Below are 110,019 nucleotides of genomic sequence, written 5' to 3'. Positions count from 1 at the left end.
AGACGATGAGACCGCGCAGGATGCCGAGGCCGAGCGCGCCGGCGAGGAACGATGCGAGGCTTTCCACGCTCGGCGCCGGCAAGGCCTGCGGCGGGTCGATATGCCAGAATTCGCAGCCGGCGAGGATCGCATTGTAGAGCACCGGCCCGGCGACCGGGCCGACATGCATGGCCGTGAGCGCGCCGCCGATATACTCGACGAGCCGCTCCCGCCAGGGCTTGGCCGGCGGCAGCAGATGCGCCACGAAGGCGCCGGCCGCGCCGGCGAGCGCCGGGATGATCTTGGCGGCCAGCCAGGCGGCAAGCTCGTTGCCGTGGCCGCCGCCTTGCCAGTCCGCCATGATGCCCCCGCTATCTGCCGGCCGCGAACAGGCCGCCCGTCGCAGCCGTCACGATCTCGCCAGCCTTCACTTCGGCGTCGGCGCCGAGATCGAGCCTGGCGATGATCTTCTCGCGGATCGCCTGCTCGCCGCCGAGCCATTTGATGAGGCGGTTCGGGCCGTGCTCGACGACATAGCCGAGTGCTTCGGCGGCCACCGCGTTGCCGACATCGGCGGAAAGGACCTTGCCTCGCGCGGCGCCGGCGACAGCGTTGAGACCATAGGCCATTGCCATCGTGAGGATCTGCTCTGCCTGCAGGGTGCGCAGCCGCTGCAGGAGCGCGCCGGGCAATTGCCGCAGGCCCCAGAGAACGACCGAACCGGCCGAGGCTGCGAGAGCCGCAGCGCCAGCCGCGATCCAGTCCCCGATCGGAACGGTGACGACGGTCGAGGGCTCGGCGACCGCGGCCGCGTGAGCGACCCCGGCCAGGGCGACGAAGGCGAGCGCGAGCGCTCCGGCAATGCGGATCATGATCATCTCCCGTGTGTTTGCAGAAAGTGCGAAGAAGGCTTCCAACCGTCCGGAAATCCCGGATGGTTGGCGGGTCACAGCAGGTCGGCCAGCGCCGCCCGCGTCTTCGGGCCGGCGACGCCGTCGCGCTCGAGGCCCCTGCGACGTTGCAGCTCGCGGATGGCGGCGAAGGTCTTGTCGCCATAGTCGCCGTCGACCGCCCCCGGATCGATGCCGGCGGCCTGGAGCTGGCGCTGCAGCTCGATCACGTCGGTGCCCTTGCTGCCGCGACGGAGGACGGGATATCGCGTCTCGACGGCCGCCGGCGGCGGCTTCGGCGCCTCCCCAAAGAGGACGCAATCGCGCTTCGCGAAGTCGCGCCACGGCTTCAGCTCATAGTGCGGCAGGTCGGACAGCTTCTCGTCGGTCAGGACGCCGTTGCCGTTCCAGTCGCCGCCCCAGCGGATCGGGATCTTGAGGCGCCGCGCCTCTTCGAACACGATGACCGACAGCGCGATGAAGGCCTTCCGGTCGCCCCAGTCGAGCGGACGCGGCGCCACGTCGAGGGCGACGCTCGGGCTCCAGTTATGAGCGCTGTCGCCGAAATGCGCCTTGGAGTTGCCCTTGCGGAACGCCTCCTCCTGCGCCGCGCGGCCACGCTGGCTTTCGAGGATAATGATCGGCGTTCTCGCAGCGACGGCCTCGAAAAGCTTCTGCAGCAGGGGATGGGCCGCGCGAAGGCGCGCAGCCGAGGCCGCGTCAAGAACGCTCATGATGTCTCCGATTTGGTTTAAGGTGCCGGGATGCCCGACCGCGACCGCCGGACCCTTGCCGACCGCCTTCAGTCCGCCGGCTTGCTGATCGCCTCGGTAGTCATCGTCGCGGCGGCGCTGGCGCCGTGGATCAGGACGCTCTGGCGGATGATCGCCGGGTGAGGATCAGCTCGTGAGGTTCTTCAGGTTCGCGTTCGACTGGCGGGAATTGAGATGCCAGACCAGATCGATACTCCCGGCCCACGCCTCGCCGGTGAACGACCGGCCGACGCGCAGCCACGCCGCCGCAGGAACGTTGCCGGAGGTGGCCGTGACCGCATCGCCGCCGTTGAGCGAGGCCGCGAAATCCGCCTGCGCGTGCGCGGCCGCGACGCGGATCGCGGTGTTGATGCCGACCGGGCCGAGGGGCAATGTCGCGACGTCGACGCTATTGACCGTGTAGATCGCCCGGAGGATGCCGTCCGTGCCCCAGACGATGCGGCGGCGGTTGGCTTCCGAGCCGACATCCTCCTGGTGCAGCACCTGCGCCGTGCCGCTCGGTAGAGCTGAGCCGGTGGTCGCCTTGATGAAGGTCGTGTGGGCGGTTCCGGAGTAGCCGGGGAACGGCCCTTCCTCCATGACCGAGACATTGTCGATGTCGCTGATTCCCGATCGAGCGACATTGGCGTCGCCGGCGGCGAAGAAGAGCGCCGTCGCGCGGCTCGCAATGTGCTGCACGGAACCGACGACCGGCACCGCCGTGCTGAAATAGAGATTGTTGCCGGCCGAGTTGCCCCAGCGGCAGTCCGCCATGTTTCCGCTGACCGCGTAGGAATCGAACTTGGCGACATAGGCCTTGCCGATCTCGGCAGTGAGGCCCTGATAGGCATATTGCGTCTGGCCGTTCGTGGCGCGCGTCACGCGGAGGCGCCCGCCGACCGCCGCGATCGAGACCGTGGCGGCCGAGGCCCACGCGGCGGTGTCGGTATCGAAGGTGCCGTTGACGATCAGCTCTCCACCCAAGATTGCCGGGACCGAGACGCGGGTGATGCCCGACTTCGTGATGCCTGCGGCGGTGTTGAACGCCGCCTCGTCGGCATAGCTCGTGGTGCCGAGCCGGTAGATCCCGTTCACATAGTCCGCGACGAACGACGTCGTGTCGATGACGCCGGCCGAGGTCGCGGTGGTGCGGAAGCCGTTGATCGTGGCCGTCTCGACGACGGTGATCGTCTTGCCGGCCTCCGCGGACGTTTCGACGAAGGTCGGTCCCGTCGCGCCGGCGATCGGGATCCCGTCGGCGCACCACTGATAGGTCAGCGCCGGCGTCTGGAACCAGGTGCCGGGGATCGCGGAAAGCGTCCGCCCGAGGCCGCGGACGCCGAGGATGCCGGGGATGTCCTTGTTGATCGCCGGCACCTTCGGCATGTTCCGCATCAGGTCGTTCAGCGCGAGCACCTGATAGCCGAGCGGCGTCAGATGCAGCCCGTCGAGGAACAACCCGCCGTCCACCATGGACTGGTACGAGGTCGAATCCTCGTAGCGGAAATGGCTGACCATCGGGTCGGAGAGGCAATAGCGCGCCATCGCCGCGTCGTAGGACGCGATCTTGACGTCCTGCGGGAAGGAAATCGGCACGCCGCAGCGGACCTCGCAGGCGAGATTGCCGAGCGGAAAGCCGCAGAGCTTCTCCCAGCCATATTTGAAGCGTTCCCAGATGATGCGGAACTGCGCGACATAGTTGACCGCGCTGTTGTCGGTCATGTTCCGGGCATTCTCGCCCTCGTGGATGGCGAAGATCGCCATCGGCACCAGGCCGCGGTCGAGCTGGATCTGCACGCAAGCCGTGATCACATTGCGCAGCTGATCGTCCGCGAGCGCCGTCATGTAGGCCGCCATGCCGCCGATGGTCTGCCCGCCCTCGGCGAACATCGACGTCAGGCAATAGCCGACCTGGGCATCGCGGTCCTCGAGCTGCATCCACGATTGCAGCGCCGGCGCGGTGATCGTCGTGCCGGACTGGCGCCAGCGGCATTCGAGAGCCCCGGTCCTCGCCGGGTCGGCAGCAACATCGAGCGTGCCCCGCGTGACGCCATAGACGCCGGTGTTGGTGTTGATGACGGGCGATTGCGCAATCCCCGTGTAAGGAGCCGCGCCAAGGCGCATGTGCGGTCGCACGGTTCCGGCGCCCGATGGAAAGGTGCCGTAGGCGAAGTGCAGGCGCAGGCGGTGACGGTGATCGAGACCGTCGGCACCATCGGCAGAGGCGAACAAGCGCGCGCCGTCGCCGGGATCGCCGGTTTCCTGGTAGCCGAAGCCGGCATCCAGCGGGCCCGGCGTCGGATCCTTCTGCCCAGGGAGGAGGAACGCATTGAACTCGCTCGGCCGCGTCCCGTCATTGGTCGGCGGCACATAGAGCGCGTTGTATCCGGCCGCGCTCTCTGCCCCTCGCGGCAGCACCGAGGTCGCATAGATCGGGACGAACTGGCTCATGGCATAGGGCCAGCCATAGTCCCAGCCGTAGCCGTCCTTCATCTGCTGGCTGTTGCCCATGGCGATCTCGGCGACGAGACGGGTCGCCGCGAGCGCGCGAAACTGCATGGACCGCGACGGTCGCTTCGTCTGCCCCGAGAGCGCCGCTCGCCGCTGATTGAGCGATGACATCCGGGCCTCTCAGTTCTGGAGGACTTCGAGCGCCAGGGCGAAGGTCTGGCCGGATGCCGGGGTGTAGGCGCCTCGCACCTCGAGCAGGGCGTAGATATTGGCGGTGCCGGCGGCCGGCTCGAAATTGATCTCGCTGCCCGCGTTCGGCGCCCCCTCGCCCTTGGCCCCGTCCGAAAAGGCGACATCGAAGGTCACGTCGAAATAGCCCAGATGGACCGAGGCGATGCCGTTGACCGCGCCGGAGAAGGCGCCGTTGTCACCGACCGCGCTCGTCGGCACGCTCCGGAAGAGATGGACGCGGACGGTGTTGTTGGCCCAGGCGGCGTTGCTGGTGGCGAGGCGGACCTTTCGGACCATCCCGGTCACGTCGTTCGTGCGGGCGACCGCGAGCGCCATCGGCGCGACCGAGCCGGCCGTCGTCGAGTTCGCGATGAGGTCGCCGGTCGCATAAACGGCGGTATCGGCGGGGCGCGTGAGCGTCGCCGTTACGATCTTGGCGGGGCCGACGGAGACCTGCGGATCGGCGGGCGCGCCCGTCTTCTGCGCCTGCAGTGCCGCGAGCACGGCAGCAAGCGTCGTCTGAGTAGCGGCCCCGGTCGGCAGCACCGCTGCGGCATCGCCTACCGCCTCGACGAGCGCCGCGTTCAGCGCCTCAAGGTCAACCGCTGCCGAACCGTCCGGCCTGGCGATGATCTGCAGGGCGATGAAAGGGCCGTCATCCGTGCCGCTCGTGTTGACGACACGACGCGGCATCAGGCCACCGATTGCATCCTTGATGTACTTTGTGACGAGCGTTGCGGCCATCAGATCCATCCGTCCAGTTCTTGATCGGTGTTGCCGGTGTAGGAGAAGTCGAGGCTGCCGCCCGGCTGCGTCGCGCCGTCGTCGAGGTTGAGCCCGCCAATGCCGATAACCGCGCCTGCAAAGAGCGTCTGCTCGCCCCCGACGCGGTCTTCGAGCTCGTAGTCGCAGAGACGGCCCAACGGCAGCTGGCGCGACTGGTCGACTGTCGGCTCCCAGATGAATCGGCGACCGTAGGGATCGATCGTCAGCCCGGCGCCGCTGTCGACCGTGAAAAGGCGCTTGCCGCGACGCCAGACAGTAAGCTGGCATTGCGCGGTGCCAGCGTAGCCATCTGCCCATGTCCACTCGATCGGCGGCAGCGAGTTTCCGCGCCACACAGAGATATCCTGCAGCGTAGTCATCGAGATCCCCGATGTTGAAGCGGTCTATGCCGCGGTGTCGCCGGCAATGTGGAAGACGGCGCTGGAGCCGCCGGAATTCGCCCGAACGAGCACCGTCACGAGCGCGTCGAGGCCGGACGTCTTCGTGTGGCTGTTCCTGTTCTTCAGCGACGCCCCGCTCGCGGGCGAGAATGTCACGGCGCCGGCGCCGCCTTGAATGACGATGCACTGGAAGCCGACAGGAAGGCTGTTCGGCAGCGTTAGGGTGATGGCCGATCCATTGGTGAGGATGACCTGCTTCCCGAGATCGGTGAGCGCGAGCGCGTCAGTGGTGCCGCTCCCGTTCCTCGCCGGGCGCAACTCGCCGAAGGCCTGCCAGGCACTTGCAGTGGCGTTCCAGCGATACTGACGGCTTTCGTCGCTCACCCAGACGATCAGTCCGTCGAAGGGAAGGAACCGGCGCCAGATGCCGTCCTGACGCTCTGCGAAGCTGTTGTCCCAGCCCGACCATGCGCCGGTAGCGCCGACCGGCACGATGTAGGCATCGCCATCGGATGCCCCGCCCGGAGGCGACGCGGTATCCTTGTCGAGCGCGCGCGCGCTCACGAGGGCGTCGAGGATCGTCAACGCTTCGTTGTGCGTGACATGCTTCTGCGCTTGCGACGCCGCGAGGTAAGGCAGCTTCAGGCGTGCGGATTCGCTCATGCGGCTTCCCTGTTCCAGACGAGTTCCTGACCCGAGATGCCGAGGCCGTAGGCATCACTGAATTGAGCGACCCGCAGCAGCACGCTCCATTGCCCGGTGCCGAAGTCGGCCGCCTGCATGCTCGAGGTGTAAATCCATGACGGGCTGCTCACGTCCGTCGTGCGCTTGATGGAACCGTCGCCCTGGTCGATCACCCACACGCGATAGCCTTCCGAAGCCTCGCCGAGCGGCACTTCTGCCGCTCCCCAGGAGTCACCTTCGATGCGGGTCCGCCTGATCCATCGGAGCGACCAATCCCCACTCGATGGGTCGCGCTGCCCCCGGAACTGGACCGGAGAAAGCGGGCGTCGCCCCTTGCCTGCAAACGTAAAGGCCAGATCGCGATAGGCCGGGTCGCTATAGGCGCGGTCGGCGGGTCCATACCGCCAGTTGAGAGCAAGCCCCGTGTTCGCCTGACCCATGCTTGGCTGCAGAACGGCTCGGTTGACCATCATCACCCTGGCGCCGGCCGGGACCGGGTCGCGCATGGCATGCTCGGTCCCCAGCTGGCCGCGCAGCAGATCCGTCAAGACATAGCTGCGCACGCCATCGAGCGTGGCCGTCGCGAACTGGATGACCTCCCATTCGCCGTCCTGGTTCTGGACCAGCAGCACGTTGCTGCCGTTCAGGACGAGATCCTCCTGCGCCGACGACATCTCGCCGCGGACGAGCTTCACATAGAGGCTGCCGGCGCGGTCCCAGCGCCCAACAGGGCCCGAATAAAAGGCGTAGCGGGTCTCGCCGATGATCGCCGGCGCGGTGCAGACGCTGTCGAGCGCAAAACCGGAGTCTGTCGGCGAGCGATAGAGTGCGACCCCCGAGCGGAAGGGCGCCGCTACGGCGCCGACATAGCCGACATAATCCTTGTCGCTGGATGCCAGCATCGGTCCGTCGACGAAGACCGCCAGCGGATCGATGAGTTGCACCTGCATGGCCCGAGGCCCGGCCGAGCGAGGCATCTCGACCGGCGCATAGTGGTCGGGATCGGCGGCTTCAGCCGCGATCCGGCGGCTGGCGCCATCGGTGATCCCGGTGACACGATATCGACGATTGCCGGTCGCGGCGAAGATGAAGATGTCGCCGGGATCGAGCCGCGCAAAGGACGGCGGCACGCTGAACGCAAGCTTGTCGCGGCCGATCCACGCTTCGTGCAGCAGCGTCTCGCTGGCTGCCCGGCCCCGCGTTTCCGGCATGATGACGGGCAAGTCGATCGTCACCGTACGGATGCTGCCGCCGGATGATCGGCGCGCCTCCGCCGAACCCGGCTGGTCGTCGCGGACCGGGTCGCCGAACGTCACTTTCACGGCGTCCGGAAGCTCGGTCTCTTGGCCGCGAGTCTCCGTCCAGAGTGGCCCGTCGGATTGCTCGGCAACGAGATCGTCCGAAGCGATCGTCACCGAACTCAGACGGCCGAGGCGCCGGACAAACTTGATCTTGCCCTCGCTCTCGACGGCATCGAAGGAATGGATCGGAGCGATGGACTCCAGGATGCTGCGGGCGCTTCCGACCGTATCGACGGTGACGCCCTCGACAACGCTGGGGATCGCCTCGACGAAGCCGTCCGTGAACCCGTAATCCGCGAGGACCGCTCTGATCGTCTCGCGAGCAGGCGCCGTTGCCAGACGGCCGTTCAGCCAGTGGCCGCGATCCCAATTTGGAGAGTCACCCCAGATGTTCTGGTCTTCCGGAAATGACGGCCAAGGCCTGATATCCCAGCACCAGACATTCGACCGGGCGAGATCAATCATGCCCGGGAGATTGTTGTCGCGCCAATAGCCGAGGAGCGCCTCGAGAAAGGCCCGCTGCATGGCATCGTCGCGGGCATGGTTCGAATAGTACGGCCAGCCACTTTCCGACGATTTTGCGTCGAGGAAGAGGTTCGGCTGGTTCGAACCCTTGTCCACGGCTCCGCAACCGAGCTCGGTGAAGACGATCGGCTTCGACTGCGGCGTCCACGCTGTCGAAGAGCCGGCGCGGACGCCTCCGGGCCGGTCATGGTGCGCGTTCAGCCACCAGTTGCGGACGTCCTTCTGGCGGAAAACCCAATGCTCGGACGCCGGGCTGGCATCGACGATCGGCGTTCGCGTCTGCGCATTGCGCGCCGCCATGCTGGCATAATACCAGTCATAGAGCTCGCCGCCTTCGACATTGCCGCGCAGATAAGCGTCGTCATAGATCGATGTCCCGAGGCCGTTCACATAGTCAAGATGGCTTTCTCCATCGCGCCAGTCGGAAAGCGGCATGTAGTTGTCGATGCCGATGAAGTCGATATTGCTGTCCGACCACAGCGGGTCGAGATTGAAATAGACATCGCTCGAGCCATCGGACGGACGGTGCGAATGATACTCGGACCAGTCAGCCGCATAACCGACGTCAACGACGCTTCCAAGCATCCCCTTTACATCTGCGGCGAGGGTCTTCAGAGCGTTGACAAAAGGATAGGTCGAGGCGCCGCTGCGCACCTGCGTGAGGCCGATCATCTCCGACCCGATCAGGAAACTGCTCACGCCGCCGGCAACCTGCGCGAGCTTCGCATAGTGCAGGATGAAGCGGCGATAGCTCCATTCCGCCGGGCCGACATAGGTGATGTTGCCGCCGGTGAAACCGAAATCGGCCGGCGCCGCTGAACCGACGAAGCTCGCCACCTGCGAGGCGGCCGTACCCGTCTTGTCGACGGTGCCAGGCTGTCCCGGAGCGGGCGAACAGGTGACGCGGCCACGCCATGGGTAGCCCGGCTGCTCGCTGCCGCCATAGGGATCTGGCAGCCCGTTGCCATGCGCGATATCCATCATCATGAAAGGCAGCAGCGTGACCGCAATGCCGCGTGACGACAGGTCCTGGATTGCCCGGATCACACTGCCGTCGTTCGGCGTGCCGCCATAGGCGGATGCTCCTTCGAACTGCGTCACGACCAAGGCCGTGGTGCGCGTGAGACCCGCGACTACCCACGGGAAGGGTACGGTCGTCCGCGTATTGTCGATGACCTTCGGGCGGACGGTGCACACGCCGCAGCGCAGATCGTCGCCGAACCACGGCACGACGAACAGCACCGATTTGAGCTCCGGCGCCAGCCATTGAAGGCGGCCGATGGATGCGTACCAGTCCGACACCGCCGTGAGGGTATGCCGGTTATCGCCATATCCGCCGAACTCGTCGTCATTGGCGGTGATCGGCTCGCCTTCGTAGAGGAACTCGTTGCCAGGGATGATCGCCACCCCCTCGATCATCGGCTCGAGGTCGCCGACCGAGCGGAACACCTCGACATGCACCTGCGGGATACGATTGCCGTAATCCTCGAGCGGCAGTCGCTCGAAGACGATATAGGCCAGCCCGCGATAGGCCGGCGAGTTGCCGCTGCCTTCCTTCGCCTCCATGAGAGAGTCGACGACGTGGTATTCGTCGCCCCGATAGTAGCGATAGGTGATGAGGAGCTGGTCGACCTCCTGTCCATCGAACCAGATCCGCCCGATGGTGGTAATCGGCCCTTCGCAGATGCCGACCGCGAAGTTGGCATAGTAGCGGTAGGTCGTCGTTTCGACCCGAGACCCGCCGCCCTTGCCGCCCGACGTGTCGGTCTCGATGACTTCCTCGAAATGCGTAGCCCAGAAGATCTGGCAGCCCATGCGCGCGCGACCATAGACCCTTGGGATGACCGCCCCTTCGGTCGAATTCGTGATGTCGGTCGTGGTCAGGCGTGGACCCGCCTGCTGCGTCGCGGGCGTGAGCGCGTTGACGACAGCATTGTCGATGGCTGCGCCGGCGAAGGCGCCGAGCGCCCGTCCGACCAGCGTGCCGACGGGGCCGAAGACGCTGCCGATGGCAGCGCCGGCCGTTGAGAGCAGGATGGTTGCCAACTAGAGACCCGGAAATCGGAAGGCAGCGGCGATGCGCCGGCGCCACCATGGAGTGAGGGAGAAGGCGACCACGCCGTCCTTCTCTTGTGAGTGAAGGACGCGATCGTCGCCGATCAGGATGCCGGCATGTTTCGCCGGAAGATGGTCGCGCCAGCGGAACAGCACGACATCGGCACAGATGGCCTTATCCGCCGAAATCGGCACGAGATGACGGCGCGCCGCCTCGAGCAAAGTCTCCCGGCCCGTCGCCTCGGACCAGTCGCTGCTATAGGCCGGCGGCAATTCCGGTTCGGAACCATAGATCTCCCGCCAGATGCCGCGGATGAGCCCGAGACAGTCACAGCCGACGCCCTTGAGGGAGGCCTGATGATGATAGGGCGTGCCGACCCACGTCCGCGCCACAGCGAGGACCGCGGCCCGGTCAATTGAAGAAGGAGCTGCCGTCATTTTCCGTGTCGCTCTTTTTGGCGACGCGCAGCACGGCATCATTGCCGGGGATATAAGGGAAGCCGCGGAAGTTCAGGTGATTGTCGAACTTCGCCTTGCAGGTCGCGAAAGTCTTGTCGCAGCCGGCGACGATGGTGAAGGTATCGCCGGGCGCGATCGGAAGCGGAGCGCGCTGCCAGAGCGTGATCGTGACGTCCGATTGCCGCCAGAGATTCTGGCGCACCTCGATCGCGACGCCTGCGTTGGCCCCTGATGTGAAGGTGAGCACGCCGAAGGTGAACCACCCTTCGGCAAAGTCCTCGAGGCCAGAGACGCTCAGATAGCGTCCGTCCAGGGCAACCGACACGCTTCCGCTGCCTTGGAACTCCGCAGCTGCCAGGTTGATCTTGCAACGGCCATCACCGAGGACCGCTGCGCACATCCGCTGATAGGTGTTGCCCTTCGACTGGTTGAGCTCGTGCGCCAGCCCGCGGATCTCGGCACTGAATGCAACCGACCCATGCGTGACCTCGCCGATCGAACCCTTGCGGACGAGGATGCGCTGCGATGCATCGGACCAGTTGACGCGCCAGATCTCGACCGTCGCATCATCCCATCGTCCGGCCGTGATGTCGTCGGCCGTGATGAGGTCCGATGAGATCGCGCTCTCGACATCGAGATTGTCGACGCTGAGACCAAGATTGGCCTCGATTTCCGTCGCCGTGAAGCCAGTCGCCGCGTCATAGGTGACGCCGTCGAAAGCGAAGGCGACATCGTGGTCCGTGAAGCCCAAGGTGAGGCCGTCGCGGCGCGCAACCTTCCAGCACCAGCAAAGCGTCGTCGCCCCGGTGTCGAGATGAGCCTGCAGCCCAGCAGGAAGGGTCTTCATGGCCTGATCTCGATGAGCGGAATGTCCGGCACCTCGCCGACCCGAAAATGCGCCAGGTTGATCGAGAGGAAATCGACGTCGAAGCGCACCGGCACGTCGAATTCGAAGCCGGCGCGGACGTCCTGTCCCGCGGTCGGGATGTTGCCGCCGGTGAAGGTGACGATCCCTGTCGAGTGATCGACGTTGAAATGCGTACCGCTCGTCTTCTCGACACCGTTGACCGCCACCCGGACGGTGCCCGAAACGGGCTTCTGGATTGTCCGCGCCCAGCTTTGCGCACCGGACGTATAGGTCTTGCGCAGCTGAAAGGTCGCGAGGGCGCCGGTTCCAGTCCCGATCAACTGATCGGTCGGCGCTATCGCGGCGTCGGGGGAGACCGATTTATAGTCCAGCCAGTCCTTGAAGCGGAAGCCGTTGAGGCGGCCGCCACGCGCTTCGAAGAACGTGATGATCTTGTGGATGTCGCTGATCGAGGTCGCGCCGTACCCCGCATTGTACTTCCGGCGCGAGTTGGCCCACACGGCGTTCCGCTCCTCGCCGCCCGAACCGGTCGTGACGATCTCGGTCTTGCGCTCAGGACCGCCGGTCGACCCGAAGGCGATCCGCACGGGGAAGCGCACGTCGTGAAACGCCATCTCTAGAGCCCGCGCTGCCCGCGCGCGACGGCCCGCGCGATGGTGGATTCGACCTGACCGCGCGAACGCTGGAAGCTTCCAGAATCCGGGGTCGCGATCGAGACGCTGACATTGGTCGTGCCGCCGCTCCCGGATCCCGCGTCCCTGGCGATGACATGGTTCGGGATGACGCGGGCGCCTCGCGGCAGGTCAACGATCTCGGGGCCCTTTTCCCCGACCCAAGTCGGCCCGCCGCGCCAGTTGGTCGTTCCGGTCGCGTTGTGACCGATCAGGGATTTGATAACTCCGTCGAGCACCCCGGTTGAGGACCCGCCGCCACCGCCGAAGACAGCGTCGAGAGCGACGTTCAGCAGCTTGTCGGAGATCTTCTGGATCGCGTTGGCAAGCGCCTCAGCCGCGCTCGCGCCACGCAGAAGATCCGATGCAAAGCCGCCGGCGACATCCTTCATGGTGTCGCGCATGTCTTCCGCACGCTGCAGGATCAGTCCCTGCTCCTCTGCGAGCCTTTCGGCGTCGACGACAACGGCGGCATAGCCGGTCGCCAGCTGGTCGATCGACTGGCGCAGCTCTGGCGTGATAGCGATGCCCGCTTCCATGGCGGCCGTCAGCAGATCCTGCGCTGCACGCGCCTTTTCCACCGCAAAGCCATAGTCGGTCACGAGGGGGTTGGCCGATGCCTGCGCGTTGGCCTCTGCGACGAGAGCCTGCGTTCGCTCCTTGATCGACTTGACGGCCCGCTCGTAGTCGTTCGGTCCGCCCGATCCGCGACTGACACTCCCGGAGCCGCCGCTCATGGAGGGGACGACCGTCGGCGGCGATGAGGTCGCGCCTGCGGTCGCCGGAGCGGCGCCGGATCGTGCCGCGTTGCGCTGCGCTTCATAGGCCGCATAGGCCGCATCCTCGGCTTTCATGGCCGGCGACTGAATGCCGAACCGCCGCTGCAAGGCGAGTGACGACGTCCGAAGGCCTGTGAAGTCACCGAAGTCGCGCCCAGAAGCTGCGACCGCCGCCTGCACCTTTGCGAGAAAATCGTCCATCTGCTTGAGCGGCAGACCGGCCAATGTGTCCGAGATCTCGCGGAGCATCTCGTTGACGCCCGTCAGCCCATTGATCAGCAGCGGCGCCGTGCGCACGGCGAATTCTTCGAACGTGTTCCGCAGCTGCGATTCGAGCCCTGTCAGGGTATCGTCGAGCGCTCCGGCCTCGGCAACGAGATCGTCGCCGAGCACGACGCCCGCGCGCCGGGCATCGGCAACGAGATCATTGATACCCGCGCTGCCCTGTTTCAGCAGGCCAACCAGGTCGGGCCCGGCGGACCTTCCGAACGCCATCACGGCCAGGTTGAGCTGGTCCTGGGGGCTCCTGGCGCCTTTCACGAGATCAGCGTATGCGCCGAGGAGGTCGATTGACGACCGCAGATTGCCGGACTGGTCCCGCACAGCGACATTGTTGGCTTCAAGCACCGCCGCGAGGTCGCCGGTTCCGCGTCCGGCGTCGGAGACATTCTTGACGAACTTCGAGAGTCCGGAGTCCAGCGCCTCCGTCGATCCGCCCGCCTGCTCGGAGGCATAGCGCAGGGCCTGAATTTGTTCGGCAGTGACACCGAGGGCGTCCGCGAGATCGGAGAGATCGCCGACACTGCGCACCGCATCGCGGATAGCGTTCAAGTTGAGACCGGCGAGGAGTGCGCCGGCGGCACCCGCCCCGACGCCCTTGAGGAAGTCAATACCGAAGCCATCGAGCCTCTTGTTCATCGTTGCGAACCGCGTCTCGATCCGCTTTGCCGTCTTGTCGCCGATGCCAGCGGCTTTCTTCATGGCGTTCTCATAGCTCTTGATCTGCGCCTCGAGGCGCACCACGAGCCTTTCGAGATCGGTCGCCATCAGCCGAGCCTCCGCACCATGTCGTGATATTCTTCGGCCGTCGGCGGCTCGACGTCCGGCTCGGCGCCGTTGGCGGTGTTGAAGCCGTCGACGCAGGCCGCGAACTCCCAGAAGCTCATGTCGTCGACATCGCGGGGGGTGAACCCCATGGCGGCGCCGGATCCGTAATAGGCGGCGAAGGCGAGGCGTCCGTCGCGTCCGCCTCCGTCGCGGCCCCCGCCGCCGCCTCTTTTCCCACGGGCTCGTCGGGCACGCCGACAAGTGACGCGAGGACGATCGCCTGCGCGACCGGCACAGCCTCGATCAGCGGGCGCTCGTCGACATAGCGGGCGACAAGGATGTTGGCATCCGCCGGCTTCATGCCGCCGCCGACAAGCCCCAGCCGGATCGGCTGGCGCACGTCCTGGACGCGCCAGCGGCTGCCTCCAAGCCGCGAAAGCAGCTCGGGAGGACCGATGCCGCATTCCTCCTGAAGTTCGACCCACTGGCGGATCGCAAGCCGGAATGAATGCGTCCCGCCGTTCCATGCGATCTCGATCGCCCCAGAGCGGCTCATGCGGCGATGCCGACCGCGCCGTCGGACTGAAGCTCGATCTCGACCTGGATGAGCCCGTCCTGCTCGCCGGTGATGTTGAGGGTCGTCAGGTGATATTTGCCCTCATAGGTACGGGGGCCGACCGAATAGTCGATCGTCACCTGGACATTGCGCGAGTCTTGGTCCGAATAGGCCGCCTCGTAGAGATCGAGGCTCTCCTGCGCGAGCGTGCCGGAGCCAGAAATCGTGGACGACAGCGCGCTCTTGACACGCTCGGTCCAGATCGGCGCGTCCGGGTCGTCGCAGTCCGCGACGTTGAATTCGTTCACTCCGGCCGAGCGGCCGAATGACTTCGTCGTCAGGGCGCAGGGGGCCGTGAAGACCTCCGGCGATCCACCATCGCCAATCTTGACGAGCAGCTTCGATCCCCGAAGCGTGGTCGGCTTCGCCATCATTGTCTCCTGTATCAGGCTGGCTGTGTCAGAGCGCGGAACGTCATCGCCACATGGCTTGTGACGCCGTCGGGATCACGAAGAGGGCGCTGATCCCGAAAGTGGAGAAGCAGAAGAACATGCTCGTCGAGCGGCAGATCGGCATCGTGCAGCGCATGGCGGACCTTGCCGGCGATGCGCTTGGCCTCAGGAAAACCGACCGCCCGCGACCACACGTGAATGTCCAGAAAGGACTCGGTGCCGTCATAGCAATCGGCAGTATCGGCGAGGTCCTGTCCTTCGCCGATCGTGACATAGGGGAAGGCCGCCGATGGCGGCACGACATCGAACACGCGGCCACCGACCTCTGGCACGCCGCGGCTCAGCGCGTCGACAATAGCCTTCTGGAGCGCCAGGCTCGGGCTGCCGATCATTTCGACGCTACCTTCTTGGCAGCACGGTTGACCGCGCGCGCGATCCGCGATTTCGCCCTCTTCTTTCCGGCTCGATAGGCCGGGAAGAAGAATGGAACGGCTTTCGACCCTGGATGCTCGCCACCGTTGAACGGGTTGCGCTTCTGCCGATGCGGCGCTGTCCCGAACTCGACAAACGCCGCGTAGTAGGCGTTCTCGTCGCCGGCATGCACCGTGACAGAAAGATCATTGCCGCCTCCGGCCGATACTCCGCGCACATTGGAGTTGTCCGGCGTGTAGGCGCCAAGCGTCGATCCGATCGACCGCGCCAGCGCCCCGCTTTTCTTTGGCGCGAGATGACGAGCGAGGTTCGCGATCTCCTCTCCGCTCTCGACGAGAGCTTTTTGAATCTCGGCTCTCGCCGCAGGGGCCATCGCCGCGATCTTCGCCTTGAGCCGATCGAGCCGCTCCACCTTGGTCGCCATCAGCCCGATGCTTCCCCGCTCGATGCAAGGATCTCGATCATGACGTTGCGCTCGTCCATGTTGGCGGCGGCAGTGATGTTGAAGATCGTGCCGCGCCGTGCGTCGACCGCCCGCCAGTCCGGAGAGATGGTGCGCGTCTGGCGTGACGCCCGGACATGCAGGATGACAGGTTGCGTACCGGCGAGCCTGGCCGCCTGCACACCTTCGCCGCCCTTCAGATACTGGATGCGCCCCCACACGACGAACTGCTCGACGAAGGGACCGGAGACCGGGTTGCCGAAGCCGTCGTCGATTGCGGCGCGTTTCTGGAACGAGAGGCGTTCCCGAAGGTCACCCGCGCCCATTGTCGTGCTCCTGCTTGGGCTTGGCGACAGGGACAGCCTTGCCGGCCGCGACGGCGCTTTTCGCGCATGCCGTGGTCACGAGCAGGGTCTGGCCGGCCTGGAACACTGTCGTGCGCCGCTGCCGAAACGGCGGCGGCGACCAGTCGAAGCGGCTGGTAAACCGCACCCAGGGCACGGTCTAGAGCGCGACGCCCGGGAACTGGAAGTCGACCGTAAGGACAGTCGTCGATCTGGCGAGCCCGACCTGGCAGACATACTCGCCGCTCCCGACATCGGCGAGCGGGCAGATGCCGCCTGGCGTGTCGGACAGATAGTAGGCCGTGGCCGCCGTGAGAGTGGCGCCGATCGTGATGTCGCCAGCCCGGTGCACCTTCACGGGTTGCCCCGCCGCTGCGCCGTTGAGAAAGATGCAGGTGCCGCGCCGCGCTTCGACGGTGGCGGAGTTGCTGTCGGCCAGCATGTAGCGGCGCGTGCTGGTGTTGTAATACCCGACCTTGCCGGCCGCGACGGCTTCGCCCGCGATGCCGGACGCCTGCACGCTGTCGTCGCCCGCGATGACGTTTGCCGCGGTGATGGAGAGATCAGCCATGGTGAGATCCTTGAGAGGGAAATATCAGAGGCCTACGCGGCGATAGGGCGCGATCAGTGCGTCGACCGCGTATGGCAATGCGGCGAGCGTGCTTTCCGCTACGGCTTCGCGGTTGGCATAGAGATGCCCGACGATGAGCAGCGTCGCCGCCTTGATCGGCGCGGGCACGTCGGCAGCGGCGACCCCGGCGACATAAGTGACCGATACCGAATCGGACCGGCATGCCGTCGACGGCCATGTCGAATCGCCCACACACTCGACAAACGGCCCGCGCTCGTCTGTGAGCAGTCGATACACCCCGGCCGAAAGGGCCTGCTGAGCCCCGGACGGTTCAAAATAGGTCAGCGACGAGATGGAGGACACCGGCGAGAGAGCGAGCCGCAACGGCCCGCAGCGGGTGCTGCCAAAGCCGAAAAAGTCCTGCCGCCAGGTCTGGGTCACCAGAGCTCGACCGAGCACGCCCGACCAGCCATCGAGATGCCCGACCGCCGCCAAGATCAGCGCCTCGATGAGGAGATCATCGTCGTCGTGGTCGACGCGGCAATGCGCCTTGGCTTCGGCGAGCGACACCGGCGTTTCCGCCGGTGCCGTGATCAGGACGGGCGCGAGCATGGCGCGGGTCAGATCGGCGGGTTGGCCGTCGGCTGGCGGTTCGGATGGCCGAGCACCCAGACGCCGCCGATGAAGACGTTGCCGGTATTGTTCGCCGGCGTGATCGTCGCGCGAACATAGCGCTTGATGCCGGTATAGCCGATCTTGCGCGGCTCGCCGTCGTCGCCGAAGTCGGCGCTGCCGAGCACTTCGGTGCCGTTGAGATAGGCGTCGTCGACCGCGGCGAAGGACGAATTGTCGTCGCTGTCTTCGATGAGCAGCGTGTAGGTCATATCCGTGTCGGCGTTGGTGCCGAGGATATAGGCCAGCATGCAAGAGCCGTAACCCTTGAGATCGGCGACGGACGAGACCTGCGCGGTGTTGTCGGTGACGGCCGCCTTCGGCGCGAAGGCCGCGGCGACGTGCACCCGATCCATGATGTCACGCATCGTGCGTATCCTTGAGATGGAGAGGGAGGAATGCCGGCGCCGCGAAGGCGCCGGCCGCGCGTTGCCGCTTACGAGGTGCCGAACTTCAGCAGCTTGTAGGCCTCGAAGTTCACGACGCCGCCGCCGACCCGCTTCGTCGTGTAGAACTTGATGAAGGGCTTGGCGGTGTAGGGATCGCGCAGCACCCGGATACCCTGGCGGTCGACGATCTGGTAGGCCGCCGCGAAGTCGCCGAAGGCCAGCGAGTAGCTGTTCGACGCCACCGCGGGCATGTCCTCGGCGCGGGTGACCGGGAAGCCCATGATCGATTCCGGCGTGCCGAGCGTGAAGGCCGGCTGCCAGAGATAGTTGCCCTGCCCATCCTTGAACTTGCGGATGAGCGTGACGACGGAGCGGCGGGTCAGCCAGCGCGCATTGTTGAGATACGCACCCTTCAGCGCGCCCATCAGGTCGATCAGCTTGTCGGCCGGGTTGGAGCCGGCGAAAGCGCCGTCCGAGCCGGTGGCGACATAACCGACCTGTCCCCAGGTGACGCCGGCGCCGCTGTCGGCGGCGGCGGTGTATCCCTTGGCGAGACCGAGGATCTTGTTGGCGGCACCGTTCACGAACTCGGAGTTCTCGAAGCGCGAGAACTTGTCGCCGACCTTGCCGCTCAGCCAGCCCTCGATGTCGACCGCCGCATCGTCGAGCAGCTGCTGCGTCGCCTTCGGCTCGGTGTCGATCCAGAAGACGGGGATCCGCCACTTGCCGACCTGCGGCGTGGTGGTATCCGAGCCCTGCGTCATCTCGCCGGCATAGCCGGCGCCGGCCTCGCCATTGTCCTCGATACCCTCGAGGGCGTCGGTGCTGATCGCCTGTACGCTGGCAATCTGGCGGATCGGAGAGGTCTCGTAGACCTTCTTGACGATGCGCCCGGTGATGTCCGGCGTGACGAAATAGCCGCCGTCGGGGTCGGAGCCGACCGAGAGCGTCTTCACTTCCTCGGCCGTGAGCAGCCGTTCGTTCTTGCGCAGGAAGCCGTTGAAGGCGGACTTGTAGGCGTCATAGCCCTTCTCGTCGAGCGGCGCAAAACCGCGCTTCTGGTCCGACGCGACGGCGGCGAGGGTGACGTTGAAGTCCTTGATCTCGATGGCGCGCTTCGCCTCCTCGACGCTGCCCGCCTTGATGCCCTCGCGGTTGATCCGCGCCTCGAGCGCCTCGCGCTCCTTCTTCTCGGCCTCGAGCTTCGCCTCGATCGCGGCCTTCGCCTCGACCGCGCTGTCGAGCGCCTTTTCGACCTTGCCCATGCGCTCGACCAGCAGCGGGTCGGTGGCGCCCTTCTTCTTCAGCTCGTCGAGTTGTTCGGTGTGCGACTTCTTGAAGGCGTCGAACGCCTCGCCCTGCTTGTCGAGCAGGCCCTTGATCTCGTTCAGGTCCATGGTTCTCACCGTGCCGAAAGGGATGCGATGTTCCGGCGGATCACGTCCGCCAGGTCGGCCGCAGCACTCTCGTCGCGAGAGCCTGGTCCCGGTGCACCGCCGTCACGGCGGAGCCACTTCTTGAAGCCGGCGACGGCCTTCGCGGCGTCCCGTTGCGAGAGGTCCTCCGTCCGGAGGATGGCTTCGATCTCGCGAATGTCTTCGACGCTCAGATCGTCCTGCGACTTGACGGCGCTGACGCGCGCCTTGCCGTTGGCCGGGAAGGTGACAACCGACACCTCCATGAGGTCGATCTTCTTGAGCGTGCGGCGCGGCTCCTCGGGCTTGGTGCCGAGCGCGAATTCCTTCGCCCGGTAGCCGATCGACATGCCGTCGAGGGCGCCTTCCTTCATGGCGCCATAGATCGTCTTGCCGCGCTCGGTGTCGAGATTGATGAGGCGACCCTTGACCTGAAGGCCGGTGTCGTCTTCCGACATCGCCTCCCAGATCCCGACCGGCAGCGCGTCCATGTCGGTCATCATCCAGCCGCCATGCTGTACGAGCATCGGCGGCAGTTTCTTGAGCCCTTTCCACTCGCGCAGCGTCTCGCGGAATGCGCCCTTCTGGATGACGTCGCCATAGGCGTCGACATTGCCGAACACCGCGCCATAACCCTCGAAGATGCCAGCGGTGGCGCCCTCGGCGAACTTCACCTCGAGCGGCGCATAGAAGGCTTCACTGCGCATTGGGATCTCCGGGCGTGTTCGACGGGTCGGCCGGCGACGTGCCGGGCTTCGCGGTCGGCTGCGGCAGCTCGTTGGCCCTCGGATCGTCCGACGGGTCCATATCCTCGAGGCGCCGCACGTCGTTCTGGGTAAGCCAGCCCTTCGTGCCGCCGGCGCCGAGGCCCTTGGAATAGAAGTTGGCGCGGTCGTTTGCGGCGCCGCGCATCAGCGCGTTGGGCGTGAACTTCGTGTAGTAGCCGGCCGCGCGCTCTTCCTCGGTAAGTAGGTTGACGTCGGCGCTCTGCTCGATCAGCTCGTACCAGGGCGAGAGCGTGTGCACGACATGCGCCAGGAAGAACTGCTCTGCGCTGGCATAGGTCGGCGAGGTGTCGCCGCCATGCCCGACCATTATCGGCATGATGTTGAAGGCGCGGCAGATCTCCTCGATCTGGAATTTGCGCGTCTCGATCAGCTGTTGATCGACACTGGACATCGCATGCGATGCCCATTCGGCCCCCATGTCGAGGATCATAGGCTTGGCGGCCCGGTCGCCGCCGACGGCGTGCCTGTCGATCCACTTCGCCAGGAACTCGTAGCGCTCTGGCGAGAGCTTTTCCTCCACGGAATAGGAGCCGGAGACCGCGGCGCCGTTCTTCTGAAACTCGGCCTGGCCGCGCTCCAGCGCAGCCGCAAGCCCGATCGCCTCCGCAGCCAGCCGAAGCGGGTTCATGCCGAGATAGCTGTTCCACGACGGGCCGCGCAGATGCCAGATCGCCTCGGCAGGGAATACCTGTTGCTCACCCTTCTCGCCGGTCACGCGATAGACGAGCGAAAGATCGTCGCGGCGCTCGACGGTGACGCGCTGCGGCTCGATGATGATCAGCTCGAAGATGTTGCGCGCGATACCGACCCGATTGACGAAGACGTAGGCATTCCAGGTGAGCGCCAGATGCAGCACGAGTGTCTGGCGGAACTCGAAGGCCGTTTGCCACTTGTTCGGCCGCCGATAGAGCAGCGAATAAAGCGGGTGATCGCTCGCCGGCTTACGGCGGTCGTCGGCTTCCCGATAAAGGCGAAACGGCACCTGCGCGACGCCGTTCATCAGCACACGGCAGCAGGCGAGCACAGTCGTGGTGCTGAGGGCCGTTTCCGGCGTCAGTGGTGCGCCGGTCGGAAGTCCGCCGCGCAGCCAGGCCTGACGCTCGGTCGGGTCGGCGTTCTTCCGCCCCCAGGGGAGCCAGGACCAGATGCCCATTCGTCAGGTCGTTTCCCAGAAGGATTTTGCGTCGTCGTTGCGGAAGGCGAGGCCTGCCGCCATGACACCGGCAACGATGCCGTCGATCTTCTCGGCCGAGCGCTTCTTAGCCGGCGCGAAGTTCAGGTTTTCGTCGAAGCGAACGACCGCGTTGCCCGCCATCCAGCGCATCACCGGATGGCCGCCGTGATCGAGCAGCTCGGCATAGACGAGCCGCTCGAAGTGCTTCGACGGCTCGCCCAGCGTCGCGATGCCCTGCCGCATCTCGATCAGCCGGTCGATCTCGACGCCCTCGGTCTCGAGGTCGGCGACGAGTTTCGTCGCGTTCCACGGATCGTAGCCGACGCCGAGCACGTCGAAGTCGTTGAAGCCTTCGAGGACAGCGGCCTTCACGAAGTTCTGGTCGACATAGTCGCCGGGCGTCGTCTCCATCGCGCCCATCGCCTTCCAGCGGTCATAGGGCAGGCGATCAGCCTTGACGCGCTCGGCCAGCGTCAGCTCGGGCACCCAGAAGCGGCAGGCCAGCTGCCACTTCGTCTCGTCGCCCTCCGGCGGGAACAGCCAGATCAGCGCCGTCACGTCGCGGGTCGACGAGACGTCGATCGCGCCCCAGCAAGTACGGCCCTTCAGCCGCTGCGCCGCCGTCTTCCAGCTCGTCGCGTCGACGGCGCAGGCATCCCACTTCTTGACGCTCAGCCAGCGGACGGTGCCGTCGACCCACTGGTTGAGGTGGTAGCAGCGGAAATGCGCCTCGGCCCGCGGATTGTCGATGGCAAGCGCCGCCTCGCGCCGCAGGAAGGCGATCGTCGGCGACAGGCCGAGCGACGGGTTGGCGCGGCGCCAGGCGTCTTCGTCCCGCCAGTCGTCTTCCGGCCCGGCCGCGAACACGACGACCAGCGTCGCCGGATCGTCGATCCGGCCGTCGAGAATGGCGAGGCTCTCTTCCCAGAGCGCGACGCCGGTCGGGTTCGTCTTCTTGCCCGCCGTCGAGGCATAGAGCTCGATGGGCTGCAGGCGCGTTCCCGTGCCTTGCCGCAGCGTCGTCTCGACCTCGCGCGAGCGCCATTCATGCATCTCGTCGCCGGCGATGACGGTCGGCGATTTGCCGTGCTTGCCCTCCTCGGAGCCGGTCAGCAGCTCGAAAAGCGATGCCGTCGGCTTCAGATAGATCGATTTCGCGAAGGGCTGCGCGTCTTCGGCGAGCCGCGGATTGCCCGCGATCATCGCCTTCATCTTGCGCAGCACGACGCGCCCCTGCGCCTCGTCGCGGGCGAACACGAAGCCTTGGCCGCCGGCGACGCCCTCGATCGCAAAGAAGAGCAGCGCCAGCGCGGCGAGGAACTCGCTCTTGCCGTTCTTGCGCGGGATCCAGAGCAGCAGCCGCTTGAAGACGCGGACATGCGCGAAGGTCTTTGCGCCCGTCCACGGGTCGATGATCTCGGTCGGCGCCTTCCAGCCGACGAGAAGCCGCACCACGGCCGCCTGCCACGGCAGCAGCCGGAACGGAACACCGGCGAAGCGATCGTCGGTGAGCACGAACCATGTCGGCCACAGCGCGACGACCTTCTCGGCCTTCGCATGGTCGAACCACGCGCCCGGAACCTGCCGCGCTTTCTCCCAGGCCTTGCGCGCCCATTCGTTGCCGGGCTCGGCGCACAGCTCGGTGAGCCATTGCGGTTCAGGCCACAGGCTCGCGCGGGCCGCCGCCTCGACGGCGACCGTCGAAGCGCCAGCGAGGGGATCCTCGCTCATCTCTTAGTTGGGCAGGCCCGGAGGCGGTTCCGAATCGAGGGCGTCGAGCGAGCCGATCAGGCTGTCTGCCTTGGCGGGCGCCGGCGGCTCGGAGGAGCTCGCGGGCTGGCGCTGGTCGCCGAAGAGGCCGGGATTGCGCGACACCGCGTCCGCCTGGTCGCGCACGAGGGCGTATTCCTCGCGCGGCGTCAGGCCGAATTCCTTCCCCAGCTCCATGACGTTGCGATAGGCGATCTCGCGGAAGGCAACGATCGGCCGGGTGCGTTCCATCTCCGAGCCGGAGACGGTGGCCACCATCTGGAAGGTCCCGTTGCGACGGATATCGTCCGACGCCGCCAGCCATTCGCCGTAGTAAACGCAGAACATCGCGAAGTGCAGCCGGTGCAGCTGCGACAGCCGCTTCGTTCGCCGAAGCTCGGGCGCGAAGTCGCGCCAGATCTTGAGCGCCGGCGCGACGGTCGGGTCGGTGAGAAACACCGGCGGCGAGAACTCGTCGCCGATCGGCGGCGCCGCGGCGAGGAGGCTCGCGACGCGATCCGCCTCGGCGATCATCTTCTTGACGCTCTTGCGGCGGCGACCGGGATGCCCCTTCGCAGCCTGGGCAGCCGGGTCACCCCGCCTGCCACGCGCAGCCATCGGGTCACCTCATGTTGCAGCGCCGGAGTGACGCCAAAAAAAACCTGCCGCCGAATTCCGCGCCGATTTCTTCCCTATTGGAGCGCCGGTCCTGTCCGAAAAGGCCCGAACTTTCGACCCCCCACCCCCCCTCAACCGAGCGGGCGGAGCGCGCGGGTCAGGGCGGCGGCCTCGGGGCTCGACAGCCAGAGCGCCGGGGCGCCGACCTCGCCGCGCCTCCACCGATCCTCAAGCCGCTGCTTGACCACGTCGTGGTGCCACTTGCAGCAGCCCTGCCAGCGCTCCGTGTCCCAGAAGCGCGCCGTATCACCGTCATGGGGCACGACGTGATCAACGACCGTCGCCGGCTCGATCCACCCGACAGACTCGCATCCGAGGCAGAGTGGCGAGCGGGCGAGGAAGGTCTGTCGCGCCTTCTGCCAGCGGACGTTATAGCCGCGCTCGCGGGCACTGCCGCGCCGCTCGTCATAGACGCGCCGCTGCTCCGCCCGATCAGGCCGACCAGCGGGGCGAAACGTCGTTGGGCGCGATGGCATGGGCTCAAACAAATACGGTGTTTCCTCATATTCCGCTTGCGCGATATGGGGAAACACCGTATAAAGAGGGTGTCAGGCAATACCGCCTGACATCAACGGACTGGAGGCACCATGAGCATCAAGCTCACCTTCCAAGTCCGGTTCGGCAAGTGGAGACTGACACTCTCCATTAGCCGGTAAGCCGGGGGCCGGCGGGGTCTGACACACCCCGCCGGTTCCCCAGAAGATAGCGAAGCACAGGAGCCGCCGCAATGCTCACAGCGTCCGATCTGCCCGAACTGCGCAAGGCCTTCGGCCTGACACAGACGGGGATGGCCGAGCTGCTCGGCATCCACCTGCGGTCCTATCAGGACATCGAGGCGGGCAAGGTCGTCTTCAAGACAATGCACCGCCTCGCGATCGAGCGCGCGCTGCTGCCGCTCGCCGGGAGCGAGGATCTCGCCCGCCTTCTGCCGGCGGCGCTTCGCACCGACATCCTGGCGGTGGCGACGCTCCTCAAAAGCGCCTGATCAACGAAAAGGCCCGGCAGCGTCACCGCTCCGAGCCTTCTTTCTTACCGTGGCCAACGCTAAGTCAAGGGAACGCCGCAAGTCAAGCGGCGAGCCGCTTTCGATCAGCATGCGAAAGCCGGCCCTGCCACGTCGCCGCCGCCGTCAGGTTCGGCAGCACCTGCGGCGCCACCTCCGGCGCCTCTTCCCAGGGCCGGGCAGGGCGCTCGGTCGGCACGACGTCGAACCCGTCCAGCGCGCCGGTGAGCGCATCGGTGAGGACGCCGAGTGCCGCGTGCCAGACCTTGTATTCGATCCGCCCTTCCGCGACCGGCGCCGGGTCGGGATCGAACTCGACCTTGCGATAGGCGCCCGGCATAGGGCGCTTGCCCGTCGCATCCCAGCCGTCGACCTCGCATTCCATCGGCCCGCCCGAGGTCTCGATGACGATCGTGCGGAACCACGCCGCGCCATTGCCGCTCGCTGCGCGCCTGAACCGTCGCTCCGGCTCCTCGCCCTCCCAGACGGGACACCCGCCGAGCAGCGCATGCTTGACGATCAGACCGACCGGCCCGCCCTTGATGAGCCGCGCGCCCTGCGCATCGACGATCGTCACACGGTTCTGCGCCCGCGCCAGGACGCCGGGCATCTCGTCACCGATCACCGGCATGTCCGAGAGCAGGCCGTCATCGGCCTCGAGCTCGAATTCGACGCCCGCCAGCGCCTGCACCGCCTCATAGACGCGCACCGCATCGATCGACGGCTCGGCCATGGCCATCAGGTCCGCCACGACGCCGAAGCGGTTCTCGCCGGCGCAGTCGATCAGCGAGAGATATTCGCCATAGGCCTCGACGGCCGAATAGGCCCGCTTGATGCCGACGCCGGACAGCGCCCGCGCGGCCCCGGCCTTCGGCAGCTCGTCCCGATAGGTCCACCGCAACAAGGCCTCGATCCCGATCCGCTTCACCATGGCGCTGTCTCCGCATTAGGGTTCGATAGGGTTTCACAGGGTTCAAATCAAACCCTGGGAAGCGATTATATCATAAGGATCAATATCTTATGGAATGAGGATCAGGGTTTGCAGGGTTTTCTCGCGTATATGTGAAGTAAAAGCACCATCAATCGCCGCCGACTGATGATCCCCCGAACCCCCGCATGTATAGGCGCAGGCGCGAAAACCCTGTGAACCCTGTGATCGGCAGTCTATCGCCTTGAGCAGTCACGCTTTTTCGCGTCACAGGGTTTGACGCAAACCCTGTGAAACCCTGTGAACCCTGTGATGTCCCCGCAGGGTCTCAGGGTTCGTAATCCTCTGGCGAGGGGCTGCGGGGCGCGGTGGCCGGCACATCGTGCAGGCGGCAGTCGAGATAACGGCGCGGACTGCCCTCGGAGCGGCGGAAGCGCGTCTTCATCACGCGGCCGAACTTCGTCTCGAAGAAGGCCTTCTTGGCGTTCGCCTCCGACCACGCGACATAGGCCTGATACATCTCGCGCGCCGTGACGCTCTCGCCCGCGGCCGGGCTGACGCAATCGCCGACGAAGAGCCCGATCGGGTCCATCTCGTCGCGATATTCCTTGGTGGCGAGCTTCACCGCCTCGGGGATGACGAGACCCTCGGCCATGTAGCGCTTGGCGCCCTCGATCATCCAGTTGAGGATGCCGGCATATTCCGGCGCGAACCGCGCCAGCACGTCCTCGAAATTCTCGCGTCGCTCTTCGGCGATCGTCACCGGCCAGTGCACGACGAGCATGCGCCGCCAGATTCCGTTATCCGTTCCGTCGATCCGCGGATAGCCGTTGCCGCTCATATGCCCGGTGAAAATCGGCGTGAACTCGAAATAGCCCTGGAAGAGCGTTCGGACGGGAATGCGCTCGCCGCCCGTCAGCTTCTTGACCAGCGCCTCCTGCAGCGGCTGGTCGGCCGCCAGCTCGAGCACGCGCAGGCAGCGGACGCCATAGAGCCGTGCGAGGTCAGGGCTCGCCGCGCCGGCGCCGCGCGCGCCGTCGCCGGTGATCGATTCGGCCGGCAGGCCGACGGCGAGGTCGCCCATGACGCGCATGATCGTCTCCATGAAGACGCTCTTGCCGTTGGCGCCGAGCCCGTAGTGGAAGACGATATGCTGGCTGGTGAGGCCGAGCAGGCCGAGCCCGCACCAGGTCTGCAGCATGCGCCGGGTCGCCGCGTCCGGCTGGAATTCGTCGAGGAAAGCGTCGAAGCGCGGGCAGGTCGCGGCCGGGTCATAGACGATCGGCAGCACCTTCGTGATCATGTCCTCGCGGCGATGGCCGGGGATCGGCGTGCAGCGGCCGAGCCAGCGCGTCACGTCCGGATCGGGGCATTCGGGATCGGAGATCCTGTCGAAGGCGAGCGTGCATTCCGCCGTCGCGACGAGCAGGTGATTGGCGTTGAAGGCCTCGGGCTCGATGAGCATATGCGGCGCCGCGCAGGCCAGCATGGCCTCGAGCCGCGCCTTGTTCTTCGAAGAGACGCCGAATTTCCGCCGCGCGATCTGCCGCTTCTTGAGCTCGGCCTTTGCCGCCTCGCCGTCGTCGACGAGTGCGCGCAACAGGCGGATGCGCTGCTTCTCCGCGTCGGTCGGGCTCTCCTTTGCTTCGAGCGTGTCGAGCTCGTCCTCGGCGTCGGCGCCGCGGCGCATGGCCTTGATCTCGTCGGGCGTCGCGGTGAGATGGTCGGCCTCGAGCGCGATCAGCGCGCCGATCTTCTGCGCGATGCGCATCGCGGCCGGCCCGCCGGTGTCGACGTCCCAATGTGTCCCGGTCCAGGCGACGAAGGCCGGAACCTTGGCGCCGGCCTGCTCCATCACGACGAGGTCGCGGCCGAAATGCTTGCGCAGCCGCAGCCCGTTGTCGGTGTCGGAATGGTCGAGCGGGGCGCATTCGGCGACGAGGTTCGGATCGACGCTGCCATCGGGCGGCAGGTCGGAAGGCCCGTTCTCGTCGCCGTCATAGTCGCCGAACGGCGCCGGCCCATCGCCGGCGTCGAAGTCGCCGCCCTCCGAGGAAGGGGGTTCGGGGCCGATCGGTTGGGCATGCGCGATCGCATCGGCGATTTGGCGGCGCGGATCGTCTAGCATGAGCCACCGATAGACTGGGGGAAGTTATGCAAAAGGAATGGTTGGGCGAAGCCGCTTGGGCGATCACCTTCGTTCTGACGGCGATCGGCGGCTTCACAATCTTGGTCGCCACGCCATCGCTTGCGCCGCTCGATATGATCGATAAACTTGGACCAACACTCACTTCTGCAGGCGCGATAGCAGCCGCATTTTGGGCCGCTCGTAGAGCTTGGGATGCCGCCCAAGCTCAAATCGAAGCTAACGAGCGCTTTCATCGGACCGCAGCGCTGAAGAGAAATACCGACATACTCTTGGCTGTCGCTGTAGACCTTAGATTTATTGCGAGCGCGCTTGACAGCGGAGTATGGTCGCTCCAAAGGGCAGTCGTTGCTGGTGAATACATCAACAGGTACCACTCCGAGGTTTTCGAGATCGATGGACGCCTCGGCATCGTGCTCAATTTCTTCCGAAATGATTTCGGCAATCTCAAGATAGGTAACGCAGCCGTTGGGGAAAGTCCGAGTGACGTCATAAAGAAATACGCTGCGAAAGCTGTTGTAATCGCCCAGGCGATGGACAATGTACGTGAGCGGCTTTTCCAAGATGGAACGATTACGTCCCCTTTTGTCGATATGGGTACGCTTGAGGACGCCTTTTACTCGCGCAGCGTTGCGCTCGATGAGGAGAGCTACATCGTCATGCTTACGGAGGACTAGCGTCATTAGTCACTTCCCCCTCAGCACATCGTTCCAGTCGCCGCCGGCCGGCGCCCAGGCGACCTTGATCACGCGGCCCGGCCGAGCCCAGCGCGCGGCCGCGCGGCGCAGCGTCATCTCGGTGGTGAAGCGGTCGCTGTCGCCGTCGCCGAGCAGGATCACATCCTCGACCCCGTCGGGCGGCATCAGCGCCGCATAGCGCGGGTCGCGGTCGGGCTGGTCGTTCGGCACGCGCTGCTTGCGCACCCGGCCGAGCGTGTCGGTGCGGGTCGCGGTCGGATGCGGGATCGTGTCCATCGCGCGCCCGCCGATATTGCCCAGCGAGATCCCGGCGACGAAGAGCGTCTCGCCCATCCAGCCGGGCAGCATCTCGGCCGCGCAGGCATGCTTGACCGAGAGCACCGTCTCGATCCCCTCGCCAACGACGAGCCGCCTGGCCACGGGGTTGCGGGAGAGTGGAATATGGTTGCCGCCGGCCGAGCCGCGCACCTTCTTCGGCGAGAGCACTTCGCCGGTTTCGGGATCGGCGATCTCGGCCTTCGCATGCGTCGCCGGGTCGACCCATGTCGTGTGGACGCCGCGGAACCGCCCGTCCGGCCCGATGATGGCGCCGACCATGGCCGGGCCCCTATGCACCTCGCGCGGCCGCTTTCCGTCGAGCTGATAGAAGGGGAGGGAGGGCGTCATCTTGAGGCGCGCGCCGCCAAGCGCGGCGGTCGCGATCCCGCGCGCGGCGAGGTAACGCCCGATCGGGTCGATCGGCCGGATCGCCACGGCCTCCTGCCAGATTTTCCATGATCGCCGCCGCTCGGCCTCGCGATAGTCCGCCGCGGCGCGCTCGCGTTCCTCGTGCTCGGCCGCGCGCTGCTCGGCCCGCCGCCGCTGCTCGGCCTCGTCGACCGTGCCGCCGGCGCCGTCCGGCCGCGCCTCGCCGGTGATCCGCTCGCAGGCCGCGGTGAAGTCGCAGGCGTCGAGATAGCGGACCATGGCGATGACGTCGCCGCCTTCGCCGGAGGCGCGGCAATGGAACACCTGCTTGCGCCGGTTGATCGAGAAGCGGTCATGCCCGCCGCAGGCAGGACACGCCCATGCCATCTCGTGGCCGCGGCTCTTCCAGTCGAGCCCGTAGAGCCGCGCGGCAACCTCCTCGATCGGCACGGCCCGCGCGCGGTCGATCCAGTCGTCGACGGCTGGCGAGGCAAGGGCGGTCATCGCGACGATCCGGTCTCGACGAAGCGGATTGTCTGGCCGACCGATTGCGCCGAGCGGTCGAAGGCGCCGCCGATGGCGGCCTTGGTCATCCCGAGCTGGTGATAGGCCGCATGGAACAGCGCCTGCCGCGCGAGGCGGGCATTGGTCGAGCCGCCATGCTCGCGGATCTGGCGTTCGGAGACCTGGTAGCGCCCGCAGATCTCGGCGAGCAGCGCGGCGAGGTCCTCGGCCATCGCCGGCGACCTTCCGGCATCGGGCCGAACGGCGAGCGCGCGGCGCGAGCGCGGCGACCATCGCCCGAGCTGCGCGCGGATCGCCAGCGCCTCGGCCGAGCAGTCCCGCTCGGGCGGGATATGCCCGTGATGCTTCAGCATCGCGGCCAGCGCACGCCGATTCTGCTCGATGCAGTCCTGCCGCGTCGGCCAGCACTCGATCTCGTCGCGCCGGGTTTCGATGGTCATGCTGCGCCCTCCCTCACAAGAAGCTCGGCTGCTCGGGCGGAGCCGCGGGCGGCGTGCCGAGCGAGGAGAGCGCGGATCGCATATCCGCCCTGAAGCGGGACAACGCCGTTACCGAGCATGCGCAGCCGCTCGACGCGGGCGGCGTGAGGCCCAGAAAGGTCCACCCGGGCGGCCAGCCCATCAGCCATTCGACGAACAGCGGGTTCAAGGTCCGGCGAATATGCGAGGACTCCTCGCCATCCGTCGTGATCTGCTGGTCCAGGCGGAAAGAGGGGACCGCCACGACCTGATCCTCGAGGTTGCCGTTTGCGCGCGTCGGCGTGATGTGCTTCGGGTTGCCGAGCGCCCGGGCAATCTCGACCCTCGGCGTCGCCCATTTCTCCGCTACCCAGTCGAGCATGTCGTTGCGGATCTTGCCGTCCGATCGGATCAAAGCATCCCCGCCGCCCTTGTGATCCCGCGTCGTCGGCGTCGGCCATGTCCGCGCCGCCATCGCGAGCGGCATCCCCATGCCATTGCCGTTGATGCCCTTCGCCTTCTGTCGCTCCTGCCGCGCCGCGAAGCTCTCCGGCTTTTCCTGATCGTTCATCAGGTTCGCATCCGGTGTCGGCCAGCCCGAGGATGAAGAGCCGCTCGCGCTCGTGCGGCGCGCCGACTTCCGACGCGCGGAACAGTCCTGCCTCAACCGCGAAGCCCAGCTTGCGAAGGTCTCGCCATACGCGCTCCGCTCCAGCGATTTCGTCAGCCCCCGCCGCGAGCATGCCGGCGACGTTCTCGATGAGGACGAACCACGGCCTTGCGCGGGCGATGATGCGCCGCGTGTCGCTCCAGAGGTCGCGCTCGTCGAGGCTGCCGCGCTTGCGGCCGGCGAGGCTGTGCGGCTGGCACGGGATGCCGCCAATGAGGCCATCCACGAGGCCGCGCCAGGGGCGGCCGTCGAAGGTGCCGACATCCGACCAGACAGGCGCCGGAGCCAGGAGACCCGCGTCCATCGCCGCGACCAGATGGGCAACGGCGAAGGCTTCCCTCTCCACCACAACGACGGCGCGAGATCCCGGAACGGCGAGGTCGAGGGCAAGGTCAAGCCCTCCGCCTCCGGTGCACAGGCTGATGACGTCGAGAGGCCGGGGACGAAGAGCCACATTCACTCCGCTGCCTCCGCGATCCCGCCCTCGTCGCCCTCGGCCGAGGCCTCGGCGCCGAGCAGGTCGAACAGCGTCGGCACGGCGATCTCGCGCGCGGCGGCTTCCACCCACCGGCAGCCGTCGAGGAAGTAGCGCGGGTTGAGCTCGATTCCGATGCCCTTGCGGCCGAGCTTCACGGCGCAATAGGGCGTCGTCATCAGCCCGCCGAACGGGTCGAGCACGGTTTCGCCGGGCTCGGAGCGCTGCAGGATGGCGCGGTTGACGATGTCGAAGGGCAGGGGGCAGAGATGCTTCTCGGCGCCCTTGCCGGCCTGCATCGTGTTGAGCGAGCGCATCTGCGCGACATCGGTCCAGACCTCCTCATGCCAGGAATGGACGGGCAGCAGCGCGAAATCGGGCGGCAGCTGCCCGACCAGCTCGCGCGCTTCGGCGATGGCGATGTGATGCTCGAGGTCGTAGACCGCCTGGAGGTTGAAGCGCTTCCACATGCGATAGGCGATCTTGGCGTCGAGGCCGACCAGCGCGCCCGGCTCGAGCAGCCGGTCGCCGGAGGAGCGCCAGAAGCCGGCGGCGTCGAGTTGCCAGCGCGCGCGGCTATAGCCCTCGCCGCTCCAGCCGCCCTTGTCGGCCATCCGCTTCGTCTTCTTCACCGGCGCGTCGGCATAGCCGTTGCTGCGGTCGGTCGGCGGCTTGCGGAAGGTCAGCACATATTCGGGCATGCCGTTGCCCATGCGCGACCCGTCCTTGCATTGCTCGCTCCAGCCGAGCCGATAGGTCTGCGCGTTCTCCCGCACCACGTCGGTGACGTTGGTGATCCGCGACAGGAAGGCGAAGCCGTGCTTCTGGAAATGCGCGATCGTCGCGTCGGAGAAGGGGTAGACCGTCTGGAAGCCGAGGCCCGAAAGGCCCCCCGGCACGATCCGGTCCTTGACATGGATGACGGCGCAGCGGCCGGGCTTCAGCACGCGCAGAAGCTCCGGCGTCAGGAAGTCCATCTGCGCCCAGAAATGGTCGTTGTCGTCGGTGTGCCCGAAATCATTGTAGGAGGGCGTGTATTCATACTGCGTCGAGAAGGGGATCGACGTGACGATGAGGTCGACGCTGTCGGTTCCCATCCGCGCCGTCTCCTCGACGCAGTCATTGTTGACGAGCGTGTAGTTCTCGCCCGTCGAGACGACCCGCTCGACGCCCAGAGAGCGCGTCAGAGTCTCGGCGAAGGCGGCGTGCGACAGCCCATAGTCGCGCATGATCGCGGTCATCTTCTCGCCGAGCTCCTTGTGGCGCGCCCATTTGTCTTCGAGGCTGCGGCGCACCTCGCGCTCGGCCTCGGTGTAGATGAGATCGATGCGGACGGGCCGGCTCTGCCCGAAGCGTTGGATGCGGTGCACGGCCTGGATGAAGTCGTTGAACTTGAAGCCGATGCCGAGAAAGACGGCCTGCGCGCAGTGGCGCTGGAAGTTGCAGCCCGAGCCGGCAATGACGGGCTTCGCCGCCAGCTCGGCGAACCTGCCGTCCGAGAAGTCGATGATCCGCTGCTCGCGCTCGTCGAGATCCTGTGAGCCCCAGACGGCGAGCGCGGTCGGGATCGCCTTCTCGATGGCTTGCCGCTCGGCCTCGAGGTCGTGCCAGATGATACGGTGCGCGGCCGGGTCCTCGGCGCGGATCGCCTGCAGCCGCTCGATGCGCCGGGGCAGGCTGTCGCGCTTCTCGCGCGCCGCCTCGACGAGACCGCGTGCGCTGTCCTTCAGGAGCCGCCCTTGCCCGTCCTTCTCCTCGCCGGCGGCGGCGTGGTCGGAGCCGATCTCATGCCAGCGAAGGTCGAGCGCCGGCAGCTCATAGCCCTCGTCGGAAAAGCCGAGATCGGACGGCTTGGTGATGAAGAGCGCCCAGCTCGCCACCCACAGCCAGAACTCCTGTTCCTTGTGCGGATGCAGCGTCAGCTGGTCGGCATGCTCGCTGTCGCGCCGGAAGAAGCGCGTCTTCGCCTCGCCGACATCCATGACGCCGAGAAAGGCGGCATAGGAAAGCAGCTCGATGAATTCGTTGGGCGAGGGCGTCGCCGTGGCGACGAAGCGGAAGCGCACCTTGTCGAAGAGGCGCATGAACTCGCGGAAGGTCTTGGTCCCGCCGAAGCCGCGCAGCACCGAGGCCTCGTCGAGCGAGGCGGCGGTGAAGAGGGCCGGGTCGAGCTTGCCGTCGCGCACCGTCTCGTAATTGGTGAGATGGATCACGCCGGGCTCGATCTCCGCCGCCGAGCGGATGAATTTCACCCGGACTTCACAGGCGCCGGTGAAGCGCTCGCGCGCCTCGCGGATGAATTCCTGCCTGACGCCGAGCGGCAGCACGATCAGCGCTGCCTCGCCGGGAAACTGGCCAAGGATCTGCCGCAGCGTCTCCAGCTGCATCGCCGTCTTGTGCAGCCCGAAGGCGGCGAACAGCGCCCGCCGCCCGCCCTTGACCAGCCAGGGCACGATGGCGCGGCAATGCGGCTTCAGTGCCGGGTTGACGCTCTCGGCCGCGATCGGCAGGCCGCGCAGCGGGGCCATCTTGATCTTCGCCTCGAGAAACGCGCGATAGGCGCCGCCCTTGCTATCGGCGCTCATGCGGCCACCATCCGGCGCACGAAGCGCGCGGCCTCTTTCAGGGTTGCGGGATCGAAGAGCGAGGGCTCGGCAAGCAGGGCTTCGAGCCGTTCGCGACGAATGCGCAGCGCCGCGGCGATGCGGGCATGCGGCCATCCGGCGGCGAGCATGGCGCGAGCGATCCGCCGCCGCCGCGCCCGGTCGGGCGTCAGTACGGTGACGCTGATGCGCCGGCCGTTCCGCTGGAAGGTGAGCCGCGTGATGGTCATTTGCGGCCGCTGGCGATTGGGGCAAGCTTGCCCTTGGCGCGGTCGATTTGCCGCTCCAGCGCGCCGAATTCGGCGAGCGTCGCCTTCGCTTCCTTCGGCGTCACGATGTTGTCGGCGAGCGCCGAGCCGAGGGAGGAAGAGACGCGCGCCGCCTGCACGGTGAAGTCGACCAGGTCGACGACCAGATGGCCGCCCGCCTCTTCGCCCTCGCCGATCGGCGCCAGTTGATGCTGCGTGAGCGTCGCGAACAGCCGGCCGAAGATCGGCTTCTGCGTCTTGAACTCGATCAGCGCGATCGCCCAGACCGGGAAGAGATCGGGATAGGCGTCGCCCTGGATGCGCGAGATCGAGCCCGCCGAAAGCCCGGTGAGCGCCTGCACCACGGCCGGGCCGCCGGCGGCAAGCACGACCTGCCGGTTGGCATCCTTGATCAGCGTCAGCAGTCCGGAAGGCAAATCGGTAGCGTCCACGAAAATCACCTCGCGGTTTTTTCGCTGCGAAAGTCAGGGCGGCGTGTGAGGGTCGGCGCGTCAGATCACGGGGGACCACGCAGATGACGGATCATGGAAAGAGCGCTCATGCGGTCACCCGCTCGAGGGTGGCGCCCTCCGACACCGGAGGAGCGGCGTCGGAGGGCTGGGGCGGCGTGGAGGAGACGCGCGCCGGGGTATGGGGGCGAGGAATATCGGCAGGCCAGCCGAGATCGGATGGCCAAAGCGATGACAGCTTCGCCAGCGCGGCTTCCATGCGGCGTGCGCCGATATCGCGGCCGGCGCGCAATGTGCTGATGCGCTTGCCGTCATTGAACAATCGGGTCGAGAGCGTCGACACTGCCAGACCGCTTGCGGCGCAGTAGGCGTCAACCAGTCGAAGGAAGGCGTCGATGGACAACATGGCCACCATGATGCGGTACGAAAACCGCACTGTCAACGGTACGGATACCGGATGCGGTTTTGACAGCGTCGCGGTAAGGAAACCGATCATGGCAACCCGTCACGACATCCTGCTGCAGCGGATCGAGGAGCGCTTGAAAGCGCTCGGGCTTTCGCGCGAGGCGGCGTCCACTCGGGCGGGGATGAGCCGCGATGGTCTGCGCAATCTCACGCGGGCGAAGGGCCGGATGCCGCGAAGCGAGAACCTCGCCAAGATCGCGGCCGTCCTTGAGACGACGACCTCCTATTTGCTCGGCGAAACCGACCAGGTCGCTGATGACGCTGACGGCGCCCCGCCCCAGCCGGAGCCGCCCCAGCCGGTTCTTTTGACGCCCGATCAGCTGGCGCGAGAGGCGTTCGACAGCAGCAGCGAAGTGAGGCTCGCCGACGTCCGGTTGCCAAGTCGCGCTGAAATGCCGTTGAATGTGCCCGTGTACGGGTTGGCGGCGGGTAGCCTCATGGGTACGTTTGAGGGCTTCAACTTTGAGGGCGAGATCGTCGACTATGCTCGCCGGCCGCCAGCGCTCGCCCACATCAAGGACGCTTACGCACTCTACATCACCGGGCACTCGATGGAGCCGCAGCACCTCGACGGTGACCTCCGCTTCGTGAATCCGCACAAGCCGGTGCGTCGGGGCGATACCGTTGCCATCCACATCCGAAATGGCCCGCACGCTCCGCTGCAGTGCTACATCAAGATCTTCCTTGAGCGCCGGCAGTCGGGCGTTGTCGCCCGCCAACTGAACCCTGAAGCGACGATGGAATTCGCCGCCCAGACGGTCGTGGCCGTCCATCGGGTCCTCAGCATGAACGACCTGTTCGGCCTTTGATGCGGTAAATATGCCGATATACCGCATTTGACGCTTGACGCGGTACGCATACCGCACTAGCGTTCCCTCCATCGAACCACCGATGGAGGCTTTCCCATGGTCGACACCGCCGCCGCGCTGGCCAAGGCGCGCATTGAAGCCGACCCGAGTGCCCAGGTCGGCGCGATCGTCGGCCTGATGGCCGCGACGATGATCGAGATGGCCGCCGGCTTCGGCAGCTGTTCCGATGATGACCTCGCGAGCGAGGGCTTCACCGTCGCCGAGATCGCGGAATACGCCCCGGCCGCCCGCCGCCTTGCGAGAGAGCAGGCCGTCCGCGTCATCGAGCGCCCCGCCGTCGATGGCCCGGTCGAGACCGTCCACGCCCTGAAAGCCCTCGTCGACCTCGCCGAGCGTCACGGCGCCGGCCTCGACCGCGAAGGCGCCGCGATCCTGAAGCGCGGCAAGCAGGCGGTCGAAAACTGCCGCTTCCTCTTCGACGTGGCGGCGTGACGGCCATGGCGAACGAAGTTACCGCCATCAGCCTGCGCGCCGGCGAGCGGCTTACCGCCGAACAGCTTGTCCGCGGCGACACCCGCATTGTCACGCTCATGAGCAACGAGACCTTGCTCGCGCTCCTCGTCACCAAGGACGGCGTCTACAGCAAGGCCTTGGTTGACGCGATTAACGGGGCGGGCGGCGGCCCCGTTTATCGCGACGAGCCGCCGGCGATCGCGAGGGCTCGCTGATGCGCGCCCCGCTCTTCATCCCGGCTCCCGAGCCGGCGCGGATCGACTGGCGCAGCTTTGCTCGCGACGCCGTCCAGTCGGTCGCCGGCCTCGCGCTGCTCGCAGCCTTCGCGGCCGCCATGGCGAGCTTCGGCCTCGCTCTCGTCGGACTCGGCCTCGCGTCCTGATGCCCGTCGAAGCGCCGATCGACCCTGACCTCTGGTCCACCGGCCGCCTCGCGCGCGCCGATGCCGACGATCGGCGCAGCAAGCTCTCCCTCGTGCTCGAAAGGAGCCACCCTCATGAGTGCAGCGCAGCCGGAGGAAGCGACGGCTCCCGCCTACCCGCCCGAGATCGAAGCCGCGCTGGACGCGCAAGGGAAGCTGGCTGCGAGCTTCTATGAGCAGATCCTCGATAACTGGCCGACCTTCTGCGCTGCGCAGAAGATTGACGAGCGGGTCCCGGCCCAGGACTTCGTCGCAGCGGTGCTGTCGCACGTCATGATCGCGACGCTCGCGAGCTCGGTCGTGGTGAAGGAAGCGCCCAATGCCGGCTTCGCGCGCGCGCTTGTCGCAGACGGAGCTCGGATGCTCGTTGACGCGCTGAAGGTCAGCGGCGTCGAGTGGGCCCTAGACTATCTCGGCCAGCGCGCCGAAGGCCGGGGCACTGTCCAATGACCGCGCCATGGCTCCAGACGGCGAGTGGCCGCGCCTTCGATCTGATCGACCCGAAGGCTGAGAATGTCGACTTCGCGGTCGACATTCCCGAGGCCCTGGCGCGCATCCCGCGCTTCACCGGCCATGCCGGCGCCTATTCCGTCGCACAGCATTGCGTGCTGGGCGCCGATCTCCTCTTCGCCGAGACCGGCCGGCCGGACTACGCCGCGGCCTTCCTCCTGCACGATGCGCATGAGGCCTATCTCGGCGATATAGCGACGCCGATCGCCGAGGCGCTGGCGATTGTCAGCGTCGAGCGGCTCCTCAGCCCCTCCGAGGACGGCTTCCGCGAGGCGATCCGCACGCTGAAGGCGCGGATCGACGCTGCCATTCACCGGGCGGCGGGCATCGCCTTCCCCCTCCCGCTCGAGACGAGCCGCGTCGTCAAGGATTGGGATGCCCGCATGCTCATGACCGAGCGCGCGCATCTGATGGCAAAGCCGCCGGCGCCATGGGCGATGGAAGACCTGCAGCCGATCAAGGTCCGCGGCGCCATCAAGGCCTGGCCGTGGCCGAGGCCCGCCGACGAATACCGGGCGCGCCTGCGCAGATGGTGCCCGGCCGCGCTGGGGGAAGGCTGAGCGATGGCCGGCACGATCCTCACAGCCTGCGCCATCATCTTCGTCGCCGTGCTCGGTACCGGCGCCGGGCTCGTGATCGGCCTGCTGCTGCTCGCCGCGACATGGCCGCTCTGGCTGCCGGTCTTCCTGACCTATCCGGGCTCCGACGAGCTTGCGGTGACCGTCGCCATGCTCTGCGGAGGCCTCGGCGGCGCGTCGATCTCTGTCGCGCTCTACGCGCAACACGCCCTTCGTCCAGCCTCAGGAGAGGATCAGAAGCATGTCCAGTGATGGCTCCAACAGCGCCGCCATGCTGCGCGGCTTCGTCGATGATCTGTTGCGCCTCGAGGAAGCCAAGGCCGATATCGCCGGCGATATCACCGACCTCAAGAAGCGGGCGAAGGAGACGGGCTTCGACCCGAAGGCCATCGCCCGTATCGTCCGCGAAATGCGCGAGAGCGAGAGCGCCAGGCGCGCCCGCCGCGAGACGGAAGAGCTGGCCGAGATCTATCGCGCCTCGCTCGGCATGCTCGACGGGACGCCGCTCGGCGACGAGGCCAGACGCCGCATGACCGAGGAGCAGCCGCCCGAGGGGGAGCCTGAGCAGGCGCCCGATGAGGCACAGGCTGTTCCGGCGACGCTCGGCCCGGCCGAGATCGAGGCGGCCCGCGATGCCGGCCACAAGGCCGCGCATGAGGGCGTGTCGATCCTCGCCAATCCCTTCGTCGCCGGTGATCCGCGCCGTGCCGCATGGGACGAGGGATGGTGCGCCGCGACCGGTTCCGACGGCATGGAGATCCCGAAGGCCTGGCGCCGCACCAAGCCGCCCAAGGGCAAGGCCGGTGACGACAAAGGCTCCGATGAGGGCAAGCCCGAAGGAGGCGCGGAATGAAGCGCGCGCTCCGCACCGCCAAGCAGGCGGATATCGAGCAGCGCCTCGGCCGCTTCGCCGATGTCCTGTTCCCGCAAGAGGCCGAGGAGCCGATCCTCGCCCCGGCCGTCCGCGCCGCCGTGTTCGATTGGCTTGCCGAGATCCGCGCCGCCGATGCGCTCGACGCGGTCGGTCTCACGCCGCGCCGGTCGATGCTGCTCTACGGCCCGCCCGGCTGCGGAAAGACGACGCTGGCGCATCACTTCGCGGCCCGCCTCGGCCTGCCGCTCGCCTGCGTACGTTCTGAGAGCCTCGTCGAGGCGAGCCTCGGCGGCACGGGCAATAACATCAGCAAGCTGTTCGACGCGATGAAGGCCACCGAGGGCGGCGCCGTCGTCTTCTTCGACGAAGTGGACTCGATCGGCAGCAAGCGCATGAACGACCAGGGCGCCAGCGTCGAGATGGCGTCCGCTCTCAACGTGATGTTGCGCCGGATCGAGATGTTCGGCGGCATCGCCATGGCCGCGACGAACCGTCAAGACGTTCTCGATCCCGCGCTCTGGCGGCGCTTCAACATGCAGCTGTCGGTCGACCTGCCCGGCGAGGAAGAGCGCTTCGCGATCCTCCGCCGCTATGCCGCGCCCTTCGAGCCGTCCGACGATGATCTCGACCTGCTGACGGCCGTCACGCGCGGCGCCTCGCCGGCGCTGTTGCGCGCGCTGATGGAGGGCGTGAAGCGCGTCCTCGTCATGGCCGAGCGCCTCAAGCGTCCGGCCGCTGATCCGGTCGCGGTCTTCGCCCCCGTCGTCGCCGCCGTCGCACCGCCGCCCGAGGTCGCCGATCTCCCGGCGCTCTGGACGCGCGGCGGAATCGAGGATCTCGCCGGCCTCTCCTGGCCGTGGCCGCGAAAGGACTAGACCATGAGCAGTGTTTCCGTAGGCGTCGGACTGTCGCTCTCCGTCGCCGTTGCCGACCTGAAAGGCGCGCTCGCCGCCGCGAGCCGCGTGGTCGAGCGCCGCACAACGATTCCGATCCTCGCTCACGTCAAGCTGGTCGCCGAGGGCGGCCGCCTGTCGATCCTCGCCACCGATCTCGACCTCGAGCTGCGCACGGTCATCCCGGCCGAGGTGACGACGCCCGGCACGACGACGTTGCCGGCGCTGCTCTTGAACGACATCGTCAAGCGCATCGACGAGCGCGAGCGGCTGCAGGTCGCGCCGGGCGAGGGCGGCCTGTTCACGCTGAAGGCCGGCCGCTCGAAATGGCAGGTCCAGGCGCTCCCGGCCGAGGACTTCCCCGATCTCGCCATCGGCGCTTTCGAGACCAGCTTCACGCTGTCGCCGGCAAACCTCAAGGAGATCGCCGACCGCCTTTCCTTCGCGATCTGCACGGAGGAGACGCGCTATTACCTCAACGGCGTCTATCTGCATGCCCCGGTCATCGACGGAGCGGCGAAGCTGCGCGCGGTCGCGACGGATGGTCACCGCCTGGCGCGGCTGACGCTCGACCAGCCCGCGGGCGCGGCGGCGATGCCCGGCATCATCGTGCCGAGGAAGACGGTCGCCGAGCTGGCTAAGCTCGCCGAGAGCTTCGGCAAGGAAGGCGGCACGACGGCGACGATCGAGGTCTCCGAGACGAAGATCCGCGTCGCCTTCGGCGATACGGCGCTGACCTCGAAGCTGATCGACGGCACCTATCCGGACTATAGCCGCGTCGTGCCGCCGGAGGCACAGCACACGGTGACGCTGCCCCGCGCCGCGTTCCTCGAGGCGGTCGACCGCGTGACCGCCGTTTCCAGCGAGCGCGGCCGCGCCGTCAAGTTCGCCTTCGGCTCCGATGTAGCGGGCGAGCTGATGACGCTCACCTGCGTCAATCCCGATGCCGGCCGCGGCGAAGACGAGATCGGCAATATCGAGATCGCCGGCGCGCCGCCCGAATGCGGCTTCAACGCCCGCTACGTCCTCGATTGCCTCCAGGCGCTCGGCGGCGACCGCGTCGTGCTCGGTCTCAACGAGACCGGCTCGCCCGCCCGCCTCCACGCTCCCGACAAGGCCGACGAGTTGCTCGTCGTCCTGATGCCGATGAGGGTCTGACGATGGCAGAAGCTCGCAACCGCGCAGCGATCTCGTTTTCGACGACGCTCACCCTGAATGAGGTCGAGATGCGCGCACTTGATGCGCTCGTCGGCTATGGCGTCGACGCCTTCCTGAAGGTCTTCTACGAGAAGCTCGGCGAAGCCTACATGCGCCCGCACGAGGCCGGGCTGAGATCGCTATTCAAGGCGATCGGCCGCGACGTTGGCCCTGCACTCATGGACGTCGATCAGGCGCAGAAGGACCTACAAAACGCCTTTCTTGCCCGCCGCGCCAAAGAGGACGCGCGGCCATGACGATGCTCAAGAAAGACCCGAAGGTCACCCGCGAGGATCTCACCGAGCTCTGCGCGCCGAGATGCCCGCACTGCTACGAGCGCAGCATGGCCTGGGCGACGGTCACGCTTGAGCAGATCGTCACCGCCTGGCCGATTCGCCCGACGGTGACCGTCGAGGCGGACGGCTATGCCCCGAGCAAGACGGAGTTCGGCCTGCTCGTCTTCTCCTGCCCCGAGTGCTGCAAGCACTCCGCCCTCGCGATCGACGATGACGAGGTCAAGCTCGTCGCCATGCGCACCGAGAAAGACGAGCGCCTTCTGAAGGAGACCGTGTGATGCCGATGATCAAGCCCGACGCCATGCCGTCGCCGGAAACCCTGATCGACTATGGTAACGGCGAGGTCGGTGCCGTGATGTTCTATTACGCGGCTGAAGGCCAAGACTATGGCGAGATTGCCCGCGAGCACGGTTTCAGCTTCCGCATTCTCTGGCTGGAGGATGACGCCGATGCCGATCAGGAATTGCTGGTGGCCTATGAGGAGGGCGCCGGCGATATCTGCGCCAGGTGGAACCCGAAGATCCCTGACGGCTTCCAGCTCGCGGCCAAGCACGACACCGAAGACGGGCCGGTCGCGATCTTCATCCGCAAGCGGGAGAAGGGCGCATCATGAGCCGCAGCCTCAACCGCGTGCAGCTGATCGGCCATCTCGGCCGCGATCCCGAGATCCGTTCGACCAATGCCGGCAAGAGGGTCGCGACCTTCTCGATCGCCACCGGCGAGAGTTGGAAGGACAAGGACACCGGCGAGAAGCGCGAGCGCACCGATTGGCACAATGTCGTCGTCTTCAACGAAGGCCTCGCCGGCGTGGTCGAGAAATATGTCAAGAAGGGCTCGCGCTGCATGGTCGAGGGCGAGTTGCGCACCCGCAAATGGCAGGATCAGGCCGGAGCCGACCGCTACTCGACCGAGGTCGTGCTGCCGCAATATGGCGGCAACCTGATCCTGCTCGACGGATCGAGCGGCCGGGCTTCGCCCGACGAAGGGAGCTACGGCACGCAGCGCCAGGCACCGCCCGCCGGCGCATCAGCCGGCGGCGGCACATCGTCCTACGCCGCCGATCTCGACGACGATATCCCGTTCTAGGAGGCGTCATGAACGCGCGCGCCCAGCCCGTTACGGCGGCCGCTGTCCGCCCTGTTCCTCGCCGCGGTCTCCGCCGCGACGAGGCCGCGACCTATGTCGGCGTGAGCCCGTCCAAGTTCGATCATTTGGTCGCCGACGGGCGCATGCCGGCAAGCTTCCAGATCGACGGCTGCCGCGTCTGGGATATCCGCGCGCTCGACGCGGCGTTTGACGCGCTCGCGGGCGGCGCGCAGGATGACGAGCAAGAATGGACCTTTGCGCCCTGACGAGATGCCCCGGAAACTCCCGCCCTTCTGCGTCGAGGACGTCGACCGCTACGGCAAGGTAAGGATCTATCTGCGCCGCAAGGGCGAGAGGAAGATCCGCATCGAGGGCGTGCCGTGGTCGACCGAATTCATGGACGCCTATGCGGCGGCGCTCGCGGGATCGCTCGACGATGAAGGGCGGCCGAGCCTGCAGCGCTCGGTGGACGGCACATGGCGATGGCTGTGCGAGCAATATCTAGGTCGCTTTGCCGGCTATCTGCAGATGACGCCGCCGACCCGCGCCGCCTATCGACGCCTGCTCGAGGCGACCTATGACGAACCCATTGCTCCCGGCGACAAGCGCTGCTTTCGCGATGTCCCGATCCGCATGATGAGCGCCAAGGCGGTGCGAACGCTCCGGGACCGCAGACTCGACAAGCCCAGCATCGCCAACGCAACACTCAAGGTCATGCGGCAGGTGTTCCGCTTTGCGATCGAGGACGAACTGGCGGCCGATAACCCGGCGCTGAAGGTCGAGTTTCTCGGCGCGGCGACAGAAGGGCACCACACTTGGACCGTTGAGGAGACGATCAAGTTCGAGCAGCGCCATCCGATCGGGACACAGGCGCATCTCGCCTATGCGCTCCTGCTCTACACCGGCGCGCGCGTCTCCGATGTTCGGCTGTTCGGCCGGCAGCACATCTCCGATGGGTGGCTGCACTTCCGGCCAACAAAGACGAGCCGATCGAGCGGCGTCGAGGTCGAGATTCCGATCCTGCCGGCTCTGCAGGCAGTCCTCGACCAGTCGAAGGCCGATAACCTGACCTTCCTGACGACGCATCAGCACAAACCTTATTCGGCGAAGGGCTTGACCAACCGCATGCGCGACTGGTGCGACGAGGCCGGCCTGCCGCAATGCTCGGCGCACGGCCTCCGCAAGGCCGGCGCGACGATCGCCGCCGAGAACGGTGCGACCGAGCGGCAGCTGATGGCCATCTATGGCTGGACCTCGCCCAAGCAGGCCGCCCGCTATACGCAGAAGGCCAGCCGCAAGAAGCTCGCGGGCGAGGCCATGGGGCTGATCAAGAAGCTATGATGCGCGCGAAGTATCTTGTCGAGGACGTCGATCGATACGGGTCATCGCGATTCTATGTCCGTCGGCCGGGCAAGAAGAAGATCAGGATAACTTGCGAGCCGGGAACTGCTGAGTTCGATCAGGCATATCGTGACGCCATGGGCGAGGATTTCGACGGAGCCGTCGCTCGGTCGAAGCATGAGCTCGAGGCGAAGCGCGGCCTGCGCTTTCTTTATGTCGTGTCGGACGGCGAGGCAGTGAAGATCGGCCTTGCGACCAACCTCAAAGGCCGCCTGTCGTCGCTTCAGGTCAGCCAGGCTGCCCCTCTGGCTTGCGAACTGCTCTTCGAGACATCAGCCGACGAGGCGTTTCCTCTGGAACAGTCCGTTCACTTCGCCCTCCGCACCTGCGCCGTAAGAGGCGAATGGTTCTCAGTCTCGGCAGACGAAGCTGGTCAGACCATTCTCGCAGTTGCCAAGGCCCTCAGAGTTCGGGTACGAAAGAGCAACTACCGAGTCCAACTTTCCGGTTCTGTTGGACTTTAGGCGAGAAATCTGAACGATTTCAATGCCTTGGAATGCGGGTGTAGTTCAATGGTAGAACGGCAGCTTCCCAAGCTGCATACGAGGGTTCGATTCCCTTCACCCGCTCCAGCTTCTCCCTGCTGAAGACGAGACGCGATCCGGCGTCGTGCCCGATCGATGCCGGCGCCGGCGGCGAGCGGCGTGCGAAATGCGACGGACGTTCGTGCCGGTCTCGTGCTACAGCGCGGCTTGAATCTCAGTCACGTCGCGATCGGGGGATCAAGGGATGACACACGCACCGGTTCATGACGCCGGCGGATCGAAGCCGCCGCTGCGGCAGCGGCTGATCGGCTCGTTCCGCCTCTTCTTCATTCTCTTCATCTATCTCTGGATCCTGCTCGGCCTCTTCGTGCTCAACCAGAATTTCGAGCGGCTGCGGGAGGGCGAGACGCTCGCCCTGCAGGGTTTCGCGCTCATGAACGCGCTGGTGCTGGGCAAGGTCATGATGCTCGCCGAACACCTCGATTTCGCGCGGTGGCTCAGGACGCGGCCGGCGATCTTCTCGATCCTGTTCGAGGCGCTGTTCTGCACGGTGCTCTTCATCGCCTTCCACTTCGTCGAGCACTGGGTGATCGGTCTCTTCCGCGGCGCCGCGGCCGTCGACGAAGGTCCGACGGCGACCGTGGCCGGCGTCGCGATCATCGCCGTCGTGCTCTTCGTGTCGCTGATCCCGTTCTTCGCCTTCAAGAACGTCACCCGCATCATCGGCTGGCCGCGCATGCGCCACATCCTGTTCGGCCGGCCCGACCAGCCCATTCCAGGCGGCTGACCGCCAGCCGGCCGCAAGCCTCCATCCATCGTCGATCGATCACAGGCGCGCCTCCGCACGGGGCGCGCCTTTTCATTTCGCGCCGCTCCCGCGGCAGCCTTCCGGCGCGGGTCACGGAGGCTGGCGAGCCGCCGCGCCTTGCGAAGCCTCTCCTGATGGTATAATGAGTATCTCAATATGTGGTCGAACGAGACCGGGTCGCGCGGAAGAGGAGCCGCGCGGCGCTGCCGAAAGGTCCGGCTCGCCGCCGGCTGGCCACGCAATGGCCGGTCGCCGGAAAACCAGAGCAAGAAACCTGAGGAGGAGAGGACTCATGCGAGGAATGAGGTTGTTTGCGGCGACGGCGCTCGCCGGTCTCGTCGCATTCTCGGCCGCGGCCGAGGCGAAGGAGACCCTGCGCCTGATGACGGTGTTCGATGCGAACGGCGTCCAGCAGTGGGAGCCGGTGCTCGCGGCCTATAACGAGGCCAACCCGGATTACGAGGTGAAGATGGAGACGGTGGCCGGGTCCGGCGCCGCCGTCTATCCCGACGTGCTGCGCACGGCGATGGCGAGCGGCGATCCGCCGGACGTCTTCTTCATGTGGGGCGGCGAGATCGCGGGGCCGTTCATCCGCGCCGGCCAGGTCGCCATTCTCGACAGCTATTACGAGAAGTACGGCTGGGACAAGGTGGTGGCGCCCTGGACGATCGAGCGCATCACGCGCGACGGCCACAAATACGGCGTTCCCTTCCATGCCCGCGGCATGGGGCTCTGGTACCGGGTCGACCTCTTCGAGAAATACGGCCTCTCGGAGCCCAAGACCTATGACGAGCTGGCGAAGATCTGCTCGACCTTCAAGGAGAACGGCATCTATTGCGCCTCCTTCGGTGGCAAGTTCGGCTGGCAGACCATGCGCCTGCTCGATTACTTCACCGAGACGACCTGCGGCCCGGAAGAGCACGACAAGCTCAATGCGCTGCAGTCGAGCTGGAACCAGCCCTGCGTCGTCGCGGCCTATGACCGGATGGCGCAGTGGGTGAAGGACGGCTGGCTGGTGCCGGACTTCCTCAATGTCGCGCCCAACGACGCCCGCATGGCGGTCTATGCCGGCGACGCGGCCATGGTGTTCGAGGGCGGCTGGTTCGAAGGCGTGCTGAAGAGCGACGAGCAGCCGATGGAGAACTTCAAGTTCTTCCTGCCGCCGACCGACCACACGCCGGTGCGCTACTCGGCCTTTCCCGAGCAGTGGATGATCCCGGAATCCTCCAAGCACAAGGACGCCGCGGCGGCCTTCATCAACTGGATCACCATCCCCGACACGCAGAAGAAGTTCCCCGAGGCCTTCACCGCCTCGGCGACGATCGGCGTCGAATCCGACTGCTCGGTCACCCCGCGTGACTGTGAGTGGAAGAAGATCCTGACCTCGGACTCGCAGACCTATCCGCCGACCGACCAGGCCTTCACCAAGGAACTGATCGACGGCTTCTTCGAGATCCAGGACGGCGTCGTCGCCGGCAAGATCACGCCGACGGACGCCGCGGCCCAGATGCAGGCCAAGGCCGAGGCCTGGAAGGCGAAGCAGAAGTCCTGACCTCCCGGGACGATCGCCCGGAGGGCGGTGCCGCTGGGCGCCGCCCTCCAAGCCTACTCGCATGAGAGAGAGCATGACCGTGAGCAGCCTGGCCGAAGGGCGGCCCGCCTTTGCCCGTGCGCGTCGCCGGCGGAGGATCCCCGTCGCCTGGATCCCCTATCTCTTCCTTGCGCCCGCCCTGATCTGGTATGCGGCCTTTCTCGTCTACCCGATGCTTCAGTCGCTCTACATCTCGTTCTTCGACTGGGACGGGCTGTCGCCGACGATGACCTTCGTCGGCCTGAAGAACTACGTCACCATCTTCGTCGAGGACGAGATCGCCCGCCTCGCGCTCTGGAACAACATCCTGTGGACGCTCGGGGCGCTCGTTCTGCCGACGGCGATCGGGCTCATGCTGGCGCTGGCGCTCAACCGCCGCGTGCCGGGCTCGACCCTGTTCCGCACCATCTTCTACAGCCCCGCCGTGCTGCCGCTGGTCGCCGTCGGCCTGATCTGGGCCTGGGTCTACAACCCGAATTTCGGCGTGGTGAACACGACGCTGAAGTCGATCGGCCTCAGAAGCTGGGCCGCCGGCTGGCTGTCGTCCTACGAGCTGGCGCTGCCGGCGACCTTCGTCACCTTCGTCTGGTCGCATGTCGGCTTCCCGATGATCTTCTATCTCGCCGGCCTGCAGGCGATCTCGAAGGAATATTATGAAGCGGCGACCATCGACGGCGCCAACGCCTTCCAGCGCTTCCGCCATGTGACGCTGCCGGGATTGACCGAGACGCATGTCATCGTGCTGTCGCTCGCCGTCATCAACGGCTTCAAGGTGTTCGACCTCGTCTACACCATGACCTATGGCGGCCCCGGCCGCTCGACCCAGGTGCTCGGCACCTGGATGTATTTCCAGACCTTCCAGTATTACCACGCCGGCTATGGTTCGGCGCTCGCCTGGGTGATCGCGGCCATCGTGCTGGTCATCGCCATCCCCTATATCCGCCGCATGTCGCGCTGAGCGAGGACCGAGACCATGTTCGCCGACGTCCGCAACCAGCGCCGCCTCGAGCAGACGCTGCTGTTCATCAGTCTGCTCGTCCTGTCGCTGATCTGGCTCACCCCCTTCGCCACCGTCGTCATGTCGGCGATCCGCAGTCAGGGAGACCTGCTGTCGCGCGGCGTGTTCTCCTGGCCGAAGGCCATCGCCTGGAAGAACTTCTCCGATGCTTGGAACACGGGCGACTTCTCGATCTATTTCCGCAACAGCCTGCTGCTGATCTTCCTCAAGGTGCCGCTCGGCATCTTCATCGCCGCGCTCGCCGCCTATCCGCTCGCCAAGATGCGTTTCCGCTTCTCGGGCGCCATCTTCATCTTCTTCCTCGCCGGCCTCGCCGTGCCGGTGCAGGTGACGCTGCAGCCGCTGCTCGTGATGATGAAGCAGCTCGGCATCGCCAATTCGATCTTCGCGCTCATTCCGCCCTATGTCGCCTTCGGCCTGCCGTTCCAGATCTTCGTGCTGCGCGGCTTCTTCCGCCTGATCCCGTCCGAGTTGCTCGAGGCGGCGCGGCTCGACGGTGCCTCGGAATGGACCGCCTTCCTGCGCGTCATGGTGCCGCTCTCGGTGCCGGCGCTGGCGACGCTCTGCATCATCGACGTTCTCAACACCTGGAACGAGTTCCTGATCGCCCTCGTGCTGATCAGCGCCAAGGAATCGCGGACGGTCCCGGTCGGGCTGTTGCAGTTCCAGGGCGAGTATTCGTCGCAATATACGCTGTTGATGGCCGGTATCCTGATCTCGATCATTCCGGTCATCGTGATCTTCATCTTCCTGCAGCGCTATTTCGTCGCCGGCCTCACTTCCGGCGCCGTCAAGGGCTGAGCCGCTTCCTTCCCCTTTCCTGCATCGTCAGAGGATGACCATGACCGGACCCAGCAGCCTCCCGCGCCGCAGCGTCGGCGAATGGCAGCTTTCGAGCGCGCGCCGCTATCAGAGCCCCTTCGCCGATGTGCGCGTCGATGTCGCCTTCACCGCGCCGTCGGGCGCCGTCTCCAGCCTGCCGGCCTTCTATGACGGTGACGGCGTCTGGCGCTTCCGCTTCAATCCCGGCGAGGCCGGCCGCTGGACCTGGCGGTCGACCGCGATCCCGCACGATCCGGACCTCGTCGCCGAGGGCAGCTTCGAGGTCACCGAGCGCGAGACGCGCGGCTTCCTCAAGGCGACGCCCGGCAAGGCCTTCGGCTTCCACTACGAGAATGGCGAGCCGGTCTTCTTCCTCGGCGACACGGTCTACGACCTGTTCGGCATGGATTACTGCGGCGGCGATGTCGAAGGCTTCCTGAAGCGGCGTCGCGACAGCGGCTTTAACCTCTTCCGCTGCCGCCTGCCGATCAGCCGCTTCCATCCGCCGGAGGGCTACAGCGACTGGCACACCAAGCGGCTCTGGCCCTGGGGCGGCAGCGAAACGGCACCACGCTTCGACATCTTCAATCTCGATTACTTCCGATCGGTCGACAAGACGGTCGCGCTCATCGACGATCTCGGCATGGGCATCGAGATGATCATGGAGGGATGGGGCTTCGAGTTCCCGTTCAACCATCGCGCCTGGTTCACGCCCGAATGGGAAGAGCTGTGGATGCGCTATCTCATCGCCCGCTACGACGCCTATTCGGCCGTCTATTTCTGGACGCCGCTTAACGAATACGAATACTACCCGAATGGCGACTGGCACTATAAGCCGACGGCCGATCGATGGGCGCTGCGCATCGCCCGCTGGATCAAGGCGACGGCGCCGCATGGCCATGTGCTCTCCATGCACAACGGTCCGGTGATGCCGCCCTTCGCCGAGCGCTTCAAGGCCGATCCCGAGGCCGTCGATGCCATCATGTTCCAGGAGTGGGGCGCGCGCGACCGCGAGAATGGCTGGCTCGCCACCGGCATCGAGGAGCAGATCGGCAAGAGCCTCGCCGGCTGGCAGGGCAGCGCGATCTTCGCCGAATGGGGCTATGAGCGGAACCCGGACTTCTATCTGAAGCTGCCGAGCCACGAATTCTGCGACCGCAACCATACGCGGCGCAGCGCCTGGCGCGGCGTGATGTCCGGGCTCGGCATCATCGCCGGCTTCGAGAATTCCTGGGCGCCGTGGATGGAACTCGGCACCGACCAGCCGGGCGTCGCCGATCTCGAGGTCGTGCAACGCTTCTTCCGCGAAAGCGTGCCCTTCGCGGCGCTGCGGCCGGCGGACGACGTGGTGCAGGGCGATTTCGAGCGGGGCACGCGCCCGCTGGCGCTCGCCGATGCCGCCCGTTCGCTGATCGTCGTCTATTTCCCGGCCGGCGGTTCGGCCGAGATCGCCGCGCATGGCACGCGGGCGATGGAATGGTTCGATCCCCGGACCGGCGCCACGACCCCGATCGACGGCGCGGCCGGCGGCATGGTCTCGGCCCCTGCCGGCCGCGACGCCGACGGCCACCCGCTCGACGCGGTGCTGGTGATGAGGGCCTGACGGAGCCGTCATGGCAGAGGTCCTCATCCTCGGCGGCACGGGAACGATCTCGTCGCACACGCTGGCGGCGCTGGTCGCCGGGGGGCATGGCTGCACGATCCTGACGCGCGGCGACCACGGGCCGCCCGGCGTCGCCGGCGTCGCGACCGTGACCGGCGACCGCCGCGACGAGGCCGCGCTCGCGGCGGCGCTGGCGACGGTGCGGCCGGACGTGGTGATCGACTTCGCCTGCTTCCGGCCCGAGGAGGCGCGCGCCATCGCCCGCATCGCGCATGGCCGCATCCGCCACTACGTCTTCGTCTCGACGGTCGACGTGTTCGGCTTTCCGCAGCCTTCGCTGCCGATCGCCGAGGATGCGCCGCCTTGCGCCGCCAACACCGCCTATGCCGAGGCCAAGCAGGCCTGCGAGCGGATCTTCGCCGCCGCCTGCGACAGCGGCCGCTTTCCGGTCACCATCGTGCGGCCGACCTATTCGCTCGGGCCGCGCTTCGTCATCTCGCTGTTCGAACATCGCGCGGACCGTGTGATGGCGCGCATGCGCCATGGCAGGGCGGTGGCGGTTCCGGGCGATGGCGGGCGGCTGATCCATGTCAGCGACGCCGCTGACACCGGGCGCATGATCGCCGCGCTCGCCGGCCGTGTGGATGCGCGCGGCGCGCGGCTCACCGTCGGCACGGCCGGCTCCGTGATGACGCATGCCGACTATTGTCGCCGCCTCGCGCACGCGGTCGGCGCAGAGCCGCGCCTCGTCTTCGTCCCGGACGCCGCGCTTGCCGCCGAGCCGGCGGTCGCGGACGGCCTCTACCCGGCGCTGACGCGCTTCGACCTTTCCTTCGCCATTGGCGGCCATCCGGCCTTCGACGGCTTCGCCTATCGGGGCGGGATCGACGCCGGCATCGCCGCCTATGCCGCGCGGATCGAGGCCCAAGGCGCCTTCGCTTCACCGCCGCCCGAGGATTTCGAAGACGCGCTCGCCGCGCGCTTCGGCTGACCACACGTCAACAGGAGGATTTCGTGCCGCTGTCCAAAGACAAGCTCGCCCGCGTCATCGTCAACACCGACGCCAAGAACGAGGCCGACGACCAGTACTGCATCGTCCAGGCGCTGCTCTCGCCGTCGTTCGAACTGGCCGGGCTGATCCCGGCGCATTTCGGAACGCGCCGCACAACCCGCTCGATGGAGGAGAGCCGCGAGGAAATCGACCTGCTGCTGAAGCTGATGAACCTCTCCGGCAAGGTCACGGTCGCCAATGGCGCGCCGACCGCGCTGCCGGACGAGACGACGCCCGTCCCCTCCGAGGGCGCGGAACTCATCATCCGCGAGGCGATGAAGGACGACGACCGGCCTCTGCACGTCGCCTTTCTCGGACCGCTCACGGACATGGCCTCGGCGCTGCTGATGGAGCCGAAGATCGCGACGCGCAATGTCCGCGTCGTCTGGATCGGTGGCGGCCGCTGGCCGGTCGGCGGGCCGGAGTTCAACCTCTCCAACGACATCCACGCCGCCAATGTCGTCTTCCGCTCGAGCGTCGAGCTCTGGCAGATCCCGATGACGATCTACCAGATGATCGCCGTCTCCTATGCCGAGCTCGAGGAGCGGGTGCGCCCGCACGGTCCGCTCGGCGCCTATCTCGTCGACCAGCTGATCGAGTTCAATCTCCGCGGCCATCAGGGGCCGATCGAGTATCGCTCGCTCGGCGATACCCCGTCGCTCTCGGTCATCATGAATCCGAACGGCGGCACCTGGCGCTACGAGCCGGCGCCGGAATTCAGCCCGCTGATGAACTACGTCCATACCGGCGGCAACCGGCCGGTGAAGGTCTATGACACGATCGACGTGCGCTTCATCCTGGAAGACATGTTCGCGAAGATCGCCCGTCACGCCCGCGGCGTGCAGGAGACGGCCGTCTTCGTCTAGCCGGCGGCTTCGAGCGCGGCGAGTTCGGCGAGGACTTCCTCGCCGTGCTCGCCGAGCTTCGGCGCCCGGCGGCCGAGCGCGAGCGGCGATGCCGAAAGGCTGATCGGGCTGCGGATGCCGGGAATGCCGTCGGGGTCGATGCGCATGCCGCGCGCGACGATCTGCGGATCGGCGAAGACGTCGGCGACGCTGTTGATCGGCCCCGCCGGAACGCCGGCGGCCTCGAGCGCGGCGAGCAGCGCGTCGCGCTGCCAGGCGAGCGTGCGCTCGCTGATCGCCGCCGAAAGCTCTGCCCGGTTGGCGACGCGGGCGGCATTGGTGAGGAAGCGCGGATCGGCGGCCCATTCGGGCGCGCCGACGATCGACGCGAAGCGCGCGAACTGGCCGTCATTGCCGACGGCGAGGATGAAATGCCCGTCGGCGACCGGAAAGGTCTGGTAGGGCGCGATGTTGGGATGCGCGTTGCCGAGCCGGGTCGGCGCGATCCCGGTGACGAGATAGTTCATCGCCTGGTTGGCGAGGACGCCGGCCATGGTGTCGAACAGCGCCATGTCGACCTGCTGCCCGAGGCCCGTCTTCTCGCGCGCGGCCAGCGCCGCCTGGATGGCGACGACGCCGTAGAGGCCCGTGAAGATGTCGGCGAAGGCGACGCCGATCTTCTGCGGCTCCCCGGCCGGATCGCCGGTCAGATCCATGATGCCGCCCATGCCCTGGATCATGAAGTCGTAGCCGGCGCGCGGCGCATAGGGGCCGGTATGGCCGAAACCGGTGATCGAGCAATAGACGAGGCGCGGATTGATCGCGGAAAGGCTCGCATAGTCGAGCCCGTATTTGGCGAGGCCGCCGAGCTTGAAATTCTCGATCAGGACGTCGGCCTGCGCCGCCAGCCGCCGCACCAGGCCGGCGCCTTCTTCGGTCGCAAAATCGGCGACCACGGAGCGCTTGCCGCGATTGCAGGCGTGGAAATAGGCGGCTGTCCGCTCGCCGCCATGCTCGATGAAGGGCGGTCCCCAGCGCCGCGTGTCGTCGCCTTCGGGGCTTTCGACCTTGATGACGTCGGCGCCGAGATCGGCGAGCGTCTGGCCGATCCACGGACCCGCGAGGATGCGGGCGAGCTCGACGACGCGGAGCCCGGCAAGCGGCGCTTCCGTCATCTCAGAAGAAGGCCTGCAGGCCGGTCTGCGCCCGGCCGAGGATCAGCGCATGGACGTCATGCGTGCCCTCATAGGTGTTGACCGTCTCGAGGTTCTGCGCGTGGCGCATCACGTGATACTCGATCTGGATGCCGTTGCCGCCATGCATGTCGCGGGCGTCGCGCGCCACCGCGAGCGCCTTGCCGCAATTGTTGCGCTTCACCAGCGAGATCATCTCCGGCGCCGCCTCGCCCTCGTCCATCAGGCGGCCGACGCGCAGCGAGCCCTGCAGGCCGAGCGCGATCTCGGTCTGCATGTCGGCGAGCTTCTTCTGGAAGAGCTGGGTCTGCGCCAGAGGGCGGCCGAACTGCTTGCGGTCAAGCCCATAGCTCCGCGCCCGATGCCAGCAGTCCTCGGCGGCGCCGAGCACGCCCCAGGAAATGCCGTAGCGGGCGCGGTTGAGGCAGCCGAAGGGGCCCTTGAGGCCGGAAACGCCGGGGAGCAGCGCATCTTCCGACACCTCGACGCCGTCGAGCACGATTTCGCCGGTGATCGAGGCGCGCAACGAGAGCTTGCCGCCGATCTTCGGCGCCGAGAGGCCCCTGGTGCCCTTCTCGATCACGAAGCCGCGGATCGCGCCGTCATGTGCTTCCGACTTCGCCCAGACGACGAAGAGGTCGGCGATCGGGCTGTTGGAGATCCAGGTCTTGGCGCCCTGCAGGCGGTAGCCGCCGTCGATCTTCGTGGCGCGGGTGTTCATGCCGCCGGGATCCGAGCCGGCATCGGGCTCGGTGAGGCCGAAGCAGCCGATGAGTTCGCCGCGCGCGAGGCGCGGCAGATAGGCCTCGCGCTGCGCGGCGCTGCCATAGGCGTAGATCGGATACATCACGAGCGAGGACTGCACGCTCATCATGGAGCGATAGCCGGAATCGATCCGCTCGACCTCGCGGGCGACGAGCCCATAGGCGACATAGCTCGCGCCCGCGCCGCCATAGGCCTCGGGAACGGTGACGCCGAGCAGGCCCTGTTCGCCCATCTCGCGGAAGATGTCCGGATCGGTGACCTCGTCGAGATAGGCCTTCTCGATGCGCGGGGCGAGGCGGTCGGCCGCGAAGGCGGCGGCGGCGTCGCGGATCATCCGCTCCTCGTCGGTGAGCTGGCTGTCGAGCCGGAACGGATCGGACCAGTCGAAGCGCGAAAGGTCGGGGCGATCCTTCGGCGAGAGGGGGGCGGCTGCATCGGTCATGATCGGTGTCCGGAAAGCTGTCTCGGCTGTCTTGTAGCAGCCGCGTCGCCGAACACCATAGAACGGAGATTGTTAGACCATCAACGATTTCAGCTTCACCGCCGGATCGGCGAGCGATGCCGGATCGGGACGGGCGCACCGGCCGATCAGCATCTCGGCCAGCCGCACCTCGCGCGCGATGGCGCCGTTCGGCCCGACGGCGCTCGCGCCGACGAGACGCCCATCGCCGGCGAGGTGGAAATCGAGCCGCGCATCGCCTGCGAGCGGACGGGTGACGGTCTCGGCGCCTTCGTCAGGAAGGCCGGCGATCTGCAGCGTGAGATCGTAGTGATCCGACCAGAACCAGGGCACGGCGGCATAGGGCTCGCCAAGGCCGAGCATGGACTTCGCCGCCGCATTGCCGTGGTCCTGCGCGTTGCGCCAGGCCTCGAGCCGCAGCCGGCGCCCGCCATAGAGTGCATGCGGGAAGGAGCAGCAGTCTCCGGCGGCGAAGATGTCGGGGTCCGATGTCGCGAGATGCGCATCCACGGCGATGCCGTTGTCGAGCGCCAGCCCCGATTCGGCCGCGAGCGTCGTCTCCGGCAAGGCCCCGACGCCGGCGACGATCGTATCGCCATCGACAGGATCGCGCCCGGCGAGCATGACCCGGTGGCGCCCGTCCGGCAGCGCGTCGATGCGCTCGATGGCGGCGCCGGTGACGATCCCGACGCCTTCGGCCGCGTGCCGGGCGGCGACGAGCGCGGCGAGTTCGGCCGGCACGGCGCGGCCGAGCAGCCGCGGCGCCATCTCGATGACGGTGGCTTCGGCGCCGCGCGCCCGCGCCGCTGCCGCGAGTTCGAGGCCGATGAAGCCGCCGCCGATCACGACGAGGCGGCTGCCGGGCTGAAGGCGCCGTCGCAGCGCCTGCGCCTCGCCGAAGGAGCGCAGATAGTGGATGTTGTCAGGTCCCGCGCCCGGCACGGCGAGCCGCCGCGCCCTTGCGCCGGTCGCGATCAGCAGCCGGTCATAGGGGAGGGGATCGCGGTCCTCGAGGACGATGCGATGTCCCGCGCGATCGATGGCGAGCGCCGGCGCGCCGGCGATATGGTCGATGCCGTTCTCGGCAAGACGCTCCTCGCTCAGGATCGTCGCCGGCTTCGGCGCGTCGCCATCGATGAGCGCCGCCTTGGAGAGTGGCGGCCGCTCATAGGGGAGGTGCACTTCCTCGCCGACCAGCGCGATGGCGCCGGAATAGCCGTTCTCGCGCAGCGCCAGCGCCGCCCGCGCCCCGGCCTCGCCGGCGCCCACGATCACGATGCGCTGCGGCATGGTCGTCTCAGTCGAGCCCGATCAGCACCTTGCCGCCCTCGACGCGCACCGGATAGGTCTTGAGGTCGACGCAGACGGGCGCGCCCTTGGCCTTGCCGGTCGTGTAGTCGAAGCGGCCATTGTGCTTCGGGCACTCGATGATGTTGTCCATCACGAGACCATCGGCGAGATGCACCTTCTCATGCGTGCAGAGGCCGTCGGTGGCGAAATAGTCGTCGTCCGGCGAGCGGTAGATCGCAAAGGTGCGGCCCGCATGGTCGAAGCGGATCACGTCTTCCTCGTCGATCTCGTCGGCGGCGCAGGCCTCGACCCAGCTGGCGGCGATGGCGGTCGGCATGGTGGTCTCCGGTCTTTCTGGGCTTACTCGGCGGCGATGATCGCGCCGCCGGCGGCGCCGGGATCGAGCGGAGCGGCATGGCGCGGCAGCTCGCGCTTCACATACCAGCCCGGCTCGCGGCGCTGGCGCAGCAGGGCCGGGATGATCTCGCGATAGGCTTCAAAGGTGTTGGCATAGGGAGTCGGGCAATCGTCCTTGATCGCCTCGTGCAGCTTCGGCAGCGCGTGATAGGGCACCATCGGGAACATGTGGTGCTCAACGTGATAGTTCATGTTGAGATAGAGGAAGCGGAACACCGGGTTCATGTAGACGGTGCGGCTGTTCAGCCGATGGTCGAGCACGTCCTCGTCGAGGCCGGCATGCTGCGTCAGCCCGAAGAACACCATCATGAACGCGCCGTAGAAGCTCGGCAGGCCGAGGAACATCGCCGGCAGGATCGAGCCGACCGCGAGGCACCAGACGGGGATGGCGAGATAGAGCAGCGCCATCACGCGCGCCTCGAGATAGACGCGCGGACGCTCGGACTCGGGAATGAAGGTTTCCTCGCCCGGCTCGAGTTCGCCGCGGACATGGAAGGACAGCTTCTTCACCAGCGCGATCGCGCTCTTGATGCCGAACAGGTTCAGGATGATGCCGGCGATATCCGGCGGCCGCGGCACGGCGATTTCCGGATCGAGGCCGACGATGATCGTGTCGGTGTGATGGCGCGTATGGCTCCAGCGCCAGACGGTCGGCTCGCGCAGCACCATGAAGCAGGCGATGTAATAGACGACGTCGTTCATCCATGTCGTCTTGAAGGCCGTGCGGTGGCCGCATTCGTGCCAGCGCGAGTCGCAGGCGGAGCCATAGAGCACGCCATAGACGAGGAAGAACGGCACCGCGGCCCACGAGCCCCAGAAATACCAGCCGCCGAGACCGGACAGCGCCATGGCGCCGAACCAGATGATGGTATCGCGGATCGCCGGCCCGTCGGAGCGGCGCATCAGCTCCTTCATCTGCTTGCGGTCGATCGGGCACTGATACCACTTTGCCGTCGCCAGCCCGCGCTCGATGGCCCTCTGATGCTCGGGGCCGACGAGGGAGTAATCACGCGGTCGTTCCTGCACGGTCATGCGGGGCTCCTCCGAAGCGTCACAGGCCTTTGCGGCCTTGTTGTTTGACCCTGGAATCTAGCGAGGCTGCGGCGGCGAGACAATCGGGCTATGATGCAATCTATCACCAGAGCTCAAGGCTTGCGGAACCGCGCATGATAGATTCCATCACGAGCGGCACCGGCCGGCGCCCCACCATCGCCGATGTCGCGCGGGCGGCCGGCGTCGGCGTCGCAACCGTGGACCGGGTGCTCAACAAGCGCGCCGCGGTGCGGCGCGACACCGCCGCCCGCGTCCTCGCCGCCGCGGAGGCGATCGGCTATCACGGCGCCGGCCTGTTGCGCCGACGGCTCGACGAGGCCCCGGCCGAGAAGAGCTTCGGCTTCCTGCTGCAGCGGCGCGGCGACGCGTTCTATCGCGAGCTGGCCGCGGCCCTCACGGGGGCGACGCGCGGCCTGACGCGACTGCGCGGCCGGCCGGTGGCGGAGTTCGTCGACGACATCTCGGCCGCCACCGTCGCCGCCGACATCGCCGCGCTCGGCGCTCGGGTCGACGTGCTCGCCGTCGTCGCCGCCGATCATCCGCGGGTGACGGAGGCGGTCGCCGATCTCGCCCGCCGCGGTGTCGCGGTCGTCACGCTGCTCTCCGGGATCACCGGACCGGTCGCCGGCCATGTCGGCATCGACAGCCGCAAGGCCGGGCGCACGGCCGGCTGGGTGATCCGCCATCTCGCCCGCGAGGCAGGGGGCGTCGGCATCCTCGTCGGCAGCCACCGCTTCCTCGATCACGAACTCTCCGAGATCAGCTTCCGCTCCTACATGCGCGAATGCGCGCCGAGCTTCCGCCTGCTGGAATCCTTCTCCAATCTCGAGGATCCCGGCCTCGCCCATGAGGGCACGCTGGAGCTGCTGAAGCGCAATCCCGATCTCGTCGGCATCTATCTCGCGGGCGGCGGCATGGCCGGAATGGTGGCGGCGCTCCGCGAGGTTCGGCGCGACCGGCACATCGTCGCCGTCTGCAACGAACTGGTCCCGGAAACGCGGGCGGCTCTGGTCGACGGCATTCTGGATGCGGTGATCGCGACGCCGATCACGCTCCTCGCCGAGCGGGCGGTGGAGGCGATGGCGGATCTGGTGCTCGGCGGGGCGGGGCCGGCGGCGCCCGCTCTTCTGCCCTTCGGGCTGTTCGTCTCGGAGAACCTGCCGGAATGGCCGGGGCGGCGCTGAGCCGCCCCGGACCGGACCTCAATCGTTGGCGTAGATGTCGCGGTCTTTCGTCTCCGGGATGAAGAGCACGCCGATGACGAAGCAGATCGTGGCGAAGAAGATCGGATACCAGAGACCGAAATAGATGTTGCCGGTCTGTGCAACCATGGCGAGCGCCGTCGCCGGCAGCAGGCCTCCGAACCAGCCGTTTCCGATGTGATAGGGCAACGACATCGAGGTATAGCGGATGCGCGTCGGGAAGAGTTCCACCAGCGCGGCCGCGATCGGGCCGTAGACCATCGTCACGAAGATGACGAGGATGAACAGGAGCCCGATGATCGACAGGACCTGGCTGTTGAAGTCGAACGGACTGTTCATCTTGACGATGCCGGCATCGCCCGGCTTCGGATAGCCCGCGGCCTGCAGCGCTCCCAGCGTCGCCTTGTCCCAGTCGGCCCTCGCTGCCTTCGGATCGGTGGCCCCGGCCGGATCGAAGGCCGGGAAGTCCTGCCCGTTGATCACGATCTTGACCGGGCTGCCGGCCGGCGCGGCGATGGTCGTGTAGCGGATCGAGTTCTTGGCGAGGAAGTCGCGGGCGACATCGCAGGGCGCCGTGAACACGCGCGTGCCCACCGGGTTGAACAGGTTGCCGCAGCCGGCGGGATCGGCGGAGACCTCGACCTTCACGGTGTCGAGCGCCTTCTCCAGCGCCGGATTGCCGACCGAGGTCAGCATGCCGAAGAGCGGGAAATAGGCGAGTGCCGCGATCAGGCAGCCGGCCATGATGATCGGCTTGCGGCCGATCTTGTCCGAAAGCCAGCCGAAGAACACGAAGAAGCCCGTGCCGAGCACAAGCGACCACGCGATGAGAAGGTTGGCGGTGTACCCGTCGACCTTCAGGATCGACTGCATGAAGAACAGCGCATAGAACTGGCCCGTATACCAGACCACGCCCTGGCCCATGGTGAGGCCGAGCAGCGCGAGCAACGCGATCTTCGCATTCGACCACTTGCCGAATGCCTCCTTGAGCGGGGCCTTCGAATGCGTCCCTTCTTCCTTCATCTTGAGGAAGGCCGGCGACTCGTTGAGCTGGAGCCGGATCCAGAGGGAAACGCCGAGCAGGATCACCGAGACGAGGAACGGCACGCGCCAGCCCCAGGCCGCGAAGCTCGCCTCGCCGACCGCCGTGCGGGTGAAGAGGATGACGAGGAGCGACAGGAACAGCCCGAGCGTCGCCGTCGTCTGGATCCAGGACGTGTAGAAGCCGCGTCGGCCATGCGGGGCGTGTTCCGCGACATAGGTGGCGGCGCCGCCATACTCGCCGCCGAGGGCGAGGCCCTGCAGGAGGCGCATGATGATCAGGATGATGGGCGCGGCGATGCCGATCTGGTTGTAGCCGGGCAGGAGGCCGACGATGAAGGTCGACAGGCCCATGATCAGGATGGTGACGAGAAAGGTGTATTTCCGGCCGACGAGATCGCCGAGCCGTCCGAAGACCAGCGCGCCGAAAGGACGGACGAGAAAACCGGCGGCGAAGGCGAGCAGCGCGAAGATGTCCGCCGTTGCCTTCGGGAACTGGCTGAAGAACTGCGCGCCGATGATCGTCGCGAGGGCGCCGTAGAGATAGAAATCATACCATTCGAAGACCGTGCCCAGCGATGAGGCGAAGATCACCTTCTTCTCGCCGGACGTCATCGGCCGCACGGGATCCTCGCCCGTGCCCGGAACTGACCGCGTCGCCATATCCCCTCCCTGGTCGGCTGACTCGACGAAGTTCCTTGAAGGGGATGTCGTCCCGGCCTCGTTGATCGGGCCGCGCCATTGGCTCCGGTAGTGACTCTCCCCGATGTCAACAGAGGATCATGCAAAGGCGTCGTCAACGGCTTTTGCATGCGCTCTACATGAACGGACAAGTCAAAGCGTCGCAGAGCGGCGGTGATGAGTTTGCAGGCTGCTTGCGCGATGCGTCGGCTCGCCTGATTTTGCAGTGTTGCAATTTACAACAGTCGTCCCAAGACTGTCCGGTCGGATGATCTCTCTCGGTCAGTAATCTCGGCGAGAGTCGGAAAAAAGGCCCCGCCACGGATGGTGGCGGGGCCTCGAAACTCTGGCGGCAGCGCCTTGTGCGCGCTCAGCGCTCGCGCAGGATCTCGCGCTTGCCCGCATGGTTGGCCGGGCCGACGATGCCCTCCTTCTCCATCCGTTCCATGATCGAGGCGGCACGGTTGTAGCCGATCTGCAGGCGGCGCTGGATATAGGAGGTCGAGGCCTTCTTGTCGCGCAGCACGATCGCCACGGCCTGGTCGTAGACATCGGCGCCCTCGTCGCCGAATTCGCCCTTGTCGAACACGGCGCCGTCTTCGCCCGCCGCCGCCGGGGCGGCCTCGGCCTCCTCGTCCTCGTCCGAGGTGACGGCGTCGAGATATTCGGGATGGCCCTGCGTCTTCAGATGGCGGACCACCTTCTCGACCTCGTGGTCGGAGACGAACGGGCCGTGCACGCGCTGGATGCGTCCGCCGCCGGCCATGTAGAGCATGTCGCCCTGGCCGAGCAGCGTCTCCGCTCCCATCTCGCCGAGAATCGTGCGGCTGTCGATCTTGGACGTGACCTGGAAGGAGATGCGGGTCGGGAAATTGGCCTTGATCGTGCCGGTGATGACGTCGACCGAGGGACGCTGCGTCGCCATGATGAGGTGGATGCCGGCGGCGCGGGCCATCTGCGCGAGGCGCTGGATCGCGCCTTCGATGTCCTTGCCGGCGACCATCATCAGGTCGGCCATCTCGTCCACGATGACGACGATATAGGGGAGGGGCGTGAGATCCATCACCTCCTCCTCGTGCACGATGTCGCCCGTCTCCTTGTCGAAGCCGGTCTGGATCTGGCGGGTGATGACCTCGCCCTTGGCGCGCGCCTCTGCGACGCGGGCGTTGAAGCCGTCGATGTTGCGCACGCCGAGGCGCGACATCTTGCGATACCGCTCCTCCATCTCGCGGACCGTCCAGCGCAGCGCCACGACGGCCTTCTTCGGGTCGGTGACGACCGGCGTCAGCAGATGCGGGATGCCGTCATAGACGGAGAGCTCCAGCATCTTCGGGTCGACCATGATCAGCCGGCAGTCCTCCGGCTTGTACTGGTAGAGCAGCGACAGGATCATGGTGTTGATGGCGACCGACTTGCCCGAGCCGGTAGTGCCGGCGACGAGCAGGTGCGGCATGCGGGCGAGATCGGCGATGACCGGCTCGCCGCCGATCGTCTTGCCGAGGCAGAGGCCGAGCTTCGCCTTGTCCTCGGCGAATTCCTGGCTGGAGAGCAGTTCGCGCAGCCAGACGGTTTCCCGGCGCTGGTTCGGCAGCTCGATGCCGATGACGTTGCGGCCCTCGACCACCGCGACGCGCGCCGAGACGGCGCTCATCGAGCGGGCGATGTCTGCCGAGAGCGCGATGACGCGCGAGGACTTGGTGCCGGGCGCCGGCTCCAGCTCGTACAGCGTGACGACCGGGCCGGGATTGGCGTCGATGATCTCGCCCCGCACGCCGAAGTCGCGCAGCGTCTGCTGCAGCTTGGCCGAGTTGCGGTCGAGCGATTCGGCGGAGAGCTCCGAATCGGGCTCGGTCGAGGGCGGCTCGGCGAGCAGCGTCAGCGACGGGAACTCGTAGTCGTCGCTGTCGACATTGGGCGCGAGCGCCGCCGCGGCGGGACGTGCGACCGGAGACGGCGCCGGAGCGACGACCGGAGCGGGCGCCGGGGCTGCGGCGGCAGGAGCTACAGCAGGAGCAGGAGCAGGCACGGCCTTCGGCATCTCGGCCGCGGGCGCCGGCACAACGACAGGCGCCGGGGTCGGGGCCGGTGCGACCGCGACAGGCTGGGGCGCCGGCTGCACGACGGGAGCCGGTGCGACCACGGCGGGCGCCGGCAGCGGGGGGAGGTCGATCGGGCCGGCCTCCGCCGTTGCCACCGCGCCGTCGGCGCCGTCATCCTCGTGCCGGGCGTCGTCGACCGGCCAGACGAAGGTGACGCGGACGGTGGCCCTGAGCGGCGCCTCGATCGGCAGGACGCTCGGCGCGACGACTTCGGGAACGAGCGGCATCGAAGCCATCTGCCCCGGCAGCGGCGCGCCGGGAATGTCGTCCTGCTCGGTCGCGCGCTCGGGCGGCGCGACGACATCGACGCGGATCATCCGCGCCACATGGCTCAGCGTCGGCAGCGGCTCGGCCGCCGGCCCGTTTTCCTCGGCCATGGTCTGCAGGATCTCGTCGAGCGACGCGGCGGGCGGCTCGGCTGCGACGGGCGGAAGAGCCGGGTTCTCGATGACGGCGGGAGGCGTCGGATCCGCCGGCGGCGGCGTCATGGGAGCGGCAGTCGCGCCCTTGGCCGCGATCTCCTCGCCGATGTCCCTGGCGATGTCCTTGGCGGGGCGTTCGGCCTGAGGCGCCTGCGGACGGGCGAGCGGGCGCTGCGGCGCCGCCGGTCCGCGTGCGGGCCCGTGCAGGCGGGTGGCCGGCTGGAACGGCGCCTTGACGGGCGGCGGCGGCGGCGTCTCGCGCGGCCGCATCAGATAGTCCGGCGTGCGGGTGAAGCGCGTCGTCGGCGTCGTGGTGAAGGGGCGCAGCCAGCTCGGCACGGTATCGAGCGAGGCGAGGTCGGCCGCCCGGAGCTCGAACGGATCGGGCTTGCCGGCATTCGGCCGCCCGGCATCGGGCCGCGCATCGATCGGCCGCCGGAGATGCAGCGTGCCGCGCTCCGGCTTCGTCGCGCTTTCGGCCGTGCGGGCCTGTTCGGAAGAATGACCATCCGGAGTGTGCGGAGGAACGCGCATGGTGCCGAAGACCTTCAGCTCGTACTGACAACCCGTCCGTCGCCGGACCCCAGAAGGCATAGGAACGCAGCGTTAACGAAGGGTTGTCCGGACCGGTCGAGCTTGAGTTAAAATGGCGGAATCGCGCGATTCCGCCCTTTGGCGCTGTGGAGAATTCGGCGTGCTGTTGCCGGTCTGCCGCAGAGGCGTCAGGCGCCGCCGCTGCCGGGAATCTCTTCACCTTTCCCGTGCATGCTGTGTGGGATGGGCCGCCGCCCCGGGCGGCCCGATGGGGAGGCAAACCATGGATATGAGCACGGCGGTCAGGACCGTCTTCTCGAAATACGTCACCTTTTCCGGACGCGCGAGCCGGCCGGAATTCTGGTGGTGGGTGCTGTTCACGATCATCGTCGCGATCGTCGCCTACGTCATCGACTACGCGCTCGGCTGGCGTTCCGAGGATTACGGCGCGGGCCCGATCTCCGGCCTCTGGTCGCTGGCGACGCTTCTGCCGAATCTCGCGGTGACCGTGCGCCGTCTGCACGATACCGACCGCTCGGGCTGGTGGTACTTCATCATCCTGATCCCGCTGATCGGCGCCCTCATCCTGCTCTACTGGATGATCAAGCGCTCGGATCCGGGCACGAATCGGTTCGGCTGACCGATCAGGAGGCGCGGCTTCTGGCCGGTTGGCGGGTCTCGGGACCGCTGCCGCGCCAGATCAGCCTGCGATAGAGCGTCGATCGGTCGATGCCGAGCTTCTTGGCCGCGCGAGAGACATTGCCGCCGCTTTCCTCGACCGCCCGCGCCATCGCTTCGAGCGTCAGCGCCGAGAGGCTGCCGTCGCGCATCGGCTCTTCGGCGGGCGGCGAGGCCGATCGTACCGCCGGCAGGGAGCGCGACCGGATCTCGTCCGGAAGGGCGGAGACAGGGAGCGGGCGTCCCGGCTCGGCCAGCGCGATCATTGCCCGGAGCAGCCCCGCCAGCTGGCGGAAATTCCCCGGCCAGTCATGGGCGGCGAGGAGGTCGAGCGTCTCGCCGCCGAGATCGACGCCGATCGCGTCGCCGCCGAGCCCCGACCAGAGCCGCGTGATGGCGCCGCGCCGGTCGGCAAGGTCGCGAAGCGCCGGCAGCTCGACCACATATTGCGCGATGCGGAAATAGAGGTCCTGACGGAAGCTGCCCCCTTCGACGAGGGCCGCGAGCGGCCTGTGCGTCGCGCAGAGAAGCGCGAAATCGACGGGAACCGGGGCACCGCCGCCGAGCGGGCGCACCTGCCGCTCCTGCAGGACGCGCAGGAGCCGCCCCTGCGCGGCGAGCGGCATGTCGCCGATCTCGTCGAGGAAGAGGATGCCACGATCCGCCTGGCGCACGAGGCCAGGCTGGCCCTGCCGGCGGGCGCCGGTGAAAGCCCCCTCCTCATAGCCGAACAGCTCGGATTCGATCAGGCTTTCGGGCAGGGCTGCGCAATTGACGGCGACGAATGGCGCGGCGCGGCGGGCGCTCCCCGCGTGGACGCGGCGGGCGAACACCTCCTTGCCGGCGCCGGTCTCCCCATGCACCAGAACCGGAACATCGGCATCGACGAGGCGGATGGCCCTGTCGAGCGCGGCGAGCGTGGCGGTGTCGAAGACGGGTTCGATCGTGTCGGCCGCCGGCAGGCGGGCCGTGGTCCGCACGGCGCGCGGCCCGGTCTGCGTCGGCGGCGTCAGCCGGCCATGCAGGATCTGCCCGTCCGGGCCGCGAATCGGCCGAAGATCGGCGGAGGGCTCGACCGCTTCGAGGATTTCGCCGAGCCGCGCCTTGTCGAGCGCCGACCAGTCCAGCTTCAGCAGCGACAGTCCGCGCTTGTTGCCGGCCACCAGCCTGTCGCCGTCGAAGACGAGAATCGCCTCGCGCGCCGTCCCGACGAGGTCCGCCTCTTCGTGGAAACGCAGGATCGCGCAGGTCTCGAAGCCGCGCTCGAAAAGCCGATGCTCGATCTGCTCGACCGCGAGCCGCACCAGCCCAAGCGCATGCACATGCCGCACCGAGGCATGCCCCGACATGTCGAGCACGCCGGCGAGCTGGCCGCGCGGGTTGAAGATCGGCGCGGCGGCGCAGGTCAGGATGCGGTGCGGTTCAAAGAAGTGCTCGGCGCCATGCACCCCGATCGCCCGGCGCTCGACCAGGGCCGTGCCGATTGCGTTGGTGCCGATCGCCGTCTCGCTCCAGTCGACCCCCGGCCGCAGCGCGACGCGGGAGGCGCGGCCGGCGAATTCGGTGTCGCCCATCATCTCGAGTACGAGGCCGTCGCCGTCGGTGAGGATCACCACGCTGTCTGTGAGGCGGGCCTCCTGACGCAGCGCCGTCATCTCGGGCCGCGTGATCCGGCGCAGGATCTCGTAGCGTTCCTGTTCCTCGCGCAGCGCCGTGAGGCTCATCGGCTCGACCCTCGGCCGTTCGCCGACATCGAGACCGTGCGAGGAGCAGCGCTGCCACGAGCGCAGGATGGGCGCCGCCACCAGTCCTTCCGGTGACGCGCCCTCGACGAAAAAGCGCCTGCGCGCGGCCTGGACAGTATCCGCCGTTGCGACCGTCGCCATGATCGTGTCCTCCCGGCTGTGGCATCCTGCAACACATGTCGCGTGCTGCCCCAGTCCTTGCCGAGACTGTTGCACCGATTTGCGCTTCTCGTCCACAGCGACCGATTGCTACGGCGCGATATCCTTCGCCGTCTTGATGTTCATCAATCACTTACCGCTGTGCAGCACCGAATAATCTTGCCCGAGGAGCCTGCTGGCATGGCCGCTGCAATCGGGATGGGCGTGTTCAGCATGGGAGGAAACCATGAACAAGCCCGAATTCCTCGGCCAGGCATCCGCTGCGCCGTTCAAGCCGCGCTACGAGAATTTCATCGGCGGCCAGTGGGTCGCTCCGCTCGGCGGGCGCTATTTCGACAACACCTCGCCGATCAATGGTCGCAAGATCACCGAGGTACCGCGCTCGCAGAAGGAGGACGTGGAGCTGGCCCTCGACGCCGCCCATGCCGCGAAGACGGCCTGGGGCCGCACCTCCGTTGCCGCGCGGGCGCTGATCCTCAACCAGATCGCCGACCGCATCGAGCAGAATCTCGACCTGCTCGCGCTCGCCGAGACCTGGGACAACGGCAAGCCGATCCGCGAGACCACGGCGGCCGACGTGCCGCTCGCCGTCGACCATTTCCGCTACTTCGCCGGCGCGATCCGCGCGCAGGAGGGCTCGCTCTCCGAGCTCGATCACGACACGGTCGCCTATCACTTCCATGAGCCGCTCGGCGTCGTCGGCCAGATCATTCCGTGGAACTTCCCGCTGCTGATGGCGGTCTGGAAGCTCGCCCCCGCGCTCGCGGCCGGCAACTGCGTCGTCCTGAAGCCGGCCGAGCAGACGCCGGCATCCATCCTCGTCCTCGTCGAGCTGATCGCCGACCTGCTGCCGCCGGGCGTGCTCAACGTCGTCAACGGCTTCGGCCTCGAGGCCGGCAAGCCGCTCGCCTCGTCGAACCGCATCGCCAAGATCGCCTTCACCGGCGAGACGACGACGGGCCGGCTCATCATGCAGTATGCCAGCCAGAACCTGATCCCCGTGACGCTGGAGCTCGGCGGCAAGTCGCCCAACATCTTCTTCTCGGATGTGGCGGCGGCCGACGACGACTTCTTCGACAAGGCGATCGAGGGCTTCGTGCTGTTCGCCTTCAACCAGGGCGAGGTCTGCACCTGCCCGAGCCGCGCGCTGATCCAGGAAGACATTTACGACCGCTTCATGGAGCGCGCGCTGCCGCGCATCCGCGCCATCAAGCAGGCGAGCCCGCTCGATCCCTCGACGATGCTCGGCGCCCAGGCCTCGGGCGAGCAGCTGGAGAAGATCCTCTCCTATATCGACATCGGCAAGCAGGAAGGCGCCGAACTGGTGATCGGCGGCGAGCGGGCGATGCTCGAGGGCGAACTCGCCGGCGGCTACTATGTCCAGCCGACCGTCTTCAAGGGCCACAACCGCATGCGGATCTTCCAGGAGGAGATCTTCGGCCCGGTGGTCTCGGTCACCACCTTCAAGACCGAGGAAGAGGCGCTCGCGATCGCCAACGACACGCTCTACGGCCTCGGCGCCGGCGTGTGGACGCGCGACATGAACCGCGCCTATCGCTTCGGCCGCGGCATCGAGGCCGGCCGCGTCTGGACCAACTGCTACCACGCCTATCCGGCCCATGCGGCCTTCGGCGGCTACAAGCAGTCGGGCATCGGCCGCGAGAACCACAAGGCCATGCTGGACCACTACCAGCAGACCAAGAACCTGCTCGTCAGCTACAATCCGAAGAAGCTCGGCTTCTTCTGATCGAAGTAGGGAGGCGGGTACACCCCGCCTGACCTTCGATCCGGGCGGGCGCCTGTGTCCGCCCGCATGGACCGGGGCATTCCAGCCCCTTGCGGATCGCCGGGCCGGATATCCACCCGCCGCGCATCCACGGACTCTGGGACAGGAGGGACGATTGGCCACGACCATTCCCCGCGTCACCGCGACCCCTGCCGCCATCTCCCTCCTCCGCACGCTGCGGCAGGACTACGGCGACATCCTGTTCCACCAGTCCGGCGGCTGCTGCGACGGGTCTTCGCCGATGTGCTACCCGAAAGGGGACTACATCGTCGGCGACAGCGATATTCGGCTCGGCGAGATCGACGGCGTGCCGTTCTTCATGTCGGCCTCCCAGTTCGCCTACTGGCAGCACACCCAGATCATCATCGACGTCGTGCCGGGCCGCGGCGGCATGTTCTCGCTTGAGAATGGCCGCGAGCTGCGCTTTCTCACCCGCTCGCGCCTGTTCGACGACGCCGAACTGGACGCCCTGGCCCCGATCGTCACGGCCGGTCAGGCGGGGTGAGGGCTTGACTGCCGATTTATTGTAACTACATTAAATCGGCATGGTCATCCTGTGGGACGAGCGCAAGCGCCTGGCGAATATCGACAAGCACGGGATCGACTTCGCCGACATCGCGCCGGAGTTCTTCCTGCATGCGATGGTGGTCCCTGCGAAGCTCGGTGGAATGATGGCCATCGGGCGCCGGGCGGACGGCGCGCTGGTCGTCGTCTTTGCCGAACTGGGTGCCGAAGCGATATCGATCATCAGCGCGCGTCCCGCCAGCCAGAAGGAGAGGGAACTGCTGCGATGACGGACCCAAAGGAATTCAAGCCGGGACGCGGCTACGGCAAGCAGGACTGGGACGACGTCTCCGACAATCCGGAATGGACGGAGGCCGACTTCGCGAAGGCTCGGCCATTCGCCGAGGCCTTTCCCAAACTGGTGGAGAGCATCGAACGGACCCGCGGCCGCCCGCGGGCGGCGGTCCCGAAGAAGCAGATCACGCTTCGCCTCGACCAGGACGTGATCGACGCTTTCAAGGCCTCCGGCCCGGGCTGGCAAAGCCGGATCAACGCGGCTTTGCGCAAGGCAGGGGGTCTTTGAGCCTCACCGCTGCATGCGGTTCCAGGCGTCGAGGCCGGCGATCTTGTAGGCCTCGGCGAGGGTCGGGTAGTTGAAGGTGTTCTCGATGAAATAGTCGATCGTCCCTTTGAGGTTGAGCACCGCCTGGCCGATGTGGATCAGCTCGGTCGCACCCTCGCCGACGATATGCACGCCGAGCAGCCGCCGGCTCTTGGTCGAGAAGATCATCTTCATCATGCCGGAGTTGAGGCCCATGATGTGGCCGCGCGAGGTCTCGCGGAAGCGCGCGATGCCGCATTCGTACGGGATCTCGCGCTTGCGGACTTCCTCTTCCGTCATGCCGACCGTCGAGATCTCCGGCACGGAATAGATGCCGTAGGGGAAGAACTCGGGCGGCGGCGGCGGCTGCAGGCCGAAGGCGTGGCAGGCCGCGACGCGCCCCTGTTCCATCGAGGTCGAGGCGAGGCTCGGAAAGCCGATCACATCGCCGGCTGCATAGATATGCGGCACGGATGTCTGCATCGTAGCCGGCTCGACGACGATCCGGCCGCGGTGATCCGTCTGGATGCCGACGGCTTCGAGGTTGAGCGTATCCGTCGCGCCGACGCGTCCGGCGGCGAAGAGCAGCATGTCGGCGGTGACCACACGGCCATCGGAGAGCTGCGTCACCGTCTTGCCGGTGTCGCTGACCTTGATCGACTGGACGCCGGCGCCGAGCCGCAGGGCGACATTGCGGTCGCGCAGCTCGTGCATGAACTCCTCGATCAGCTCCTTGTCGATGAAATCGAGAAAGCTGCTCCTTGGCTCGATCAGCGTCACGGCGACGTCGAGCGCGCTGAAGATGGTCGCATATTCGACGCCGATGACCCCCGCGCCGACGACCGCGAGGCTGCGCGGCAGCTTCGGCAGTTCGATGATCTCGTCGCTGTCGAAGACATTGACCCCGTTGAAGGGAACATAGTCCGGGCGGAACGGACGCGTGCCGCAGGCGATCAGCACATGGCCGGCCCGGTAGACGCGGACCTCGCCATTCTCGCTCGTGACCTCCACCTCATGCGCCGAGACAAAGCGCCCGGCGCCGTTCGCGGTCCAGACGCCGTTGCGGTTGAACTGGTGCTCGAGCACCTCGACCTCGTGGTCGAGCGTCTTGTGCAACCGCGCCATGAGGTCGGCGGCGCTGATGTCCTGCTTCACGCGGTAGGAGCGGCCATAGAAGCCGCGCTCGCGCCAGCCCGAGAGGTTGAGCACCGTCTCGCGCAGCGTCTTCGAGGGGATCGTCCCGGTATGGACCGATACGCCGCCGACGCGCCGCCCCTTCTCGACGACGAGCGCGGTCTTGCCGATCTTGGCCGCCTGTACCGCGGCGCGGCGCCCGGAGGGGCCGCTGCCGATGACGATCAGGTCGAAGTCGTTGGTGGCGATCATGAGGGTCCGCTGCGTGCGCGTCACGAGGAGGGGCCGCGGCGTCAGTCCCGCGGCAGGAGATTGCGATTCCGCACGGAATGCGCAGGATCGGTCTGCGCTGCCGCCGGTTCCGCCACAATTCGGAGCAATCGGCATGCCAGAGCACGCTTTGCCGCCGGCTCGATCATCGGCCGTGCAGTTGACAGGCCGATGAACCATGCCTCACGCCCTTGCCGCCGCACTCTCTCGCCAGCCGATCCGGGCCCGGCGGGCGCTGCTGGCGCTGATCGCGGCTCTGGCGGCCACGGCCGCCGTATTCGGCGCGATCGAGCCGATCGAGGCGCATGACCGGAGCGCGCTGGCGACGGCCGTCCGAAGCTGCGCGGTGGCGATGAAGACGCTGCACACGCCGTTTCCGTGCCTGTCGGTCTCGACGGGCGACCACACCGCCGTCATCCGCCCGCCGCTGGCGAAAAGCGAGGTGCTGCTGGTCCCGACCGTTCCGGTAACCGGTATCGAAAGCCCTGTCCTCGTCGCGCCCGATGCGCCGGATTATCTCGCGGAGGCGTGGGCGGCGAGGAGCTATGTGCTTGCGGCGCTGCCGCGCGACCCCGGCCCGAACGCGATCGGCATGGCCGTGAATTCGCGCCCGACCCGCAGCCAGGACCGGCTGCACATCCATGTCGACTGCCTCCAGCCGAGCGTCATCGCGGCGCTCGACCGCTATCGCGGACGGCTGGGCACCACGTGGACGCGTTTTCCCGTTCCGCTCGCCGGAGGCCGGTACCTTGCGCGCATCATCGGCGAAGGCGACCTCGTGGCGAAAAATCCGTTCCGCCTGGTGGCGAACGGCATTCCGGGCGCCGCGCGGCACATGGCGGACATGACGCTCGTCGTCGCGCCAATCTCGCGCGCAAACGGGCGGCCCGCATTCGCGCTCATCGCCGCGGACACCGAAGACGGCGGCCGCACCATGGGCGAGAAACTGCTCGACCACACTTGCCGGATCGCGCGCGCCGCCGGATGATCCCCGAAACCGGAGAACGATGGTTCGGGGACCCTCGTCCGGCCTGAGGAGCGGGGAGGGTTCCCATGTCGTCGGCCATCGGGGCGGTGATCGCCTTCGTGCTGTCCAATTTCACGCTGAGCTTCCTGGTGCTCGGCCTCGTGGTGGCGCTCGTCGTCATCGCCCGCGCGCGGCGGCCGCGTCCGCCCGGCTTCGTCGTCGAGACGCTTCTCGCCTGCTACTGCTTCTTCGCGGTGGGCGTGACCTTTCTCTACAATTTCGTGATGCACTGCTTCTTCGGTGCGATCGCGGCCTCGTTCATCGGCTGGGCCGACAGCCCGTTCCAGTTCGAGGTCGGAACCGCGAGCCTCGGCTTTTCACTCGTCGGGTTCCTGGCGGCCTTCCGCGGCTTCGACATGCGCCTCGCCGCCGTGCTCGGCACCTCGGCCTTCCTGCTCGGGGCCGCCGGCGGCCATGTCTACCAGATGGTCACGGCCGGGAATTTCGCGCCCGGAAACGCCGGCATCATCTTCTGGACCGATATTCTCGTCCCCGTCATCGGCTTCGTCCTGCTCACCCTGTCGCGGCGGCATCCGGCGCGTTGAGGAGACATTCGCCGCCGTTGCCGGACGGCCACAGGAGCCTTCCGACACCACCAAAAGGATGATGAAGGTCGCGCCCGGCGCCGCTTCGCGATAACTTGCCAGCCCGGCGGAGCAGATCGCGGGGAAAAGCAAAGTCGATCGGCGAGGATCTGTTGCTGTTGCTATACCCGACATTAACCGCGATCACGCATAGAACGGTCAGGCAGCGATGCCGGCCGGCGGCTTTGTATTGCGCGCGGACAGGTAAGGCGTTCTCTTGACGGACTCGACGCTGAGAGGGACTGGCAGACAGCGTCGACCGCGCGGCGGACGGGCGGTCATGCTCGCGGCCCTTCTGGTCGCGGTCGGGTCCGGCGCCGCCGTCGCCCAGGATTCGCCGAGCTTCGTCGACCGGATCCGCGGCCTGTTCGGCCAGAAGGTCGATCGCGAGCCGGTGGTCGACGCCGTTCCCTATACCGTGACCGTCGATGTCATCGATGCCGGCCGCTCGCTGCGCGGCGCGATCCGTTCGGCCTCCAACCTCCAGCAGATGCGCCGCTCGCCGCCCTCGGGCGCCGCCGGGCTGCTGCGCCGGGCCCGCTCCGACTTCGATCTCATCACCGCCGCGCTGTATTCCGAGGGCTATTACGCCGGGCAGATCGCCATCACCGTCGCGGGCGTGCCGGCGAACAGCGACGGCGCGCTCGCGGCGATCGAGGCGGCCCGCGCCGCCGGCCCGGTGCCGGTCACCGTCACTGTGACCCCCGGCCCGATCTTCACCTTCGGCGAGGTCCGCCTGCTCGATGCCGGCAGCGGCAAGCCGATCGCCGACGTCCCGCCGCTCCGCAGCCTTGGCATCATCGAGGGCCGCACGGCGCAGTCGAGCGCGATTCTCGCCGCCGAGAGCCGCATCACCAGCTTCTATCGCGACCGTGGCTATGCCTTCGCGAAGATCGTCGACAAGGACGTGGTTGCCGATCATGCCCGGCGCGTCGTCGATGTCGATTTCTATGTCGCGACCGGGAATCCCGTCACCTTCGGTCCGGTCACGGTCTCCGGAACCGAGCGGCTGAAGCCGGGCTTCGTCGAGAAGCGCGCCGCCCGCTATATCATCCCCGGCGAGATGTTCTCGCAGAAGCGCCTCGCCGACACCCGCCGTTCGCTCCTGAAATATGACGCGATTTCCGGCGTGCGCATCATCGAGGGCGACACGGCCGATGCGTCGGGCCGCGTGCCCATCGATATCGAGGTGACCGAGCGCAAGCCACGCTATATCGGTTTCGGAGCCAAATATTCGACCACCGACGGTGCCTCGATCAATGGCTACTGGGGCCACCGCAACCTGTTCGGCGGCGCCGAGACGCTGCGCCTCGACGGCCAGGTCTCGTGGTACGGCAATGTGCCGGACGCCGTTCCGGACGCGAACCCGTTCGGCTACCGCTTCACCGGCACCTTTACCAAGCCCGGCATCCTGACGACCGCCGACGATCTCGTCATGCAGGCAGCGGTGCTGCGCGAGGTGACGGATGCCTATATCCGCGAGGCGGTGACGTTCCAGGCCACCGTCCGCCGCACCGTCAGCGACCAGCTCCAGTTCGAGGGCGGGATCGATCTCGAGGCCTCGAACGTTCAGGACAGTTACGGTACCAACGACTACAACATCGCCGGTGTCCCGCTGTCCGTGACCTATGACACGACCGACAATGCGCTCGATCCCACGAAGGGCATCCGTGCGACCGGAACCGCCGAGCCCTTCCTCTATCTCGGCGAAGCCGGCGCCGGCCCGGTGATGGTCAAGGGCCAGTTGTCGGGCTACAAGTCGCTCGACCAGGACGACCGCTACATCATCGCCGCCCGCATCGCCGCCGGGTCGATCATCGGGGCCGGCCTCTTCGACGTGCCGCCGCAGCGGCGCTTTTATGTCGGCGGCGGCGGAACGCTGCGCGGCTTCAATTACCAGTCGCAGAGCCCGCGCAACGAGCAGGGCGACATCGTCGGCGGCCTGTCCTATGTGGCCGCCTCGGCCGAGGCGCGCATCAAGGTCACGGACACGATCGGCCTGGTGTCCTTCGTCGATGCCGGTGCGGCATCGGCCGGCAGCACGCCGGAATTCAGCGATATCGGCGTCGGCGTCGGTCTCGGCCTGCGCTACTACACCGCCATCGGACCCGTGCGCCTCGACGTCGCCGTGCCGGTCGCCAACGAGGGCGAGGACCAGGCCGGCTACGGCGTCTATCTCAGCCTCGGGCAGGCGTTCTGATGCGGGCCGCGCGCATCATCGCCGGCATTCTCGCCGGCCTCGTCCTGCTCCTGGTCGTGGCGGCGGTCGGCGCCTTCGCCTTCATCCAGACCGAGACCGGCAAGCGCATGCTCGCCGACCTCGCGAGCAGCCTCGCCAGCCGCAACGGACTCACGGTGACCGTCGAGGGCATCACCGGCTTCGTCCCGTCCGATCTCGGCGTCGGCCGGATCGTCGTCGCCGATGCCGAGGGCCCCTTCGCGACCGTCGACGACCTTTCGCTCGCCTGGAACCCGCTGGCGCTGCTCTCCGGCCGGATCGATGTCAGCCGCGTGGCGGCGGACCGCGTGGCGATGGATCGCCGGCCGGTGCTGCCGCCGAGCGAGCCGGCGGCGCCCGCCTCTTCGTCGTCGATCCCCATGCTGCGGCTGGTGCTCGGCGATCTCGACATCCGCTCCGTCGTCCTCGGCAAACCGGTGGCCGGTCTCGCGGCGGAACTCTCCGTCAAGGCCTCGGCGCGGCTGGTCGATCCGGCCGAAGGGCTCGATCTCGACTTCGCCGTCAGCCGCATCGATGCCCCCGGAACGGTCAGGGGCAGCGCCCGCTATGTGCCGGGCGAGCCTTCCGATCGCCTCGACCTCGACGTCACCGCCTCCGAGCCGGCCGGCGGGCTCGTCGCGCGCCTCGCCCGCATCGAAGGTCTGCCGGCGCTGTCGCTCACCATCAAGGGCAGCGCGCCGCTCGACGACTGGCAGGGGACGCTGGCGCTCGACGCCGGCCCGTCGGGCCAGCTTTCCGGCACCGGCGCGGTCAAGAGCGCCGACGGCGGCCGCCGCATCTCGCTCGATCTCGGCGGCACCGTGCAGGGTCTGGTCCCTGCGACCGTCAGCCCGCTCTTCGCCGGCCATACCGACCTCATCGGCTCGGCGATCTATGACGCCGAGGGCCGCATCAATATCGAGGGCCTCAACCTTTCGGCGGCCGGCTTCGGCGTCGCCCTGCTTGGCACCGTCGATCCGGCGGCGGGTACGGCGGTCGTAACCTTCGACGTCGTCGGCGGCGCGGCCGAACATTTCGCGACCCTCGCGCCCGGCATCGGCTGGACCGGATGGCGGCTCAATGCACATCTCGCCGGCCCGCTGCGGCTTCCCGCCATCGACGCGACGCTGAGCGCCGAGGGCCTGACCGGCCGCGGCTACGGCGTCGGCAAGCTCGACCTCACCGCCAAGGGAACGCCGGACGGCGACCTTCTCGGCGTCACCATCGACGGCACCGCCACCGGCCTCAGCTCCGATCAGCCGAGCGTCGCCGCCGCGCTCGGCACCAGTGCGAGCTTCACCGCCTCGGCGAGCATCTCGCCGATCGGCCAGACGCTGACCGCGGCCTCGGTCAAGCTGACGCCGCTCGAATTCTCCTTCGTCGGCTCCGCCGGCACGGATGCCGTGAAGGGCGTCATCAAGCTGCCGCGGCTCGATCTCGCCGCCTTCTCCTCCCTCACCAATCGCCCGCTGCGCGGCTCGGTCGCGCTGGGCGGCACGATCGACACCGGAACCGCCTTCTCGTCCATCGCGCTCGACATCGACGGCACGGCGAAGGACGTCGCGCTCGGCATCGATCGCGTCGACGGCTTCCTCTCCGGCGAAACCAGGTTCAAGGGCGCGCTCGCCCGCGCCTCCGACGGCACGATCGCGGTGCGCGACTTCACCGTCGCCGCGAACGGCCTCGACCTGACCGTTGATGGCGGCATCGCGCAGGCGACGGCCGATCTCACCGCCAGGCTGGCGCTGGCCGATCTCGGCCGGCTCGATCCGCGCGTGAAGGGCGGCGCGAAAGCCGAGCTCCGCTTCACCGGCGGCCTCGATGCGCTGGGGCTCAAGGGACGGTTCGACGTCGCCTCGGCCGAGGCGATGGGCAAGCCGGTGCGCGATCTTGCCGTGACGGTCGACCTCGCTGATCTGACGGGACGGCCGGGCGGCAGCGTCACGCTGGCCGGCATGGTGGCGGACCGGCCGGCCAGGGGCAGCGCCCGTTTCACCACCGAGACCGACAGCCGGCGGATCGACGATCTCGACCTCTCGGTCGGCAGCGTCCGCGTCACCGGCGCGGCGGCGCTCGCGAACGACAACATCGTCGATGGCCGTCTCGTCGTGGCGGCTGCCGATCTCACCGATCTCGCGCCGCTCATCCTGACCGAGATCGGCGGCAGGCTCGATGCGACCGTGGTTCTCGATCGCGCGGGCGGGGCACAGCGCGCAGCGGTCAAGGGCCGGGCGCAGAATGTCCGCTTCGCCGGCAACCGGCTCCAGAGCGCCGATGTCGATCTCACGGTCGTCGATCCGACCGGCACGCCGGTGCTCGACGGACGGGCGACGCTTGCCGGGCTCGACGCCGGCGCGCAGCGGATCGACCGCGCGACGCTCACCGCGCAGAGCCGCGGCAGCGCCACCGACGTGTCGCTCGAGACCGCCGTGCTCGGCGCCTCGCTCACCGCCCGCGCCAACATCCAGCCGGCCGGCGCCGCGACGCGAATCCGCCTCGACCAGTTTCGCCTCGCCCGCGGACCCTCGGTCGTGACGCTGTCGCAGCCGGCGACGATCACGCTGCAACAGGGCGGCGTCGCCATCGACCGCCTCCAGCTGGCGACGGGCGGCGGCGGCGCGACCATTGCCGGCCGTGTCGGCAGCACGATGGATCTCACCGCCGACATCCGCAACCTGCCGCTCGCCGTCGCCGCGCTCGTCGCTCCGGACCTCGATCCGCGCGGCACGCTCACCGGCAATGCCCGCATCACCGGCTCCGCGACTGCGCCGGCCGGCAATTACGACATCCGCGTCGCGCGGCTCTCCACGGCTGAACTCGCCGCCAAGGGCATCGGCCCGTTCGACATCGCGGCGCGCGGCACGCTCGGCGGCGGCCGCGTCACGGTGGACGCGACCGTCAACGCCCCGTCCGTCTCGGGCCTAACGGTGCGCGGCTCGGCGCCGATCGCCGCCGGCCAGCTCGATCTCAGGATCGCCGGCGGCATCGACCTCGGCATCGCCAACACCTTCCTCGCCGATCAGGGCTCGACGCTGCGCGGCCGCGCCACGATCGACATGACGGTGCGCGGCACATCGGCGGCGCCCGCCGCCAGCGGTACGATCCGCGTCGCCGGCGCCAGCTACACGGATTCGGTGAACGGGCTGACGCTGACCAATATCCAGGCCGTGCTCACCGGCTCCAATTCCAGCATCGTCGTCAGCCAGCTGACCGCGGCGACGCCGCGCGGTGGCAGCGTGACGGGCAGCGGCAATATCGGGCTCGATCCCGCGCGCGGCTTCCCGGCCGATATCCGCCTCACCTTCAACCGCGCCAACATCCTCTCGAGCGACCTGATCAACCTCGTGACCAGCGGCCAGCTCCAGGTGGAGGGGCCGGTGGCGACGCGACCGCGCATCACCGGCAAGCTCGACGTGCTGCGGCTCGACATCAACATCGCCGACAAGCTGCCGGGCGGGCTCGACCCCTTGCAGGTGCGCCACATCAATACCGGCGGCAAGAGCTCTCCTTCGCAGCAGGGCCTGCGCGCGCAGTCCAAGCAGCGCGCGGCGGCGACGTCGCGCCGCGAGGCGCAGCCGCCGGCCTTCGCTGCCGATCTCGATCTCACCATCGCCGCGCGCAACGCCGTCTTCGTGCGCGGCATGGGCATCGACGCCGAGTTCGGCGGCGACCTGACGCTGCGTGGCACGACGGCCAACATGGTGACGCTCGGCGGCTTCGAGCTGCGCCGCGGCCGCTTCGATCTGCTCGGCCGCCGGCTCGACTTCACGGAAGGCCGTGTCACGTTCGAAGGCAACACCGATCCGGCGCTCGATTTCACCGCCTCGACCACCACCAGCGACGTGACCGCCTCGATCATCGTCTCGGGCCGCGCCTCGGCGCCCGTGGTCACCTTCACCTCGTCGCCGGCTCTGGCCCAGGACGAGGTCCTGGCGCGCATCCTCTTCGGCCGTTCGATCTCGACGCTGAACGCCAGCCAGGCGCTGCAGGTCGCGCAGGCGGTCGCCACATTCTCCGGTGGCGGTCCCGGCGTGCTCGATCAGGTCCGCCGCTCGCTCGGCGTCGATTCCTTCGACGTCGACACGACCGGCCAGGTGGGCATCGGCAAGCGCCTCAACGACCGTGTCTATGTCGGCGCGCGGCAGGGTCCGTCGGCGAATTCCGGCAAGGTGACGGTGGATGTCGACGTGACGCGCAACATCCGCCTTCAGGGCGCCGCGGGCGGCGACGGCTCCGGCGAACTCGGCATCGGCGCCCAGTGGGATTACTGAGGCCGCGTCCGGACCGGATCGCTAGCGCGCCATGAAGCCGATGGCGAAGGCGTTGGCGATGTCGATGAAGAAGGCGGAGACGAGCGGCAGGATGATGAAGGCGCGGGCAGCCGCGCCGTGCAGCTTGGTGACGGCCGTCATGTTAGCGATCGCCGTCGGCGTGGCGCCGAGGCTGATGCCGGTGAATCCCGAGGAGATGACGGCGGCGAGATAGTCGCGGCCCATCATCGGGAAGACGACGAAGATGATGTAGGCGACGGCGGCGATGGTCTGCGCCGACAGGATCACCACCAGCGCCGGGCCGAGCTCGCCGATCGTCCAGAGCTGCATGCTCATGAGCGACATCGCCAGGAACACGTTCAGCGCGAGGTCGGAGATGAGCGCCAGGGCGCGGCTCCGCGACGGCCAGACGAGGCGCGGCGCGAGCCGCGGCACGAGATTGGTGGCGACGATCGCAACCAGCAGGCAGACGACGAACATCGGCAGCTTGATACCGGTCGCCTCGACGACATCCTCGAGCGCATAGGCGACGAGGATCACGACATTGATGACGAGGATGGTGCGCAGCAGGCTGACATGGCTGATCTCGTCCTGGCCGGGCGGCGCTTCGGCGGGCAGGCCGACCATCGGCGTCTCGCCGCCGGCCGGGCCGGAGAGACCGTGGCGCCGGATCAGCAGGCTGGCGATCGGCCCGCCGACGAGGCTCGCGACGACGAGGCCGAGCGTCGCCGTGGCAATGCCGATCTCGAGCGTGTTGGTCAGTCCGAAACGGGCGTTGATCACCGGCGCCCAGGCGATCGTCGTGCCATGACCGCCGATGAGGGAGGCCGAGCCGACAAACGGGGCGATGCCCTCGGGCAGGCCGAGCAGGCCAGCGCCGCCGACGGCGATGATGTTCTGGATCACGAGATAGACGAGCGTCAGCGCCAGCAGAACGACGAGCGGCCGGCCGCCGGCGACGAGATCGGCGAGCTTGGCGTTGAGCCCGATGCCGGTGAAGAAATAGAGCAGCAGCATGTCGCGCGCGGCGAGGGTGAAGGACAGCTCGATGCCGAAGAGCCGGTAGGCGGCGAGCGTCGCCAGCGCCGCGATCAGCCCGCCCGTCACCGCCTCGGGAATGTTCCAGCGCTGCAACTGCGGGACCAGCCGGTTGAGGCCGGATCCGGCAAAGAACACCACGATGGCGATGGTGAAGGTCAGGAGGCCGGGAACCAGGATCGACGTCGTCATCGCTTCCCTCGCATGCTTTCGGTCGCCGCCGGTGCCGAGGCGAACAGGTCGAGCCCGAGCGCCTCGGCGAGATGGCGGGCCGCGGCCTGGCCCTTGACGCTGTTGCCGGCCCCATCGAGCCGCGGCGCGAAGCTGCCGAGCGCACCCTTGCCGGGCGCGACGGTGACGATGCCTCCGGAGATGCCGCTCTTGCCCGGCAGGCCGACATCGAACAGCCAGTCTCCGGAGGTTTCGTAGAGCCCGGCCGTCGTCATCACGGCCAGCGCATGCCGCGCGCTTTCGGGGCTGACGACGCTCTCGCCCGTCAGCGGCTGCACCCCGCCGCCGGCCAGCGTGGCGCCCATGGCGGCGAGGTCGCGCGCGGTCACCTTCAGCGAGCATTGCCGCGTATAGAGCTCGACCGCGTCGACCGGATCGCAGCCGAGGCGCCCGAAGGTCGCGAGCAGCTGGCCGATGGCCTTGTTGCGCGTGTTGGTGAGGCTGGCCGAGTGGTAGACCTCGTCGTCGCGCTCCAGCGCACGGCCGGCGAAACGCCTGATGCCGGCCTCGATGAAGCGCCACTTGGCCTCGACATCGCCGCCGGGGACGAGGCTCGTCGCCGCGATCGCGCCGGCATTCACCATCGGATTGGTCCGCCCCTCGCGCCCCTGCTCGATCGCCGCGAGCGCGTTGAAGGGGAGGCCGGTCGCGTTGACGCCGATCGCCTCCCGCGCTTCCTGGCCGCCGATGGCGTCCGAGAGCAGCGCGAAGACGAAGGGCTTGGAGACGCTCATCAGCGAGAACGGATGATCGGCGTCGCCCGCCGCGTGAACCCGTCCCGAGACGCCGACGATCGCCAGGCCGAAGAGATCGGGCGGCATCGCGGCCAGCGCCGGATAGATCTTGATCGTGTCGCCGGCGCGGTCGTCGCGATAGCGGCGATGCGCTTCCTCGACCGCGGCGGCGACGGTCTCCGGCGGCGGCAGATGGCCGGTCGAGACGGGCGCGGCGTTCATGTCCCGCGCGCCCGGTCGCCCGTCCCCTTGCAGCGTCCGCCCGCCAAGAAGCGAAGACCAGCCCCAGTCACAATCGGCTCCTGCATGTCGGGTCGCTCCGGCGCAGCGGGAGCGCTGCGAATCGAGCCTCTCGATGCCATATCCCTGCTGGCCGGTCTTGTCAGCAGGACCGGATGCAGCCGCCAGCCTCAAAGGAGCCCGGCATGAGCTTTTCGATCTACGACATCACCATCCCCGTCTTCCGCCGCGGCTTCACCGTGCTGTCGGCAGTCCTCGACAAGGGACTCGCCCATGCGAGCGCGGAAGGCGTGGATCCCGCGACCTATGTCGAGGCGCGGCTTGCCCCCGACATGCTGCCGCTCTCCGGCCAGGTCCAGCGGGCGAGCGACACCGCCAAGGCCTGCGCCGCGCGGCTGACGGGGCTTGCGGCGCCGAGCTTCCCGGACGAGGAGACGAGTTTCGAGGAGTTGCAGGCGCGCATCGGCCGCACCGTCGACTATCTCGCCAGCGTCGATCCGGCGGCCTTCGAGGGTGGCGAGGAACGACAGGTGACGCTGCGCTCGCGCGCCGGCGAAACGCCGTTCGTCGGCCGCGACTATGCGCTTCAGCATGCGCTGCCGAACTTCTTCTTCCATGTCACCACCGCTTACGGGATCCTGCGCATGAAGGGCGTTCCCGTCGGCAAGCGCGACTATCTCGGCTTCTAGAAAAAGAAACGGCCCCCTCCCGGAGGAGGGGGCCGCTCGGACCTGACGGGCCTCAGCCGGGCTGTGGGGCGGACTCCGGCGGAGTGGCGTCGTCAGGAAGGTCGGGGGCCGGCGGGGCGTCGTCGGGCTCCATCATCGGCATCATGTCGGCGCCGTCGTCGCCGGGACCGCCCATCGGGCCGCGACCGTCAGGCCCGCCCATGCGCTCGGCGGGGCCGGGGCCGTGATGCATCGGGCCGCGCCAGTCCGGACCGCGTCCCTCGGGTCCATGACCGCCGGGGCCACGTCCTTCGGGGCCACGCCCTTCCGGTCCACGTCCTTCCGGTCCATGGCCGCCGGGTCCGCGTCCGCCCCAACCGGGCATCGGCGGGCGGGGCATCAGCGTGATCGAGCCGAGCTTCTGCAACTGGTCGGGTGTCAGCTTGGCCTTCAGCGCCGCGATGGCGGCCACGAGCGCATCCGCCTTGGCGGCGCGCTCCTTGATGCGCTGCGCCATCCGCTCCTCGCGGGCGAAGGCGCGATCGGCGGCGCCATCAGGCCCGGCCGACTGCGGTCCGCCCATCGGCGGGGCAGGCGGCGGGGCGGGCGGTGCGAAGAGGTCGATCAGCGCGCTGGTATAGGCGCGCCACGCGTCGAGCTGGTCGGCGCGGATGCCGATCAGCGTCTCGGCCGCGGACAGTCGCTCGGCGATCCGCATGCGGAATTCCTGGCCCCTCGGTCCGGGTCCCCACATGCCGGGACCGCCGCGCGGCGGCATCGGGCGCGCGTCCGGGCGCATATCCGCTCCCTTGCCGGGGCCGGGCTTGGCGGGAGCCTCGGCGACGCGGTCGGGCGCGGGACTGGTCGTCACCGCGAGCGCGGGCGTTCCCATGATCAGGGCGGTCGCAAGTGCTACCGGCAGGCGTTTCATGTTCAACCTCCTTGGCTGCTCCACAGCGCGGCGAAGCTATCGACGAGTCTTGTCGAGACATCGTCCAGGCATGACGAAGCCTTGCCGCCCGGGTGATTGTTGTTGCGGAAGATTGCTGGCGCGGGCGCTGACAGGATTGGTTACCAATGCATCCGCTATTGGATCTTTCGAGGCGCTATGCCTCGCATCGGCAACCCCGTTCGCGCTATGAAGTTCCCTGATGCAGATCACGCCTCACGTCCTCGTCGTCGATGACGACCTCGAAATCCGCAAGCTGCTCGGCCGCTATCTCGACCAGCAGGGCCTGCGCGTCACGCTGGCCGCGGACCGCCGGGAGCTCGAGGAGAAGCTCACGACGCAGCAGATCGATCTCGTCGTGCTCGACGTGATGCTCCCCGACGGCTCCGGCCTCGACATCTGCCGGCAGCTGCGCGACCGGCGGCCGCATATCCCGGTCATCCTGCTGACGGCGCTGAAGGAGGATGTCGACCGCATCATCGGCCTCGAGATCGGCGCCGACGACTATGTCGGCAAGCCGTTCAATCCGCGCGAACTGCTGGCGCGCATCCGCGCGGTTCTTCGCCGCGTCTCGGACGTCGCCGAGCCCCCGGCCGTCGATGCCTACAAGTTCGCGGGCTTCGTCGCCTCGCCGACCAGCCGCTCGGTGATTGATCCCGACGGGCAGGACGTCGTGCTGACTGGGGCCGAGTTCGACCTCCTGCGCGTCTTCCTCGACCGGCCCGGCCGCGTCCTGTCGCGCGATCAGTTGCTGGACCTGACTCAGGGCCGCGAGGCCGACCCGCTCGACCGCTCGATCGACGTGCTGATGAGCCGGCTGCGGCGCAAGCTCGGCGACGGCGGCTCCTTCCAGATCTTCAAGACGGTGCGCAACGGCGGCTACCAGCTCTCGACGCGCGTGGAAGCGATCGAGGCCCCACGGTGAACACGCTGCGCCTGCGCATCGCGGTGCTGGTGATCTGCGCCATCGTCGCGGTGGTGGGCCTCGCCACCTTCGTCGCGATTCTCGTCATCGGCCGCCCCGGTCCCGAGCGCATGGTTCAGGATGCGGCGTTGCAGGTCGATCTCATCGCGCGCCTCGCCGAGCAGCTTCCGGACGATTTCGAGCCCGATTCGGTCAAGAACAGCCTGCGCGGCATGCAGTTGCTGACCGAGCCGGCACACGGGCCGGTCGACCAGCGCCTGACCGACGTGCTGCGCTCCGAGCTCGCCCGTATCGGCCAGCCGCGTCCCGTGCTCGTCAGCCAGCCGGTCCCCGATGCGCCGATGATGGTCTCGGTGCCGATCGTCAGCCAGGGCTGGTGGATCGCGATGCCGCTGTCCGCGAGGCCCCCGCCCGCCCGTGCCGGCTGGTTCATCCTGCTCGGCTGGATGTCGGCCATCATTCTCGGCGCCGCCGGCATCGCCATCGTCATCTCCAACCGCCTGACCCGCCCGCTGCAACTGATCGAGGGCGCGATCGCGCAGGTGGGGCCGGACGGCACGCTTCCCGTGCTGCCCGAGATCGGCACGGGCGAGTTCAAGGCCACCGCCAAGGCGCTTAACCGCCTTTCGGCACGCCTCAAGACGTCCATGGAGAGCCGCATGCGCCTCGTCGCGGCCGCCGGCCATGACCTGCGCACCCCGATGACCCGCATGCGCCTGCGCGCCGAGTTCGTCGCCGACGAGGACGATCGCGCGCTCTGGCTGCGTGACCTGGAGGAGCTCGACCGCATCGCGGACAGCGCCATCCGTCTCGTGCGCGAAGAGGCGACGCCGGCCGAGCGCGAGCGGGTGGAACTGGGCGGGCTGCTGCGCGAGGTGACCGGCGAACTCGCCGCGCAGGGCATGAAGCTCACCACCGGCGCGATCGCGCCGGCCGAGGTCGCCGTCGCGCGGCTGGCGCTGACGCGGGCGCTGCGCAACCTGTTCATCAATGCCGCGACCCATGGCGGCGGCGGCACGGTCTCGTCCGAGGTCGCCGGCGGCTTCGCCGTGGTCACGGTGCGCGATCAGGGGCCGGGCATCCCGGAATACCTGATTTCCTGCGTCTTCGAGCCCTTCTTCCGGGTCGATCCCTCGCGCCGTCAGGCGGTGCCCGGCGCCGGGCTGGGACTCGCGATCGCCAAGGAGATCATCGAGCGCAATGGCGGCTCGATCGTCGTCTCGAATGCGCGCGGCGGCGGCTTGCTGCAGGAGGTCCGCGTTCCCCTAGCCGCCTGAGGCCGCCCCGGCGACCGGCCGTCCTGCGACCCAGACCGTCGCAAGATTGGCCCGCGTCGCGGTGTGGACGATCTTTTCGAGATAGTCCTCCTCGCCGTCGACATCGTCGAACAGCCGAAGCGTCGAGCCGGGCGCGTCGGGATCGACGAGGATCGCGTCGAATTGCCTGCCCGCCGCGAAGCTCCCGACCGGCAGGTCCAGCGCATCGGCACCGCCGGCGGTGGCGAGGTGAAAGGCGAGCGGAACATCGATCCGCGAGCCGGGCCGGCCGCGCCGCTCGGCCGGTACGTCCGGGTCGACGCCGGTTTCCAGCATGCGCGAGGCGGTGATCGCCATCCGCTGGGCGTCCAGCATGGACGAGATGGGCCCGCCGGAAATGTCGGTGCCGAGCCCGACCCGGACGCCCCGCGCCAGCGCTGCCCGGAGCGGGAAGACGGAATTGGCGAAATAGGCGTTGGAGAGCGGGCAATGCGCGACCGCTGCGCCGCGCGCGGCGACGCGGTTCATGTCCTGCGGCGTCAGGAAGTTCGAATGCGCCAGCACCGTCCGCCGCGTCAGCAGGCCAAAGCGATCCAGCATCTCGGCGTCGGTGCGGCCGTGGCGGGCGAGGACGTAGCCATGCGCCCAGTCGCTTTCCGAGCAGTGGGTCTGGACATGGCAGCCGCATTCGCCGACCAGCGCGCCGAGCCCTTCGAGCAGTGCATCGGTGCAGGCCGGAATGAAGCGCGGCGTCGCGACGGCATGCACCAGCCCGTCATTGCCCTCCAGCCTGCCGACCTCCCGGATCAGCGCGCGCGTTCCCTCGATGGCGGCGTCGGCGTCGGCGTCGCGGTAGAAGGCCGGGCAATTGTCCGGATGGTCCATCGCGACCTTGCCGACCAGCGCGCGCTGGCCGAGTTCGAGGCAGATCGCGGCGAGGAGCAGCGTCGCCTCGCCGTGCAGCGTCGCGAAATAGAGCGCCGTCGTCGTTCCGCCGGCGAGGAGGTCGCCGACCAGCAGGCGGTAGCTGCGCTCGGCGAAGGCGAGGTCGGCATAGCGCGCCTCGAGCGGGAAGGTGTAGCGGTAGAGCCAGATCTCCAGCGGGACGTCGAGCGCCTTGCCGAGCTGGGGATATTGCGGCGCGTGGATGTGGAGGTCGACGAAGCCGGGCAGCACGGAGGCGCGTCGCGGCAGCTCGACGAGCGTTCCGGCATCGCGGGCGGCGCTCAGCCGGTCGGCGTGGCCGCTTTCGGCCGGCGTCGAGACCGCGCTGATCGTGCCGCGCTCATCCACGGCCACCAGCGCGTCCGACAGGATCTCGATCCCGTCCGGCCGTGGCGCATGGATGAAACGGCCCCGTATCGTCCTGCCCCGCGCATCCATAGCCCGCTCAGCCCCGCCCGTCTTTCGCTGGCGCGATCCTAGCGCCGATCGACCGCCGCTTCATCTCCTCGACGCATGCCGCGCCATACGGTCGCCGCCTTCGCGGCCTTCAATCAATCTTAACCACGATGGCCGAGGATCGATCAGGGTTTCCGCGGCGTTAAAGCACCGTGTCCGCGTTGCGTTGGAGTTGAGCGTGCCGAAATCGTCTCCGTCCCGCATCCTGCTGCCGGCCATGCTGGCCCTTTGCGGAGCCCCGCTGCCCGCCGCCGCGCAGGACTATTACGACGCCTACAGCTTCGGTGACTGGCGCTATCGCGACTACGCGCATCCCGCCTATGGCTATCCCCAGGGCGGTTACGAAGTGCCGCCGCCGCCCGGCGCCTACGAGGCCGAGCCGCAGCCGGCGCCTTATCAGGGCGAACGGCAGGTGGCTCCGCCTTCGGCCTATCAGCAGCAGCCTCCTGCGCCCTATCAGCAGCCGCAGCCGCCCGTGGCCGCCGCGCCGCCGGCCGAACCCGCATTGCCGCCGGCCCAGTTCGTCGCCGCCGCCAACCAGCCGGCGCTGCCGCAGACGCTGAAGAAGGGCGGCAAGCAGCCCTTGCCGGAAGTGGCGCGGCTGCAGATCCTGCTCGACCGGGCCAATGTCTCGCCCGGGGTCATCGACGGTCTGACCGGCAGCAATCTCTCGAAGGCGATATCGGCGCTCGAGAACATGAACGGCCTGCCGTCGACCGGACGCATGAGCCCGGAGATCGACGCCATCCTCGCGCGTCACGCCGAGCGTCCGGTGCTGACCGACTATGTGATCACGGATGCCGATGCCGCCGGCCCCTTCACGCCGTCGATCCCCAAGGACTATGGCGAGATGGCGCAGCTGCCGGCCCTCGGCTATCGCGGCGTCACGGAGATGCTGGCCGAGCGCTTCCATATGGACGAGGGCTTCCTGAAGCGCCTCAATCCCGGCAGCCGGTTCGCCGCCGGCGAGACGGTGATCGTCGCCGATGTCGGCCCGCCGTCGAAGACCAAGGTCTACCACCTAGTCGCCGACCAGAACTCGCGCCAGCTGCTCGGCTATGACCAGCAATGGAATCTCGTCGTCGCCTATCCGGCGACCATCGGCTCCACCGACATGCCCTCGCCGACCGGCATCCACGCCGTCAAGGCGATCGCGGTCGATCCGGTCTACTGGTACCGCCCGAAGGTCAATTTCCAGCAGGGCAAGAACGACAAGTCGCTGAAGCTCGCGCCCGGCCCGAACAATCCTGTGGGCGCGGTCTGGATCGGCCTCGACAAGCCGACCTACGGCATCCACGGCACGCCGGAGCCGAGCCGCATCGACAAGACCAACAGCCATGGCTGCCTGCGGCTCACCAACTGGGACGCCAACGAGCTCGCGCATCTCGTGCGGCCGGGCGTCGATGTCGAGTTCGTCGACCCGACAAGGACGGCGTCCGTCGCGGCGCCGGCTCCGGTCGAGGCGCAGCCCGTCCAGCCGATGCCGCCGCCGGTGCAGTGACGGCCGCTAGAAAGGCCCCATCGCGACGATGCCGGCGAAGCCCTTCTTCAAAGCGTCGATGCGGTCGGCATAGGCCTTGGTGAGGCAGACCTCGTCGCTGCCGCAGGCGGCACGGCTTTTCAGGAACGCGCGCTGCGAGTCGCGCAGATCGCCGGCCGCCCCCATGGCGAGCAGTTGCAGCAGCATGTCGTAGCGCGTCGCCATCTCGACATCCGCGTCGTCGAGCGCACGGCTCGCGCAGATCGCGATCTCGTCCGGTGCCGCCGCCTTGGCGCAGTCGAAGCTGGCCGCGCCCGCCGTTGCGGGAAGTCCCGCCAGTGCCAGCGCAAACGCCGCGCCCTTCCATTGGCCGAAGATGCGCATCCTGCTTCCTCCGTCGGACCCAGGGGATCGACTCTAGAGCGTGACGGCGATGCCGACCAGCCAGTCGGGCATGATCGAGACCAGCGCGCCTTCGACGACCTTGTCGAGGCCCGTAGCGATGAGCAGGCCGGTGATGACGAAGACGGCGCCGAGCAGCGTCCGGCCGATGGCGGCGGAGCGCCCGGCGATGGTTCGGCCGCGCCGGGCCAGCAGGCCAAGCCCGTAGCCGGCGACGAGCAGCGAGGTCGCCGCGCCGAGCGCGAACAGCATCATAGTGAGCATCGCGACCGGGAGCGACCCGCCGCTCGCGGCGAGCGTCAGCGCCGCGCCGAGGGTCGGGCCGACGCACGGCGCCCAGGCGAGCGCGAGAAGCGCGCCGAGCGCCGCCTGCGCGCCGAGCCCGCGAAGTCCGATGCGCCCGGACCGCTGTCCGGCCCAGGCGCCGAGCGGGGTCATCAGCGCCTCGGCCCTGTGCGCGAGCGCGGGCACCAGCATGACGATGCCCAGCCCCGCCATGACGAGCCCGAGCACGATGCGCCCCGCGCCGGTGTCGCCGAGTTCGACGCCGAGCGAGGCGAGCAGTCCGCCGACGATGCCGAAGGTCACGGCGAGCCCGCCGGCGAGCGCCAGCGGCGCGGCCGGGTTCTCGGCGCGCGCGCCGGAAACGACGATCGGTGCCAGCGGCAGGACGCAGGGATTGAGAATGGTCAGCAGCCCGGCGAGGAAGGCCAGCAGCGCGCCGGCCACCATCAGCCGGCCTTGTTGAGCACGTCGGTCACCGAGGCTTCCGTCACGCCCCAGGACATGCGGCCGGCCTCCTTGCCGCCGCGATAGACAATGAAGGTCGAGCGCGGGACGCCGAGCGCCTTCACCACGTCCTTCTGCTTGTCGTAGTCGACCGTGAATACGGCGAGGTCGGGATAGCGGCCTTCCTTCGCGAGGCGGCCGAGGATCGACGACTGCGCCCGGCACTGCAGGCACCAGGACGCGTTGACGTGGATGGCGACCGGCTTGCCGGAGGCGATCGCCTTCTGCACCGCCGCCGCGTCATAGGGCAGGTCGGTGAGCGCGAAGGCCGGCGTGAAGGACGCGGCGAGGGCAAGGGCCGGAAGCGCGGCCGCGATGGCGGCGAGGCGGCGTCGTGTAAGCATGGGAAGATCTCCACCCGGTGAACTCGTCGATTCATACGGGTGGGAACGACGCCGGGTTACCGGCTCACGGCGAAGTGAAGCGGATCGCTCGCTCGGCAGCGGTCAGTCGTCGGTCTTGCACTCGGTTTCCTTGCCGGAAACCGTGAGGCGCCCGCCATTGCCGCGGATCCAGAATTCCGTCGTGCTGTCGGCGTAGCGGCCGCCATCGGCGGAGATCACCTGCGGCAGCGTCAGCGTCTTGCCGTCGGCAAAGACCAGCTTTGCCGCGGCGGGGTCGTTGGTGAACGTCGCGGTCAGCGCCGTGCCGTCGCCGCATGTGTAGCGCGCGGTGGCATCGGCCAGCGCAGGCCCCGCCAACCCGGTCGCGATCGCCGCGCCGGCGATACTGAACATTCGGACGAGGCGGGGCGAGGACATGGCGGCTTTCCTAGATGACGAGCACGCCAGCAATGATGCCGACAAGGCCGACGGAAGCAAGTGCGCCGCCCCAGTAAAGCCGGCGGTGATGGTCGTTTCCGAGAGCCTGGCTCGGACGGACTGCCTGGGCGCCGAGCATCAGCGCGCCGGCGGCGGCCATGTAGATCATGATCGCGTACACGTGGACTATCCCCCTTAATCCTTTCTTAAGGATAGCGTATGACCCAGCCGCGCGTCCATCGCAAGATGGTCGCAGGAATGGCGGTTTTGCGCGGTAATGTTAAGGCCGACGGTTAATGCGGCTGGCTCAGTGACGGCGCGCGATGTGGTCCTGGCCATCCGTCCAGCCGATGCCGACCTTGCCGAACGCGGCGGGCAGCACGCGCGGGGCGCCGCGCGGGCGCCCGAGGCCCAGCGCGAGCTCGACCAGGAGCCGCGTGAAGATGCCGGGGCCGCTCGAATAGGTCCGCCAGCCTCCATCGACGCCCATGCTCCCAGCCTTCACGTCCTGCCAGTCGCGGCTCGCGGCATAGCGGTCCGGGAAGGCGGCGTCGGAGGACGAGAAATAGGTGTTGCGCTGGCGCAGCGTCGCCGAAGGAAGCACCTCCGTGACGCGGATCGGATTGGCGAGCGCGATCGCCTTCCAAAGCGCGTCCGCGGCGCCGAGCCGGGCGAGCACCTCCGACTGGCGCAGATGCGCATGCGTGTACATGAGCCCGATCTCGCGCCCGAAGAAGGACGAGGATTCGGCACGGCGGAACAGCGTTTCCGGACCGCCCGCATAGGCGACGGGCCGGTCCATCAGGCGGTAGCCATCGGGGAAGGTCAGCGCCTCGTCGATCGCCGCCAGCTGCTGGAAGGTCTCCGTTTCGCCGACGAGCCCGCCCAGCATCGCCTGCGTCATCGCGATCAGCGAGTAGGACAGGCCGGTCCGCCGGTCCGAGGGGTGGAGAAGAAGCTCGGTGCGGTGCCCGAGCCTGTCGAAGAGGCCATAGCCCGCCACGATCCCGCCCGAGACCAGATGGCGGTTGAAGTCGGCTCGGATCGCGGCCGCCAGCTTCTCGAGCCGTTTCGCCTCGTCGCTCGCGCCGGGCGGGTTGTTCTCCGGCGCACGCTCCAGGATCGCCGCATAGCGGATGATCTGCTCGTGCAGCAGCCCCGCCGTCCAGCTCGAGACCATCCAGTCGCGAAGATGGGGATCGTGCGGCTGCAGCGAATCGTTCCAGTCGCCCTCGCCGTAGCGGATGAGATGGGTGCCCGGGATGAAGCGCCGCTCGCATTCCGCGATCAGCGCGGCGACATGGTCGGCGATGGTCGAGGCGTCGCCGCCGCGCCACGGCGCCTTCTCGGCGAGGATGCCGATGTCGCCGCTCGACTCGATATAGTCGCAGAGCGCCTTCAGCGGCCAGATGATGACGTCGCCATGCGCGTCGCCGGCGCGGATGTTCGAATAGGGCGGCAGCATGAACCACTGCGGCCAGTCGGCGGTCTTGCGGTCCTGTTCCGCGAAGAGCGCGAGCAGGATGCGATGCACCGCCGTGTCGTGGCGCAGGGCGAGCAGGAATTCGACCGGACCCTGGCAGACGTCGCGCGTGCCCCAGGCGGCGCCGCTGTATTGCTCCAGCCCATGCGGCACCGTGAGATGCACGATCGCGTCATGCGCCAGCCAGGGCAGCAGCAGGCTCGCCGCCGCGATGTCGGGGTGGTCGCCGGAAAGCGTCAGGTCGCGCGTCGCATGGCTCCAGAACCGCCGGGCCGGCGCGAGCAGCGCCTCCTGGTCGAGGCCGGCCGCGTAGCGGTCCGCCAGCTTCTCGGCGCTGGCCGCGCTGCTCATCGAGCCGGTGACGGCGAAGACGAGATCGGTCGTCGGATGCGCCAGCAGCGTCGCAACTCCGGCGCCGCGCGAGACGCCGTCGCCATAGAGGAGCGCATCGCCGCCGAGCGCGGCCACCGCTTGCGGCGTCGCGGTGACGAGATGCATCCGCGCCTCTGGATAGGCCCGGCCCCAGAGCCAGTCCGTTCCCGGCGCGAAGGCGATGCGGTTCTTTTCCGCCTCAATGGTGACGGTCCCCGACTGCTCGAACTCGCGCTCGCCGAGTACGAGATGGCCGGCGACGAGGAAGCGGCAGGGCTCCCCCGCCACGCTGACGCGCCACTGCATCGCCGGCGCGTCTCCGGAGGCGACGGCATGCACGGTGATGGTGCGGCTGCCGAGACGGTAGATCCAGCGGCAGTCCGAAAGCCCCATCTCGAACAGCGACGGCACGCCGAGGAGCTGCCAGCCGCCGTCGATCTCGGCGAGGATGCGCAGTCCGCTGGCGCGCGTCAGGCCATAGGGATCGCGCGAGACCGAGAACAACTTGTGGAACGAGGTATTGCCGATGGTGAGCTGCGCCGCGAAGATGCCCTGCATCCATGCCGTCGCGGCCAGCGTGTGGTCGTCCAGCATCAGGCTGTCGCCCGAGCGCAGGATGATGCCGGTGCGACGGCGCACGAGCGCTTCCTTGGCCGCGGTCACGACATGTCGGTTCTGCGCGCCGTCGGGCGTGAAGAACGACAGGAGCGCGCCGTCCCGCCGCTCTTCGGCCTCGCGCTTCGGATAGAGCGCGGCGATCTCCGCGTCGTCGAGGCCAGCGCCGGTCGCGAGCGGAGCGGTCTCGATGAGGCTCATCGCGCGCTTCGCGGTCGCGGCCGGTGGCGGCGGAAGGGCGGCGGCGCGCTCCGCGAGATCGTCCAGCTGCGCGAGATCGGCCGCCGAGGAGGCGTCCGGATGATCGGCGAGGACGAGCGCGAAGAAGGTGAAGCGCGCGGTCTCGCCCGGCGCCAGCGTCCGCGCCGGCCCCTGCAGCGCGATGCAGGCGACCTCGTGCTGAAGCCGCGTCGAGGGCAGATCGGTGCCGAAGGGAAAGGCGAAGCGGTCGTCGAGCCGGCTCTCGGGCCCGAACGCCTGCAGCGCGTCGGTCGCGAAGCCGGCGGCGCCATCGAGGCAGCCCTGCGCCATCCAGGGGTGGCGGCCGCCCTGGTCGAGATTCTGCCGGCTCATCACCACTGGCCCGAAGGCGGGATGCGTCTCGATGTGATGGTCGAGATATTGCGAGGCATAGGCCTCGCTGCCCATCAGGAAGCCGCGCCCGCCGAGGCCGACATCCTGGATGGCGACGATGTCGAGCGGCACGCTTTCGCGGCCCTCGTTCGTCACCTCGATGCGCCAGAACCAGACGGATTCGCTTTCGTCGAGGGAAAGCGTCGCCCGATGGCGAAGCCCGCCGCTCGAGCCTTCATGCGCGAGGCTCGTGCCGTCATGGCCGATCGACGTGTCGGCGCCGCTGCCCGCGAGGGTGACGATCGAGGGGGCGGCGCCGCCACTGCGCATCAGGATTCGCCCGATGCCGCCCGCCGTCGGCGCGCCGAGCACCTGGTTCACCATGATGGCGCCGCGCTGGCCCTGATGCGTGATCTGGAAGATCGTGCCGTTCGGCAGCACGTCGACCGTCAAGCCGCTGCCATTGGCGAGCCTCACGAGGCCGAGCCCGTCGTCGCGGGGTGTCTCGAATGTCGTCGCCGGACCCGTCATCTGTTCTCCCTTCAGGCGTCGACCACCGCCTCCGCCTCGATCTCGACCTCATAGGGTCCGACCAGCGTGCCGATCTCCAGCAGCGTATTGGCCGGACGTGTCTCGCCGAAGACCCTGCCGTGCACGCGCGATGCCGGCTCCCACAGGTTGGCGTCGCGCAGATAGACGCGGGTGCGGACGACATCGTCCATCCTGCCGCCGAGCGCCGCGATCGAGGCGGCGATCTTGTCGAGGATATAGGTCGTCTGGCCGGCGATATCGCCGGGGCAGACCGTCGATCCGTCGGTATGCGTCGCGGTCGTGCCGGAGACGAGGATGCGCTCGCCGATGCGCACCGCGCGCGAATAGCCGGCGATCGGCTCCCAGATGCTGCCGGAATCGACCCTGAGCCGCCCCGGCTTTCCCAGCACCGGCTCGGCGCGGTAGATCTGCGGCATCGTCGCCAGATGATGCGAAAGGTCGCCCGAGGCCGTCAGGAAGGGTGGCTTGCGATATTCGTCGCCACAGTCGCCCGGCAGCATCCGCGACTGCGCGAAGGCGGCGTCGAGCGCCGCACGATCCTCGGCGTCGAGATGGAAGGCGAAGGCGGCGAGATTGTCGGCGCGGTGCTCCCGCTCGCCGAGCCGCGCCCCGATGATGACGGCCGCGACCGCCGAATGGTCGAGCACCCAGCGCGTCGCGACATTCGACAGCGAGACGCCGTGCTTCTTCGCGATCGCGGCGGCGGCGGCAAGGATGCCCTGCAGCGCGTCCCAGCCGCCGATCGCGTCCACGAAGCGGCGATACTTCATCTTGCTCCAGTCGGAAGCGTCGCCCGGCTCGGCCGCGCCGAGCCAGCGCTCGGAAAGCCAGCCGCCGCCCATCGTGCCATAGGCGAGCAGGCGAATGCCGCTTTCGAGGCAGAACGCGCTCATCGCGCCGCCGGCCCGCCGGTCGAGCAGCGAGAACGACACCTGGTTGGTGGCGATCGTGACGCCGTTCTTCACGACGAGGCGCAGATGGTCGGTGTCGAAATTGGTGAGCCCGAGATGGCGGATGATGCCCTCGCGGCGCATCTCCTCCATTTCGGCCAGCGCGTCGAGATAGGCGGGATGCTCGAAGCTCCACCAGTGGAACTGCATGAGATCGACGCTGTCGACGCCGAGGCGCTCGAGGCTGCGCCCGACGCCGGCGCGCACGACCTCCCGCGTCATCGGCCCCGGCGTCGGGCACCATTTCGTCGAGACGAACGGCTTCAGCCCTTCTTCGGCCGCCCGCTTCAGGAAGCGGCCGGTGATCAGCTCGGCGCTGCCGTAGTGATCGGCCATGTCGAAGGCGTCGAAGCCCGCGCGGGCATAGGCGAGCATGGCCTCGGCCGCCGGCTCGATGGCCACCGCCTGCCCGCCGCGCTCCATGTCGGCGATCTGCCAAAGGCCGGTGGCGATGCGCGGGATGGTGAAGCCGGCCGGCACGGTGACACGGGCCGGCGCGGAGGGAAGGGCGGTCATGATGGTTCTTTCGGTTATTCGCCGCGGGCTAGGGCGGCCCTGCTCCCTCTCCCGCGCCAGCGGGGGAGGGCCGGGGAGGGGGCTATCCAGCGTAGAAAACGAACCCCCTCTCCATCTCTCCCCCGCTGGCGCGGGAGAGAGGGCAGGTCGTGCCAGCCGATGGGCTGGCGACCCCACCGTCCGCGTTACTTCGCGATGCTCGCCTTTACCTTGTCGACATCGGCGGTCGACATGGTGCCGACGGTGGTGACCTCGCCGTTCTGGATGCGCCACAGGCGGAACGGCCCGGTGATGTCGCCGACCTCGTCGAAGGTGACCGGTCCGATCACGCCTTCATACTTGATGGGCTTGCCTTCCTTGATGAGGGCGAGCGCCTTGGCGAACTCGTCCTTTCCGGCATGGATGACGGTGCCGTTCGGGTCGAGAACCTTGCGGATCGACGCGGTGATGGCGGCCGGCTCGGCCTTGCCGTCCTTGGCCGCTTCGGCGATGGCGAGGCCGACGATGGCGCCCGCGTCATAGGAGCGGTCGGCGGCCGGCGCGGCCGGGTCGATTCCGGAGAAATCCTTGTAGGAGCCGTAGAAATACTTGGTCGATGCGGTCTCGTCGGTGCCCGACGAGGTGCCGTAGGCGTCGTTCAGATATTCCGCGCCGACATTGGTGATGAAGTCGGCGCTGTTCATGCCGTCGTTGAGCAGGAACTTCTGCGGACCGCCCTGCGAGATCCAGGTGCGCGCGATGGTGGCGCCGTCGACCGGCGTCGAGACGAGATAGAGCGCTTCGGGCGAGGAGGCGAGCGCCGCGGTGACCTCGGCCTGGTAGCTCGACTGCTTCTCGTTATAGGGCGTCACCGAGGTGATCTCGCCGCCCAGCGCCTTGTAGGCCGACGAGAACTCGTTGACCATGTTGACGCCGAAGTCGTTGTTCACATTGATGATCGCGATCTTCTTGATGCCCTGGTCGATCGCGAACTTCGCCGCCGCGATGCCCTGCAGCGCATCCGAGGTGATCGTGCGGAAGAAGACGCCGTTCGTCTTGCCGTCGCGGCCGAGCTTCGTCAGCGTCGGCGAGGACGAGGCGGGCGAGACCTGCGGGATCTTGGCCGGGCCGGTGACCGAGGTCAGGATCGGGATCGAGACGGACGAGATGATGCCGCCGATGATGACCGGCACCTTCTTGACCTGGACGAGCTGCGTCGCGACGTCGACCGCGACGGTGCCCTGGCTCTGCGAGTCGCGCGTGTCCGTGACGAGCTTGCAGCCGCCGACGCCGCCAGCCTCGTTGATGTCGCGCAGCGCCATCTCGACGGATTTGGCACCGGCCTGGCCGTATTCGCCGGCGGGTCCGGTCAACTCCATCACGAGGCCGACGGTGATGGTGCAGTCGTCGGCGCGCGCGGCGCCGGCGGCGCCGAGTGCGACGGAGCCGGTCATCAGCGCCGCGGTGAGCATACGGATCGACGTCATCGAAAACTCCCTGCCCCGCTTGAGCGGGACTCTCCCCCGGTTTCCCGTCTTCAACCCGTCTGCATCCAGGTTTCCTGCAGATGGCGCCACACCACGCCGCGCGGCGCGGCTTCGTCGCCGAGAAACAGCGCCATCGAGCGCCGCCGCGTGATGCGGCCGTCACGATACTGTCGCTCGACATAGATGAGCAAGACGGCATCCCCCGAGGCGTGGACGAGCTCGACATCCTCGATGCCGATCACGAAGCGCTCGGTCATCGAGCCGAAGGCGCCCTCGATCCAGGGAACGATCGCGCCCCGGTCCAGCATCTCGCCGCCCGGCGTCGTCAGGCGGAATGCGGGATGCGTCGTGGTGAGCCAGAGATCGAACTCCTCGCGCGTCGCCGTCCCGAGGAACCAGCGGACGAAGAAGTCGTGCGAAGCCTCGATCTCGGCGACCGCGGCGCGGGCGAGCGGGTGATGGGTCGCAGGATGGGCGATGCTCATTGGGCGTTCAGGTTGTATTTCATGATCGAGCCGTGGCGGCCGGTGCGGTCGCGCTCCAGCGAGTAGACGTCGCCCTCGAGCCCGTGGCCCCTGGCGATCACCGCGTCGATGGCGGCGCGGTCCTCGTCGTCGAGTGCGAGCGCGCCGATGGCGAGATTGCGGGCGAGATGGGCGCGACTGCGGGCGCCGACGATCACCGCGGCGACGCCGGGCCGGTCGAGCGTCCAGCGGCTCGCGACCGTGGCGATGTCCGTGCCATGCTTCGCGCCGATGCGGGCGAGCGTCGCGAGAAGCTCCTGGAAAAGCGCCCAGCCGCCGAAATCCTCGATGATGAGCTTGTATTTCGTCAGCGATCGGTTCTCGAGTGGGTGCTGCGGCTCGTCGGCGCCGAGCCAGCGCTCGCCGAGGAACCCGCCGGCGACCGTGCCGTAGCAGAGGAGGTCGATGCCGTTCTCGGCCGCAAGCGCGACCAGCTCCTTCGCCGGCCGCTGATCGAGCACGGAATACTGCACCTGCAGCGTCCTGAGCGGCACGCCGGCGTCGAGGATCTCGCGCACCCGCTCGCAATCGAAATTGGTGCCGCTCACGAAGCGGATCTTGCCGGCCTGCCTCAGCTCGTCGAGCCAGACGGCCGCCTCGACATAGCGCGGCTCGGCATAGTCCCACCAGTGGAACTGCACGAGGTCGAGGCGCTCCATCCTGAGCCGCGTCAGCGACTGGTCGATGATCGCCTCGATATCCGCCTTGCGGATGTGCGGCAGGATCGAGAGATCCGGCACGCATTTGGTGTGGACATGGATGCGGCCGAGCGCCGCCTTTCCATAGGCGGCGCCGAAGGCTGCGCGGAAATCGCCGATCATCGCCTCGACGCCGGTATAGATGTCGGCGCAGTCGAAGGTGACGATGCCGGCCTCGGCGAAGGCGGACATGTCGGCGATGGCGTCGTCGCGATCGACCGGGCCGTGACCGCCGGCCAGCTGCCAGCCGCCGCGGATGACGCGCGAGATCCGGTAGTCGGGCGCGAGGTCTCTGTATTCCATGGGTCTGTCTTTCAATCGGCCGCCGGAAGCGGCACGGCCGTCGTCTCGGCATGCGAGAAGCGGCGCAGCCCGAGCCGGGTGATGCGCAGCCGCGACGGACAGTTGGGATCGGGGCAGGCGACCTCGGCGTCGCTGGTCATCCAGTCGTTCGGGTGAGTCGGCCGCTGCTTGGCCGCGAGGAGCGGAAGGACGGAGGCGAGCGAATAGATCGAAATGCCCTGGCCGGGCGGCAGATGCAGCATCTCGCCGCGAAGCTCGAAATGATCGCCGACTTCGGCGCCGCAATAGAGCTTCGCCCCAGGCGGGGCCACCACCTCGACCCTCAGGTCGTAGAGCGAGAACGCGTCATCGGCCTCGCGGGCCGGCTCGTCGGCCATTGCCATCTCCTCGAACGCAGGCGCCGCCCCTTGAGAACTCGCCTGAGCCATGGTGAAACGGGCTTGGGCCGCAGGGCCCGATCCGGTCCACCCGCCTTGGTCTGGCGCAGGCATGCTTGAAGTTCAATCGGTTTCCAAGTCCTTCGACGGCTTTCGCGCCGTCGATGGCGTCAGCTTCGCGGTCGCGCGCGGCGCGATCACGGGGTTGATCGGGCCGAACGGGGCCGGCAAGACGACGACCTTCAACCTGATCGCCGGCACGCTGGCCCCCGATGCCGGGTCGATTCGCGTCGATGGCCGGGCGATCGAGCACGAGCCGGCGCATCGGCGGATCGCGGCCGGCCTCGCGCGCACCTTCCAGATCCCGAAGCCCTTCGCGGCGATGACGGTGCTCGAGAATGTTCTGGCGGCGGCGCAGGACCAGCCGGGCGAGCGGCTCCTGCCGGCGCTCTTCGCGCGCGGCGCCGTCCGGGCGCAGGAGCGGCGCAACATCGAACGCGCCCGCGACATCATCGCCTTCCTCGAATTGTCGCGCGTCGAGCGCGAGCCGGCGCGCGTGCTTTCCGGCGGCCAGCGCAAGCTGCTCGAACTTGCCCGCGTGCTGATGGCGGGGCCGAAACTCATCCTGCTCGACGAGCCGGCGGCGGGCGTCAATCCGGCTCTGCTCGAGACGATCATGGCCCGGATCGAGGAGATCAATGCCCGCGGCATCACCTTCCTGATCATCGAACACAATATGGACCTCGTCGCCCGCCTGTGCGGCGAAGTCGTCGTGATGGCGGAAGGGCGCGTCCTCGGCCGCGGCCGGCCGGCCGAGATGGCGCGCGATCCGCGTGTCGTCGAGGCCTATCTCGGCGGGGTCGCCGCGTGAGCGAGGCCCCCGTCCTGTCGGCAACCGACATCGAGGCCGGCTACGAGCCGGGCCTTCCCATCGTGAAGGGCGCCTCGATCACGGTCGGGCGCGGCGAGATCGTCGTCCTCCTCGGCCCGAACGGCGCCGGCAAGTCGACGCTCATGAAGGCCATGGCCGGCCTCGTGCCGGTCTCGCGCGGCGCCGTGCGCCTTTCCGGCAGCGACATCACCCGCAGCCCGGCCCATCGCATGGTCCGGCTCGGCCTCGCCTTCGTGCCGCAGACGGAGAACATCTTCACCACCATGAGCATCGAGGAGAACCTCGTGCTGGCCGGTCATGTCGTGGCGCCGGCAGAGCGCCGTGCGCGCGTCGAGGCGATGTTCGCGCTCTTCCCCGATCTTTCCGCCCGCCGCCGCCTTGCCGCGGGCCGGCTCTCCGGTGGCCAGCGCCAGATGCTGGCCGTCGCCCGCGCGCTGATGATCAGCCCGACCGTGCTGATGCTCGACGAGCCCTCGGCCGGCCTCTCGCCGAAGCTCACCGGCGAGGTCTTCGCCAAGCTCGCCGAGATCCGCCGCACCGGCGTCACCATCCTGCTCGTCGAGCAGAACGCCCGCGCGGCGCTCGCCATCGCCGACCGCGCCTATATCCTGGCCGACGGGCGCAACCGCCACGAGGGGCCGGCCGCGACGCTCGCCGCCGATCCGGAGATCGCCGCGCATTATCTCGGCCTCGGCGGCGCCGACGATCTCGAAAGGACGCGCCGTTGAGCCTCCAGTTCCTCGCAGACGGCATCTTCGCCGGCGCGCTGATCGGCCTCGGCGCGGTCGGCCTGACGCTGACCTATTCGATCCTGCGCTTCTCCAACTTCACCCATGGCGATTTCATCAGCTGGGGCGCCTATCTCGCGTTGACCGTGACCGGCGCGCTGGCCGGAACGCTGCTCCCGGCGGCGCGCTTCGTGCCCTTCTCCTTCGGCTGGCCGCTCGTCGTCGGGGCGGTCGTCGCCATGGCGCTCACCGGTCTCCTCGCTCTCGCGCTCGACCTCGCCCTGTTCCGCCCGCTTCGCCGCACCGGCCACGGCATCGTCATGGTGATCGCCAGCTTCGGCGCCTCGCTGGCGCTGCGGGCGCTGCTCGAATTCCTCTTCACCTCGGAGCCGGCCTATTTCAGCCGCGCCATCCAGATCGCGATGCCCATCGGGCTCGGCATCCGCGTGACGCCGGACCAGGCGGCGATGATGGGCCTCGCCGTGATCGTGGTCGCGGCGATGCATCTCCTTCTGACGCGCACCCATGTCGGCCGCTCGATGCGGGCGGTGAGCGAGAACCCGGCGCTCGCCCGCGTCGTGGGCATCGATGTCGCCGCCGTCATCCGCGCCACCTGGCTCATCGGCGGCGCGCTTGCCTGTGTCTCGGGGATCATGCTCGGCCTCACGGTGCAGATCCGGCCGCAGATGGGCTTCGACCTGCTCCTGCCGCTCTTCGCCGCCGCGATCCTCGGCGGCATCGGCAGCGTCTGGGGCGCCATCCTCGGCGGCCTCGTCGTCGGCATCGGCGAGGCGGCGGCGGTGCAGTTCGTCGGTTCGGAATATCGCGCCGCGGTCGCCTTCCTGCTGCTGATCGCGATGCTGCTCTTCCGCCCGCGCGGCTTCTTCGGAGTGCGCGAGGGATGATCGACCTCATCGGCTACGGCGCCTTCTTCCTCGTCACGGCGCTGATCTTCGGCGTGCTGGCGCTCGGCCTCAATCTGCAATGGGGCCAGACGGGGCTCTTCAATGTCGGCGTCGCCGGCTTCGCGGCGATCGGCGCCTATGCCTCGGCGCTGGTGACGACGCCCGATGCGGCCGACCGGTTCGGCGGCTTCGGCTGGCCGATCGCCGCCGGCTGGCTGCTGGCGATGGTGCTCGCCGGCGGCGCGGCGCTGGTCGTCGGCATCGCGACATTGCGGCTGCGCGCCGATTATCTCGCCATGACCACATTCGGCATCGCGGTCACCATCCAGGTCGTGGCATTGAACGCGACGGCGCTGACCGGCGGGCCGTTCGGCATCGCCTTCATCCCGCGCCCCTTCGCCGGCCTTGCCGAGAATCCGCTCGCCTTCAATGTCGCCAATCTCGCGCTGACCGGCGCGGTGACGCTCGGCCTCTTCCTGATGCTCGAGACGCTGACGCGCAGCCCCTTCGGCCGCGTTCTTCGGGCCATCCGCGAGGACGAGGCGGCCGCGGCCTCACTCGGCAAGAACGTCAACGCCTACCGCCTGCAGGCCTTTGCGCTGGGCGGTGCCATCATGGGCCTCGCCGGCGCCATGCAGGCGCATTTCATCGGCTTCATCGCCCCGGACAATTATCTCTCGATCCTGACCTTCCAGGTCTGGGCCATGCTGATCGTCGGCGGCTCCGGCAACAATCGCGGCGCGCTCATCGGCGCGCTCGTCGTCTGGGCGCTGTGGAGCCTCTCGAGCCTCGCGGTCGGCAGCCTCGTCGCGCCGTCCTACCAGGCCCGCGCCGCGGCGCTTCAGATCGTGGCCATCGGCGTCGCGCTGGCGCTGATCCTGCTTATCCGCCCGCGCGGCCTCATCGGCGAGCGCGCCACCGTCTCGCGCGATGTCGAGAGCGTGCCTGGCGCGGGGGCCGACCCGGGTGCGCGCGAGCGCACCGGCATGCCCGCCGACAAGACCTGAAGACCCGGACCGAAGGACCCGAAATGGCCGATCTCCTGCCGATCTTCGACGGACACAACGATGTCCTGCTACGCCTGTACGGGCGGGTGGACGGCGCCCGCGCCTTCGTCGCGGGGACGGAGGACGGCCAGCTCGACCTGCCGCGCGCGGGGCAGGGCGGTCTCACCGGCGGACTGTTCGCCGTGTTCGTTCCCTCGCCCGGCGGCTTCGCCTATGCCGATTCGATGATGGCGGGCAGCTATGACGTTCCGCTGCCCGATCCGCTGCCGACGAAGGATGCGCGCGGCCCGGCCATGGCGATGGCCTCGCTCCTTTTCCGCATCGAGCGGGAGGCGGCCGGCGCCGTCGCGATCTGCCGCAGCGCCGCCGAGATCCGCGCGGCGATGGCGCGCGGCGCGCTCGCGGCCGTTCTGCACATGGAAGGCGCCGAGGCGATCGAGCCCTCGCTCGAATCGCTCGACGTGTTCCATGCCGCGGGGCTGCGTTCCATCGGCCCGGTCTGGAGCCGGCCGAACGCCTTCGGCCATGGCGTGCCGTTCCGCTTTCCCGGCTCGCCCGACACGGGCCCCGGCCTCACCGATGCCGGCAAGGCGCTCGTGGCAGCGTGCAACGCGCTTCGCATCATGATCGACCTGTCGCATCTGAACAAGGCCGGCTTCTGGGACGTCGCCGCGCTGTCGGATGCGCCGCTGGTCGCGACCCATTCGAATGCCCATGCCGTGACGGCGTCGGCGCGCAATCTCACCGATCGGCAGCTAGACGCCATCCGCGACAGCGACGGCATGGTCGGGCTCAACTTCGCCACCTGCTTCCTGCGCGAGGACGGGCGCATGGATGCCGACACGCCGCTCGACACGATGCTGCGCCATCTTGACCACCTGATCTCCCGTCTCGGCGAGGACCGCGTCGGCTTCGGCTCCGATTTCGACGGCGCGATGATCCCGTCCGCCATCGGCTCGGCCGCCGGGCTTCCCGCCCTCGTGGCGGCGATGCGCGCGCATGGCTATGACGAGCCGCTGCTGAGGAAGCTCGGCACCGGGAACTGGCTGCGCGTTCTCGAGAAGACGATCGGCTAGGACGGCTGAAGGCCGCTCCCAGCGGGCGGTTCGCGGGTGAAGCCCTTGCTCGCCCGCAGCATCTCTCGCGTATAGGCGTCGCGCACCGTTCCGCTCCGCAGCGCGTCGGCGGTCGTTTCCTCGACGATGCGGCCCCGGCGCATGACCACGAGCCGCTCGCAGAGATGCGCCACGACGGCGAGGTCGTGGCTCACCAGCACATAGGAGAGGCCGAGTTCGCGGCGAAGCGTCTCCAGGAGATTGAGGATTTCCGCCTGTACCGAGGCGTCGAGCGCCGAGGTCGGCTCATCGAGCAGCACGAGGCGCGGCCGCAGCACGAGCGCGCGGGCGATGGCGACGCGCTGCCGCTGGCCGCCCGAGAGCTGGTGCGGATAGCGGAATCGGTAGGACGGGCCGAGCCCGACCTCGGCGAGCGCGGTGACGATGCGGGCGTCGGCATCGGCGACGCGGTGGATGGCGAGCGGCTCGGCGAGGATCTGGTCGACCGTGTGGCGGGGATGCAGCGAAGCGAACGGGTCCTGGAAGACCATCTGCACCGTCCGGTAGAAGTCCATGCCGCGCGGCAGGCGTACCGGTTCGCCCGCGAGGCGGATCGAGCCGCCCGCGACCGGCGCGAGGCCGGTGACGGCGCGCAGCACGGTCGATTTTCCCGAGCCGGATTCGCCGACGAGGCCGAGCGATTCGCCCGCTTCGAGCCGCAGCGAGACGCCCTCCACGGCGGCGACATGCAACCGGCCCACACCGAAGGTGACGCGGAGATCGTCGATGGCGAGGAGCGTTTCGGCCATTTTCACAGCGCCCAGGCCGGGTCGCGGTCGAGCACTGGCAGCGGATGGCGGTCGCGATCCAGCCTTGGCAGACAGCCGATCAGCCCGCGCGTATAGGGGTGTTTCGCGTCATGCAGCGCATCGGCGCGCAGTTCCTCGACGATCCGGCCGGCATACATCACGAGCACGCAGTCGCAGAACGAGGCGACCAGCTCGAGATCGTGGCTGATGAGGATGAGGCCCATGCCGCGCTCGGCGACCAGCGCATCCAGAATGCGCAGCACGTCGCCGCGCACGGTGACGTCGAGCGCCGAGGTCGGCTCGTCGGCGATGAGCAGCTCCGGCCCGGTGATCAGCATCATGGCGATCATCACCCGCTGGCCCATGCCGCCCGAAAGCTCGTGCGGATAGAGCGCCAGCACGCGCTGCGGCTGATCGATCCGCACCGACTGGAGCATGGCGAGCGCCGCGTCGCGCGCCTCGGCGCGGGAGACGCGGCGGTGCGCGCGATAGGCCTCGACGATCTGCTGCTCCACGGTCATCACCGGGTTCAGCGAATAGCGCGGATCCTGCATCACCATGGTCATGCGGCTGCCGCGCAGCGCCCGCCGCTCCCGCTCGGAAGCGCGAAGGAGGTCGATGCCGTCGAAGGCGAGCCGCTTCGCGGTCACGGTCCCGTTCTTCGCCGTGAGACCGAGCAGCGCGCGCCCGGTCTGCGATTTGCCCGAGCCGCTCTCGCCGACGATGCCGAGCCGCTCGCGGCCGAGGGTGAAGGAGACGCCGCGTACCGCCTCGACCCGCCCGTCCGGCAGGTCGAAGCCGACCGAGAGATCCTCGACCTCGACGAGCGGCGTCGTCATCGCACGCTCCTCGGGTCGAGCACGTCGCGGAGGCCGTCGCCGAGCAGGTTGAAGCCGAGCGAGACGACGAAGATCGCGATGCCCGGCATGGCCGCGACCCACCACTGGTCGATCAGGAAACGGCGCCCCTGCGCGATCATCGTGCCCCATTCGGGCGTCGGCGGCTGCGCGCCGAGGCCGAGAAAGCCGAGCCCGGCGGCGGTGAGGATGATGCCGGCCATGTCGAGCGTCACGCGGACGGTCACGGAGGAGAGGCAGAGCGGCACCACATGCTTCAGGAGGATGCGCGCCGACGAGCCGCCCTGCAGGCGCACGGCGTGGATGAAGTCGCTGTTGCGGATGGTGAGCGTTTCCGCGCGGGCAAGCCTCGCATAGGGCGGCCAGGCCGTGATGGCGATGGCGATGATCGCATTCTCGATGCCCGGCCCGAGCGCCGCGACGAAGGCGAGCGCCAGCACGAGCCGGGGGAAGGCCAGGAAGATGTCGGTGATCCGCATCAGGATGCGGTCGATCCAGCCGCCGAAATAGCCGGAGATCGTGCCGATCGCGAGCCCGATCGGCGTCGCGATGACCGTGACCAGAACGACCACCGCGAGCGTCAGCCGCGAGCCGTAGATGATGCGCGAATTGATGTCGCGCGCCTGGTCGTCGGTGCCGAGCCAGAACACCGGACCCGGCGGCAACAGCCGCTCGGTGCGCAGATCGCCGCCGGCCGTCGGGGAATGGGTGGCGAGAAGCGGCGCGAAGGCGGCGACGACAACGAGCAGCACCACCACCGCGAGGCCGACCATGGCCGTCGGGTTGCGGGCAAGGCGGCGAAAGCCCTGATAGAGCCCGCCGAGCCGCGCCTGCGCCCGCGAGCGCGGCTCCGACGTCGTCAGCCAGAGACGGAGCGAGGAAGCGGCGGCCATCAGCGCGTCCTCGGATCGAGCAGGCGGTAGAGCAGGTCGGAGAGAAGGTTGAGCGTCACGAAGGCCGCGCCGACGACCAGCGTCCCGCCGAGCACGGCGTTCATGTCGGCGTTCTGCAGCGAGTTCGTGATGTAGGAGCCGATGCCCGGCCAGGCGAAGACCGTCTCGGTGAGCACCGACCCCTCCAGCAGCGTCGCATAGGAGAGCACGACCACGGTCAGGAGCGGCACGGCGGCGTTCCTCAGCGCGTGTCGCCAGATCACCCGCGTCTCGGAGAGGCCCTTCACGCGCGCGGTGATCACATATTCCTGCCCGAGTTCGTTGAGGAGCAGGGCGCGGGTCATGCGGCTGATATAGGCGAGCGAGAAATAGCCGAGCAGGCAGGCCGGCAGCACGAGATGCGAGACGGCGTTCCAGAACACCTCCGTCTGACCCTGCATCAGCGCATCAACGGTGATCATGCCGGTCACCGGCGTCACCATGTAGTCATAGGCGATGTCGAGCCGGCCGGGCCCCGCCACCCAATCGAGCCGCGCATAGAAGAGCAGCAGCGCCATCAGGCCGAGCCAGAAGATCGGCACCGAATAGCCGACGAGCCCGACGATGCGCACCACCTGGTCGAGGAAGCTGCCGGAGCGCACCGCCGCGAAGACGCCGAGCGGGATGCCGATCACGGTGCCGATCAGCGTGCCGAGCGTGGCGAGCTCGATGGTTGCCGGGAAATAGGTCCGGATGTCGTCGATGACCGGATTGGTCGTCAGCACCGAGCGGCCGAAATCGCCCGTCACCGCCTTCACGAGATAGATGCGGAACTGTTCGAGAAGGGGCAGGTCGAGCCCCATCTCGGCCCTGACCCGCGCATAGACGTCGCCCGAGGCGCGGTCGCCGACCACTGCCAGCACCGGATCGATCGGCACGACCCGGCCGATCACGAAGGTCACCACCACGAGGCCGAGCAGAGTGATCGCCAGCGTCAGCAGGAATCCGGCGATGCCGCCGAGAAGACCGAGCGCGGCTGCGCCGCGCCGCTCCGGCCGCGCCGCGAGGGCGCTCTGGTCGAGGCTCACTCCTTGCTCGTCGCCGTGGCCAGATTGTTGTCGAAGGACGGGCCCATGATGAAGCCCTTCACATTGGCCCGCTCGGCGGCGTTCTCCGTCTGCTGGAACATGATGACGAAGGGGCCGTCCGCCATCACCTCGCGCTGCATGGCCTCGTAGAGCGCGGCGCGCTTGGCCGGATCGCGTTCGAGGATCGCGGCGTCCACCTCCTTGCCGAGTTCGGGCGTCGGCCAGGCGTTGCGCCAGGCGAGTGTCTTGGAGGAGGCGTCGTCCTTGTTGTCGGGATTGGACGCGAAGGTCTGCGCGTTGGTATGCGGGTCCTGATAGTCCGGTCCCCAGACGCCGATATAGATGTCATGGGTGCGGGCGCGGTACTTCGTCAGCGTCTGCTTGCCATCGCCCGGGATGATCTCGAGCTTGACGCCGGCCTTGGCAAATGTCGACTGGATCGCTTCGGCGACGCCGGTGATCGGCTGGGCCGAGCGCACATCCATGGTCACGGTGAAGCCGTCCGGCAGGCCGGCCTTTGCCAGCAGCGCCTTCGCCTTGTCGACGTCCAGCTTGTACGGGTTGTCGTTGACGGCGCCGAGGAAGCCCTTGGGCAGGAACGCCTGGTGCACGCTCGCCTGGTTCTTCATGATCGTGTCGGCGATCGCCTCGTAATCGACCAGATATTTGAGCGCCTCGCGCACCTCGGGCTTGGCGAGTTCGGGGTTCTTCTGGTTGAGCCCGAGATAATAGAGCGTCCCCTTCGGCGCCGACTGGATCTTGATGTCGGGATTGGTCGAGACCGCGGCGATCTCTTCCGGTCCGAGATTGCGGGCGATGTCGACATCGCCCTTCTCGAGAAGGATGCGCTGCGTCGCCGTCTCGGGAATGTGGCGGTAGATGACGCGGGCGAGCGGGGCCGGCGTGCCGGAATAGTTCGGGTTGCGCTCCAGCACCGCCACTTCGTTGGCGCGCCAGTCGCGGATCGTGAACGGGCCGGAGCCGGCATAATGCGTCTTCAGCCATTCATAGCCGAAGTCGCCATTCGCCTCGTGCTCCATGACGAGCTTCTTGTCGACGACCGAGGCGACCGACGAGGTGAGCGCGTAGAGCGCGAAGCTCGGCGCATAGGGACGGTCCATGGTGAAGTCGAGCGTGTAGTCGCCCGTCGCCTTGATGGCGGTCTTCACATTGTCCTTGGTGATGCCGAACTGGTTGATGATGAAGGCGGGCGACTTGTCGAGCAGCACCGCGCGCTGAAGCGAGAATTCGACATCGGCGGCGGTGATCGGATTGCCCGAGGCGAATTTCCGCCCTTCGCGGATCTTGAAGGTGATCGTCTTGCCGTCGTCCGAGACGGTCCAGCTCTCGGCGACGACGCCGAAGATCTTGGAGACGTCGTCGAGATCGTAGCCGATCAGCCGCTCATAGGTGTTGCCGGCGATCTCCGTGGTCGAGATCTCGAAGATCTCGGCCGGGTCGAGCGAGATGATGTCGTCGATCATCCAGGCCTGGACGAGCGTGTCCTTCGGTGTGGCGGCGAGAGCCGGTGTCGTGGCCAGCAAGGCGGCGACAACGGCCGCTCCGAAACCTCTCCTGACGAATGCGAGACCCATGATCGCTCCCCGCTGCATGAGGCAAGATCACGGGAGTCTGCATCGCCGCGGCGCCGCCGTCCATGGCCTTGCGCGACGTCAGGCCGCCAGCGGCTCGAAGACGAGCGATTGGTGGAGGAAGACGCCGGCCGCCACCCCGTCCGCGGAGGCCCAGGTCGCATTGTGCGGCACCCGCGCGATGTCGCCGGCCGCGAAGACGCCCGCGACCGTGGTGTGCTTGCGCTCGTCGGTGCGGATGATCGAGCCGAGCGGCGTCTCGTCCATCGCGCAGCCGAGCCGTTCGGCGAGATCGCTGTTGGAACGCGGCTGTGGCCCGACATAGAGCGCGTCGACCGGCAGCGTGCGGCCATCGGCGAGCAGGACCGCCTCGAGCCCCTCGCCCTCGCCGCGAAGGCCGAGCACGGCGGCGGTCTCGATAGCGATGCCGCGCGCGGCGAGCTTTGCCGCGGTCTCTGCATCGGGCTCCGTGCCGCCGTTGACGAGAAGCGTCGTCGGCCCCCAATCTGCCACGAGCAGCGCCTGATGGGACGCCATCGGATGCGACTGCAGCACGGCGATCCGGCGGCCGGCGAACTCGTAGCCATGGCAATAGGGGCAATGCAGCACGGTCTTGCCCCAGCGCTCGGCGAGCCCGGGGACATCCGGCAGCCGGTCCGAAACGCCATAGGCGAGCACCAGCTTGCGGGCGCGGAACGCATCGCCGGCGCCGGTCGTGACCTCGAAGGCGCCGTCGCCGCCCGCGACTTCAGTCACCTCGCCCTCGATCAGGCGAGCATTGGGATAGCACAGCAACTGCTCGCGCGCCGCCGCGATCATGGCGAGCGGATTGTTGCCGTCCTGCGTGAAGAAGCCATGTGAAGCCGCGGCGAAGCGGTTGCGCGGCCGGCCGGCGTCGATCACGAGGACGGGACGGGCGGTCCGCGCGAGCTGCAGCGCGGCCGAGAGACCGGCGAAGCTGCCGCCGATGATGATGGCGTCAAATGGGGGCATGATTGGTCTCCAGATCGACGGAGCGGCCGCTGGCCACCATCCGCGCGTGGAAGTCTGCGCTGAGCGCGGCGAGCGTCACGGTGCCGAAGCGGGCGATGAGCAGCGCCTCGGCCTCGGCGAGGCTGTCGTCGAGCGCGGCGTTCACCGCCTGCTCGACCAGGCATCCGGGCGATTCCGTCCGGTTGCCGATGGCGAAGAGGTCCGGCCGCCCGAGCGCGTCGTAGATGTCGCGGAGCGTGATCGCCGAGAGCGGGCGGCCGATGGTCCAGCCGCCGCCATGCCCCTTCTCCGAGCGCACGAGCCCCGCCTCGCGCAGCCCGGCCATGATCCGCCGGACGACGACCGGATTGGTCTGCATGGCGCGCGCCATCGTTTCCGACGTCACGGGCCCGGTGATTTCCGCCATGTGAAGGAGGACGTGCAGCACGCCCGAGAGCCGACTATCGCGTTTCATGTAATTTCATATGTTACATGGTAGTGCGTGCGTCAAGACCCCCTCGGCAGGTCGGGGGTGCCGCCGCTGCCTGGCCGGCGCCTCCGCCGGCCTCAGGAGGCTGGCTTCAGGTGGCGGACGGGGCGGGCGGGGGCGAGCGCCGATGCGGCGCGGGCGATCGCCTCGGCGTCGATGCCGTGATGGCGGTAGAGATCGGCGATCGTGCCCGTCTGGCCGAAATGCTCGACGCCGAGCGAGCGAGTGCGGTGGCCCGCGACGGAGCCGAGCCAGCCGAGCGTCGCCGGATGGCCGTCGATGACGGTGACGAGGCCGCAATGCGCCGGCAGCGGCTCGAACAGCCGCTCGACATGCGAGCGGGCATGGACGAGCCCGCGCTCGCGCGCCCGTCCCGCCGCCGTCCATCCGGCGTTGAGGCGGTCGGCCGAGGTCACGGCGAGGAGGCCGATGTCGCGCCGGTCCTCGGCGAGGAGCCCGGTCGCCGCGATCGCCTCCGGCGCGACCGCGCCCTGATAGGCGATGACGAGTTCGGCGTTCGGCCCCGGCTCGCGCAGCCAGTAGGCGCCGTCGACGATGGCGCGGGAAAGCTCCGGCGTCAGCGGCCGCGGCGGCTGCTCGATCGGCCGCGTCGAAAGGCGGAGATAGAGCGAGCCGCCGGTTTCATCGCGCAACCAGGTGCGCTCGTCGGGCTCGCCATCCGCCTTGGCGCGCTGGATATAGTCGAAGCCGAAGGCGAGGATGGTCGTGAGTTCGTCGACGAAGGCCGGCTCGAAGGCCGCGAGCCCGTCCTGCGCGAGGCCGACCAGCGGCGTGCCGATCGACTGGTGCGCGCCGCCCTCGGGCGCCAGCGTGATGCCGGACGGCGTCGCGACGAGGATGAAGCGGGCATCCTGGTAGCAGGCATAGTTGAGCGCGTCGGCGCCGCGATAGATGAACGGGTCGTAGAGCGTGCCGATCGGCAGCAGCCGCTCGCCGTTGATGGCATGCGAGAGGCCGAGCGCCGAGAGCATCAGGAAGAGGTTCATCTCGGCGATGCCGAGTTCCATGTGCTGGCCGGAGGGCGAGAAGTCCCAGTTGAAGGTCGAGGGGATCCGCTCGGCCTTGAAGAGATCGGCCATGTTCTCGCGCGCGAACAGCCCGCGGCGGTTCACGAAAGGCCCGAGATTGGTCGAGACGGTGACGTCGGGCGAGGTGGTCACGATGCGGCGGGCGAGGTCGCTGTCCTCCCGCGCGATCTCGTTGAGGATCTGGCCGAAGCCCGCCTGAGTGGAAAGCTGCCGCCCGGCTGCCGGCGGTACCGGCAATTGATCGGGAACCGCGACGACCGGCGCGGGACCGCTCTTCTCTCTCGTGGCGAAGGGCACCTCGGCGAGGAACGCCTCGATCTCCGCCGCCGGCGTCGCGAGGCCCTCGAAGCGGTCCCATTCATGGCCGGGCCGCACATGCATCGCCTCGCGAAGCTGCTCGACCTGCGCCGGGGTCATCAACCCGGCATGGTTGTCCTTGTGACCGGCGAGCGGCAGGCCGAAGCCCTTGATCGTGTAGGCGATGAAGCAGGTCGGCCGCTCATGCGTGCGCGCCCTGGCGAAGGCCTCGGTGAGGCTCGGCAGGTCGTGGCCGGCGAGATTGGTCATCA

115 protein-coding genes and 1 tRNA gene (2 of these 116 running past the window's edge) are annotated in these 110,019 nt (G+C 68.0%); 48 read left to right on the top strand and 68 right to left on the bottom strand.

The features are described 5' to 3' along the window. The 3 genes from QO015_RS09880 to QO015_RS09870 form a co-directional block, all read right to left on the bottom strand. A protein-coding gene (locus QO015_RS09880) for a hypothetical protein (protein WP_266279722.1) crosses the window boundary here: on the bottom strand, positions 1-340 show its 5' portion. It extends 41 nt beyond the left edge of the window; only the first 340 of its 381 coding nucleotides appear in the window; its start codon is at positions 338-340; its stop codon lies beyond the left edge, outside the window. A 10-nt stretch (positions 341-350) separates the two neighbouring features. Next, positions 351-851, bottom strand: coding sequence for a hypothetical protein (locus QO015_RS09875; RefSeq protein WP_266279723.1), 501 nt, complete (start codon positions 849-851; stop codon positions 351-353). Between the two features lie 74 nt (positions 852-925). Next, positions 926-1,603, bottom strand: a complete 678-nt coding sequence (locus QO015_RS09870; protein WP_266279724.1) for a peptidoglycan-binding protein — start codon at positions 1,601-1,603, stop codon at positions 926-928. Positions 1,604-1,633: 30 nt separating this feature from the next. Between QO015_RS09870 and QO015_RS09865 the strand changes: the two genes are divergently transcribed. Continuing rightward, on the top strand, positions 1,634-1,765 hold the full coding sequence (locus QO015_RS09865) for a hypothetical protein (protein WP_266279725.1): 132 nt from the start codon (positions 1,634-1,636) through the stop codon (positions 1,763-1,765). A gap of 3 nt (positions 1,766-1,768) precedes the next feature. On the opposite strand, the gene QO015_RS09860 is transcribed toward QO015_RS09865, so the two are convergent. The 15 genes from QO015_RS09860 to QO015_RS09790 form a co-directional block, all read right to left on the bottom strand. Further along, complete coding sequence (locus QO015_RS09860) at positions 1,769-4,180, bottom strand: hypothetical protein (RefSeq protein WP_266279726.1); 2,412 nt, start codon at positions 4,178-4,180, stop codon at positions 1,769-1,771. A gap of 72 nt (positions 4,181-4,252) precedes the next feature. Next, positions 4,253-5,047: a hypothetical protein gene (locus tag QO015_RS09855; RefSeq protein WP_266279727.1), complete on the bottom strand. Its 795-nt coding sequence runs from the start codon at positions 5,045-5,047 to the stop codon at positions 4,253-4,255. After that, positions 5,047-5,448: a hypothetical protein gene (locus QO015_RS09850; RefSeq protein WP_266279729.1), complete on the bottom strand. Its 402-nt coding sequence runs from the start codon at positions 5,446-5,448 to the stop codon at positions 5,047-5,049. Before QO015_RS09850 ends, QO015_RS09855 begins: the two co-directional genes overlap by 1 nt. Positions 5,449-5,472: 24 nt before the next feature. Beyond that, a complete protein-coding gene (locus QO015_RS09845) occupies positions 5,473-6,132 on the bottom strand; it encodes a DUF2793 domain-containing protein (protein ID WP_266279731.1) in 660 nt (219 codons plus the stop codon). Further along, positions 6,129-10,025: a baseplate multidomain protein megatron gene (locus tag QO015_RS09840; protein WP_266279732.1), complete on the bottom strand. Its 3,897-nt coding sequence runs from the start codon at positions 10,023-10,025 to the stop codon at positions 6,129-6,131. The genes QO015_RS09845 and QO015_RS09840 overlap by 4 nt, the downstream gene beginning before the upstream one ends. Next, complete coding sequence (locus QO015_RS09835; protein WP_266279733.1) at positions 10,026-10,472, bottom strand: NlpC/P60 family protein; 447 nt, start codon at positions 10,470-10,472, stop codon at positions 10,026-10,028. Then, positions 10,447-11,340, bottom strand: a complete 894-nt coding sequence (locus QO015_RS09830; protein WP_266279735.1) for a phage/gene transfer agent baseplate hub protein — start codon at positions 11,338-11,340, stop codon at positions 10,447-10,449. Before QO015_RS09830 ends, QO015_RS09835 begins: the two co-directional genes overlap by 26 nt. After that, positions 11,337-11,975 carry a DUF2460 domain-containing protein gene (locus QO015_RS09825; RefSeq protein ID WP_266279736.1) on the bottom strand — a complete coding sequence of 213 codons (639 nt, stop codon included), beginning with the start codon at positions 11,973-11,975 and terminating at the stop codon, positions 11,337-11,339. The genes QO015_RS09830 and QO015_RS09825 overlap by 4 nt, the downstream gene beginning before the upstream one ends. Before the next feature lie 2 nt (positions 11,976-11,977). After that, positions 11,978-13,858: a phage tail tape measure protein gene (locus QO015_RS09820; RefSeq protein WP_266279737.1), complete on the bottom strand. Its 1,881-nt coding sequence runs from the start codon at positions 13,856-13,858 to the stop codon at positions 11,978-11,980. After that, positions 13,858-14,007, bottom strand: coding sequence for a hypothetical protein (locus tag QO015_RS09815; protein ID WP_266279738.1), 150 nt, complete (start codon positions 14,005-14,007; stop codon positions 13,858-13,860). Before QO015_RS09815 ends, QO015_RS09820 begins: the two co-directional genes overlap by 1 nt. Beyond that, positions 13,974-14,414, bottom strand: a complete 441-nt coding sequence (locus QO015_RS09810; RefSeq protein ID WP_266279739.1) for a gene transfer agent family protein — start codon at positions 14,412-14,414, stop codon at positions 13,974-13,976. Before QO015_RS09810 ends, QO015_RS09815 begins: the two co-directional genes overlap by 34 nt. Next, positions 14,411-14,845: a phage tail tube protein gene (locus QO015_RS09805; RefSeq protein WP_266279740.1), complete on the bottom strand. Its 435-nt coding sequence runs from the start codon at positions 14,843-14,845 to the stop codon at positions 14,411-14,413. The genes QO015_RS09810 and QO015_RS09805 overlap by 4 nt, the downstream gene beginning before the upstream one ends. Before the next feature lie 14 nt (positions 14,846-14,859). Beyond that, positions 14,860-15,258 (bottom strand): DUF3168 domain-containing protein, encoded by a 399-nt coding sequence (locus QO015_RS09800; protein WP_266279742.1) that lies wholly within the window; start codon positions 15,256-15,258, stop codon positions 14,860-14,862. Continuing rightward, positions 15,255-15,722 (bottom strand): HK97-gp10 family putative phage morphogenesis protein, encoded by a 468-nt coding sequence (locus QO015_RS09795; RefSeq protein ID WP_266279743.1) that lies wholly within the window; start codon positions 15,720-15,722, stop codon positions 15,255-15,257. Before QO015_RS09795 ends, QO015_RS09800 begins: the two co-directional genes overlap by 4 nt. Beyond that, entirely contained in the window at positions 15,722-16,066 is a 345-nt protein-coding gene (locus tag QO015_RS09790) for a head-tail adaptor protein (RefSeq protein ID WP_266279744.1), read from the bottom strand. Before QO015_RS09790 ends, QO015_RS09795 begins: the two co-directional genes overlap by 1 nt. 38 nt (positions 16,067-16,104) lie before the next feature. Here QO015_RS09790 and QO015_RS09785 point away from each other — a divergent pair, with 38 nt between their 5' ends. Beyond that, positions 16,105-16,248 (top strand): hypothetical protein, encoded by a 144-nt coding sequence (locus tag QO015_RS09785; RefSeq protein ID WP_266279745.1) that lies wholly within the window; start codon positions 16,105-16,107, stop codon positions 16,246-16,248. Here the strand turns inward: QO015_RS09785 and QO015_RS09780 are convergent. The 9 genes from QO015_RS09780 to QO015_RS09740 form a co-directional block, all read right to left on the bottom strand. Further along, complete coding sequence (locus tag QO015_RS09780; protein ID WP_266279747.1) at positions 16,245-16,655, bottom strand: hypothetical protein; 411 nt, start codon at positions 16,653-16,655, stop codon at positions 16,245-16,247. The two genes, QO015_RS09785 and QO015_RS09780, sit on opposite strands and share 4 nt — an antisense overlap. Before the next feature lie 24 nt (positions 16,656-16,679). Further along, positions 16,680-17,267, bottom strand: coding sequence for a head-tail connector protein (locus tag QO015_RS09775; RefSeq protein WP_266279748.1), 588 nt, complete (start codon positions 17,265-17,267; stop codon positions 16,680-16,682). A gap of 8 nt (positions 17,268-17,275) precedes the next feature. After that, positions 17,276-17,695 carry a hypothetical protein gene (locus QO015_RS09770; protein WP_266279750.1) on the bottom strand — a complete coding sequence of 140 codons (420 nt, stop codon included), beginning with the start codon at positions 17,693-17,695 and terminating at the stop codon, positions 17,276-17,278. A 68-nt stretch (positions 17,696-17,763) separates the two neighbouring features. Further along, positions 17,764-19,113 (bottom strand): phage major capsid protein, encoded by a 1,350-nt coding sequence (locus tag QO015_RS09765; RefSeq protein WP_266279751.1) that lies wholly within the window; start codon positions 19,111-19,113, stop codon positions 17,764-17,766. Between the two features lie 5 nt (positions 19,114-19,118). After that, positions 19,119-19,838 (bottom strand): HK97 family phage prohead protease, encoded by a 720-nt coding sequence (locus QO015_RS09760; protein ID WP_266279753.1) that lies wholly within the window; start codon positions 19,836-19,838, stop codon positions 19,119-19,121. Further along, complete coding sequence (locus tag QO015_RS09755) at positions 19,828-21,072, bottom strand: phage portal protein (RefSeq protein WP_266279754.1); 1,245 nt, start codon at positions 21,070-21,072, stop codon at positions 19,828-19,830. The genes QO015_RS09760 and QO015_RS09755 overlap by 11 nt, the downstream gene beginning before the upstream one ends. Positions 21,073-21,075: 3 nt before the next feature. After that, complete coding sequence (locus tag QO015_RS09750; protein ID WP_266279755.1) at positions 21,076-22,824, bottom strand: terminase large subunit; 1,749 nt, start codon at positions 22,822-22,824, stop codon at positions 21,076-21,078. A 3-nt stretch (positions 22,825-22,827) separates the two neighbouring features. After that, positions 22,828-23,460: a P27 family phage terminase small subunit gene (locus QO015_RS09745; RefSeq protein ID WP_266279757.1), complete on the bottom strand. Its 633-nt coding sequence runs from the start codon at positions 23,458-23,460 to the stop codon at positions 22,828-22,830. A gap of 131 nt (positions 23,461-23,591) precedes the next feature. Further along, complete coding sequence (locus tag QO015_RS09740) at positions 23,592-23,996, bottom strand: HNH endonuclease (protein WP_266279758.1); 405 nt, start codon at positions 23,994-23,996, stop codon at positions 23,592-23,594. 251 nt (positions 23,997-24,247) lie between these two features. Here QO015_RS09740 and QO015_RS09735 point away from each other — a divergent pair, with 251 nt between their 5' ends. After that, positions 24,248-24,505, top strand: a complete 258-nt coding sequence (locus QO015_RS09735; protein ID WP_266279759.1) for a helix-turn-helix domain-containing protein — start codon at positions 24,248-24,250, stop codon at positions 24,503-24,505. An 82-nt stretch (positions 24,506-24,587) separates the two neighbouring features. Here QO015_RS09735 and QO015_RS09730 read toward each other — a convergent pair whose 3' ends face one another. Both QO015_RS09730 and QO015_RS09725 read right to left on the bottom strand, forming a co-directional pair. After that, entirely contained in the window at positions 24,588-25,454 is an 867-nt protein-coding gene (locus QO015_RS09730) for a hypothetical protein (protein WP_266279761.1), read from the bottom strand. 325 nt (positions 25,455-25,779) lie between these two features. Continuing rightward, on the bottom strand, positions 25,780-27,579 hold the full coding sequence (locus QO015_RS09725) for a DNA primase family protein (RefSeq protein WP_266279762.1): 1,800 nt from the start codon (positions 27,577-27,579) through the stop codon (positions 25,780-25,782). A gap of 41 nt (positions 27,580-27,620) precedes the next feature. On the opposite strand from QO015_RS09725, the gene QO015_RS09720 reads away from it, so the two are divergent. Next, positions 27,621-28,274: a hypothetical protein gene (locus QO015_RS09720; protein WP_266279763.1), complete on the top strand. Its 654-nt coding sequence runs from the start codon at positions 27,621-27,623 to the stop codon at positions 28,272-28,274. A 9-nt stretch (positions 28,275-28,283) separates the two neighbouring features. Here QO015_RS09720 and QO015_RS09715 read toward each other — a convergent pair whose 3' ends face one another. The 7 genes from QO015_RS09715 to QO015_RS09685 form a co-directional block, all read right to left on the bottom strand. Then, positions 28,284-29,486 (bottom strand): DUF7146 domain-containing protein, encoded by a 1,203-nt coding sequence (locus QO015_RS09715; protein WP_266279765.1) that lies wholly within the window; start codon positions 29,484-29,486, stop codon positions 28,284-28,286. Then, positions 29,483-29,947, bottom strand: coding sequence for a hypothetical protein (locus QO015_RS09710; protein ID WP_266279766.1), 465 nt, complete (start codon positions 29,945-29,947; stop codon positions 29,483-29,485). The genes QO015_RS09715 and QO015_RS09710 overlap by 4 nt, the downstream gene beginning before the upstream one ends. Continuing rightward, a complete protein-coding gene (locus QO015_RS09705; protein ID WP_370877457.1) occupies positions 29,944-31,089 on the bottom strand; it encodes a DNA cytosine methyltransferase in 1,146 nt (381 codons plus the stop codon). Before QO015_RS09705 ends, QO015_RS09710 begins: the two co-directional genes overlap by 4 nt. A 2-nt stretch (positions 31,090-31,091) precedes the next feature. Further along, positions 31,092-33,695: a DNA methyltransferase gene (locus QO015_RS09700; RefSeq protein WP_266279768.1), complete on the bottom strand. Its 2,604-nt coding sequence runs from the start codon at positions 33,693-33,695 to the stop codon at positions 31,092-31,094. After that, positions 33,692-33,943 carry a hypothetical protein gene (locus QO015_RS09695; RefSeq protein ID WP_266279769.1) on the bottom strand — a complete coding sequence of 84 codons (252 nt, stop codon included), beginning with the start codon at positions 33,941-33,943 and terminating at the stop codon, positions 33,692-33,694. The genes QO015_RS09700 and QO015_RS09695 overlap by 4 nt, the downstream gene beginning before the upstream one ends. Further along, the gene (locus QO015_RS09690) at positions 33,940-34,413 is read right to left on the bottom strand and encodes a hypothetical protein (RefSeq protein ID WP_266279771.1); all 474 of its coding nucleotides are present in this window, start codon (positions 34,411-34,413) and stop codon (positions 33,940-33,942) included. Before QO015_RS09690 ends, QO015_RS09695 begins: the two co-directional genes overlap by 4 nt. A 106-nt stretch (positions 34,414-34,519) precedes the next feature. Continuing rightward, positions 34,520-34,837 (bottom strand): hypothetical protein, encoded by a 318-nt coding sequence (locus QO015_RS09685; protein WP_307289573.1) that lies wholly within the window; start codon positions 34,835-34,837, stop codon positions 34,520-34,522. On the opposite strand from QO015_RS09685, the gene QO015_RS09680 reads away from it, so the two are divergent. The 25 genes from QO015_RS09680 to QO015_RS09560 all read left to right on the top strand — a co-directional run bounded on the left by QO015_RS09680 (position 34,827) and on the right by QO015_RS09560 (position 51,718). Beyond that, the gene (locus QO015_RS09680) at positions 34,827-35,705 is read left to right on the top strand and encodes an XRE family transcriptional regulator (protein ID WP_307289570.1); all 879 of its coding nucleotides are present in this window, start codon (positions 34,827-34,829) and stop codon (positions 35,703-35,705) included. The genes QO015_RS09685 and QO015_RS09680 overlap by 11 nt on opposite strands. A gap of 96 nt (positions 35,706-35,801) precedes the next feature. Continuing rightward, positions 35,802-36,197 (top strand): hypothetical protein, encoded by a 396-nt coding sequence (locus QO015_RS09675; RefSeq protein WP_266279775.1) that lies wholly within the window; start codon positions 35,802-35,804, stop codon positions 36,195-36,197. 5 nt (positions 36,198-36,202) lie between these two features. Next, entirely contained in the window at positions 36,203-36,433 is a 231-nt protein-coding gene (locus QO015_RS09670) for a hypothetical protein (protein ID WP_266279776.1), read from the top strand. Next, positions 36,433-36,600, top strand: coding sequence for a hypothetical protein (locus QO015_RS09665; RefSeq protein WP_266279777.1), 168 nt, complete (start codon positions 36,433-36,435; stop codon positions 36,598-36,600). Before QO015_RS09670 ends, QO015_RS09665 begins: the two co-directional genes overlap by 1 nt. A 114-nt stretch (positions 36,601-36,714) precedes the next feature. Next, entirely contained in the window at positions 36,715-37,089 is a 375-nt protein-coding gene (locus tag QO015_RS09660) for a hypothetical protein (protein ID WP_266279778.1), read from the top strand. Beyond that, a complete protein-coding gene (locus QO015_RS09655; protein ID WP_266279779.1) occupies positions 37,086-37,709 on the top strand; it encodes a hypothetical protein in 624 nt (207 codons plus the stop codon). The genes QO015_RS09660 and QO015_RS09655 overlap by 4 nt, the downstream gene beginning before the upstream one ends. Positions 37,710-37,712: 3 nt before the next feature. Beyond that, positions 37,713-37,979: a hypothetical protein gene (locus QO015_RS09650; RefSeq protein ID WP_266279780.1), complete on the top strand. Its 267-nt coding sequence runs from the start codon at positions 37,713-37,715 to the stop codon at positions 37,977-37,979. Then, positions 37,969-38,580, top strand: a complete 612-nt coding sequence (locus QO015_RS09645) for a DUF2312 domain-containing protein (protein WP_266279781.1) — start codon at positions 37,969-37,971, stop codon at positions 38,578-38,580. The genes QO015_RS09650 and QO015_RS09645 overlap by 11 nt, the downstream gene beginning before the upstream one ends. Continuing rightward, positions 38,577-39,476, top strand: coding sequence for an ATP-binding protein (locus QO015_RS09640; RefSeq protein WP_266279782.1), 900 nt, complete (start codon positions 38,577-38,579; stop codon positions 39,474-39,476). The genes QO015_RS09645 and QO015_RS09640 overlap by 4 nt, the downstream gene beginning before the upstream one ends. Positions 39,477-39,479: 3 nt before the next feature. Beyond that, positions 39,480-40,652 (top strand): DNA polymerase III subunit beta, encoded by a 1,173-nt coding sequence (gene dnaN / locus QO015_RS09635; RefSeq protein ID WP_266279783.1) that lies wholly within the window; start codon positions 39,480-39,482, stop codon positions 40,650-40,652. Positions 40,653-40,720: 68 nt separating this feature from the next. Further along, positions 40,721-40,948, top strand: a complete 228-nt coding sequence (locus tag QO015_RS09630) for a hypothetical protein (RefSeq protein ID WP_266279784.1) — start codon at positions 40,721-40,723, stop codon at positions 40,946-40,948. Continuing rightward, positions 40,945-41,265, top strand: a complete 321-nt coding sequence (locus tag QO015_RS09625; protein WP_266279785.1) for a hypothetical protein — start codon at positions 40,945-40,947, stop codon at positions 41,263-41,265. Before QO015_RS09630 ends, QO015_RS09625 begins: the two co-directional genes overlap by 4 nt. Further along, complete coding sequence (locus QO015_RS09620) at positions 41,265-41,600, top strand: hypothetical protein (protein ID WP_266279786.1); 336 nt, start codon at positions 41,265-41,267, stop codon at positions 41,598-41,600. The genes QO015_RS09625 and QO015_RS09620 overlap by 1 nt, the downstream gene beginning before the upstream one ends. After that, complete coding sequence (ssb, locus tag QO015_RS09615) at positions 41,597-42,073, top strand: single-stranded DNA-binding protein (protein ID WP_266279787.1); 477 nt, start codon at positions 41,597-41,599, stop codon at positions 42,071-42,073. Before QO015_RS09620 ends, ssb begins: the two co-directional genes overlap by 4 nt. 8 nt (positions 42,074-42,081) lie before the next feature. Then, positions 42,082-42,339 (top strand): XRE family transcriptional regulator, encoded by a 258-nt coding sequence (locus tag QO015_RS09610; protein WP_266279789.1) that lies wholly within the window; start codon positions 42,082-42,084, stop codon positions 42,337-42,339. A 4-nt stretch (positions 42,340-42,343) separates the two neighbouring features. Further along, positions 42,344-43,414, top strand: coding sequence for a tyrosine-type recombinase/integrase (locus tag QO015_RS09605; protein ID WP_266279790.1), 1,071 nt, complete (start codon positions 42,344-42,346; stop codon positions 43,412-43,414). Continuing rightward, positions 43,411-43,938, top strand: coding sequence for a GIY-YIG nuclease family protein (locus QO015_RS09600; RefSeq protein WP_266279792.1), 528 nt, complete (start codon positions 43,411-43,413; stop codon positions 43,936-43,938). The genes QO015_RS09605 and QO015_RS09600 overlap by 4 nt, the downstream gene beginning before the upstream one ends. Before the next feature lie 34 nt (positions 43,939-43,972). Next, positions 43,973-44,046: transfer RNA gene (locus QO015_RS09595), tRNA-Gly, on the top strand. Positions 44,047-44,203: 157 nt separating this feature from the next. Continuing rightward, on the top strand, positions 44,204-44,746 hold the full coding sequence (locus tag QO015_RS09590) for a hypothetical protein (protein ID WP_266279794.1): 543 nt from the start codon (positions 44,204-44,206) through the stop codon (positions 44,744-44,746). A 322-nt stretch (positions 44,747-45,068) separates the two neighbouring features. After that, complete coding sequence (locus QO015_RS09585; protein WP_266279796.1) at positions 45,069-46,319, top strand: ABC transporter substrate-binding protein; 1,251 nt, start codon at positions 45,069-45,071, stop codon at positions 46,317-46,319. Positions 46,320-46,392: 73 nt separating this feature from the next. Then, positions 46,393-47,316, top strand: coding sequence for a carbohydrate ABC transporter permease (locus QO015_RS09580; protein ID WP_266279797.1), 924 nt, complete (start codon positions 46,393-46,395; stop codon positions 47,314-47,316). A gap of 15 nt (positions 47,317-47,331) precedes the next feature. After that, positions 47,332-48,177 carry a carbohydrate ABC transporter permease gene (locus QO015_RS09575; protein WP_266279798.1) on the top strand — a complete coding sequence of 282 codons (846 nt, stop codon included), beginning with the start codon at positions 47,332-47,334 and terminating at the stop codon, positions 48,175-48,177. A 40-nt stretch (positions 48,178-48,217) separates the two neighbouring features. Beyond that, positions 48,218-49,801, top strand: coding sequence for an apiosidase-like domain-containing protein (locus QO015_RS09570; protein ID WP_266279799.1), 1,584 nt, complete (start codon positions 48,218-48,220; stop codon positions 49,799-49,801). Between the two features lie 10 nt (positions 49,802-49,811). Next, a complete protein-coding gene (locus tag QO015_RS09565) occupies positions 49,812-50,792 on the top strand; it encodes an NAD-dependent epimerase/dehydratase family protein (protein WP_266279800.1) in 981 nt (326 codons plus the stop codon). Positions 50,793-50,815: 23 nt separating this feature from the next. Further along, the gene (locus tag QO015_RS09560) at positions 50,816-51,718 is read left to right on the top strand and encodes a nucleoside hydrolase (RefSeq protein ID WP_266279801.1); all 903 of its coding nucleotides are present in this window, start codon (positions 50,816-50,818) and stop codon (positions 51,716-51,718) included. On the opposite strand, the gene QO015_RS09555 is transcribed toward QO015_RS09560, so the two are convergent. The 5 genes from QO015_RS09555 to QO015_RS09535 form a co-directional block, all read right to left on the bottom strand. Next, entirely contained in the window at positions 51,715-52,872 is a 1,158-nt protein-coding gene (locus QO015_RS09555) for a CaiB/BaiF CoA transferase family protein (RefSeq protein ID WP_266279803.1), read from the bottom strand. The two genes, QO015_RS09560 and QO015_RS09555, sit on opposite strands and share 4 nt — an antisense overlap. 1 nt (position 52,873) lies before the next feature. Next, positions 52,874-54,097 carry an acyl-CoA dehydrogenase gene (locus QO015_RS09550; protein WP_266279804.1) on the bottom strand — a complete coding sequence of 408 codons (1,224 nt, stop codon included), beginning with the start codon at positions 54,095-54,097 and terminating at the stop codon, positions 52,874-52,876. A gap of 72 nt (positions 54,098-54,169) precedes the next feature. Next, a complete protein-coding gene (locus tag QO015_RS09545) occupies positions 54,170-55,405 on the bottom strand; it encodes an NAD(P)/FAD-dependent oxidoreductase (RefSeq protein ID WP_266279805.1) in 1,236 nt (411 codons plus the stop codon). Positions 55,406-55,412: 7 nt separating this feature from the next. Next, positions 55,413-55,730 (bottom strand): MocE family 2Fe-2S type ferredoxin, encoded by a 318-nt coding sequence (locus QO015_RS09540; RefSeq protein ID WP_266282388.1) that lies wholly within the window; start codon positions 55,728-55,730, stop codon positions 55,413-55,415. A gap of 35 nt (positions 55,731-55,765) precedes the next feature. Further along, positions 55,766-56,854, bottom strand: coding sequence for a fatty acid desaturase family protein (locus QO015_RS09535; RefSeq protein WP_266279806.1), 1,089 nt, complete (start codon positions 56,852-56,854; stop codon positions 55,766-55,768). Between the two features lie 134 nt (positions 56,855-56,988). Between QO015_RS09535 and QO015_RS09530 the strand changes: the two genes are divergently transcribed. Then, entirely contained in the window at positions 56,989-58,059 is a 1,071-nt protein-coding gene (locus QO015_RS09530; RefSeq protein WP_266279807.1) for a LacI family DNA-binding transcriptional regulator, read from the top strand. Positions 58,060-58,077: 18 nt separating this feature from the next. Here QO015_RS09530 and QO015_RS09525 read toward each other — a convergent pair whose 3' ends face one another. Further along, a complete protein-coding gene (locus QO015_RS09525; RefSeq protein WP_266279809.1) occupies positions 58,078-59,781 on the bottom strand; it encodes an MFS transporter in 1,704 nt (567 codons plus the stop codon). A 388-nt stretch (positions 59,782-60,169) separates the two neighbouring features. Further along, positions 60,170-62,854 carry a DNA translocase FtsK gene (locus QO015_RS09520; protein WP_266279810.1) on the bottom strand — a complete coding sequence of 895 codons (2,685 nt, stop codon included), beginning with the start codon at positions 62,852-62,854 and terminating at the stop codon, positions 60,170-60,172. A gap of 283 nt (positions 62,855-63,137) precedes the next feature. On the opposite strand from QO015_RS09520, the gene QO015_RS09515 reads away from it, so the two are divergent. Further along, entirely contained in the window at positions 63,138-63,494 is a 357-nt protein-coding gene (locus tag QO015_RS09515; RefSeq protein ID WP_266279812.1) for a DUF805 domain-containing protein, read from the top strand. A gap of 4 nt (positions 63,495-63,498) precedes the next feature. Here the strand turns inward: QO015_RS09515 and QO015_RS09510 are convergent, their stop codons facing one another. Further along, entirely contained in the window at positions 63,499-65,418 is a 1,920-nt protein-coding gene (locus tag QO015_RS09510; protein ID WP_266279814.1) for a sigma-54-dependent Fis family transcriptional regulator, read from the bottom strand. 244 nt (positions 65,419-65,662) lie between these two features. Between QO015_RS09510 and adh the strand changes: the two genes are divergently transcribed. The 4 genes from adh (at position 65,663) to QO015_RS09490 (ending at position 68,309) form a co-directional block, all read left to right on the top strand. Then, on the top strand, positions 65,663-67,183 hold the full coding sequence (adh, locus tag QO015_RS09505; protein WP_266279815.1) for an aldehyde dehydrogenase: 1,521 nt from the start codon (positions 65,663-65,665) through the stop codon (positions 67,181-67,183). Positions 67,184-67,337: 154 nt separating this feature from the next. After that, on the top strand, positions 67,338-67,727 hold the full coding sequence (locus QO015_RS09500; RefSeq protein ID WP_266279816.1) for a DUF779 domain-containing protein: 390 nt from the start codon (positions 67,338-67,340) through the stop codon (positions 67,725-67,727). A gap of 40 nt (positions 67,728-67,767) precedes the next feature. Next, the gene (locus QO015_RS09495) at positions 67,768-68,016 is read left to right on the top strand and encodes a BrnT family toxin (RefSeq protein ID WP_266279818.1); all 249 of its coding nucleotides are present in this window, start codon (positions 67,768-67,770) and stop codon (positions 68,014-68,016) included. After that, positions 68,013-68,309, top strand: a complete 297-nt coding sequence (locus tag QO015_RS09490) for a BrnA antitoxin family protein (RefSeq protein ID WP_266279819.1) — start codon at positions 68,013-68,015, stop codon at positions 68,307-68,309. The genes QO015_RS09495 and QO015_RS09490 overlap by 4 nt, the downstream gene beginning before the upstream one ends. A 3-nt stretch (positions 68,310-68,312) precedes the next feature. Here QO015_RS09490 and sthA read toward each other — a convergent pair whose 3' ends face one another. Further along, a complete protein-coding gene (gene sthA, locus QO015_RS09485; RefSeq protein WP_266279820.1) occupies positions 68,313-69,713 on the bottom strand; it encodes a Si-specific NAD(P)(+) transhydrogenase in 1,401 nt (466 codons plus the stop codon). A 196-nt stretch (positions 69,714-69,909) separates the two neighbouring features. Here sthA and QO015_RS09480 point away from each other — a divergent pair, with 196 nt between their 5' ends. From QO015_RS09480 to QO015_RS09465, 4 genes are all read left to right on the top strand, one after another. Further along, the gene (locus QO015_RS09480) at positions 69,910-70,719 is read left to right on the top strand and encodes a CDP-diacylglycerol diphosphatase (RefSeq protein ID WP_266279821.1); all 810 of its coding nucleotides are present in this window, start codon (positions 69,910-69,912) and stop codon (positions 70,717-70,719) included. A 65-nt stretch (positions 70,720-70,784) separates the two neighbouring features. Beyond that, the gene (locus QO015_RS09475) at positions 70,785-71,303 is read left to right on the top strand and encodes a DUF6790 family protein (protein ID WP_266279823.1); all 519 of its coding nucleotides are present in this window, start codon (positions 70,785-70,787) and stop codon (positions 71,301-71,303) included. A gap of 319 nt (positions 71,304-71,622) precedes the next feature. Then, positions 71,623-73,542: an autotransporter assembly complex protein TamA gene (locus tag QO015_RS09470; protein WP_266279824.1), complete on the top strand. Its 1,920-nt coding sequence runs from the start codon at positions 71,623-71,625 to the stop codon at positions 73,540-73,542. Further along, positions 73,542-77,831 (top strand): translocation/assembly module TamB domain-containing protein, encoded by a 4,290-nt coding sequence (locus tag QO015_RS09465; RefSeq protein WP_266279826.1) that lies wholly within the window; start codon positions 73,542-73,544, stop codon positions 77,829-77,831. Before QO015_RS09470 ends, QO015_RS09465 begins: the two co-directional genes overlap by 1 nt. A 21-nt stretch (positions 77,832-77,852) precedes the next feature. Here QO015_RS09465 and gltS read toward each other — a convergent pair whose 3' ends face one another. Both gltS and glsA read right to left on the bottom strand, forming a co-directional pair. Beyond that, positions 77,853-79,061, bottom strand: coding sequence for a sodium/glutamate symporter (gltS, locus tag QO015_RS09460; protein ID WP_266279828.1), 1,209 nt, complete (start codon positions 79,059-79,061; stop codon positions 77,853-77,855). Further along, positions 79,058-80,056 (bottom strand): glutaminase A, encoded by a 999-nt coding sequence (gene glsA, locus QO015_RS09455; protein WP_266279830.1) that lies wholly within the window; start codon positions 80,054-80,056, stop codon positions 79,058-79,060. The genes gltS and glsA overlap by 4 nt, the downstream gene beginning before the upstream one ends. A 203-nt stretch (positions 80,057-80,259) precedes the next feature. Here glsA and QO015_RS09450 point away from each other — a divergent pair, with 203 nt between their 5' ends. Continuing rightward, positions 80,260-80,763 (top strand): DUF1993 domain-containing protein, encoded by a 504-nt coding sequence (locus QO015_RS09450; protein ID WP_266279831.1) that lies wholly within the window; start codon positions 80,260-80,262, stop codon positions 80,761-80,763. Between the two features lie 52 nt (positions 80,764-80,815). Here the strand turns inward: QO015_RS09450 and QO015_RS09445 are convergent, their stop codons facing one another. Then, a complete protein-coding gene (locus QO015_RS09445) occupies positions 80,816-81,673 on the bottom strand; it encodes a hypothetical protein (protein WP_266279832.1) in 858 nt (285 codons plus the stop codon). A gap of 220 nt (positions 81,674-81,893) precedes the next feature. Between QO015_RS09445 and QO015_RS09440 the strand changes: the two genes are divergently transcribed. Together QO015_RS09440 and QO015_RS09435 are read left to right on the top strand one after the other, a co-directional pair. Beyond that, positions 81,894-82,616 (top strand): response regulator, encoded by a 723-nt coding sequence (locus tag QO015_RS09440; protein WP_266279834.1) that lies wholly within the window; start codon positions 81,894-81,896, stop codon positions 82,614-82,616. Beyond that, positions 82,613-83,893, top strand: a complete 1,281-nt coding sequence (locus QO015_RS09435; protein ID WP_266279835.1) for an ATP-binding protein — start codon at positions 82,613-82,615, stop codon at positions 83,891-83,893. The genes QO015_RS09440 and QO015_RS09435 overlap by 4 nt, the downstream gene beginning before the upstream one ends. Here QO015_RS09435 and guaD read toward each other — a convergent pair. After that, positions 83,882-85,255 (bottom strand): guanine deaminase, encoded by a 1,374-nt coding sequence (gene guaD, locus QO015_RS09430; protein WP_266279836.1) that lies wholly within the window; start codon positions 85,253-85,255, stop codon positions 83,882-83,884. The genes QO015_RS09435 and guaD overlap by 12 nt on opposite strands. A gap of 196 nt (positions 85,256-85,451) precedes the next feature. Here guaD and QO015_RS09425 point away from each other — a divergent pair, with 196 nt between their 5' ends. Continuing rightward, complete coding sequence (locus QO015_RS09425) at positions 85,452-86,774, top strand: L,D-transpeptidase family protein (RefSeq protein ID WP_266279837.1); 1,323 nt, start codon at positions 85,452-85,454, stop codon at positions 86,772-86,774. Positions 86,775-86,780: 6 nt separating this feature from the next. On the opposite strand, the gene QO015_RS09420 is transcribed toward QO015_RS09425, so the two are convergent. From QO015_RS09420 to QO015_RS09370, 11 genes are all read right to left on the bottom strand, one after another. Next, on the bottom strand, positions 86,781-87,137 hold the full coding sequence (locus QO015_RS09420) for a lysozyme inhibitor LprI family protein (RefSeq protein ID WP_266279838.1): 357 nt from the start codon (positions 87,135-87,137) through the stop codon (positions 86,781-86,783). A gap of 33 nt (positions 87,138-87,170) precedes the next feature. Continuing rightward, positions 87,171-87,887, bottom strand: a complete 717-nt coding sequence (locus QO015_RS09415; RefSeq protein WP_266279839.1) for a cytochrome c biogenesis CcdA family protein — start codon at positions 87,885-87,887, stop codon at positions 87,171-87,173. After that, complete coding sequence (locus QO015_RS09410) at positions 87,887-88,288, bottom strand: thioredoxin family protein (protein WP_266279841.1); 402 nt, start codon at positions 88,286-88,288, stop codon at positions 87,887-87,889. Before QO015_RS09410 ends, QO015_RS09415 begins: the two co-directional genes overlap by 1 nt. A gap of 102 nt (positions 88,289-88,390) precedes the next feature. Beyond that, on the bottom strand, positions 88,391-88,705 hold the full coding sequence (locus QO015_RS09405; RefSeq protein ID WP_266279842.1) for an MliC family protein: 315 nt from the start codon (positions 88,703-88,705) through the stop codon (positions 88,391-88,393). Between the two features lie 10 nt (positions 88,706-88,715). After that, positions 88,716-88,886, bottom strand: a complete 171-nt coding sequence (locus tag QO015_RS09400; protein ID WP_266279843.1) for a hypothetical protein — start codon at positions 88,884-88,886, stop codon at positions 88,716-88,718. A 126-nt stretch (positions 88,887-89,012) separates the two neighbouring features. Next, positions 89,013-92,279 carry a GH36-type glycosyl hydrolase domain-containing protein gene (locus tag QO015_RS09395; RefSeq protein ID WP_266279844.1) on the bottom strand — a complete coding sequence of 1,089 codons (3,267 nt, stop codon included), beginning with the start codon at positions 92,277-92,279 and terminating at the stop codon, positions 89,013-89,015. Between the two features lie 11 nt (positions 92,280-92,290). Further along, positions 92,291-93,766 (bottom strand): aldo/keto reductase, encoded by a 1,476-nt coding sequence (locus QO015_RS09390; RefSeq protein ID WP_266279845.1) that lies wholly within the window; start codon positions 93,764-93,766, stop codon positions 92,291-92,293. A gap of 185 nt (positions 93,767-93,951) precedes the next feature. Further along, a complete protein-coding gene (locus QO015_RS09385; protein ID WP_266279847.1) occupies positions 93,952-95,232 on the bottom strand; it encodes an ABC transporter substrate-binding protein in 1,281 nt (426 codons plus the stop codon). A gap of 50 nt (positions 95,233-95,282) precedes the next feature. Then, entirely contained in the window at positions 95,283-95,717 is a 435-nt protein-coding gene (locus tag QO015_RS09380; RefSeq protein ID WP_266279848.1) for a hypothetical protein, read from the bottom strand. Then, positions 95,714-96,757: an aldo/keto reductase gene (locus tag QO015_RS09375; protein WP_266279849.1), complete on the bottom strand. Its 1,044-nt coding sequence runs from the start codon at positions 96,755-96,757 to the stop codon at positions 95,714-95,716. Before QO015_RS09375 ends, QO015_RS09380 begins: the two co-directional genes overlap by 4 nt. Before the next feature lie 11 nt (positions 96,758-96,768). Continuing rightward, positions 96,769-97,134: a TIGR04076 family protein gene (locus tag QO015_RS09370; protein WP_266279850.1), complete on the bottom strand. Its 366-nt coding sequence runs from the start codon at positions 97,132-97,134 to the stop codon at positions 96,769-96,771. A 112-nt stretch (positions 97,135-97,246) separates the two neighbouring features. On the opposite strand from QO015_RS09370, the gene QO015_RS09365 reads away from it, so the two are divergent. Genes QO015_RS09365 through QO015_RS09345 form a run of 5 tightly spaced genes read left to right on the top strand, consistent with a single transcriptional unit; the run spans position 97,247 to position 101,742 of the window. Then, on the top strand, positions 97,247-98,005 hold the full coding sequence (locus tag QO015_RS09365; RefSeq protein WP_266279851.1) for an ABC transporter ATP-binding protein: 759 nt from the start codon (positions 97,247-97,249) through the stop codon (positions 98,003-98,005). Continuing rightward, positions 98,002-98,754: an ABC transporter ATP-binding protein gene (locus QO015_RS09360; protein WP_266279853.1), complete on the top strand. Its 753-nt coding sequence runs from the start codon at positions 98,002-98,004 to the stop codon at positions 98,752-98,754. Before QO015_RS09365 ends, QO015_RS09360 begins: the two co-directional genes overlap by 4 nt. Further along, complete coding sequence (locus QO015_RS09355) at positions 98,751-99,659, top strand: branched-chain amino acid ABC transporter permease (RefSeq protein ID WP_266279854.1); 909 nt, start codon at positions 98,751-98,753, stop codon at positions 99,657-99,659. Before QO015_RS09360 ends, QO015_RS09355 begins: the two co-directional genes overlap by 4 nt. Then, a complete protein-coding gene (locus QO015_RS09350) occupies positions 99,656-100,666 on the top strand; it encodes a branched-chain amino acid ABC transporter permease (protein ID WP_266279855.1) in 1,011 nt (336 codons plus the stop codon). The genes QO015_RS09355 and QO015_RS09350 overlap by 4 nt, the downstream gene beginning before the upstream one ends. A gap of 23 nt (positions 100,667-100,689) precedes the next feature. Beyond that, positions 100,690-101,742, top strand: coding sequence for a dipeptidase (locus tag QO015_RS09345; RefSeq protein ID WP_266279856.1), 1,053 nt, complete (start codon positions 100,690-100,692; stop codon positions 101,740-101,742). Here QO015_RS09345 and QO015_RS09340 read toward each other — a convergent pair. The 8 genes from QO015_RS09340 to QO015_RS09305 all read right to left on the bottom strand — a co-directional run. Then, positions 101,739-102,530: an ABC transporter ATP-binding protein gene (locus tag QO015_RS09340; protein WP_266279857.1), complete on the bottom strand. Its 792-nt coding sequence runs from the start codon at positions 102,528-102,530 to the stop codon at positions 101,739-101,741. The two genes, QO015_RS09345 and QO015_RS09340, sit on opposite strands and share 4 nt — an antisense overlap. 2 nt (positions 102,531-102,532) lie before the next feature. Further along, entirely contained in the window at positions 102,533-103,369 is an 837-nt protein-coding gene (locus QO015_RS09335; RefSeq protein WP_266279858.1) for an ABC transporter ATP-binding protein, read from the bottom strand. After that, positions 103,366-104,280 (bottom strand): ABC transporter permease, encoded by a 915-nt coding sequence (locus QO015_RS09330; protein ID WP_266279860.1) that lies wholly within the window; start codon positions 104,278-104,280, stop codon positions 103,366-103,368. Before QO015_RS09330 ends, QO015_RS09335 begins: the two co-directional genes overlap by 4 nt. Then, positions 104,280-105,347 (bottom strand): ABC transporter permease, encoded by a 1,068-nt coding sequence (locus tag QO015_RS09325; protein ID WP_370877409.1) that lies wholly within the window; start codon positions 105,345-105,347, stop codon positions 104,280-104,282. The genes QO015_RS09330 and QO015_RS09325 overlap by 1 nt, the downstream gene beginning before the upstream one ends. Then, complete coding sequence (locus tag QO015_RS09320) at positions 105,344-106,942, bottom strand: ABC transporter substrate-binding protein (RefSeq protein ID WP_266279861.1); 1,599 nt, start codon at positions 106,940-106,942, stop codon at positions 105,344-105,346. The genes QO015_RS09325 and QO015_RS09320 overlap by 4 nt, the downstream gene beginning before the upstream one ends. 78 nt (positions 106,943-107,020) lie before the next feature. After that, the gene (locus QO015_RS09315) at positions 107,021-107,932 is read right to left on the bottom strand and encodes an NAD(P)/FAD-dependent oxidoreductase (protein ID WP_266279862.1); all 912 of its coding nucleotides are present in this window, start codon (positions 107,930-107,932) and stop codon (positions 107,021-107,023) included. Continuing rightward, positions 107,919-108,386, bottom strand: coding sequence for an RrF2 family transcriptional regulator (locus QO015_RS09310; protein ID WP_266279863.1), 468 nt, complete (start codon positions 108,384-108,386; stop codon positions 107,919-107,921). The genes QO015_RS09315 and QO015_RS09310 overlap by 14 nt, the downstream gene beginning before the upstream one ends. A gap of 92 nt (positions 108,387-108,478) precedes the next feature. Further along, positions 108,479-110,019: the 3' portion of a thiamine pyrophosphate-binding protein gene (locus QO015_RS09305; RefSeq protein ID WP_266282392.1), read on the bottom strand. Its footprint extends 877 nt past the window's final position; only the last 1,541 of its 2,418 coding nucleotides appear in the window; the start codon falls outside the window, past its right edge — the gene reads right to left on this strand; its stop codon occupies positions 108,479-108,481.

Source organism: Kaistia geumhonensis (assembly GCF_030815145.1).
GTDB classification, from domain to species: Bacteria; Pseudomonadota; Alphaproteobacteria; order Rhizobiales; family Kaistiaceae; genus Kaistia; species Kaistia geumhonensis.
This window is presented reverse-complemented; position numbering and strand designations above follow the sequence as displayed.

What these genes read in the sequence shown, in the direction of transcription:
- QO015_RS09875 (WP_266279723.1), bottom strand. Translation starts at nt 851, where the DNA reads ATGATCCGCATTGCCGGAGCGCTCGCGCTCGCCTTCGTCGCCCTGGCC.
- QO015_RS09870 (WP_266279724.1), bottom strand. Translation starts at nt 1,603, where the DNA reads ATGAGCGTTCTTGACGCGGCCTCGGCTGCGCGCCTTCGCGCGGCCCAT.
- QO015_RS09865 (WP_266279725.1), top strand. Translation starts at nt 1,634, where the DNA reads ATGCCCGACCGCGACCGCCGGACCCTTGCCGACCGCCTTCAGTCCGCC.
- QO015_RS09860 (WP_266279726.1), bottom strand. Translation starts at nt 4,180, where the DNA reads ATGCAGTTTCGCGCGCTCGCGGCGACCCGTCTCGTCGCCGAGATCGCC.
- QO015_RS09855 (WP_266279727.1), bottom strand. Translation starts at nt 5,047, where the DNA reads ATGGCCGCAACGCTCGTCACAAAGTACATCAAGGATGCAATCGGTGGC.
- QO015_RS09850 (WP_266279729.1), bottom strand. Translation starts at nt 5,448, where the DNA reads ATGACTACGCTGCAGGATATCTCTGTGTGGCGCGGAAACTCGCTGCCG.
- QO015_RS09845 (WP_266279731.1), bottom strand. Translation starts at nt 6,132, where the DNA reads ATGAGCGAATCCGCACGCCTGAAGCTGCCTTACCTCGCGGCGTCGCAA.
- QO015_RS09835 (WP_266279733.1), bottom strand. Translation starts at nt 10,472, where the DNA reads ATGACGGCAGCTCCTTCTTCAATTGACCGGGCCGCGGTCCTCGCTGTG.
- QO015_RS09830 (WP_266279735.1), bottom strand. Translation starts at nt 11,340, where the DNA reads ATGAAGACCCTTCCTGCTGGGCTGCAGGCTCATCTCGACACCGGGGCG.
- QO015_RS09825 (WP_266279736.1), bottom strand. Translation starts at nt 11,975, where the DNA reads ATGGCGTTTCACGACGTGCGCTTCCCCGTGCGGATCGCCTTCGGGTCG.
- QO015_RS09820 (WP_266279737.1), bottom strand. Translation starts at nt 13,858, where the DNA reads ATGGCGACCGATCTCGAAAGGCTCGTGGTGCGCCTCGAGGCGCAGATC.
- QO015_RS09815 (WP_266279738.1), bottom strand. Translation starts at nt 14,007, where the DNA reads ATGGGGTTCACCCCCCGCGATGTCGACGACATGAGCTTCTGGGAGTTC.
- QO015_RS09810 (WP_266279739.1), bottom strand. Translation starts at nt 14,414, where the DNA reads ATGAGCCGCTCTGGGGCGATCGAGATCGCATGGAACGGCGGGACGCAT.
- QO015_RS09805 (WP_266279740.1), bottom strand. Translation starts at nt 14,845, where the DNA reads ATGGCGAAGCCGACCACGCTTCGGGGATCGAAGCTGCTCGTCAAGATT.
- QO015_RS09800 (WP_266279742.1), bottom strand. Translation starts at nt 15,258, where the DNA reads ATGATCGGCAGCCCGAGCCTGGCGCTCCAGAAGGCTATTGTCGACGCG.
- QO015_RS09795 (WP_266279743.1), bottom strand. Translation starts at nt 15,722, where the DNA reads ATGGCGACCAAGGTGGAGCGGCTCGATCGGCTCAAGGCGAAGATCGCG.
- QO015_RS09790 (WP_266279744.1), bottom strand. Translation starts at nt 16,066, where the DNA reads ATGGGCGCGGGTGACCTTCGGGAACGCCTCTCGTTCCAGAAACGCGCC.
- QO015_RS09780 (WP_266279747.1), bottom strand. Translation starts at nt 16,655, where the DNA reads ATGGCTGATCTCTCCATCACCGCGGCAAACGTCATCGCGGGCGACGAC.
- QO015_RS09775 (WP_266279748.1), bottom strand. Translation starts at nt 17,267, where the DNA reads ATGCTCGCGCCCGTCCTGATCACGGCACCGGCGGAAACGCCGGTGTCG.
- QO015_RS09770 (WP_266279750.1), bottom strand. Translation starts at nt 17,695, where the DNA reads ATGCGTGACATCATGGATCGGGTGCACGTCGCCGCGGCCTTCGCGCCG.
- QO015_RS09765 (WP_266279751.1), bottom strand. Translation starts at nt 19,113, where the DNA reads ATGGACCTGAACGAGATCAAGGGCCTGCTCGACAAGCAGGGCGAGGCG.
- QO015_RS09760 (WP_266279753.1), bottom strand. Translation starts at nt 19,838, where the DNA reads ATGCGCAGTGAAGCCTTCTATGCGCCGCTCGAGGTGAAGTTCGCCGAG.
- QO015_RS09755 (WP_266279754.1), bottom strand. Translation starts at nt 21,072, where the DNA reads ATGGGCATCTGGTCCTGGCTCCCCTGGGGGCGGAAGAACGCCGACCCG.
- QO015_RS09750 (WP_266279755.1), bottom strand. Translation starts at nt 22,824, where the DNA reads ATGAGCGAGGATCCCCTCGCTGGCGCTTCGACGGTCGCCGTCGAGGCG.
- QO015_RS09745 (WP_266279757.1), bottom strand. Translation starts at nt 23,460, where the DNA reads ATGGCTGCGCGTGGCAGGCGGGGTGACCCGGCTGCCCAGGCTGCGAAG.
- QO015_RS09740 (WP_266279758.1), bottom strand. Translation starts at nt 23,996, where the DNA reads ATGCCATCGCGCCCAACGACGTTTCGCCCCGCTGGTCGGCCTGATCGG.
- QO015_RS09735 (WP_266279759.1), top strand. Translation starts at nt 24,248, where the DNA reads ATGCTCACAGCGTCCGATCTGCCCGAACTGCGCAAGGCCTTCGGCCTG.
- QO015_RS09730 (WP_266279761.1), bottom strand. Translation starts at nt 25,454, where the DNA reads ATGGTGAAGCGGATCGGGATCGAGGCCTTGTTGCGGTGGACCTATCGG.
- QO015_RS09725 (WP_266279762.1), bottom strand. Translation starts at nt 27,579, where the DNA reads ATGCTAGACGATCCGCGCCGCCAAATCGCCGATGCGATCGCGCATGCC.
- QO015_RS09715 (WP_266279765.1), bottom strand. Translation starts at nt 29,486, where the DNA reads ATGACCGCCCTTGCCTCGCCAGCCGTCGACGACTGGATCGACCGCGCG.
- QO015_RS09710 (WP_266279766.1), bottom strand. Translation starts at nt 29,947, where the DNA reads ATGACCATCGAAACCCGGCGCGACGAGATCGAGTGCTGGCCGACGCGG.
- QO015_RS09700 (WP_266279768.1), bottom strand. Translation starts at nt 33,695, where the DNA reads ATGAGCGCCGATAGCAAGGGCGGCGCCTATCGCGCGTTTCTCGAGGCG.
- QO015_RS09695 (WP_266279769.1), bottom strand. Translation starts at nt 33,943, where the DNA reads ATGACCATCACGCGGCTCACCTTCCAGCGGAACGGCCGGCGCATCAGC.
- QO015_RS09680 (WP_307289570.1), top strand. Translation starts at nt 34,827, where the DNA reads ATGGACAACATGGCCACCATGATGCGGTACGAAAACCGCACTGTCAAC.
- QO015_RS09685 (WP_307289573.1), bottom strand. Translation starts at nt 34,837, where the DNA reads ATGTTGTCCATCGACGCCTTCCTTCGACTGGTTGACGCCTACTGCGCC.
- QO015_RS09675 (WP_266279775.1), top strand. Translation starts at nt 35,802, where the DNA reads ATGGTCGACACCGCCGCCGCGCTGGCCAAGGCGCGCATTGAAGCCGAC.
- QO015_RS09670 (WP_266279776.1), top strand. Translation starts at nt 36,203, where the DNA reads ATGGCGAACGAAGTTACCGCCATCAGCCTGCGCGCCGGCGAGCGGCTT.
- QO015_RS09665 (WP_266279777.1), top strand. Translation starts at nt 36,433, where the DNA reads ATGCGCGCCCCGCTCTTCATCCCGGCTCCCGAGCCGGCGCGGATCGAC.
- QO015_RS09660 (WP_266279778.1), top strand. Translation starts at nt 36,715, where the DNA reads ATGAGTGCAGCGCAGCCGGAGGAAGCGACGGCTCCCGCCTACCCGCCC.
- QO015_RS09655 (WP_266279779.1), top strand. Translation starts at nt 37,086, where the DNA reads ATGACCGCGCCATGGCTCCAGACGGCGAGTGGCCGCGCCTTCGATCTG.
- QO015_RS09650 (WP_266279780.1), top strand. Translation starts at nt 37,713, where the DNA reads ATGGCCGGCACGATCCTCACAGCCTGCGCCATCATCTTCGTCGCCGTG.
- QO015_RS09645 (WP_266279781.1), top strand. Translation starts at nt 37,969, where the DNA reads ATGTCCAGTGATGGCTCCAACAGCGCCGCCATGCTGCGCGGCTTCGTC.
- QO015_RS09640 (WP_266279782.1), top strand. Translation starts at nt 38,577, where the DNA reads ATGAAGCGCGCGCTCCGCACCGCCAAGCAGGCGGATATCGAGCAGCGC.
- dnaN (WP_266279783.1), top strand. Translation starts at nt 39,480, where the DNA reads ATGAGCAGTGTTTCCGTAGGCGTCGGACTGTCGCTCTCCGTCGCCGTT.
- QO015_RS09630 (WP_266279784.1), top strand. Translation starts at nt 40,721, where the DNA reads ATGCGCGCACTTGATGCGCTCGTCGGCTATGGCGTCGACGCCTTCCTG.
- QO015_RS09625 (WP_266279785.1), top strand. Translation starts at nt 40,945, where the DNA reads ATGACGATGCTCAAGAAAGACCCGAAGGTCACCCGCGAGGATCTCACC.
- QO015_RS09620 (WP_266279786.1), top strand. Translation starts at nt 41,265, where the DNA reads ATGCCGATGATCAAGCCCGACGCCATGCCGTCGCCGGAAACCCTGATC.
- ssb (WP_266279787.1), top strand. Translation starts at nt 41,597, where the DNA reads ATGAGCCGCAGCCTCAACCGCGTGCAGCTGATCGGCCATCTCGGCCGC.
- QO015_RS09610 (WP_266279789.1), top strand. Translation starts at nt 42,082, where the DNA reads ATGAACGCGCGCGCCCAGCCCGTTACGGCGGCCGCTGTCCGCCCTGTT.
- QO015_RS09605 (WP_266279790.1), top strand. Translation starts at nt 42,344, where the DNA reads ATGCCCCGGAAACTCCCGCCCTTCTGCGTCGAGGACGTCGACCGCTAC.
- QO015_RS09600 (WP_266279792.1), top strand. Translation starts at nt 43,411, where the DNA reads ATGATGCGCGCGAAGTATCTTGTCGAGGACGTCGATCGATACGGGTCA.
- QO015_RS09590 (WP_266279794.1), top strand. Translation starts at nt 44,204, where the DNA reads ATGACACACGCACCGGTTCATGACGCCGGCGGATCGAAGCCGCCGCTG.
- QO015_RS09585 (WP_266279796.1), top strand. Translation starts at nt 45,069, where the DNA reads ATGAGGTTGTTTGCGGCGACGGCGCTCGCCGGTCTCGTCGCATTCTCG.
- QO015_RS09580 (WP_266279797.1), top strand. Translation starts at nt 46,393, where the DNA reads ATGACCGTGAGCAGCCTGGCCGAAGGGCGGCCCGCCTTTGCCCGTGCG.
- QO015_RS09575 (WP_266279798.1), top strand. Translation starts at nt 47,332, where the DNA reads ATGTTCGCCGACGTCCGCAACCAGCGCCGCCTCGAGCAGACGCTGCTG.
- QO015_RS09570 (WP_266279799.1), top strand. Translation starts at nt 48,218, where the DNA reads ATGACCGGACCCAGCAGCCTCCCGCGCCGCAGCGTCGGCGAATGGCAG.
- QO015_RS09565 (WP_266279800.1), top strand. Translation starts at nt 49,812, where the DNA reads ATGGCAGAGGTCCTCATCCTCGGCGGCACGGGAACGATCTCGTCGCAC.
- QO015_RS09555 (WP_266279803.1), bottom strand. Translation starts at nt 52,872, where the DNA reads ATGACGGAAGCGCCGCTTGCCGGGCTCCGCGTCGTCGAGCTCGCCCGC.
- QO015_RS09550 (WP_266279804.1), bottom strand. Translation starts at nt 54,097, where the DNA reads ATGACCGATGCAGCCGCCCCCCTCTCGCCGAAGGATCGCCCCGACCTT.
- QO015_RS09545 (WP_266279805.1), bottom strand. Translation starts at nt 55,405, where the DNA reads ATGCCGCAGCGCATCGTGATCGTGGGCGCCGGCGAGGCCGGGGCGCGG.
- QO015_RS09535 (WP_266279806.1), bottom strand. Translation starts at nt 56,854, where the DNA reads ATGACCGTGCAGGAACGACCGCGTGATTACTCCCTCGTCGGCCCCGAG.
- QO015_RS09530 (WP_266279807.1), top strand. Translation starts at nt 56,989, where the DNA reads ATGATAGATTCCATCACGAGCGGCACCGGCCGGCGCCCCACCATCGCC.
- QO015_RS09525 (WP_266279809.1), bottom strand. Translation starts at nt 59,781, where the DNA reads ATGGCGACGCGGTCAGTTCCGGGCACGGGCGAGGATCCCGTGCGGCCG.
- QO015_RS09520 (WP_266279810.1), bottom strand. Translation starts at nt 62,854, where the DNA reads ATGCGCGTTCCTCCGCACACTCCGGATGGTCATTCTTCCGAACAGGCC.
- QO015_RS09515 (WP_266279812.1), top strand. Translation starts at nt 63,138, where the DNA reads ATGGATATGAGCACGGCGGTCAGGACCGTCTTCTCGAAATACGTCACC.
- QO015_RS09510 (WP_266279814.1), bottom strand. Translation starts at nt 65,418, where the DNA reads ATGGCGACGGTCGCAACGGCGGATACTGTCCAGGCCGCGCGCAGGCGC.
- adh (WP_266279815.1), top strand. Translation starts at nt 65,663, where the DNA reads ATGAACAAGCCCGAATTCCTCGGCCAGGCATCCGCTGCGCCGTTCAAG.
- QO015_RS09495 (WP_266279818.1), top strand. Translation starts at nt 67,768, where the DNA reads ATGGTCATCCTGTGGGACGAGCGCAAGCGCCTGGCGAATATCGACAAG.
- QO015_RS09490 (WP_266279819.1), top strand. Translation starts at nt 68,013, where the DNA reads ATGACGGACCCAAAGGAATTCAAGCCGGGACGCGGCTACGGCAAGCAG.
- sthA (WP_266279820.1), bottom strand. Translation starts at nt 69,713, where the DNA reads ATGATCGCCACCAACGACTTCGACCTGATCGTCATCGGCAGCGGCCCC.
- QO015_RS09480 (WP_266279821.1), top strand. Translation starts at nt 69,910, where the DNA reads ATGCCTCACGCCCTTGCCGCCGCACTCTCTCGCCAGCCGATCCGGGCC.
- QO015_RS09475 (WP_266279823.1), top strand. Translation starts at nt 70,785, where the DNA reads ATGTCGTCGGCCATCGGGGCGGTGATCGCCTTCGTGCTGTCCAATTTC.
- QO015_RS09470 (WP_266279824.1), top strand. Translation starts at nt 71,623, where the DNA reads ATGCTCGCGGCCCTTCTGGTCGCGGTCGGGTCCGGCGCCGCCGTCGCC.
- QO015_RS09465 (WP_266279826.1), top strand. Translation starts at nt 73,542, where the DNA reads ATGCGGGCCGCGCGCATCATCGCCGGCATTCTCGCCGGCCTCGTCCTG.
- gltS (WP_266279828.1), bottom strand. Translation starts at nt 79,061, where the DNA reads ATGACGACGTCGATCCTGGTTCCCGGCCTCCTGACCTTCACCATCGCC.
- glsA (WP_266279830.1), bottom strand. Translation starts at nt 80,056, where the DNA reads ATGAACGCCGCGCCCGTCTCGACCGGCCATCTGCCGCCGCCGGAGACC.
- QO015_RS09450 (WP_266279831.1), top strand. Translation starts at nt 80,260, where the DNA reads ATGAGCTTTTCGATCTACGACATCACCATCCCCGTCTTCCGCCGCGGC.
- QO015_RS09445 (WP_266279832.1), bottom strand. Translation starts at nt 81,673, where the DNA reads ATGAAACGCCTGCCGGTAGCACTTGCGACCGCCCTGATCATGGGAACG.
- QO015_RS09440 (WP_266279834.1), top strand. Translation starts at nt 81,894, where the DNA reads ATGCAGATCACGCCTCACGTCCTCGTCGTCGATGACGACCTCGAAATC.
- guaD (WP_266279836.1), bottom strand. Translation starts at nt 85,255, where the DNA reads ATGGATGCGCGGGGCAGGACGATACGGGGCCGTTTCATCCATGCGCCA.
- QO015_RS09420 (WP_266279838.1), bottom strand. Translation starts at nt 87,137, where the DNA reads ATGCGCATCTTCGGCCAATGGAAGGGCGCGGCGTTTGCGCTGGCACTG.
- QO015_RS09415 (WP_266279839.1), bottom strand. Translation starts at nt 87,887, where the DNA reads ATGGTGGCCGGCGCGCTGCTGGCCTTCCTCGCCGGGCTGCTGACCATT.
- QO015_RS09410 (WP_266279841.1), bottom strand. Translation starts at nt 88,288, where the DNA reads ATGCTTACACGACGCCGCCTCGCCGCCATCGCGGCCGCGCTTCCGGCC.
- QO015_RS09405 (WP_266279842.1), bottom strand. Translation starts at nt 88,705, where the DNA reads ATGTCCTCGCCCCGCCTCGTCCGAATGTTCAGTATCGCCGGCGCGGCG.
- QO015_RS09395 (WP_266279844.1), bottom strand. Translation starts at nt 92,279, where the DNA reads ATGACGGGTCCGGCGACGACATTCGAGACACCCCGCGACGACGGGCTC.
- QO015_RS09390 (WP_266279845.1), bottom strand. Translation starts at nt 93,766, where the DNA reads ATGACCGCCCTTCCCTCCGCGCCGGCCCGTGTCACCGTGCCGGCCGGC.
- QO015_RS09385 (WP_266279847.1), bottom strand. Translation starts at nt 95,232, where the DNA reads ATGACGTCGATCCGTATGCTCACCGCGGCGCTGATGACCGGCTCCGTC.
- QO015_RS09380 (WP_266279848.1), bottom strand. Translation starts at nt 95,717, where the DNA reads ATGAGCATCGCCCATCCTGCGACCCATCACCCGCTCGCCCGCGCCGCG.
- QO015_RS09375 (WP_266279849.1), bottom strand. Translation starts at nt 96,757, where the DNA reads ATGGAATACAGAGACCTCGCGCCCGACTACCGGATCTCGCGCGTCATC.
- QO015_RS09370 (WP_266279850.1), bottom strand. Translation starts at nt 97,134, where the DNA reads ATGGCCGACGAGCCGGCCCGCGAGGCCGATGACGCGTTCTCGCTCTAC.
- QO015_RS09365 (WP_266279851.1), top strand. Translation starts at nt 97,247, where the DNA reads ATGCTTGAAGTTCAATCGGTTTCCAAGTCCTTCGACGGCTTTCGCGCC.
- QO015_RS09350 (WP_266279855.1), top strand. Translation starts at nt 99,656, where the DNA reads ATGATCGACCTCATCGGCTACGGCGCCTTCTTCCTCGTCACGGCGCTG.
- QO015_RS09345 (WP_266279856.1), top strand. Translation starts at nt 100,690, where the DNA reads ATGGCCGATCTCCTGCCGATCTTCGACGGACACAACGATGTCCTGCTA.
- QO015_RS09340 (WP_266279857.1), bottom strand. Translation starts at nt 102,530, where the DNA reads ATGGCCGAAACGCTCCTCGCCATCGACGATCTCCGCGTCACCTTCGGT.
- QO015_RS09335 (WP_266279858.1), bottom strand. Translation starts at nt 103,369, where the DNA reads ATGACGACGCCGCTCGTCGAGGTCGAGGATCTCTCGGTCGGCTTCGAC.
- QO015_RS09330 (WP_266279860.1), bottom strand. Translation starts at nt 104,280, where the DNA reads ATGGCCGCCGCTTCCTCGCTCCGTCTCTGGCTGACGACGTCGGAGCCG.
- QO015_RS09320 (WP_266279861.1), bottom strand. Translation starts at nt 106,942, where the DNA reads ATGGGTCTCGCATTCGTCAGGAGAGGTTTCGGAGCGGCCGTTGTCGCC.
- QO015_RS09315 (WP_266279862.1), bottom strand. Translation starts at nt 107,932, where the DNA reads ATGCCCCCATTTGACGCCATCATCATCGGCGGCAGCTTCGCCGGTCTC.
- QO015_RS09310 (WP_266279863.1), bottom strand. Translation starts at nt 108,386, where the DNA reads ATGAAACGCGATAGTCGGCTCTCGGGCGTGCTGCACGTCCTCCTTCAC.